This window comes from Trinickia terrae (assembly GCF_005144415.1).
Taxonomy (GTDB): domain Bacteria; phylum Pseudomonadota; class Gammaproteobacteria; order Burkholderiales; family Burkholderiaceae; genus Trinickia_A; species Trinickia_A terrae.
This window is the reverse complement of sequence record NZ_SWJE01000003.1, coordinates 395,598-510,940: the sequence shown is the minus strand read 5'-3', so window position 1 is coordinate 510,940 and position 115,343 is coordinate 395,598. Positions and strand designations below refer to the sequence as shown.

91 protein-coding genes, 3 pseudogenes and 1 riboswitch (2 of these 95 cut by a window edge) are annotated in these 115,343 nt (G+C 65.7%); of the genes and pseudogenes, 31 read left to right on the top strand and 63 right to left on the bottom strand.

The window, feature by feature from the left end; genetic code table 11:
- The 12 genes from FAZ69_RS07530 to FAZ69_RS07475 all read right to left on the bottom strand — a co-directional run.
- A protein-coding gene (locus tag FAZ69_RS07530; protein WP_136893315.1) for a DUF4347 domain-containing protein crosses the window boundary here: on the bottom strand, positions 1-5,186 show its 5' portion. It extends 2,029 nt beyond the left edge of the window; 5,186 of the gene's 7,215 nt are visible here — the first part of the coding sequence; the start codon lies at positions 5,184-5,186; the stop codon falls past the left edge of the window.
- 56 nt (positions 5,187-5,242) lie between these two features.
- On the bottom strand, positions 5,243-5,854 hold the full coding sequence (locus FAZ69_RS07525) for a phage tail protein (protein WP_136893314.1): 612 nt from the start codon (positions 5,852-5,854) through the stop codon (positions 5,243-5,245).
- Positions 5,855-5,879: 25 nt separating this feature from the next.
- Entirely contained in the window at positions 5,880-6,221 is a 342-nt protein-coding gene (locus FAZ69_RS07520; RefSeq protein WP_136893313.1) for a DUF6916 family protein, read from the bottom strand.
- 110 nt (positions 6,222-6,331) lie between these two features.
- Positions 6,332-6,841, bottom strand: a complete 510-nt coding sequence (locus tag FAZ69_RS07515) for a GNAT family N-acetyltransferase (RefSeq protein WP_169708585.1) — start codon at positions 6,839-6,841, stop codon at positions 6,332-6,334.
- A 708-nt stretch (positions 6,842-7,549) separates the two neighbouring features.
- Positions 7,550-7,768 carry a YXWGXW repeat-containing protein gene (locus FAZ69_RS07510; RefSeq protein ID WP_240702137.1) on the bottom strand — a complete coding sequence of 73 codons (219 nt, stop codon included), beginning with the start codon at positions 7,766-7,768 and terminating at the stop codon, positions 7,550-7,552.
- An 86-nt stretch (positions 7,769-7,854) separates the two neighbouring features.
- Positions 7,855-9,030 (bottom strand): DUF1501 domain-containing protein, encoded by a 1,176-nt coding sequence (locus FAZ69_RS07505; RefSeq protein WP_169708584.1) that lies wholly within the window; start codon positions 9,028-9,030, stop codon positions 7,855-7,857.
- A complete protein-coding gene (locus tag FAZ69_RS07500) occupies positions 9,027-10,490 on the bottom strand; it encodes a DUF1800 domain-containing protein (RefSeq protein WP_136893310.1) in 1,464 nt (487 codons plus the stop codon). The genes FAZ69_RS07505 and FAZ69_RS07500 overlap by 4 nt, the downstream gene beginning before the upstream one ends.
- 73 nt (positions 10,491-10,563) lie before the next feature.
- Entirely contained in the window at positions 10,564-11,061 is a 498-nt protein-coding gene (locus FAZ69_RS07495) for a periplasmic heavy metal sensor (RefSeq protein WP_136893309.1), read from the bottom strand.
- A complete protein-coding gene (locus tag FAZ69_RS07490) occupies positions 11,058-11,492 on the bottom strand; it encodes a hypothetical protein (protein WP_136893308.1) in 435 nt (144 codons plus the stop codon). Before FAZ69_RS07490 ends, FAZ69_RS07495 begins: the two co-directional genes overlap by 4 nt.
- Positions 11,489-12,097 carry an RNA polymerase sigma factor gene (locus tag FAZ69_RS07485; protein ID WP_136893307.1) on the bottom strand — a complete coding sequence of 203 codons (609 nt, stop codon included), beginning with the start codon at positions 12,095-12,097 and terminating at the stop codon, positions 11,489-11,491. Before FAZ69_RS07485 ends, FAZ69_RS07490 begins: the two co-directional genes overlap by 4 nt.
- Positions 12,098-12,135: 38 nt before the next feature.
- Positions 12,136-12,435: a YXWGXW repeat-containing protein gene (locus FAZ69_RS07480; protein ID WP_136893306.1), complete on the bottom strand. Its 300-nt coding sequence runs from the start codon at positions 12,433-12,435 to the stop codon at positions 12,136-12,138.
- A gap of 92 nt (positions 12,436-12,527) precedes the next feature.
- Entirely contained in the window at positions 12,528-12,740 is a 213-nt protein-coding gene (locus FAZ69_RS07475) for a DUF3820 family protein (protein WP_136893305.1), read from the bottom strand.
- A 285-nt stretch (positions 12,741-13,025) separates the two neighbouring features.
- On the opposite strand from FAZ69_RS07475, the gene FAZ69_RS07470 reads away from it, so the two are divergent.
- The 3 genes from FAZ69_RS07470 (at position 13,026) to FAZ69_RS07460 (ending at position 17,706) form a co-directional block, all read left to right on the top strand.
- Positions 13,026-13,241: a DUF3311 domain-containing protein gene (locus FAZ69_RS07470; RefSeq protein WP_136893304.1), complete on the top strand. Its 216-nt coding sequence runs from the start codon at positions 13,026-13,028 to the stop codon at positions 13,239-13,241.
- On the top strand, positions 13,238-14,716 hold the full coding sequence (locus FAZ69_RS07465; RefSeq protein WP_136893303.1) for a sodium:solute symporter family protein: 1,479 nt from the start codon (positions 13,238-13,240) through the stop codon (positions 14,714-14,716). The genes FAZ69_RS07470 and FAZ69_RS07465 overlap by 4 nt, the downstream gene beginning before the upstream one ends.
- A 734-nt stretch (positions 14,717-15,450) precedes the next feature.
- Positions 15,451-17,706, top strand: a complete 2,256-nt coding sequence (locus FAZ69_RS07460; RefSeq protein WP_240702136.1) for a ricin-type beta-trefoil lectin domain protein — start codon at positions 15,451-15,453, stop codon at positions 17,704-17,706.
- A 9-nt stretch (positions 17,707-17,715) separates the two neighbouring features.
- Here FAZ69_RS07460 and FAZ69_RS07455 read toward each other — a convergent pair whose 3' ends face one another.
- A complete protein-coding gene (locus FAZ69_RS07455) occupies positions 17,716-18,807 on the bottom strand; it encodes a glycosyltransferase family 4 protein (protein ID WP_136893301.1) in 1,092 nt (363 codons plus the stop codon).
- 379 nt (positions 18,808-19,186) lie between these two features.
- Between FAZ69_RS07455 and FAZ69_RS07450 the strand changes: the two genes are divergently transcribed.
- Positions 19,187-19,975 (top strand): sulfite exporter TauE/SafE family protein, encoded by a 789-nt coding sequence (locus FAZ69_RS07450; protein ID WP_136893300.1) that lies wholly within the window; start codon positions 19,187-19,189, stop codon positions 19,973-19,975.
- Positions 19,976-19,992: 17 nt separating this feature from the next.
- Here FAZ69_RS07450 and FAZ69_RS07445 read toward each other — a convergent pair whose 3' ends face one another.
- The 10 genes and pseudogenes from FAZ69_RS07445 to FAZ69_RS07405 all read right to left on the bottom strand — a co-directional run bounded on the left by FAZ69_RS07445 (position 19,993) and on the right by FAZ69_RS07405 (position 36,841).
- Positions 19,993-21,747 (bottom strand): ShlB/FhaC/HecB family hemolysin secretion/activation protein, encoded by a 1,755-nt coding sequence (locus FAZ69_RS07445; RefSeq protein ID WP_136893299.1) that lies wholly within the window; start codon positions 21,745-21,747, stop codon positions 19,993-19,995.
- Between the two features lie 113 nt (positions 21,748-21,860).
- Positions 21,861-22,521 (bottom strand): annotated as a pseudogene (locus FAZ69_RS07440) (DUF799 domain-containing protein).
- 45 nt (positions 22,522-22,566) lie between these two features.
- A pseudogene (locus FAZ69_RS07435) lies at positions 22,567-24,165 on the bottom strand (hemagglutinin repeat-containing protein); the annotation flags it as partial.
- Positions 24,166-24,778: 613 nt separating this feature from the next.
- Positions 24,779-24,913, bottom strand: a complete 135-nt coding sequence (locus FAZ69_RS34190; RefSeq protein WP_255451522.1) for a hypothetical protein — start codon at positions 24,911-24,913, stop codon at positions 24,779-24,781.
- 11 nt (positions 24,914-24,924) lie between these two features.
- Complete coding sequence (locus FAZ69_RS07430; RefSeq protein ID WP_136893298.1) at positions 24,925-32,382, bottom strand: hemagglutinin repeat-containing protein; 7,458 nt, start codon at positions 32,380-32,382, stop codon at positions 24,925-24,927.
- A 167-nt stretch (positions 32,383-32,549) separates the two neighbouring features.
- The gene (locus FAZ69_RS07425; protein ID WP_136893297.1) at positions 32,550-33,731 is read right to left on the bottom strand and encodes a porin; all 1,182 of its coding nucleotides are present in this window, start codon (positions 33,729-33,731) and stop codon (positions 32,550-32,552) included.
- 170 nt (positions 33,732-33,901) lie between these two features.
- Positions 33,902-34,150 carry a hypothetical protein gene (locus FAZ69_RS07420; protein ID WP_136893296.1) on the bottom strand — a complete coding sequence of 83 codons (249 nt, stop codon included), beginning with the start codon at positions 34,148-34,150 and terminating at the stop codon, positions 33,902-33,904.
- 48 nt (positions 34,151-34,198) lie between these two features.
- Positions 34,199-35,275 carry a glycosyltransferase family 4 protein gene (locus FAZ69_RS07415; RefSeq protein ID WP_136893295.1) on the bottom strand — a complete coding sequence of 359 codons (1,077 nt, stop codon included), beginning with the start codon at positions 35,273-35,275 and terminating at the stop codon, positions 34,199-34,201.
- Entirely contained in the window at positions 35,275-36,522 is a 1,248-nt protein-coding gene (locus FAZ69_RS07410) for an oligosaccharide flippase family protein (protein ID WP_136893294.1), read from the bottom strand. The genes FAZ69_RS07415 and FAZ69_RS07410 overlap by 1 nt, the downstream gene beginning before the upstream one ends.
- Positions 36,523-36,559: 37 nt before the next feature.
- Positions 36,560-36,841, bottom strand: a complete 282-nt coding sequence (locus FAZ69_RS07405; RefSeq protein ID WP_136893293.1) for a hypothetical protein — start codon at positions 36,839-36,841, stop codon at positions 36,560-36,562.
- Positions 36,842-36,859: 18 nt separating this feature from the next.
- On the opposite strand from FAZ69_RS07405, the gene FAZ69_RS07400 reads away from it, so the two are divergent.
- A complete protein-coding gene (locus FAZ69_RS07400) occupies positions 36,860-38,083 on the top strand; it encodes a glycosyltransferase (protein ID WP_136893292.1) in 1,224 nt (407 codons plus the stop codon).
- Between the two features lie 15 nt (positions 38,084-38,098).
- Here the strand turns inward: FAZ69_RS07400 and FAZ69_RS07395 are convergent, their stop codons facing one another.
- Positions 38,099-39,340, bottom strand: a complete 1,242-nt coding sequence (locus FAZ69_RS07395) for an acyltransferase family protein (RefSeq protein ID WP_136893291.1) — start codon at positions 39,338-39,340, stop codon at positions 38,099-38,101.
- A 373-nt stretch (positions 39,341-39,713) separates the two neighbouring features.
- Here FAZ69_RS07395 and FAZ69_RS07390 point away from each other — a divergent pair, with 373 nt between their 5' ends.
- Complete coding sequence (locus tag FAZ69_RS07390; protein ID WP_206171176.1) at positions 39,714-41,150, top strand: O-antigen ligase family protein; 1,437 nt, start codon at positions 39,714-39,716, stop codon at positions 41,148-41,150.
- A 12-nt stretch (positions 41,151-41,162) separates the two neighbouring features.
- Positions 41,163-42,371, top strand: a complete 1,209-nt coding sequence (locus tag FAZ69_RS07385; protein WP_136893290.1) for a glycosyltransferase — start codon at positions 41,163-41,165, stop codon at positions 42,369-42,371.
- 691 nt (positions 42,372-43,062) lie between these two features.
- On the opposite strand, the gene FAZ69_RS07380 is transcribed toward FAZ69_RS07385, so the two are convergent.
- The 5 genes from FAZ69_RS07380 to FAZ69_RS07360 all read right to left on the bottom strand — a co-directional run bounded on the left by FAZ69_RS07380 (position 43,063) and on the right by FAZ69_RS07360 (position 47,889).
- The gene (locus tag FAZ69_RS07380; RefSeq protein ID WP_136893289.1) at positions 43,063-43,287 is read right to left on the bottom strand and encodes a SymE family type I addiction module toxin; all 225 of its coding nucleotides are present in this window, start codon (positions 43,285-43,287) and stop codon (positions 43,063-43,065) included.
- A 484-nt stretch (positions 43,288-43,771) separates the two neighbouring features.
- Entirely contained in the window at positions 43,772-45,517 is a 1,746-nt protein-coding gene (locus FAZ69_RS07375; protein ID WP_136893288.1) for an FAD-dependent oxidoreductase, read from the bottom strand.
- Positions 45,518-45,959: 442 nt separating this feature from the next.
- Entirely contained in the window at positions 45,960-46,250 is a 291-nt protein-coding gene (locus tag FAZ69_RS07370; RefSeq protein WP_240702143.1) for a hypothetical protein, read from the bottom strand.
- Entirely contained in the window at positions 46,250-47,035 is a 786-nt protein-coding gene (locus tag FAZ69_RS33795; protein ID WP_240702135.1) for a hypothetical protein, read from the bottom strand. Before FAZ69_RS33795 ends, FAZ69_RS07370 begins: the two co-directional genes overlap by 1 nt.
- Positions 47,036-47,301: 266 nt before the next feature.
- Positions 47,302-47,889: a DapH/DapD/GlmU-related protein gene (locus tag FAZ69_RS07360; protein WP_136893362.1), complete on the bottom strand. Its 588-nt coding sequence runs from the start codon at positions 47,887-47,889 to the stop codon at positions 47,302-47,304.
- Positions 47,890-48,161: 272 nt separating this feature from the next.
- Here FAZ69_RS07360 and FAZ69_RS07355 point away from each other — a divergent pair, with 272 nt between their 5' ends.
- Entirely contained in the window at positions 48,162-48,701 is a 540-nt protein-coding gene (locus tag FAZ69_RS07355; RefSeq protein WP_136893286.1) for a hypothetical protein, read from the top strand.
- Here the strand turns inward: FAZ69_RS07355 and FAZ69_RS07350 are convergent.
- The 9 genes from FAZ69_RS07350 to FAZ69_RS07310 form a co-directional block, all read right to left on the bottom strand.
- Complete coding sequence (locus tag FAZ69_RS07350; protein ID WP_136893285.1) at positions 48,690-49,973, bottom strand: glycosyltransferase WbuB; 1,284 nt, start codon at positions 49,971-49,973, stop codon at positions 48,690-48,692. The two genes, FAZ69_RS07355 and FAZ69_RS07350, sit on opposite strands and share 12 nt — an antisense overlap.
- A complete protein-coding gene (locus FAZ69_RS07345; protein ID WP_136893284.1) occupies positions 49,974-51,116 on the bottom strand; it encodes a glycosyltransferase family 4 protein in 1,143 nt (380 codons plus the stop codon).
- Between the two features lie 27 nt (positions 51,117-51,143).
- Positions 51,144-52,103: a GDP-L-fucose synthase family protein gene (locus tag FAZ69_RS07340; RefSeq protein ID WP_136893283.1), complete on the bottom strand. Its 960-nt coding sequence runs from the start codon at positions 52,101-52,103 to the stop codon at positions 51,144-51,146.
- Between the two features lie 11 nt (positions 52,104-52,114).
- Positions 52,115-53,233: a GDP-mannose 4,6-dehydratase gene (gene gmd, locus FAZ69_RS07335; RefSeq protein WP_136893282.1), complete on the bottom strand. Its 1,119-nt coding sequence runs from the start codon at positions 53,231-53,233 to the stop codon at positions 52,115-52,117.
- 74 nt (positions 53,234-53,307) lie between these two features.
- Entirely contained in the window at positions 53,308-55,548 is a 2,241-nt protein-coding gene (locus FAZ69_RS07330) for a polysaccharide biosynthesis tyrosine autokinase (protein ID WP_136893281.1), read from the bottom strand.
- A gap of 129 nt (positions 55,549-55,677) precedes the next feature.
- Entirely contained in the window at positions 55,678-56,814 is a 1,137-nt protein-coding gene (locus tag FAZ69_RS07325) for a polysaccharide biosynthesis/export family protein (RefSeq protein ID WP_136893280.1), read from the bottom strand.
- 64 nt (positions 56,815-56,878) lie between these two features.
- A complete protein-coding gene (locus tag FAZ69_RS07320; protein ID WP_136893279.1) occupies positions 56,879-58,264 on the bottom strand; it encodes an undecaprenyl-phosphate glucose phosphotransferase in 1,386 nt (461 codons plus the stop codon).
- A gap of 73 nt (positions 58,265-58,337) precedes the next feature.
- Positions 58,338-59,900: a mannose-1-phosphate guanylyltransferase/mannose-6-phosphate isomerase gene (locus FAZ69_RS07315; protein ID WP_136893278.1), complete on the bottom strand. Its 1,563-nt coding sequence runs from the start codon at positions 59,898-59,900 to the stop codon at positions 58,338-58,340.
- A gap of 158 nt (positions 59,901-60,058) precedes the next feature.
- On the bottom strand, positions 60,059-61,057 hold the full coding sequence (locus tag FAZ69_RS07310; RefSeq protein ID WP_136893277.1) for a GlxA family transcriptional regulator: 999 nt from the start codon (positions 61,055-61,057) through the stop codon (positions 60,059-60,061).
- 1,463 nt (positions 61,058-62,520) lie between these two features.
- Between FAZ69_RS07310 and FAZ69_RS07305 the strand changes: the two genes are divergently transcribed.
- The gene (locus FAZ69_RS07305) at positions 62,521-64,548 is read left to right on the top strand and encodes a hypothetical protein (protein ID WP_240702134.1); all 2,028 of its coding nucleotides are present in this window, start codon (positions 62,521-62,523) and stop codon (positions 64,546-64,548) included.
- Between the two features lie 160 nt (positions 64,549-64,708).
- Here the strand turns inward: FAZ69_RS07305 and FAZ69_RS07300 are convergent, their stop codons facing one another.
- Together FAZ69_RS07300 and FAZ69_RS07295 are read right to left on the bottom strand one after the other, a co-directional pair.
- On the bottom strand, positions 64,709-65,779 hold the full coding sequence (locus FAZ69_RS07300) for a hypothetical protein (protein ID WP_136893276.1): 1,071 nt from the start codon (positions 65,777-65,779) through the stop codon (positions 64,709-64,711).
- Positions 65,780-66,318: 539 nt separating this feature from the next.
- Positions 66,319-66,639, bottom strand: coding sequence for a hypothetical protein (locus FAZ69_RS07295; RefSeq protein WP_136893275.1), 321 nt, complete (start codon positions 66,637-66,639; stop codon positions 66,319-66,321).
- Here FAZ69_RS07295 and FAZ69_RS07290 point away from each other — a divergent pair.
- The 5 genes and pseudogenes from FAZ69_RS07290 to FAZ69_RS07265 all read left to right on the top strand — a co-directional run bounded on the left by FAZ69_RS07290 (position 66,638) and on the right by FAZ69_RS07265 (position 72,794).
- Complete coding sequence (locus tag FAZ69_RS07290; protein ID WP_136893274.1) at positions 66,638-68,353, top strand: hypothetical protein; 1,716 nt, start codon at positions 66,638-66,640, stop codon at positions 68,351-68,353. The two genes, FAZ69_RS07295 and FAZ69_RS07290, sit on opposite strands and share 2 nt — an antisense overlap.
- A gap of 185 nt (positions 68,354-68,538) precedes the next feature.
- Positions 68,539-68,994: a GDP-mannose mannosyl hydrolase gene (locus FAZ69_RS07285; RefSeq protein WP_136893360.1), complete on the top strand. Its 456-nt coding sequence runs from the start codon at positions 68,539-68,541 to the stop codon at positions 68,992-68,994.
- A 356-nt stretch (positions 68,995-69,350) separates the two neighbouring features.
- On the top strand, positions 69,351-71,531 hold the full coding sequence (locus FAZ69_RS07280; RefSeq protein WP_136893273.1) for a type VI secretion system Vgr family protein: 2,181 nt from the start codon (positions 69,351-69,353) through the stop codon (positions 71,529-71,531).
- A 208-nt stretch (positions 71,532-71,739) separates the two neighbouring features.
- Positions 71,740-72,316, top strand: a pseudogene (locus tag FAZ69_RS34540) (lysozyme).
- Entirely contained in the window at positions 72,303-72,794 is a 492-nt protein-coding gene (locus tag FAZ69_RS07265; RefSeq protein ID WP_136893270.1) for a lysozyme inhibitor LprI family protein, read from the top strand. The pseudogene FAZ69_RS34540 and the gene FAZ69_RS07265 overlap by 14 nt, the downstream one beginning before the upstream one ends.
- Positions 72,795-73,124: 330 nt before the next feature.
- Here FAZ69_RS07265 and galU read toward each other — a convergent pair whose 3' ends face one another.
- Positions 73,125-74,033 carry a UTP--glucose-1-phosphate uridylyltransferase GalU gene (gene galU, locus FAZ69_RS07260; protein WP_136893269.1) on the bottom strand — a complete coding sequence of 303 codons (909 nt, stop codon included), beginning with the start codon at positions 74,031-74,033 and terminating at the stop codon, positions 73,125-73,127.
- 299 nt (positions 74,034-74,332) lie between these two features.
- On the opposite strand from galU, the gene FAZ69_RS07255 reads away from it, so the two are divergent.
- Entirely contained in the window at positions 74,333-75,298 is a 966-nt protein-coding gene (locus tag FAZ69_RS07255; RefSeq protein ID WP_136893268.1) for a helix-turn-helix domain-containing protein, read from the top strand.
- On the opposite strand, the gene FAZ69_RS07250 is transcribed toward FAZ69_RS07255, so the two are convergent.
- The 3 genes from FAZ69_RS07250 to FAZ69_RS07240 form a co-directional block, all read right to left on the bottom strand.
- On the bottom strand, positions 75,284-76,249 hold the full coding sequence (locus tag FAZ69_RS07250; RefSeq protein ID WP_136893267.1) for a LysR family transcriptional regulator: 966 nt from the start codon (positions 76,247-76,249) through the stop codon (positions 75,284-75,286). The genes FAZ69_RS07255 and FAZ69_RS07250 overlap by 15 nt on opposite strands.
- A 77-nt stretch (positions 76,250-76,326) precedes the next feature.
- A complete protein-coding gene (locus FAZ69_RS07245; protein WP_136893266.1) occupies positions 76,327-76,968 on the bottom strand; it encodes a 2-hydroxychromene-2-carboxylate isomerase in 642 nt (213 codons plus the stop codon).
- A 53-nt stretch (positions 76,969-77,021) separates the two neighbouring features.
- Positions 77,022-78,503: a TAXI family TRAP transporter solute-binding subunit gene (locus FAZ69_RS07240; protein WP_136893265.1), complete on the bottom strand. Its 1,482-nt coding sequence runs from the start codon at positions 78,501-78,503 to the stop codon at positions 77,022-77,024.
- A gap of 532 nt (positions 78,504-79,035) precedes the next feature.
- Here FAZ69_RS07240 and FAZ69_RS07235 point away from each other — a divergent pair.
- Complete coding sequence (locus tag FAZ69_RS07235) at positions 79,036-79,389, top strand: BON domain-containing protein (RefSeq protein ID WP_136893264.1); 354 nt, start codon at positions 79,036-79,038, stop codon at positions 79,387-79,389.
- Between the two features lie 69 nt (positions 79,390-79,458).
- Here the strand turns inward: FAZ69_RS07235 and xdhC are convergent, their stop codons facing one another.
- The 3 genes from xdhC to xdhA are packed head-to-tail and all read right to left on the bottom strand — an operon-like array spanning position 79,459 to position 83,951.
- Complete coding sequence (xdhC, locus tag FAZ69_RS07230) at positions 79,459-80,028, bottom strand: xanthine dehydrogenase accessory protein XdhC (protein WP_136893359.1); 570 nt, start codon at positions 80,026-80,028, stop codon at positions 79,459-79,461.
- On the bottom strand, positions 80,028-82,397 hold the full coding sequence (gene xdhB, locus FAZ69_RS07225) for a xanthine dehydrogenase molybdopterin binding subunit (protein WP_136893263.1): 2,370 nt from the start codon (positions 82,395-82,397) through the stop codon (positions 80,028-80,030). The genes xdhC and xdhB overlap by 1 nt, the downstream gene beginning before the upstream one ends.
- Positions 82,398-82,424: 27 nt before the next feature.
- Positions 82,425-83,951: a xanthine dehydrogenase small subunit gene (gene xdhA / locus FAZ69_RS07220; protein WP_136893262.1), complete on the bottom strand. Its 1,527-nt coding sequence runs from the start codon at positions 83,949-83,951 to the stop codon at positions 82,425-82,427.
- A gap of 310 nt (positions 83,952-84,261) precedes the next feature.
- On the opposite strand from xdhA, the gene FAZ69_RS07215 reads away from it, so the two are divergent.
- Positions 84,262-85,473, top strand: a complete 1,212-nt coding sequence (locus tag FAZ69_RS07215) for an MFS transporter (RefSeq protein WP_136893261.1) — start codon at positions 84,262-84,264, stop codon at positions 85,471-85,473.
- Between the two features lie 4 nt (positions 85,474-85,477).
- On the opposite strand, the gene FAZ69_RS07210 is transcribed toward FAZ69_RS07215, so the two are convergent.
- The 5 genes from FAZ69_RS07210 to aspT (FAZ69_RS07190) form a co-directional block, all read right to left on the bottom strand.
- Positions 85,478-85,897, bottom strand: a complete 420-nt coding sequence (locus FAZ69_RS07210; protein WP_240702132.1) for a cupin domain-containing protein — start codon at positions 85,895-85,897, stop codon at positions 85,478-85,480.
- A gap of 48 nt (positions 85,898-85,945) precedes the next feature.
- Positions 85,946-87,163 (bottom strand): pyridoxal-phosphate-dependent aminotransferase family protein, encoded by a 1,218-nt coding sequence (locus tag FAZ69_RS07205; protein WP_439654751.1) that lies wholly within the window; start codon positions 87,161-87,163, stop codon positions 85,946-85,948.
- 228 nt (positions 87,164-87,391) lie between these two features.
- Positions 87,392-89,050 (bottom strand): bifunctional aspartate transaminase/aspartate 4-decarboxylase, encoded by a 1,659-nt coding sequence (locus FAZ69_RS07200; RefSeq protein ID WP_136893259.1) that lies wholly within the window; start codon positions 89,048-89,050, stop codon positions 87,392-87,394.
- A gap of 99 nt (positions 89,051-89,149) precedes the next feature.
- Positions 89,150-90,832 carry an aspartate-alanine antiporter gene (gene aspT / locus FAZ69_RS07195; RefSeq protein WP_136893258.1) on the bottom strand — a complete coding sequence of 561 codons (1,683 nt, stop codon included), beginning with the start codon at positions 90,830-90,832 and terminating at the stop codon, positions 89,150-89,152.
- A 65-nt stretch (positions 90,833-90,897) separates the two neighbouring features.
- Positions 90,898-92,592 (bottom strand): aspartate-alanine antiporter, encoded by a 1,695-nt coding sequence (gene aspT, locus FAZ69_RS07190; protein WP_136893257.1) that lies wholly within the window; start codon positions 92,590-92,592, stop codon positions 90,898-90,900.
- Positions 92,593-93,041: 449 nt separating this feature from the next.
- On the opposite strand from aspT (FAZ69_RS07190), the gene FAZ69_RS07185 reads away from it, so the two are divergent.
- Entirely contained in the window at positions 93,042-94,016 is a 975-nt protein-coding gene (locus tag FAZ69_RS07185; RefSeq protein WP_136893256.1) for a LysR family transcriptional regulator, read from the top strand.
- A gap of 32 nt (positions 94,017-94,048) precedes the next feature.
- Complete coding sequence (locus FAZ69_RS07180) at positions 94,049-95,044, top strand: 2-hydroxyacid dehydrogenase (RefSeq protein ID WP_136893255.1); 996 nt, start codon at positions 94,049-94,051, stop codon at positions 95,042-95,044.
- Positions 95,045-95,063: 19 nt separating this feature from the next.
- Here the strand turns inward: FAZ69_RS07180 and FAZ69_RS07175 are convergent, their stop codons facing one another.
- A complete protein-coding gene (locus tag FAZ69_RS07175; protein WP_136893254.1) occupies positions 95,064-95,540 on the bottom strand; it encodes a plasmid fertility inhibition factor family protein in 477 nt (158 codons plus the stop codon).
- A gap of 161 nt (positions 95,541-95,701) precedes the next feature.
- On the opposite strand from FAZ69_RS07175, the gene FAZ69_RS07170 reads away from it, so the two are divergent.
- The 4 genes from FAZ69_RS07170 (at position 95,702) to FAZ69_RS07155 (ending at position 100,963) form a co-directional block, all read left to right on the top strand.
- Positions 95,702-96,505: a crotonase/enoyl-CoA hydratase family protein gene (locus FAZ69_RS07170; RefSeq protein ID WP_136893253.1), complete on the top strand. Its 804-nt coding sequence runs from the start codon at positions 95,702-95,704 to the stop codon at positions 96,503-96,505.
- 214 nt (positions 96,506-96,719) lie between these two features.
- On the top strand, positions 96,720-97,892 hold the full coding sequence (locus FAZ69_RS07165; protein WP_136893252.1) for an MFS transporter: 1,173 nt from the start codon (positions 96,720-96,722) through the stop codon (positions 97,890-97,892).
- 58 nt (positions 97,893-97,950) lie between these two features.
- Positions 97,951-99,135, top strand: coding sequence for an MFS transporter (locus FAZ69_RS07160; RefSeq protein WP_136893251.1), 1,185 nt, complete (start codon positions 97,951-97,953; stop codon positions 99,133-99,135).
- Between the two features lie 139 nt (positions 99,136-99,274).
- The gene (locus FAZ69_RS07155) at positions 99,275-100,963 is read left to right on the top strand and encodes a PQQ-binding-like beta-propeller repeat protein (protein WP_136893250.1); all 1,689 of its coding nucleotides are present in this window, start codon (positions 99,275-99,277) and stop codon (positions 100,961-100,963) included.
- Between the two features lie 43 nt (positions 100,964-101,006).
- Here FAZ69_RS07155 and fahA read toward each other — a convergent pair whose 3' ends face one another.
- Together fahA and hmgA are read right to left on the bottom strand one after the other, a co-directional pair.
- Positions 101,007-102,317 (bottom strand): fumarylacetoacetase, encoded by a 1,311-nt coding sequence (gene fahA, locus FAZ69_RS07150; protein WP_136893249.1) that lies wholly within the window; start codon positions 102,315-102,317, stop codon positions 101,007-101,009.
- Positions 102,318-102,399: 82 nt separating this feature from the next.
- A complete protein-coding gene (hmgA, locus tag FAZ69_RS07145; protein ID WP_136893248.1) occupies positions 102,400-103,722 on the bottom strand; it encodes a homogentisate 1,2-dioxygenase in 1,323 nt (440 codons plus the stop codon).
- 313 nt (positions 103,723-104,035) lie between these two features.
- Here hmgA and FAZ69_RS07140 point away from each other — a divergent pair, with 313 nt between their 5' ends.
- Both FAZ69_RS07140 and FAZ69_RS07135 read left to right on the top strand, forming a co-directional pair.
- Positions 104,036-104,854, top strand: coding sequence for an EAL domain-containing protein (locus tag FAZ69_RS07140; RefSeq protein ID WP_136893247.1), 819 nt, complete (start codon positions 104,036-104,038; stop codon positions 104,852-104,854).
- Positions 104,855-104,869: 15 nt separating this feature from the next.
- On the top strand, positions 104,870-106,060 hold the full coding sequence (locus FAZ69_RS07135; protein ID WP_136893246.1) for an acyl-CoA dehydrogenase: 1,191 nt from the start codon (positions 104,870-104,872) through the stop codon (positions 106,058-106,060).
- Between the two features lie 49 nt (positions 106,061-106,109).
- Here FAZ69_RS07135 and FAZ69_RS07130 read toward each other — a convergent pair whose 3' ends face one another.
- Positions 106,110-106,748: a peroxiredoxin gene (locus tag FAZ69_RS07130; protein ID WP_136893245.1), complete on the bottom strand. Its 639-nt coding sequence runs from the start codon at positions 106,746-106,748 to the stop codon at positions 106,110-106,112.
- A gap of 306 nt (positions 106,749-107,054) precedes the next feature.
- Between FAZ69_RS07130 and FAZ69_RS07125 the strand changes: the two genes are divergently transcribed.
- The 3 genes from FAZ69_RS07125 (at position 107,055) to FAZ69_RS07115 (ending at position 108,387) form a co-directional block, all read left to right on the top strand.
- Positions 107,055-107,357, top strand: a complete 303-nt coding sequence (locus FAZ69_RS07125; protein WP_136893357.1) for an ElaB/YgaM/YqjD family protein — start codon at positions 107,055-107,057, stop codon at positions 107,355-107,357.
- A gap of 131 nt (positions 107,358-107,488) precedes the next feature.
- Entirely contained in the window at positions 107,489-107,878 is a 390-nt protein-coding gene (locus FAZ69_RS07120) for a phage holin family protein (protein ID WP_136893244.1), read from the top strand.
- Between the two features lie 38 nt (positions 107,879-107,916).
- On the top strand, positions 107,917-108,387 hold the full coding sequence (locus FAZ69_RS07115; RefSeq protein ID WP_136893243.1) for a DUF3318 domain-containing protein: 471 nt from the start codon (positions 107,917-107,919) through the stop codon (positions 108,385-108,387).
- A 27-nt stretch (positions 108,388-108,414) separates the two neighbouring features.
- Here FAZ69_RS07115 and FAZ69_RS07110 read toward each other — a convergent pair whose 3' ends face one another.
- From FAZ69_RS07110 to glyA, 7 genes are all read right to left on the bottom strand, one after another.
- The gene (locus FAZ69_RS07110) at positions 108,415-108,870 is read right to left on the bottom strand and encodes a type IV pilin protein (RefSeq protein ID WP_255451521.1); all 456 of its coding nucleotides are present in this window, start codon (positions 108,868-108,870) and stop codon (positions 108,415-108,417) included.
- Positions 108,867-109,307, bottom strand: coding sequence for a pilus assembly PilX family protein (locus FAZ69_RS07105; protein WP_136893241.1), 441 nt, complete (start codon positions 109,305-109,307; stop codon positions 108,867-108,869). The genes FAZ69_RS07110 and FAZ69_RS07105 overlap by 4 nt, the downstream gene beginning before the upstream one ends.
- A 104-nt stretch (positions 109,308-109,411) precedes the next feature.
- Positions 109,412-110,251, bottom strand: a complete 840-nt coding sequence (locus tag FAZ69_RS07100) for a PilW family protein (RefSeq protein WP_304571688.1) — start codon at positions 110,249-110,251, stop codon at positions 109,412-109,414.
- 7 nt (positions 110,252-110,258) lie between these two features.
- Complete coding sequence (locus tag FAZ69_RS07095; protein WP_136893240.1) at positions 110,259-110,693, bottom strand: type IV pilus modification PilV family protein; 435 nt, start codon at positions 110,691-110,693, stop codon at positions 110,259-110,261.
- Positions 110,690-111,262, bottom strand: a complete 573-nt coding sequence (locus FAZ69_RS07090) for a GspH/FimT family pseudopilin (protein ID WP_136893239.1) — start codon at positions 111,260-111,262, stop codon at positions 110,690-110,692. Before FAZ69_RS07090 ends, FAZ69_RS07095 begins: the two co-directional genes overlap by 4 nt.
- A gap of 159 nt (positions 111,263-111,421) precedes the next feature.
- Positions 111,422-111,904, bottom strand: a complete 483-nt coding sequence (gene nrdR, locus FAZ69_RS07085) for a transcriptional regulator NrdR (RefSeq protein ID WP_136893238.1) — start codon at positions 111,902-111,904, stop codon at positions 111,422-111,424.
- A 6-nt stretch (positions 111,905-111,910) separates the two neighbouring features.
- A complete protein-coding gene (gene glyA / locus FAZ69_RS07080; protein WP_136893237.1) occupies positions 111,911-113,158 on the bottom strand; it encodes a serine hydroxymethyltransferase in 1,248 nt (415 codons plus the stop codon).
- A gap of 168 nt (positions 113,159-113,326) precedes the next feature.
- A riboswitch (ZMP/ZTP riboswitch) is annotated at positions 113,327-113,427 on the bottom strand.
- Positions 113,428-113,758: 331 nt separating this feature from the next.
- Between glyA and ydfG the strand changes: the two genes are divergently transcribed.
- The 3 genes from ydfG to tolQ all read left to right on the top strand — a co-directional run.
- Positions 113,759-114,505 carry a bifunctional NADP-dependent 3-hydroxy acid dehydrogenase/3-hydroxypropionate dehydrogenase YdfG gene (gene ydfG, locus FAZ69_RS07070; RefSeq protein ID WP_136893236.1) on the top strand — a complete coding sequence of 249 codons (747 nt, stop codon included), beginning with the start codon at positions 113,759-113,761 and terminating at the stop codon, positions 114,503-114,505.
- Positions 114,506-114,558: 53 nt separating this feature from the next.
- Positions 114,559-115,038, top strand: coding sequence for a tol-pal system-associated acyl-CoA thioesterase (ybgC, locus tag FAZ69_RS07065; protein ID WP_136893235.1), 480 nt, complete (start codon positions 114,559-114,561; stop codon positions 115,036-115,038).
- Positions 115,039-115,191: 153 nt separating this feature from the next.
- Positions 115,192-115,343: the 5' end (the start) of a protein TolQ gene (tolQ, locus tag FAZ69_RS07060; RefSeq protein WP_136893234.1), read on the top strand. It continues 526 nt past the right edge of the window; only the first 152 of its 678 coding nucleotides appear in the window; the start codon lies at positions 115,192-115,194; the stop codon falls past the right edge of the window.

The following is a 115,343-nucleotide window of genomic DNA, read 5'->3' as shown; positions in this document are numbered from 1 at the left end:
AGCCCCGCGTCGACCGCGACCGGTGTCGATGCGACGTTGTCGCCCGCGGTGAACGCCGCCGGCCCGGAGCTGGCCGTCACGGTCGGCGGGCCCAGCACGTCGACCGTATCGGTGGCCGCCGCGCTGTTCTTGATGCCGTCGTTGACGACGAACGAGATCGTGCGGTTGCCCGGCGTCGCGCTCGCGCCCGCCGAGAACGTGATGGCCGAGAAGGCGTGCGCCCATTGCAACGTGCTCGAAGTCGCCCCTACCGAGGTCAGCGTCAGCACGCCCGTACCCGAGTTGTACGTGGCCGTGATGTTGCCGAACTGCGGGCTGCTCGTGTTCGTGAACGACAGCGTGTCGCCGCTGTGGAAGCCGCTCGTGATCGATACCGTGCCCGTCGACATCGTCGTGTTGTCGAGGTCGCTGACGGTCACGCCGCTGTCGATGTGGACCGCCGTCGTGCCGCCGACGTAGTTCGTGGTGCCGCCCGTCGTGCCCACGATCGGCGTCTGATCGGTGTCCGTCACCGTGACCGTGCGCGACGCCGTGTTGCTGACGTTGCCGATGCTGTCGGTCGCCGTGAAGCTGACCGTGCGCGTCGAGTTGTTCGGCGTGACGGCAATGTCGGTGTACTTCACCGCGTCGAGCGCGGCCTGCCATTGCGCCGTGGTCGCGCTCGCGCTGGCGGAAGTCAGCGTCAGCACGCCTGTCGCGGCGTTGTACGACTCGGCGATGTTACCCATCGTCGAGCCGTTGTTCGTGAACGACAGCACGTCCTCGCCGCTGTGGAAATTGCCCGTGATCGCCACCGTCGCCGAGGCGAACGTCGAGGCGCTGCCGTCGCTCAGGCTTATCCCCGAGTCGACCGCGACCGGTGTCGATGTGACGTTGTCGCCCGCGGTGAACGCCGCCGACCCGGAGCTGGCCGTCACGGTCGGCGGGCCCAGCACGTCGACCGTATCGATGGCCGCCGCGCTGTTCTCGATGCCGTCGTTGACGACGAACGAGATCGTGCGGTTGCCCGGCGTCGCGCTCGCGCCCGCCGAGAACGTGATGGCCGAGAAGGCGTGCGCCCATTGCGCGTCGGAGGCGACCGCGCCCGCCGAGCTCAGCGTCAGCACGCCCGTACCCGAGTTGTAGGAGCCCGTGATGTTGGAGAATTGCGTGCTGTCCGTGTTCGTGAACGACAGCGTGTCGCCGCTGTGGAAGCCGCTCGTGATCGACACCGCGCCCGACGACTGCGTCGTGTTGTCGCGATCGCTGACCGTCACGCTGCCGTCGATCGTGACCGTCCCGGTGCCGCCGACGTAGTTCGTCGTGCCGCCCGTCGTGCTCACGACCGGCGTCTGGTCGATGTCGGCCACCGTCACCGTGCGCGTCGCCGTGCTGCTCGTGTTGCCGTTGCCGTCGGTCACCGAGAAGCTGACCGTGCGCGTCGAGTTGTTCGGCGTGATCGCCGTGTCGGTGTACTTCACCGCGTCGAGCGCCGCCTGCCATTGCGACAGCGTCGCCGAATTCGACGCAGAGGTCAGCGTCAGCACGCCCGTGCCCGAGTTGTACGAGCTGGCGATGTTGCCGAACGTCGTGTTGCTCGTGTTCGTGAACGACAGCACGTCCTCGCCGCTCACGAAGCTGCCCGTGATCGCCACCGTCGCCGAGGCGATCGTCGACGTGCCCGGATCCGTCAGCGTCAGCCCCGAATCCACCGCGACCGGCGTCGAGGTCACGTTGTCGCCCGCGGTGAACGCGGCCGACCCGGGGTCGGTCGTGACGACGGGATCGGGATTGGTGACGTCGACCGTCTTGGTCGCGGCCGTGCTGTTGTTGGTGCCGTCGTTGACGACGAACGACACCGTGCGGTTGCCGTAGGTCGTGCTCGTGCTCGAAAACTTGACGGCTTCGAACGCGCTGGCCCATTGCGCGTCGGTGGCGCTCGCGCTCGATGAGGTCAGCGTCAGCACGCCCGTGCCCGAGTTGTACGAGCTGGCGATGTTGCCGAATGTCGCGTTGCTCGTGTTCGTGAACGAGAGCGTGTCGCCGCTGTGAAAGCTGCCGGTGATCGACACCGTGCCCGACGACTGCGACGTGTTGTCGAGATCGCTGACGGTCACGCCGCCGTCGACGGTCACAGCCGTCGCGCCGCCGATGTAGCTCGTCGTGCCGCCCGTCGTCGTGACGATCGGCGTCTGGTCGGTGTCGGCCACGGTGACGGTGCGCGTCGCCGTGTTGCTGGTGTTGCCGTTGCTGTCGGTCGCCGTGAAGCTGATCGTGCGCGTCGAGTTGTTCGGCGTGACGGCAATGTCGGTGTACTTCACCGCGTCGAGCGCGGCCTGCCATTGCGCCGTGGTCGCGCTCGCGCTGCTCGAGGTCAGCGTCAGCACGCCCGTGCCCGAGTTGTACGAGCTGGCGATGTTGCCGAATGTCGCGTTGCTCGTGTTCGAGAACGACAGCACGTCCTCGCCGCTGTGGAAATTGCCCGTGATCGCCACCGTCGCCGAGGCGAACGCCGAGGCGCCGCCGTCGCTCAGGCTCAGCCCCGAGTCGACCGCGACCGGCGTCGAGGTCACGTTGTCGCCCGCGACGAACGCGGCCGAGCCGGAGTCGGCCGTCACCGTCGGCGGCGCCAGCACGTCGACGGTCTTCGTCGCGGCCGTGCTGTTGTCGGTGCCGTCGTTGACGACGAACGAGATCGTGCGGTTGCCGTAGGTCGTGCTCGTGCTCGAGAACGTCACCGCATCGAACGCGTTGGCCCATTGCGCGTCGGTGGCGCTCGCGCTCGATGAGGTCAGCGTCAGCACGCCGCCGCTGTACGAAGCCGTGATGTTGCCGAACTGCGTGCTGTCCGTGTTCGTGAACGAGAGCGTGTCGTGGCTGCTGTCGAAACCGCTCGTGATCGTCACCGTGCCCGATGCCTGCGTCGTATTGTCGAAATCGCTGACCGTCACGCCGCCGTCGACGTGGACTCCCGTCGTGCCGCCGACGTAGCTCGTCGTGCCGCCCGTGGTCGTCACGACCGGCGGCGCATCGATGACGTCGACGGTCTTCGTCGCCGCCACGCTGTTGGTGGCGCCGTCGTTGACGGCGAACGAGATCGTGCGGTTGCCGTGAGTCGTGCTCGTGCTCGAGAACGCGACGGCTTCGAGCGCGTGCGTCCATTGCGCGTCGGTGGCGTTCGCGCCCGACGAGGTCAGCGTCAGCACGCCGTTGCTGTACGAGCCCGAGATGTTGCCGAACGTCGTGCTGCTCGTGTTCGAGAACGACAGCACATCGTGGCCGCTGTCGTAGCCGCTCGAGATCGTCACGGTGGCGGAGGCCTGCGTGGTCTGGCTCGGGTCGGTCACGCTCGCGCCGCTGTCGACGGTCGCGGCGCTCGCACCGGCCACGTAGCTCGTCGTGCCGTTCGAGGCCGTCACGATCGGCGGCGAATCGACGTTGACGGTCTTCGCCACGCCCGTGCCCGTCGCCAGGCTGTCGCTGCCCGTGAACGTGATCGTGCGCGCCGACGTGTTCGGGTCGGCCGCGGTGTCGATATAGGTCACGGCGTCGAGCGCGGCCTGCCATTGCGACAACGTCGCCGAATTCCCCGACGAGCTCAGCGTCAGCGTGCCCGCGCTGAACAACGCTGAGATGTTGCCGTAGGTCGTGGCGCTCGTGTTCGTGAACGCGAGCGAGTCCTCGGTGCTGTGATAGTTGCTGCTGATCTGCACCGTCGCCGAGGTGAGCGTCGAGGCTTCGGTGTCGGTCACGGTCAAGCCCGAGTCGACCGTGACCGGCGTGCCCGTGGTGCTGTCGTGTGACGTGAAGGTCGTCGTGCCGCTCGTCGTCGTGACGGTCGGCCCCGTGACCTCGCTGTAAACGATGTGGCCGAGCGTCGGCACCAGGTTGCTGCCCTCGATCGTGAGGCTCGTCACGTCGGCGAAGGCCGAATTGGCCGTCGAAAGACCGACGGTCTGCGTCACGGCGCCGCCGTTCGACGTGGCGCTCACCGACGCCGTCCCGCCGCCCGCGAGGGCCCCGACGAACGTGATGTTGGCGTCGGCGACGCCGTCGAAGTCGAGGCTCGCGATGTTGAACGCCTTGCCGTCGGCCATCGTGATCGTGACAGCCGAGATGCCGCCTATGCCGGCCGAGTCGAACAGCAGCGCGTTGTCGGAGCCGTTTTCGTCGGCCAGCAGCTGCAGGTTCGAATCGGTCGTCACGAGGTTGTCGGCGTTCGCGCCGGTCTTGGTGATCGAGTAGGTGATGCCGTCGAGCGTAAACGACGACGACGACGTGCCGGAGATGTAGCCGCTGTCGTCGGCATTGGTGAACGACTCGACCGTCTGCGTGAGCAGATAGTCGTACCCCTGCTCGGCCGCCTGCGAGAAGACCACGGGCGTCTTCACGTCGCCGACCTCGTACTCGAGCGTCCAGTCGCCGCCGAGCGACGCGGCGCCCGTCAGGTCCGTCGAGGCGGCCACGTTCAGGTGCGTCGCGGCCGCGATCTGCTGGACCAGCGTCCGGCCGTCGGAGCCCGCGGCGACGTCGCAGCCGTAGATCAGGAAGTCGCCGCCCGGCGCCATCGCGGCGCCGATCTGCGCGAGCTCGGCGCTGTACTGCGAAAGGTCGGCCGAATCGAGCACCGTCGAGCCCGCCTGCACCTGGCCTTCCGAGCCGTGCGAGAGGAGGTGGATCGCCTGGACGCCCGGGTGCTGCTCGAGGTACTGCGCGATCTGCGCGAGACCGTCGGTGTTCGGATTGAGCACGACATAGACCGTGCCGGCCGGCAGGCCCGTGATCAGCTCCTGATAGTCGGTTACGTTCGAGTCGATGAAGACGACCTGCTTTTCCGGTGACGCGCTCGCGGCGGAGGTATCCGTGGCGGGGGTGGTGGCCGTGCTCTGCGTCTGTGCGTTCTGCTGGGTCTTCTGAGTCTGCTGGCTTTGCTGGTTCTGCTGGTTCTGCTGGTTCTGCTGACTCCGATGGTGCTCATGACTGCCCGGCGTCACGCCTTCACCCGGCACCGCGGCGGAGTTCGTCTCGGCGCTGCTGTCCACATGGTGATGGCCGGTCTCGGCGTGATGGGCGGCGGGCGCCGCCACCGATGCCTCGTAGACGATGCGCGGCTCGAGCGCGAGCATGAGCGGCGCGCGCGCCACCGACGGCGCGCGCGATGCCGGCTGCCCGGCGAACAGTTTGAAGAGCGTGTGGACCAGCTTCATTTAAGTGATTCTCCGAAACAGGCCGCCGGCGCGTCGCGCCGGCGGCGCTGCGATCCCTACCCGCGGCTCGGGTAGATGCCTTGCAGGGCGACGATGCAAGTCAGGCCCAGAAACGGATTGCGCGTCTCAAACGGCTGGCCGAGGCCCGCCGTGCCGATCTGCACCGTCGGCGCCGTGGTCGTGAACGGGACGTTGAACGGCTTGAGCGTGGTGGTCGGCGCGGCCGTGCTGTACATATCGCTGGCACGCCCGCTCGCGCTGGCCGGCCCGAGCACCGTAGTGGGCCCAGGCACCGCGCCCTCGCCCGTCGTCGCCGTCGTCGCCGGAATCGCCACCGAGATGGTCCCCGACCCGCCGCCCGTCGTCGTCACGGCGTGCGTGTGCGTCGGCAACTGGGTGTTCGTCAGCTGGACGGCCTCGACGCCGCCCACCTCACCCGGCTCGATCGCCGCCAGCCCGGGCCCGGTGCCCGTGCCCACCGGGCTGCGGCCGCGCAGGTCGGGCAGGCCGAAGGTCGCCCGGCCGTCGCCGCCGTACGTCGTGCCGAACAGCGCGAACAGCGCCTGGTTCTGCGAGACGGAAATCAACTGGCCCTGGGCCAAAGCCCAGCCATAGGGCGCGAAAGTGAAACCGACCATGCGGATTTCACCCAGGAATGGTTCGCTCATCACAGCCTCCTCGGAGTAGATGGAACTACGTGCTGCGGGGGATATCTCCGGCTTGCCCGTCCGGAGTGGAAGAACGCAGGCAATGCATGACCGCGGTCAGCGTGGCGTGTCCGTCTGCGGGCCTCGTGGGCGTCGCGAGCAGATCCCATGCGTCGCCGCCGGGCGCGGTGATGCGGAACACGGCTTGGGGAAGATGCACGCCGAACGGCAACTGGAAAATGGCGGAGTAGCAGACGTAGTCGTCGTCCATCGGAACGCCGAGCGGCGCCGCGACGAGGTGCGCCTCGACGGCGCCGCCGTCCGGCAGAGCGAACGCGAACGGCTGCCCGATCGCCGCAACGAGCGCGGCATGCGTGGGTACTGACATCTCGAAAGCCCCCGTTTCGTGGGTCCGGATCGCTCCGGTTGTGGTTATCTGCTTCTATTCGCGCGCCGCGCCGTTGCCTTGGCCCGGCGCCGCGTGCTGCAACTGCAACGCTATGCCGCGCCGGCGGCGAACCCCGGCAGCGGCTCGGGCTCGTCGCCGCCGAACGGCGCGGCGTCCCGGCGCATCTGCTCGTAGACGCCGTTCTCGCCGACCGGCACGAAGCCGAGCCGGCGATACAGCGAGCGCACCGGGTTGTCGAACTCGACGTGGAGGCACATCGGTATCGCCCGGCGCGCCGCCTCGGCGACGAGCACGCGCATGAGCCGCGTGCCGATGCCCGCGCCACGCCACGCCGGCAGCAGCGCGATATCGATCACGTGCGCCTCGCGGCCGCTCCAGTCGTGGTAGAGACGGCCGATCGCGGTCCCGCCGCTCAGCACGACGTCGAAGCGCCCGTGCGGGTAGTGGCGGTGGTAGTAGGCGTCCTGCGTGGTGAATTGCCCGGCGAGCAAAGTGTGAATCTCGGTGGGGCTCCAACCCGCGCTGGCGAACTCGGCCGTGCGCGTGCTCGCATAGACGGCGTGAAGGAAATCCCGATCCGATGCCGTCGATGCGCGCAAGCCAACATCGTCGCGCGCTTTATCGACTGGAAATCGGGACGCAAAAACGGGCGGACTGCTCGAATCAGTCAGGTAATTTTTCATTTCCCTCATGCCCTGGTGGAACAACCGATTGTTATTCAATAATTCTTTTGTCTGATGGTAGTCGAGTAGAAATTACGGTGCAATCGCGCTGTATTGAATCAGGGTCGGGAGTTTCCCTCATCATGTTTGCGGAAGTATGTCTCCGCAAACGCTCGGAAACTGAACAGGTGTGCGGATCCGCCGACATCACAAGGATTTTGAAAGAATCCGGAAGATGCAAGTAGTGCGATCATACGCATCTGATCGCACCAATGGATAATGCGCGCTGCGTATTTTTTCAATGCGTCGCCGCCAATGAAATTGATTTGGCTGGAACGCGAATAGTCTATCCACCGGCAAAAATTCGCATAAAAACTGAGTTCGCCGGGCGCGCAAACGTATGCGCGCCGTTATATGCCGCAATCTTCCTGGATTGGGATGACTGAATAGGCGCGTCGGCGCGCTCCATCACATCGTCTTTTCGGCAACCCGCTTCAAAAATCCGCTTCTACCAGACGCACGATACGCAGTCGCTGCGTCCGCTCTGACGGATTCGAGGTCCGGCAGGCGCGCAACAAAAAGGCCCCGGCAAACATCCCTGCCGGAGCCTTGGTAACGATTACAACGGTTACCTGCCGTCTGCGGTCAATCCTGCACCCAATATCCTCTGACCCATACCCAGCGGCCGTCGGCCCATACATAGCGCCCATGGACCCAGTGGTAGCCGGACGCGGGAGGCGGCGGCCTCACTTCGGCCACCGGCGCCGGCTGCGGCGGATGCGCCGGCGGCACGACGCAGCCCGGCAGCACGGCTGCGCAGACAATCGCCACAGCCGTCGCCCTCAACAGCAATCCTGTCTTCATGCTCTGCCTCCCCGCGTTCATTTTCACAATCGGTCCGCCGCCGCGGCCACGCCGTTCCTGCGGCAATGTGCAATCCCAGGCCCCCGTCAGCCCCTGATCAATCCTTCCATCGGCCTGAAGCCGCCGCCACTCCCCGTGCCGCCCGCTTGCCCGAACAGCGCCGGCGCCGTGCGCTGCGGATCGAGCCGCAGGCTCTCGCTCGCCGCGCCGGCGATCAACGTATCGAGCGCCGCCGTGGGCTTCAGATCGCGGCCCTGGTAGAGGTCGCCTGGCCGCAACCCCGGCCAGTCCGCCACCACGCGCCCGCCCTTCACCGCGCCGCCGATCAGCATCGCCGCCGCCCCGGTGCCGTGGTCGGTGCCGCCCGTGCCGTTGGCGGCCGCGGTGCGGCCGAACTCGGTGGCGACCAGCACCGTCGTCTTGCCCCACACCGGCCCGAGGCTGTCGCGCAGCGACGCGAGCATCGCATCGAGCGACTTCAGCTGGTTGGCGAGGCGCGCGTTCTGCGCGCTGTGCGTATCCCAGCCGCCTGTCTCGATCATCGCGATGCGCGGACCGTCGTCCTTCGCGAGGAAGCCTGCCGCGAGCTTGCCGAGGCTCGCCGGATCCTGGCGCGCGCCCGCGTCGCCGGCCAGCCCGCGCGCCATCAGCGCTTCCCGCCAGAGCGGGCGCAGCTGCGCATCCTGCTCGTAGAGCTCCGAGACGCGCGCCAGCAGGTCGTCGGGCGCGGCCGGCAGCGCCGACGGCGCATACGACGCCACCTCGACCTTGCCGCGCAGCGCCATCGGCACCGTGGGCGCCAACGCGATCGCTTGCGCGCGGCTCGGGGGCAGCAGGCCGGCGAGGCGATTGAGCCACCCGTCGCGGACCTGGTACGGCGCCGCGCCGCCCGTCTCGAGCACGTTTTGTCCGTCGAAATGCGAGCGATCCCGGTAGGGTGAAGCTACGGCATGCACGAACAGTGCCTGACCGGACGCGTACATCTTCGCCGTCTCGGCGAGCGACGGATGCAGCGCGAACATGCCGTCGAGCTTGACCGCCGCCGAGGCGTCGATCGCGAGCGCGCCGCGCAAGCCGGCATAGGCGGGATCGGCATACGGGACGACGATGTTCAGGCCGTCCGCGGCGCCGCGCTGGATCACGAAGACGAAGCGCCGGTCGGTCTCGGCGCTCGCGAACACGATGCGCGGCGCCACCAGCATCGCGCCGGCGCCGGCGGCCGTGAGGCTCAGGAATTGGCGGCGGGAGGTCATCGTCTTCATCTCCGTTGAAAGTCGGGGGACACGAGCAGCAGCGCGACCGCGGTCGGCACGCTCTCGGCGCGCGAGACCGCGAGCCCGGTCGGCTCGGACAGCGAACCGGCCATCAGCTGCTGGCCGAGCGAGCGCGGGTCGACGCGGTCGCCGTCGCCGGTGATGCCGCCGGCGCGCGCGGCGAGCCGCTGCGCAAGCTCGACGCGGCGCACGAGCGCATCGGGCGCGGCCCAGCTCGCGGCGATGTCGTCGTAGCCCGCAGGCGAGCCCGGCCGCCAGACCGGCTGGCCGAGCTGCGTGAGGATCGGCGCGGCCGGCATAGGCGCGGCCTGCATAGGTGCAGCCTGCGGGTTGCCCATGTCCTCGCGGCCGAGGCCGCGCAGCGACGAGATCGCCCACTCCCACGGTGTCTTGAACTTCGCGGCGACGGGCGACCATGCCTCGGGCGAGTCGATCAGCGCGCGATAGACCGTCGGCAGGTCGCCGCCGCTTTGCTGGAACGCCTGCGCGAGGCGCTCGACCATGGCCGCGGGCGGATTGTCGGAGGCGAAATGGCGCGCGAGCTTGCCGGCGACGTGCCGCGCCGTGGCGGGCGACGCCGCGAGGTCGTGCAGGATCGCGCGCGCCTGGCCCTCGCCGGGCTCGTCGTATGTGCGGCCCATGATCGTGCGCGGCCCCGGCTCGTGGAGCTGCGGACGGAACACGAAGCTGCCCGGCTCGCCTTCCTGACCGAAGCGCTGCGCGACCGCCCCGCCGCCTCGCAGCGGCACGACGCTCCAGCCGGTCAACGCGCGCGCGAACTCGGTCACGTCGTTCTGCGTGTAGCCGGTGCGCACGCCGAGCGTATGCAGCTCCATGATTTCGCGCGCGAGGTTTTCGTTGAGGCCGCGCGGGTTGTCGGGATTGCGCGCGGCGGCGCGCCGCGCGGCTGGACTGTCGGGGCCGGCGGAGCGCGCCTGGTCGAGGAAGAGCTGCATCGCCGGATGGCGCTCGACGGCAACCAGCATGTCCTCGAAGCGGCCCAGCACGTGCGGGCGGATCGCCTCGGCTTCGAACGCGCCCGCGAGCGCGGCGACCTGCGGCTTCTCGGTCGATACCGCGAAGTGGTTCGACCAGAAATGCACGAGCCGCTCGACGAAGGGCGTCGGCGTCGTGAGCGCGCTGTTCACGCGCGCATTCACCGCCGCACGGTAGGTGTCGAGCACTTCGCCGCGCAGCTGCTTTCTGGCGGCAAGCTTGGCGGTTTCGTCGGCGCCCTGGCGCGCCTGCATCTGCGCTTCGCCGAACCGCTGCGCGAGCTGGAGCGTGCCGGGCTGGGCCGCCCAGGCGGGCGGCATCGGCTGGTAGGCGCCGAGCTGCGCGAGCAGCCACGCCTTGGGATCGGCGGGCGGCCGGTCGTCGATGCGCGCGCCGAGCCCGAACCGGTTCAGCGCAATCGCCGCCGGGTTCATTTCGGGTGAATTAGCCATGCTGCCCTCGGGGAGCGGTGGTGAGGATGGTGGTTAAACGGTGGAGGCGGGGAATTTCCGTCGCCGCAACGCCTCACTGGCTCGCCCCCTTCGCCGCACTCGCCGCCTGCGCCTGCCGCCACTGCCCCACCTCCTTCAGGCTGCCCGCAAACTTCACGCGCTCCTCCGGCGTCAGCGTCGCCGCAAAATCAGCGACGCCCTGCTCGACGCGCGTGCGCTGCGCAATATCGGCGTTGCGCGTCTTGGCGAGCGCGGCGTCGAGCGCGGCGCGGTCGAACTGCGGCGCGGCGAGCGCCTGCAGCACCTCGCGCCGTCCTTCGCGGCCTTCGCGCGCTTGATCGCGGACCTCGCGGCGGGCGTCCTTCAGCGCGTCGATGAACTGCTGCTCGCGATCGGAGCCGAGGTTTTCGGCGGCAAAGCGCAACGCGCGCGGCTGCTGTTGCGCCGCGGCCGTCTTCTGCTCGCGATGCTCGGTCAGCAATTGATAGGCGCCGCCCGCCACGCTGCCGAGCAGGAAGACGTTCAAGACGAGCGAGCCGATCAGCACGGCTTTCCAGGCGCGGCCGGTCATTCGCCGCTCCAGTCGGCGGCCGATCCGCCAAAGCTCGTCGGCAGGTACGACGATTCGTGCTCGGGCGGCGGCACACTCCCCGTCACGACGAAGAACGACACGGCAAGCGCCCCCGCCAGCCCGCCCGCGAGCCCCACGCCCGCGAACGCCGCGCCCGACCACCAGACCCGGCTGCGGCGCTTCTTCGCAACCGTGCGGCGCCCTGCCTGCGGAGCCATCTCGACGATGCGCAGGTAAAGCGCGTCGCCGGGCCGCGGCGCTTCATCGCTCGCGAGGCGCGCGTCGAGCCACGCCGATTCGGCCATCAGCGCATCGGCCTCCTGGCGATGCCGCTCGGCCCAGTCCAGGGCGCTCTCGCGTTCCGCGGCCGGCCAGCGGCGCGCTTCGGCGCCATATGCTTCGACGATTGCGCGAAATCTCTCGGGTGTCATGGCATGTCCTTGCTGGATGCGCCTCCCGCCAGCTGCGCGCGCATGCTGCGGCGCGCGCGGGCCAGAAGGCTCTCGAGGGCGTCGACCGAAATGCCCATCAGTCCGGCCGCCTCGAGGTTCGATAGTTCCTGGTAGTAAGTGAGCACGAGCGCCTCGCGCTGCCGCACCGGCAGCGCCGCCAGCGCGGCGCGCACCGCGTCGCCGCGCGAGCGCGCTTCGAGCTCGGCGTCGGGCGCCGCGCGCGGGTCGGCAGCGTCGGGGATCTCGTCCACGAGCGCTTCGCGATGCGCGCGCAGCCGGTCATAGCAGAGGTTCAGCGCGACGCGATGCAGCCACGTGTCGAAGCGGGCTTCGCCCTCTCGCCAGTGCGGCGCTTGTTTCCAGGCCCGCATGAAGGTCTCCTGCGCGACGTCTTCCGCTTCGCCGCGGTCGCCGAGCAGGCGCGCCGCCAGCGCGAGCACGCGCGGCAGCTTGCGCGCGACGAGCGTGCGCACCGCGGCCGGGTCCGCCCGGCCGACGCGCGCGATCAGCTCCGCATCGGGGTCGCCGCCGCCGTGGTCGCGGTCCGGCGGCCGCGCTTGCGCGGGATTTGCCTTCTCCCGCATCAGGGTCCGTTCATGCTCGGAAAGCGCATGGACAGCCCTTACGCCCAATGTCCAGGGATCCACCGCCAGGTTCCGCGGCGCGGCGCCCAATGCCCCGGCACCCAGCGCACGCCGGGACGCCGCATCGGCTGCCAGTGTCCCGGCACCCAGACATAGCCGCCGCGCGCCCAGCGCCAATGGCCGGGGTCCCAGGCATAACCGCCGCGCGGCGGCGGCACGATCTCGGCGCGCGGCGGAGGCGGCGCCATCGGCGCGACGACGACTTGCGCGAATGCGCTGGACGCCGCAAACAGCATCACGGCTGCGGCGACGAGCCGCGCGGCGAGGGAGAGTCTCATGTGTGTCCTCGATCAGTCGGTTGCCGAAAGTGCCTCGTTGCCGGTTGAACGGACGAGGCGCAAAAATCCGTCGCGTGCTGCCACGAAAAAATTCACGTCTTGCGCAACGGATCGAGCAGCGATTTGAGGCCGTTGTGGTCGAGCTCGTGCATGAGCGCAAGCAGGCTCCCGAGCTCGCCGCGCGGAAACCCCTCGCGCGCGAACCAGTTGAGGTAGTGCCCGGGCAGGTCGGCGATGAGCCGGCCTTTGTATTTCCCATACGGCATGACGCGCGTGACCAGCAGTTCCAAGTGTTCCCGATTCATCTCTTCTCGATGTCGCGATATTGCATTGCGTCGTGTTGCATTGCGTCGCCCGCGCCGGCATGACCAACGCGGACAGTTCGTTATCCGATTCGTCGCATTGCTGCGCGGCACGATCCGCATGCGCATCGTGCCGCGCAACACTTTCAAATCACCTTCAGCTTTATTGACGTCCTTTACGCGCGAAACACTTCAGGCATAGAGTCGCACGATCCACTTACGTACCAAAGCCAGGAAAAGTCCATTCGCAAGACGCACTCCCCCATACGCTCGAGGAGAGAGACCACCATGTTGCTCCGGCTGCTCGCCGCCTTGCCGTTCATCGGCATCCTGTTAGGCGTTCCGTTCTTCAACCGCGTCGAACCTCTCGTTCTCGGCATGCCGTTCGTGCTTGCCTGGATCGTGCTCTGGGTCGTGCTGACCGCGTGCATCATGGCGCTCGTCTACCGTCTCGACCCGGCCAACCGCACAGCCGCCGATCAAGCCGGGGAGGTCCGCTCATGAGCAGCGCACTCGTCATCATCGCGCTGGCCGCGCTCCTCGCGCTCGCGCTCGGCGTGCGCGCCAAGCACGGCCACGACATGAGCCTCGAGCAGTGGTCGGTGGGCGGGCGCAGTTTCGGCACCGCGTTCGTGTTCCTGCTGATGGCCGGCGAAATCTACACGACCTTCACGTTCCTCGGCGGCAGCGGCTTCGCGTACGGCAAGGGCGCGGCCGTGTTCTACATCCTGCCCTACGGGACGCTCGCCTACATCTTCTCCTACTGGCTGCTGCCGCCGATCTGGCGCTACGCGAAAGCGAACCGGCTCATCTCGCAGCCGCACTTCCTCGCGAGCAAGTACGCGAGCCCCTCGCTCGGCGTGCTGGTCGCCCTCGTCGACGTGGCCGCGCTGATCCCCTATCTCGTGCTGCAGTTCAAGGGGCTCGGCATCATCGTGTCGACGGCGTCGTACGGCGCGATCTCCTCGGCTGCCGCGATCTGGATCGGCGCGGTGGTGGTCACGGTCTACGTGATCGTCTCGGGCGTGCGCGGCTCGGCGTGGAACTCGGTCGTGAAGGACCTCACGATCCTCGCCGTCGTGCTGTTCCTCGGCATCTATCTGCCGATCCACTACTACGGCGGCCTGGGCTCGATGTTCCAGGCGATCAATGCCGCCAAGCCCGGCTTCCTGACCTTCCCCGACAAGGGCATGAGCGTCGTCTGGTTCCAGTCGACCGTGCTGCTCACCGCGCTCGGCTTCTTCATGTGGCCGCATACGTTCGGCTCGATCTTCACGGCGAAGGACGAACGCATCTTCCGGCGCAACGCCGCGGTGTTGCCGCTCTATCAGCTGATCCTGCTGTTCGTGTTCTTCGTCGGCTTCGCGGCCGTGCTCAAGGTGCCGGGCCTGAAAGGCAGCGATATCGACTTGTCGCTGTTCCACCTCTCGCTCCAGGCCTTCGATCCATGGTTCGTCGGCGTGATCGGCGCGGCGGGCGTGCTGACCGCCCTCGTGCCGGGCTCGATGATCCTCATCACGGCCGCCACGCTGCTCGCCAACGACGTCTATCGCGGCGCGCTCGCCCGCCAGGCCGACGACCGCCAGATCGCCAGGCTCGCGCGCGTGCTCGTGCCGGTGATCGCGCTCGTCGCGGTGTGGTTCACGTTGAAGGGCGGCGAGACCATCGTCGCGCTGCTGCTGATGGGCTACAGCTTCGTCACGCAGCTGTTCCCGGCCGTGCTCTGCAGCCTCGCCGCGCGTAACCGCGTGACCAAGCAAGGAGCGTTCGCGGGCATCGTCGCGGGCGTGGCGGTCGTCGCGGCGACCACGCTGACGAAGACGACCGTCGCACAGCTGTTCCCGTTCCTGCCGGACCGCCTGAAGGACGTCAACATCGGCTTCCTGGCGCTGGCGCTCAATGTGATCGTGCTGATCGTCGTTAGTGCGCTCACGCAGTCGCTCGGGGCCGCGAAGGGGTCGCGCGTGCCTTCGCATTGAAGCATCTGAAGGGGCGCAGGTTTGATGCTTGCTTTCTTTTACGCCGCGGCGTGCCGTACGCGTTGCCCCTCCCCGGGGCGGGGGTCACTTTGGTCTTGCCCAAAGTAACCAAAGGCGTGTCCTGGGCGGACGGCCTTGGCCCGTTAGCACTCAGTCCTGTCTGCGGTAGCGGTCGGGAGCAAGCGCCACCGCGCGCCGTACGGCCCGTTCGCACGTGGCACGTGGTTGCGCAGATACGAATCAAACCCATGCTGGCGGTCAAGAAAAGCCTGACGAGGCTTGTCTTGCGATGCTGCGTCATGCTCCCGTGTTCGCTCCCAATCGTAGGCAACATGGGGCGCGGCCAAACCGACGTCTTCAATTTGTTTCGTCGCAGGGCAATTCCGTGCCGCGTGCTAACGGGACGTACAGCGAGCGATAACGGCGGCCCCCAGAACGCTATCGCCAACAGCACTGAGTGCCTCCGGGACAGGCCGTCCGCCCAGGACGCGCTTTTGGTTACTTTTGGCAAGGACAAAAGTGACCCCGGTCCCGGGGAGGGACGGACTATACGCACCGCCGCGAATTCAAAGTTTTCACGAAAACCCAGACAAAAGAACATAAATCCGAAGATCGCCTTCTTACTGTGCGCGCTAGCGAGCCTCCCCCCGTGCGCGGCGCACGCCACAACCGCTGACTGCCGCCCCGGCACGCTCGTCACCGTCGTCGCCCACCTCGACGACGATCTCCTCTTCGTGAACCCCGGCATCAGCGAGCGCATGCACGCGGGCTGGTGCATCGTCACCGTCCATCTGATCGGCGGCTCGGACAGCGGCCCGTTCAGCTACGTCCTCACGCGCGAGAAAGCCATCCGGCAGGCCTATGCGCGCATGGCCGGCGTGCCGAACGAGTGGGACGAATCGACCGTCGAGATCGCCGGCAAGCCCGTGCACCAGATGGTCATGAAGCGGCTGCCGCGCGTGAAGCTGCTCGAGATGCGCCTGCCGGGCGGCCGCGTGCGCGGCGGACGCGTCCCGCTCGCGCTCCTGTGGGACGAAAGCGCCACGATCGCGAGCTACCCGATGAACGCGGACGGCTCGGGCGGCGCCCGTTACGACCGCGCCGCGCTGATCGCCACGCTGGGCGCGATCCTCAAGGACGCGACCGAGATCTTCACGCTGAACCCCGACACGGTGCCCTTCATCGAGCACCCCGACCACATCTACTCCGCGCGCATCACGCGCAATGTCGCGCAGACGCTGGGTTTGGCCGTGCCGATCCGCTACCACCTCACCTACCCGATGGGCGGCCTGCCGATGAACGTGCCCGCCGCCGAGGTTCAGCTCAAACGCGACGAAGTCGCAAGCTACTTCACGATCGACGGCAACGAGGGGACCCACGTCTTCGGCGAGTACCAGTGGAACGGCAACTGGGTCGCGCGCCGCTATTCGTTCGCTGGGCAAACGAATCGTCCCGAGCCGGATTTCGTGCCGCGCACGCTCAATCTCGTCAACGCCTACACGAGCCAATGCCTGACCTCGGCCGGCGCGGGCAAGCCCCCCTCTCTCGCCGCCTGCACGGGCACGCCCGCCCAGGATTGGCGCTGGCAGCCCGTCACCGGCTATCCCGGCAATCCGCACGATGCGGCGCTCGTGAGCGAAGCGTCATGGCTGTGCGTGGCTGAGCGCGGCCGAGGCCTCCTCGAGGAGACCTGCGATGCGTCCGATATCGCGCAGCGCTGGACGCCTTGGGACTTCGGCCTCGTCTACACGCCGTGGCGGCGCTGTCTCGGCGAGAAGGACGGCGTGCTCGCGCTCGGCGCATGCGCGCCGCTCACGACCGAATACCGCTGGGCGCCGACGCCGCATTCGCAATGGACCGACCTGCGCCTGGAAGGCGCGATGTACGCGGACGTCAGGGGCAACGGCAAGCCGGGCGCGGTGTTCGTCGAGCGCCGCCGCGACGGGCCGGGCTTCGACGTCTGGGCCACCGATCTCGCACCGGGCGCGCACGCCGAGCGCTGGTACGCGAACGCGGTGCCGTTCGACTACACGTCGATCCAGCCGACCTGCCAAGGCGACACCCTCTGCTTCGACAGCACGCGCTTTCTGCTCGCCGATTTCGAAGGCACGGGCCGCGCCGATTTGATGGCGATCGCGCCGCGCGGCGGCGGCACCGCGTTCTGGCTGATGCGCAGCACGGGCAGCGGTTTCGAGAAGCCGCGTCTGTGGTATCAGAGCGCGCTCTCGCCCGCGCTCGCGCAGCAATACGCGGCGGCGGATTTCAGCGGGCATGGCCGCGCCGACGTGATGGCCGCACAGCGCCGGGCTCACGCGGACGGGCTCGATCTCTGGGTGCTCGCCAGCAACGGCGCGACGGGCAGCGACCCGGCGCTATGGATGGCCGCGCCGGGCCTTGCCGACGGCACGCAGTTTCTCGCGGCGCATATCGCGGGTTCGGCGGGTTCGGCGCGCACGGGCCTGCTGGCGCTCGAGCGATCATCGGAGGCGGGTCTTTCGATCACGCAGCTCGCCAGCTCCGGCAGCGCGTTCAACGAAGCCGGCAGCAAGCAGCGCTTCACCGGCTTTCCGGCCACCCTCGCCAAGGCGGCCTCGGGCGACGTGGACGGCGACGGCGTCGACGACCTGATCGTCCTCTCCGCACGCAATCCGAATGCGCAAAACCGCGCGAACATCGATGTCTGGATGATGAAGGGCGGCGCGCGCTTCGCCGACCCGGAGCGCATCGCGACGCTCAACGGCGTTTCCTGGGCGGACGAGATCCCCGCCCTGGTCCAACCATCCGGCAACGCTTGGCAAAGGCAAGGCCCCACGCTCGTGCTCTTCGAGCGCGCGAACGCGGTCATCGGCGATACCTACTTCACGGGCGGCGCGCCCGGCCTCGCCGGCTACCCGCTCTCGCGCGATGCGAAGCTCGGCCCGATGGAAGACTGGGGCAGCCTGCCGGGGCTCTTCACCGAGACCTTGCGGCTCGATCGGCAGCGGCAGTGAACCCTCGGTTCAACTCAACCCCACCCGCACCCCCAGCACCTGCCTGGCGATCGCCAGATAGCGGTCGGCGGTGTCCTGCAGCGTAAGCCCCGTGAGCGGCCGCACCGCGCGCGGCTGCTCGAGCGCATCGGCGAGCGCGCGGCCGAACACGTCGGCATCCTTGGTATCGACGAGCCGCACGCACGGATAGCTCCCCGCGAACTTGAACGCCGGAATCGCATTCGCGACGACCGGGATCCCCGACGCCAGCGCCTCGAGAAAGCTGATGCTGTGCGCCTCGAAGCTCGACGGCATCGCAAACGCGCTCGACGCGCACAGGATCCCGGCGACGTCCGAGCGCGGCCCGGTCACGTCGACGCGCGCGCCGATGCCAAGCTCGCGGACAAGCGAGACGACCGCCTCGTAGTAGTCGCGGTCCTCGATCACGCCGCACAGCAGCAGGCGCGCTTGCGGCTCGATATCGAGCGTGCGCTTGAACGCGCGCACGGTGTCGAGCTGGTTCTTCTCGCGGATATAGCGGCCGATCTGCACGACCTGCTTGCTCTCGCCGCCCGGCTTGCGCGCCGGCGCGCAGCCCTTCCCGGGCACGAAGCACGAGGTGTCGACGCCGTTGGGCACGACGATCAGCGACGGATGCTCGCCGATCTCCATCAGATATTCGTCGATGTTCTTCTGCGACACGCCGATGACCGCCTTCGCGCGCGACGACAGGAGCCGCTCGGCGCGCTGCAGCATGTTGGAGTCGCGGAAGTCGTTCACGCCCGAGTGCATCACCCAGACGATCGGCACGGAAAGCGGCAGCGCGCGCACGTAGAGCGCGGGAATGGTGGCGTGCGCGAAGATGATGTCCGGCTTGAACTGGCGGATCGCGCGATAGAGGAACAGGAGCCGCCCGATCCTCGAGTAGGTGCGGCGGGGAAACAGGCACGTCACGCCGTGCGCGGCGAGCTCGCCGCGCACGAGCTCGAAGTCGCCATGCTGCGGCAGCAGCGACGCCAGGCAAACACTGTGGCCGCTTTTCTGATGACCGATGGCGATCCCTTTGGCCAGCATTTCCGCTCCGGACAGCCGCGGCGCCAGAACGAGTTGAAGAATGCGCATCAAGACTCCCCCGGGACTTCGAACATCTCTCCTCAAGCATGCATGATGCCCGCGCGAGCCGGTCCGCCCGGCGAACATGTGTCGGCTAGTACGTTACAGCCACAGGAAAGGTGCGCGCTCGCCATCTGATAGCACTAATCAGCCTGCCTGCCGTGCCGATATCCAGTTGTCGGGAAATTGACACACCCGGATTGGCAGTGCTGTGCGAACTCGCACGAAAACGACGGATTTTCCGGCCGGGTTCTTCGCTGCGCTGCGGCATTGCCGCGCTTTTGCGACAATGTCGACCTTTGCCGGCGCGACGATGCGCCCGCGCCGGTCCCCGTTGTCCGTCTTTCCAACCCTCGGCCCATTGAGCGCGGCCTTAGCCGGCCGCTGATTGCGCATGCCACATATCGATCTGATGTACTCCGCTTCCGGCCTCGGCGTCGGGTTCCTGGTCGGCCTGACCGGCGTCGGCGGCGGCTCGCTGATGACGCCGCTGCTCGTGCTGCTGTTCGGCGTGCATCCGGCCACGGCCGTCGGCACCGACCTGCTGTACGCCGCGGCGACCAAGGCCACCGGCACGCTCGTGCACGGCCTGAAGGGCTCGGTGGACTGGCGCGTGACCGGACGCCTCGCCGCGGGCAGCGTGCCCGCCGCCGCCATCACGCTGTGGCTGCTGCACCGCTACGGGATGAACTCGCACGCCGCGGCCACGCTGATCCAGAACGTGCTGGGCGCGGCGCTCCTCATCACCTCGATCGCGCTCGTGTTCCGGCCGAAGCTGGCCGCCTTCGCGGCGCGCCATGCGAGCGCGCCCGCGCCGCTGCGCACCGCCTTGCTCACGGCCCTCACGGGCGCCGTGCTCGGCGTGCTCGTGTCGCTGACCTCGGTCGGCGCGGGCGCGATCGGCGTCACCGTGCTGTTGCTGCTCTACCCCACCCTGCCGACGACGCGCATCGTCGGCTCCGATATCGCGCACGCGGTGCCGCTCACGCTGATCGCAGGGATGGGGCATTGGCTGCTGGGGTCGGTCGACTGGTCGATGCTGCTGTCGCTGCTGGTCGGATCGCTGCCCGGGATCGCGATCGGCAGCCATCTGTCGGCGCGCGCGCCCGATGCGCTGTTGCGCAACCTGCTGGCGGCGACGTTGACGCTGGTGGGGGTCAGGCTGGTGATGAGTTGACCGGCGCGCAGTCTTCGTCAGAACTGCGAGGTCAACTGGAATCCGATTGTCACGCGCGCGGTATCGAAGCCTGACGGCTTGTAAACCGGCGTGCCGGCGAACAGGTCATACGCATAGGCGCCGAAACGCGTCGCCACGCTGCCCTTCACGCCGATCACCGCGCCCGCCAGCTGCGTGCCGACGAGCGCGACCACCCGCGGCCCCCAGACGCGGCCATAGTCCAGCCCCGCGTAAATCGCCTGTCCGGTCTGCCCGATCGGCATCTGCAATTCGTTGCGCCAGTAAAGACCGCGCGCCGCCGCGAGCATCGTCTCGCCGTCGAAGCCGCGCACGGTATAGCGGCTGCCGATGGTCAGGTCGTCGATGTAGTACAGCGTGTTGCCCGTGTATTGGCCGTGCAGGGTCGTCACGTATCGCAACGGCTGTTGCGCGATGGCGAACGGTGCCGAGAGGTTCGCGTCGAGGACGGCCATCTTGTAGCGATACGTCGGGCCGCCGCCCGGCGCGAGCACGTCGTCCTGCGCGCCGAACGCGCCGATGCCTTGACGGTACGCGAGCGATCCGTCGAACTGCGCACCGCCGAAATAGTGGCGATCGGTCAGGCCGATTTCGACGAACGTGTTGTTGCGGCGTTGCTGAGGGATCTCCGTGTCTTCGATGAAGCTTTGGCCGAAGCGGCGCGACAGGCGGAACTGCACGCCGAGCACGTCGTTCTGGCTGCGCGCGAGCACGCGGGCGAGCTTCATGTCGACCGTCTGCGAATTGCCGCTCGCGACGAAAGTTTGATTCACCCCGGCGATCTGCTGGTAGTAGGTGTTCGTGTAGGCGGAGAGCGTCGCGGTCCAGTAGCCCCACGGGATCGAGTAGAAGCCGTTCCAGCCGTGCGAGCCCAGGCGCTTGTCGCCGAATTCGAGGTCCTGGCTCACGCCGAGATTGAAGAGGTCGTTCAGGCCCAGCGGGTTGTCGATGCCGAGCGACAGGTTGCCTTGCAGCTTGCCGGTTGCGCGTGTGCCCGAGTTGTCGAGCGACGCGACGACGGTCCACGGCTTGGCGCGCTTCACGTCGAGCACGACGTCGCTTTCGCCGGGAACGTCGGCGGGGACGATCTGCATCGAGACGTCCTGGCTCGTCACGCGCTTCATCTGCTCGAGGCCTTGTTCGAGGTCGCGCAGATTCAGGAGGTCGCCGTTGCGGGTTGGGAACGCCGTTTTCCAGGTGCCGCGTAGCGTCTCGTCGGTGAAATGCACGCGACGGATCACGCCGGGGATCAACGCGAGTTTCAGCGTGCCGCTCGACAGGTCCTGCTCGGGCAGCAGGACGCGCGTCGTGAGGTAGCCGCGCGACAGGATCTGCTGGGACAAGCTCTTGACGAGGATGTCGATGCCTTGCTTGCCGATGCATGCGCCCGCGTAGTGTTCGAGCCATTCGCGGGCGAAGGCGAAGCGGTCTTGCGGCAGCGCGGAGGCGCCTTGCGACTTCACTGCGTCAGGCAGCGTGCCGGGGACGTCGAGCGTGAAGCGGTCGATTTGAAAGCATGGTGCTTCAGCCGGCAATGCCGGATACCTTTCGACGCTCGGCACTTCTGAGCGAACCGAAGGCGCTTGTACGGTAACGTCGCGCTCCACGGCGTCGTGTTGCTGCTGTACCTGCTGTTGCTGTTCCGCGTTGGCGCGGGCGGCGGCCTCGGCCGGTGTGGGTGCGCGCTGCTGCGCATTGAGCGCGAGCGAAACTACGGCGAGCGGCAGTGCCGCCAGCCTCGATGTGATTTTCATAAAGACTGCTATTGCTGAAGATGAGCGCCTGTTGCCTCGGTTTTCGCGGCAACAGGCGCTGCCTGGGGCGGGCTAGCCAACCGATGGAACCGGCCTAGCCGCCACGCAGAGCGTCAATCCGTGCCGTACTTGGGCGAACGCGGACCGTAGAGAATGCCGCCCGGCTTCCCGGCCGACAGCAGGCGAGCGCTTGTCACGCCGGCCATGTTGTAGCCCTGGTCGGTCGCGCTGTTGATGATCTGCTTGACGGCGGCCACCACCAGCATGCCGATCAAGCCGCCGCCGCTGCTGTTATTGCCTTCGTTGCTCGAGGCGCTGGCATGGCCGGTCCACAGCGTCTGGCCGCCCACCAGGTCCACGAGCTTGGCATCGGCCGCGACGACGGTGGCGCTGTCGAGCACCATGTACTTGGTGCCATATTTGGTGATGGTGATGTACAGCGCGGCATCGGCGCCAAAGATGTCCCTGAGCTTGGCGGCCGGTACGCCATGGATGTCGCCGGCGACGGTCAGGCCGTTTTGGCGGAAGGTCTCGTCCACCAGCGCAACCGGCAGCACGTAGTAGCCGGCCTCGGCGAGCGGCACGGTCACCTGCGACAGCATGCCGTAGGTCGCATTGACGTCCGGCGATTCGTTGAGCGGCGGCAACACCAGGATTGAACGCGGCTTGCTGGCCTTGAANCGAGTAATCCACGTTCCTGACCGGCGCCGTGCAACCGGCCATCAAGGCAACCAGGCCAGCGGCGGCAAACAGTTTCAGAAAGCGCTTGGCCATCAGTTGGACTCCTTTTTGACGTTTTTCATCAGGAAGTCGATATACGCCCCCGCTTCCGGAAACAGCGCTCGAGTGATTCTGAATCTCCGAGAACGTGAGGGTCCCCGTATTGAGCACATTCTTCGACGCCTCCGCATCGCTCCCGATCACCGCCCCCTTCAGATCCGTATTGCCCTTCACGTTCAGACTGAACCCGCCCTCCCCAGCTTGAATTCCCGCTTGCTCATTGACCCCAGCGTATGAGCCATTCGCATCGCCATGCGAGGCGCTAAAGCTTGCACTGCCCCCGCCTTGGCTCACGTTAAAGCCTCCGCCCATGCTCTCCTGATGCGCCGCGCTCCTTAGCGTGTCCTGCACGCTGGCGATATTCAGGTTGCCGCCGATATCCGCATTCACCTGCTTGCCGCTCACATTCGAGCCAATGAGGTTCGTATCGCCACCCGACAGAATCGTCACCGTGTTCGCCGCGTTCACATGGCTGTTGTTCTTCGTCGCCAGATCGCTGTTGCCGTCGCCATGCGCCTTAGCCATCGCCGCCGAAACCCCAATGCCCTGCGTGCCTATCGACACCCCCACGCTCGCGCTCTTCGACTCTTGCGTGCTACGCGTCGAATCCGTATCGGTCGTATTGACAATGTTGATCTGATTGTTCGCCGCCAGAATCACATCGTTGGCGCTGACATTCGAGCCCGCAATCGTCACATTACCGCTTCCCGCCGTGCCGTTGCCCGTGGCCACGAACGCCGCCGTGCCGCCTGCGCTCACCTTCGTACCCCGGTTCGTCACGCTATCCTCCGCGAACGTGTTCTTGCTATGGCTACTGCCGTAGCTCAGTTCAAGCTTCGCTTCCGGCTGCGCCAGCGCCTTGCCCGCCGCACCCACTGCATCAATCGCACTACTGGCCGCCGCCATCCCATGCAGGGCTGCGGCTCGGTCATCCTGGCTGCGGCTCGCCGCGCGCGCTTGATTCACCGTATTGGACACCGCGTCAATCACCGGCGCCTTCACCGCAAGCGTAAAGCCGCTCTGTTTGACCTCGTGCGTCTCGTCGTGGTGCCGTGTATCGACGCCCGAGTCGATCGTCACATTCGCCCCGGTGCCCGTGACGTTTTGCCCGGCAAGCAGATCACTCCCCGTGACATGTAGATCCTTGCCCGCGGTGATGTTCAGACTGCCGTTCAGCGAGCCCAGCGTGCTGCCGGTGTTTGCCACTTCCGTGGTGTGGGCCGTGTCGGTTTGCGTCTTGCTGCCCACTGAAATGCCGATTCCGCCGCCCGTGCCGAAGCCGCTTTCCTTCTTCTCGTAGTAGTCCGACGAGCGCATCGTGTCCTGCGAGGTCGTGATCGTCACGTTGCCCGCCGCAGCCAGATTCACGTCGTTCGTGCCCACGATCGTGCTGCCCACAACGTTGATATCCCGCCCGCTGATGAGATTCACCCCATCCGCTGAAATCAAGCCGCCTTGCGCATACGTCGCCGTCTGATCCAACCCGCTCGCCACGCCCGTATGGCTGTGCGTCTCGTCCATCTTCAGCGCATGCGTTTCGCTCGCCGCGCCGATGTTCACATCCCCCGCCGCGATCAGGTTCGCCTCGCCCTTGTCCAAACTGATCGCACTGCCCTGTAGCGTGATGTCCTTGCCCGATTCTCGATCACCCGACATCCCCACCGTTGCCCAGAACGGTTTTTGCCTGACGCAACAAGCGCTTGCAAACCGTTTCGCCCCGACGTGCCCCGCTTGCCGCAATTTTTTGCCCCGACGTGCGTTTTGACCCAAAGGCGCGAGTCTGCCAGAGACACGGTTGCATTCCTCTCGAATTATTTCGCATCACCCAGCACCTTCAGCCCGCCGGGTTTGACGGCGGCCGAAGGCCGACGGCAAACCCGGCGGCAACAGGGCCGTGGCGCACCACTGCGTCACGAACACGACAGTGCGCCAACACTCACAGCCCGCTGACCACCACCAACTCAACCGAGGAGTTGACCATGGCTACTGCCAATCTTAAACCACGTCTATCGCCCGCACGCCCTCACAACGCCATGGGCACAACCTTGCGCGATTCGCCCGACTACCCCCCCCCCGCCTGCGCCCTTCATCCCATGGATGCAAATCGCTGACGTATGGCTCAAACATGCGGGCTTTTCGCCAGGGCAACGCATGCGCATCGCCTTCGATTACCGCAACAACTGCCTCACCATTTCGCCTGAGCTCGAATAAACCGCTACAAACAGCAACCCCGCCAAGGCCGGGGTTGCTGTTAGCTCAGTAGCTTTTCAATTACTGCACTTCCTATCATCACTGCTATTACAGCGATAAATACCCAGTAGACAGTTTTTTGCTTTTTACTCATGCGTGCCCATTGCTCTGGCGTAGGGCCTCCACCAGTTGCCATTTCAACCTCCGTTACTTGCTCCCCCCAACAGGAACAGAATGTCCCCAGGGCATTACACCGAAGGTCTTTCCTCCGGGAGATCCAATTCCGAGCTCAATGGCATTTCCGCCTCCGTAAGCGTGTGTAATCGCACCAAACACGTTGACACCAAATGGCGTGGGAACGGATGCAAAGTATTGGCTTCCACTACCATTCATGAATGAATTTGTTGCGCTTCCATCACGCGCGCCGATGATCCATCCGAATGTTACGGTTCCGCTCGGCATCCAAGACACAGCAGATGGGTTTGTCATTGCCACTCCACCTCCAACATATCGTTGGCCATCGTAAAGATTCATGGAAAGCGTTCCATTGGCAGATAGTACGCCGCCATTTGCGGTCGCATAGTTCGGCGATATCGAGGCAATCAGTGGCGACTCGCCAAGCGCCTTCGACATCTCGCCCTGCGCCTGCAAGAGCTGCTTGACCTGCGCATCGGTGCAGGTCGTACCGGCCCCGCAAACCTTGCTCACGAGATCCACCCTGAACGGGTCTTTGTCCTTACCCATCCCAAACGGGCCACCCGTGCCACCGGTTCCATCAGCATTCCCGAAGCTTCGATTGTAGAGATCCGCATTGGCCGCCGTCACCGCTCCCACGTTGCCGCCGATCAGGAAGCCGCCCGCTCCCGCAATCACGTTCGATGCGATGTTACCTATCGTCATCGAACCCGTGGCATCGCCGATATTGTCCGCCAAGCCGTTGAGCTTTCCAGCAAACGCCGCAGCTAATCCGGCCCCAGCCGCGCCTTGCGCCGCTGTGCCGATGCCACCGCCACCGAGTCCGCCAATGAGTGCACCACCGCCCACGTGCAGCGCGACTCGGTTGGCCCCTCCCTCTGCCCACGAATCCGCCTGAGCTTGCCATTGCGCGGCGAGTTCAGGGTTGCCAGTTTCGGCAGCCATTTTCGCGTTGGCCTGGGCTTCCTTTTGTTTCTGATCGGCGTATGCACCTATGCCTTGTGCGACGACTTGGCCCGCCGCCTGCACGGCATTCATCATGTCGGCCTGATCCGCGAGAAGCCCCTGCACATCCGGCAGCTTCGACACCGTGCCATTCAGGTTCGAAGTGTCGCGGTTTGAGCTCGCCACGTCCTGCGTCTGGTTCGCCTGATCCGTGATGCTGATCGTGCCCGGGGCAATCGCGCTTCGCGTGCTCGCATCCTCGCTGCCGCTGTCATGCTGGCTCAGCATCGGCGTCACCCCGCCCGCGCCACTGACCGAGCCCGTACCGCTCGCCTTGCCCGTCGCACCCGTGCTAAAGCCGCTGCTCGATGCGCTGTACTCCGAGTGGTTCTGCAGATCCGAGAAGGTCAGCGTCCCCGTGGCGAGGCCGTTCTTGTCCGCATCCGCCGTGCTCGCGATATACGCGCCACTCAGATCCGTATTGCCCTTCACGTTCAGATTGAATCCGCCGTCGCCCGCTTGGATACCCGCCTGCTCATTGACGCCCACGTACGAGCCACTTGCATCGCCATGCGACGTGCTAAAGCTCGCGCTACCCCCGCCCTGGCTGATGCTAAAGCCCCCGCCCATGCTGCTCTGATGCGCCGCGCTCGTCGTCACATCCTGCACGCTTGCAATATTCAAGTTGCCGCCGATATCGGCCAGCACCGTGTTACCCGTCACGTTCGCGCCGATGAGGTTGGCGTTGCCGCCCGAGACCAGCGTGACGGAATTCGCACCGCTCACATGCGTGTTGTTCTGAATCTGCGCATCGCTGTTGCCGTCGCCATGCGCCTTCGACATCGCCGCCGACACACCAAACCCATTCGTGCCGAACGACACCCCCACGCTCGCGCTGCTCGCCTCGTTCGTGCTGCGCGTCGAATCCGTATCCGTCGTGTTGATGAGGTTGATTTGGCTCTTCGCCGACAGAATCACATCGCTCGCGCTCATGTTCGAGCCCGCAATCGTCACATTGCCGCTGCCAGGCGCGCCGTTGCCCGTCGCCACGAACGCCGCCGTGCCGCCGGCCATCACCGTCGAGCCCGTGTGCGTCGCCTGGTCCTCCGAGAACGTGTCCTTGCTATGCGACGAGCCCACGCTCACCTGTACGGCGAGACTCGGGCTCGGGCCAGCCAAGGCGCCGCCCGTCACGCCCGCCACCGTCATCGCCGCATTGCCCGCCGCGGCGATCCCGTGCAACGCCGCCGCTCGCCCGTCGCGGCTTTCGCTCGCCGCACGCGATTGGTTCACCACGTTGGACGCCGACTCCGCCACGCTGCCCGCCAAACCCACCGTCACGCCGCTTTTCGACACCTCATGCGTGCGGTCGTAGTGGCTCGTGTTTTGTGCCGCATCGATCGTCACGTTCGCGCCCGTGCCGCTGATGTTTTGCGCCGCGATCAGGTTGCTGCCCGTCACGTGCAAGTCGTTGCCCGCCGCGATGCTCAGATTGCCCGCGAGCGAGCCGATCGTGCTGCTGTTATTCGTGACCGATGACGTGTGTTGCTGGTCCTTGGTCGATTGCGAGCCCACCGAGACCGCAAAGCCCCCGCCCGACATCAACCCCGTCTCTTTCTTCTGGTAGTAGTCCGACGAGTTGAAGGTGTCTTGCGAGGTCGTAATCGTCACATCGCGCGCCGCACGAAGCGCGACATCGTTCGTGCCCACGATCGTGCTACCCGTCACATTGATGTCTCTGCCGCTCACCACGTTCACGCCATCGGCCGACACAATGCTTCCGACGCTATACGTCGCCGTCTGATCAAGCCCGCTCGCCACCTTCGAGCCGCTCGCGATTCCGCTATGGCTATGCGTCTCGTCCATCTTGAGCGCATGCGTCTCAGTGGCCGCGCCGATGGAGACGTCGCCCGCAGCGATCAGGTTCGCATTGCCTTGCGCGAGGCTGATCGCGCTGCCTTGTAGCGTGATGTCCTTGCCCGACACGAGGTTGACCGTGTCGCCGCCCGTCAGCGTCGTGCCCGTGAGCGTCTGGTCCAATGCGTGATACGTCTCCGCATAGCTGCGCCCGCTGCCGCTGCCCGCGCTCGAGCTGTCCACCGTCGAGGTGCCGCTCGCCGAGAGCAGCGACACGTTGCCTTGCGCGGCGATCGTCCCGCCGCCGCCCAGGTCGATCTGCGCACCCTTTGCCGTCAGATCGCCACCCACCGCAATCGCCGACGCCCCTCCGACCGTCACGCTGCTGCCCACGGCACTGCGAATGTCTGTATTCGAGACGCCACTATCGCGTGCCACCACTTTGTGCTCGCCGACTTCCTGCGCACCAAGCGTCCAATCCCCGTCGATCTGCATCCCCAGGTTGCCGCCCACCGACAGCGCCCCCGCGTTCTGCCGGAAGTCGCCGCCCGTGATGATCGCGGCGTCGCCCGCCACGTCGAGCTGCGCAATGGGCCCAAGCGCCGTGTTCACGCGCGTTGCGCCATCGGCATTGACCTGCTTCGTCGTCTGCGTCGCCGTATCCAGAATCAGGTCGCTGCCCGCGTTCAAGAAGAGGCTCCCCGCCTTCAAGTTCGCCGAGGTCAGATCGACATCGCCCGTCGTCGTCAACGCCATCAGAGCGCCGCTTTGCAGCGAACCGTAACGGTTGTCAATGCTCGCGCCGTCGATCGAGAGGCTGTTCGTCGCCTTGACCGTGCCGCTGTTGACGAACGATTGCGTGTTTTTCAAATCGATGTCGCGCGCCGCGATCAAGGGACCATTGCCCATCTCCTGCTGATCGGCCTTCGCCAGATACACGACCGGCACCAGCACCGTTTGCCCATCGACGATGCGCGTCTCCATCAGCACGACATTGCTCGTCAACTGCGCGACCTGCGCGGCCGACAACCCCATGCCCAGCGGCAGATTCAGCGATTGCGCGAGCGCCGCGCCCGAGGCGAGCAACGCGCCATACATCGACTCGATGTTCGTGTACGGCCCCAGCACCGCCTTGCCCGTGAGCGACGTGATCTGGTTGCGCACCAGTTGCTGTTCATAGAAGCCGTCGCCCAAGCGCTTGGCGACCTGATCGGGATTCAGCCCCAATTGCTGCAGGTAATAGTCGCTCGACATGAACGAGCGCTGATTCGTGAAGGCCGGATTCGTTTCGATTAGGTACGTCGCGCCCGGCGCTGTCGTCGGCTTGAAGAGCCCGCCTTGCGGCATCGTCAGGTTGTTCAGCACGTTTTGCGCGGTGGCGCTCGCGATCACCGGGTCCACGCCACCGTTGACCTTGCCGATGTCCACGCCCGGCGGCAGGCCCAGCGACGGGATCGAGGCGTTGCTGCCCGGGTTGTGAATGCTCACGCCCGTGCCGGAGAGCGTGCCGTTCGCCACGAAGCTCGATTCGTAGCTTGGCAGCGCGTAGGTGCGGATGTCGGCCGGGGCGTTGCAGCCGCTGTCGCAGAACGTATAGCTCCAGAACTTGCTGCCGTCGTAGTTGCGGTACCAGTAGCGGCCCGTATAGGTCACCTTCAGCTGCGGGGCGGTTTGGCCCCGCCAGCTGTCCTGGTCGAGCGTGGCGGGCATCGCGATGTTGCCGGCCGCCGCCACTTGGCTCCAGTAGTTCTGGAGCGTGCCGACCGACGAGGCATCCAGATTCCCGCCCGCCACGATCTGCGCCGCCGGGCTGATCTTCGTGACGAGGTTCGCCAGCGCCGTGCCCGTGTAGGTCGTGTATTGGTAGGTGCTGTTGTATTCGCCGCCGTGCGGCGGCTCCACATACACCCCGCCGATGCTCGCCGGATCCTTCACGCCCACTTGGCCAGTGCGGCCGGACAAGCTGATGCCCAAGCTCTCGAGCAGCGCCGCATCGACCTGCGGCGTCCACGCGGTCTGTACCTCGCGTCGCGTGTTGGTGACGAGATCGGCGGAGAGCGCCATGTCGCCGCCGGACTGGATCAGCCCCGACTGATTCACGATCCGCGCCGCGTTCGTGTAGTGGCCGTTCGCGTCCTTGCCGCCCGCGAGCACCACGCGGCCCAGGCCGTAGATGGCCGTCAGCGCGGGCGTGTCGGTCGCGGTGGTGTCGTCGCGGTTTTGGATGTCGTTGGCGAGCAGTTCGAGCAGACCGCTGCTGTCCGAGGCGCCGATCAGCGCCGTCGGGCCGACGTTCGCGAGCGTCGAAGCGGCCGCGAGCGAGACGCTGCCGCCCACCAGCGTGCCGGTGTTCGTCAGCGTGTTCGAGCTCGTCCGCAACAGGCCGCCTGCGGCCATCGCGCCGCGGTTGACGATGTCGCCGGAATTCACGCGCAGATCGTTCACGCTGATCAGGCCGCCCGCGTTGGTGAACGTGCCCGGCAGCGTGAAGGCAAGGTCGTGGCCCGCGTTGAACTGGTAGTCCGGGGTGTTGGTGAAGTCGCCTTGGAGATTGAGCGTCAGGTCGTTGGCCGCGCTGTAGGCGCCGCCGCCGAACAACGTGCTCGACGTGACGGACAGGTTGCGCGTCGCGCCGATCGTGCCGAGCGCGTTGGAGAGGGCGCCGGTCGTGATGGCGATGTCGCCGCCAGCGTCGCTGACGCTACGCGCGACGGAGAGAGCGGCGACCGTGCCGATTTGCCCGCCGCCGTTGTTCAGACTGTCCGCGCGCAGGCTCAGGCTCGCGCCGCTCAGTTGCCCGCCTTGGGTGTTCACGAGCGAGGCCGCGGTGAGCGTCACGTTGCCGTTGCCGCCGATCACGCCGCCCTGCGCCCCGCGCGCGGTCATGCCGGCGGCGTTCGTGACTTGCCCGGTCGTCGTGATCGACAGATTGTCGCCATCGTCGCTGCCGAGCGACACGATGCGGCCCGCCGTGTTGTCGAGCGACGCGCCCGATGCCGTCAGCGCGCCGCCGCTTTGCAGCGTGCCTTGGTGATTGGAGATATCGCCTGCGTTCAACGTCAGCGCGCCATCGGTGACGAACGTGCCGCCTTGGTTCGCGAGCGCGCCCGAGGCGCGCACCGTCAGCGGCCCGCCCGCGGACATCAGCCCGCCCTGGTTCGATACGCTGCCGCCGTCGATCGTCAGGTCCGCGAGGCTCGACAGCGTGCCGCGATCATTGCGCACGGCGCCCGACGCTTGCGCGTCGAGCGCGCCCTGGGCGCTCGTCGTCGCGCCGCTCAGATCAACGTCGCCCGCATGCGCACGCAGCGATACATTCCCATTCGCGGCCGTCTGCGAGCCGGACAGATCGATCCCGCCGCCCGTCATCGACAGGCTGCCGCCGGCCACGTTCTGGCCCGTCGCGCTCAGCTGACCGGCTGCCGTGACGGCCAGATCTCCGCTCGCGCCCACCGCGCCGTCCGGATTGACGCCTGCGCCGAGTGTGCCGCTCGATGCGACGCTGCCGGCCGTCGCGTCGAGATTGCCCTGCGCGGCGAGCGTGCCGCTGTTTTGCAGCGTGCCGCCCGTTGTGACGCTCACGTTCTGCTGGCCGTAAGTCGTGCCGCTGTTCTGAATGCCGTCCTGCGCCGCGAGGTTCAGATTCCCGCTCGCGTTGGTCTTGCCGGTCAAGACGAGTTGCCCGTTCGTTTGCAGCGTCAGGTCGCCCGCCTGCGCGGCCAGCACGCCCGCGTTCGACACCCCGACTCCGTGCTCATTCGCGACAAGGTGGATACGATTGGCGTACATGCCGCCGAGCTGGCTCACGTCGATCGCCAGCAACGGCGCGGGGCCGTCGCCCTGAATCGGCGTGGCGTTCAATGTATCGTGATCGACGCGATTCGCGCCCGTCACAACGTTCAAATTCTTCGCGTAGATCGCCGCGTTCGCCTGCACCGCGCGCGCGATCAGATCGACCTGATCGACGTTCGAGGCGTTCAGGCCCGCGCCTTGCACGGTGATGAGGCCGCGATTCACATTGAATCCGGCCAGCGAGCCATCCGCTCCGTAGTACGGCTGGCCCGTACTTAGCGTGGCGCGGCTCGTGTTGATGAAGCCGCCGCCATCGACGACGATGCCATTCGGATTGGCCAGCACGACTTCGGCGCGGCTGCCTGCGATCTCCACATAGCCCCGGAGCATGGAGGCGTTCGTACTGTTGACTTGATTGACGATGATGCGCGCCGACTGCCCCTGCCCGAAGTTCGGGTTGCCGTTGATGACGCCCGCCTGCTGCGTGTTCACGAGCGTGGGCGAGTTGTTCAGGATCGCGCCGTTTCTTTGAACGTCGAACTGGTTGTAGGTGTTGACCGAGACGCCTGCTGCGGAGGGCGCGGCGACGTTGACTTGCGGCAGGCCGTTGGGCGTTTGGATGACTTGAGTGGCCGCGCCCGGCGTCGGCACGATCTGCGCGAGGGCCGGTGTGCCACTCGACAGCGCACCGAGCGCCAAAGACATGGCAAGGGCAATGCCGCGCAGCGCAAAGCAAACTGGGTTCGAATGGGAACATGCCCCGGCATGGCGAGTTTCGCCATGATGCGCTCGGGCCGTAGCAGCCGCGGTCTCTTCGACTGCAACCAGCATCCCCCGGCGCGGGTTGAATACCAAGCGGTAGCGGCTCTTGTTCATCGTTCACGCGTCAGACATTTTTAGCGCACGAACGATAGCCGCAATGCTTAGATTTACCTATCAGCCTGTCTGCATCGAACAACAAAACCGCGAAATCGGATTTCTCCGATTGGCATCAAAACGCATAAATCGCGCCCTGCTTCGCAGGGCTGCGCCGCCCGCCGAGATCAGAACTTATGCCGAATCCCAACCACCGCCAGATCCTGCGAGTTCGTCCCCGAGTTCACGCCGAAGTCGCCGATCGACGCCTGCGCGCTGACCACCGCGCCCGACGCGTTCAGCGTGTTGCCGCTCGCCTTCTGATAGCCGAACAGCGCATAGAGATCGGTGCGCTTCGAGAGCGCATAGTCCGCGCCCAGGTTGACCTGGTTGTAGTGCGCCGACGCCGGCCCCGTCAGCGACGTGTAGTTGTAGCCCACGCCCGCGCGCAGCGCCGGGTTCAGCTGGTAGTTGAAGAACGCCGAGCCGTTGTTGAACTTGGCCGTCGTATGGAACAGCGACGATGAATCGTGGCCGTACTGCGTGTTCGAATACGCGAGACCCGTGGTCACCGGACCGATCGCGTATTGCGCGCCCACGCGCACGATCTGGATCGAATCGGCACTCGCGAAGCCCTGGTTGATCACCGTGTTGAAGAGGCTGTCGGAGCTGCTCGTCCAGGCCCGCACGCCGTTGGTCGTGCTGTTGCCGCCGTTCGCGTAGAAGTAGCCCGCGGCGAGCGCGAGCGGCCCGTTCGCGTAGGCCGCGCCGAAGCTGTAGGTGCGCCCGGCCCCGTTCGAGCCCGCCACGCCCCCCAGGCCGTACAGCGCCTCGACCTGGAAGCCCGCCCAGTTCGGACTCACGTACTTGATCGAATTGCTCACGCGCAGGCTGTTGTCGTAGTTGTCGAGGTCGCCCGGGGTGCCGAACACGCCGCCGAAATAGGCGTCTTCAGTGAGCGCCTGCACCTGGTCGACGAGCGGGTCGTACTGGCGGCCCAGCGTGACCGTGCCCCACGTGTTGCCCGAGAGCCCGACCACCGACTTGCGGCCGAACTCGCGCGAGCCCTGCCTGAGCGTGCCGTTGAAGACGCTGAAGCCGTTCTCGAGCTGGAACAGCGCCGAAAGCCCGCCGCCGAGATCCTCGGTGCCCTTCAGGCCCCAGCGGCTGCCCGACACAGTGCCGCTGTTCGCCGCCACGAGCGTCGACTGGTTCCGGCCGTTCGCGCCTTGCGCGTTATGCACGTAGGCGATGCCCGCATCGACGATCCCGTACAGCGTGACGCTGCTCGAACCAGCAGTGCTCTGGGCGTAGGCGCCGACGGACAAAAGGAGGCCGGCGGGCAAGGCGAGGAGTGAAAGACGCTTCATCGTTGGATTCCCGTAGTGACGATCTTGTTGTTGGCAAAACGGGGTGAACGATACGAGATGCAGCGTGCTCGAGAGAACGAATCAATTCTTCGATGCTTATGAAGGCGCGCGAGCGTCGACAGGCGCGTCGCGCGACGCGTCGTCGAGATTGTTACGCGAATGGAGCGGGCTTATTTGAAGAAACGGCACACGAGGTCGGTTTCGAATTGATGGACCCACGCGCCGGGAGGGTCTGCCCGGTACGATTGCGCCCAGCATCCCCGGCGCACCGTCACGTGGCGTTCGCTATGCCCGCCGATGGTTTCCTCCGAGCTGCAGAAGACGTCGAAGTGCATCGGCGCGAAGCCGCGTCTCGCGCACGCGAGCTCGAATGCTGCGCGCTCGTCGAGCGGCAGGTCGGTGTAGTGGTGAAGGTCCATGTTCGTTCTCTCCCGGTGAAGCGCAACGGCAGCAGCGCTTCAGCTTCATCACGACGGCGCCGAGCCCGCCTGCGCCGTGACCTGGCGCGCGACCGCCAAATAGCGCTCGGCCGAATCCTGCAGCGTGAGGCCGGTCAGCGTGCGCCCGACTCGCCGCTGGTCCAGCGCCGCGATGAGCGCGCGCGCGTAGGCCGTCGTGTCGTCGGTGTCGAGCAGTTGCACGTTCGGAAAATCCTTCGCGAACGCAAACGGCACGATCGTGCTCGCGACTACCGGAATCCCCGAGGCCAGCGCTTCGAGAAACGCGATGCTGTGCCCTTCCGAGCGCGACGGCATCGCGAACACGCTCGCCTCCGACAGCACCTTCGACACATCGGAGCGCGGCCCGTCCACCATCACGCGTCCCGCGAGCCCCAGCTTGTCGACGAGGTCGAGCACGGCCGCGTAGTACGCCGGATCTTCGATCACGCCGAACAGCATGAGCCGCGCGTCGCTCACTTCGCGCGCGACCTGGCCGAACGCATGCACTGTCTGCAGCTGATTCTTGACCGACGTATAGCGGCCGATCTGCACGATGCGCGGCGCGCGGATCACGTCGCTGCTCCCCTGGTCCGCAAAGCGCGCCATGTCGACGCCGTTCGGGATCACCGTCATCAACGGATGACGGCCGACCGCCGCGATGTAGTCCTCGACGTTCGCCTGCGAGACACCGATCACCGCCCGCGCGCGCGGCGACAGAATGCGCTCGACGCCGCGAAACACGCGATGCTCGAAATCGTTGGTCGCCGAATGCATCACGTAGACGATCGGCGCGCCCACCGGCAGCGCGCGCACATAGAACGCGGGAATCGTCGCATGCGCGAAGATCACATCGGGCTTCTCGCGGCGAATCACGCGGTACAGGTGCCAGAGCTTGCCGGGCATGCGGTGCGTCCTGCGCGGAAAGCGGCACGGTACGCCGTTCGTCCGCAGCTCGTCGGCGAGCGGCGCGAAATCGTCGTGCTCCGGCACGAGCGAAGTGACGCACACCGGATGCCCGCGCTGCCGCTGATGGATGGCGAGGTCCTTCGCGAGCACCTCGGCCCCGGACAAGCGCGGCGCGAGGACGAGGTGGAGAATGCGCATCACGACACCCTGAAGGTCCGGTACAGCATCCACAGCGTCGCCGTGCCGAGGCCCGCCGTCATGCCCCAGGCGATCCCCGTCACCCCCCAGAGGTGCGTCGCGGGCGGCACCACGGCGAACAGCACGATCACCTGCATCACCGATGCCTGCGTCGCCGCGCGCGCATCGCCGACCGCGCGCAGATACGACACGAGCACGGCGATCAGCGCGCCGAGCGCCATGTTGACGACGAAGATCTTGAAGAGCGGCACGGCCGGCATCCACGCGGGGCCGAGCACGAGCGAGAAGAGCGGCGCGGCGAGCAGGCGCAGCGCGATCACGACGAGCACGAGCCCTGCGCCCGCCGCTAGCAGGTAGAGCTTGAAAATGCGCGCGGCCGCATGCGGGTCGTGACGGTGATGCGCGGAAAACGTCGGGAACAGGTACTGCGACATCGCGATCGCCGCGTCGGCGAGCAGCATCTGCGCGAGCCGCGACGACATCTGATAGGCGCCGAGCTGCGCCGGCCCGAGCAGCTTGCCGACGAGGATCTTGTCGAACTGGTTGAGCACGAGGTTCACCACGCTGCTCGCCCAGATCCAGCGGGAAAAGCCGATGTAGTGGCCGATGCCCGACCACGTCACCTTGAGCGGCGGACGCGGCTGCATGGTGGCCCAGGTCAGCGTGCTCTTGAGCGACTCGCCGAGCACCATGCCGATCAGCACCGCATACGCACCCGCTCCGGCCAGCGCGCACGCGAGCCCGATCGCGCAGTCGGCGAAGGCCGCCGAAATCTCGACGCCCGCGATGTGCTGGAAGCGCCGCTCGCGCTGCACGACGAAGTAGGCCGGCGAGGCGATGCCGCGGATCAGCGGCAGCGCGGCGGCGAGCTGCAGCAAGAGGAGCGAGCCGCCGAGATGGAACTGGCTCTGCATGAGCGGCGCGAACGCGACGAGCAAGAGCGCGACGAACATGCCGCGCGCGGCGAGCGTCGTCCATACCGCCGAGAGCTCGGCGCGCGTGGGCGACTCGCGGCCCTGAATGACGGCCTGTGCGAGCCCGGTATCGGAGAGCGATTCGGCGATGGCGACCGCCAGCAGCGCGACGCTCACGCTGCCGATCGCGGCCGGCCCGAGAATGCGGCCGATCGCGAGGAACTTGACGGCCACCAGCCCGCGCACGATCACCTGTTGCAGCAATACCCAGGTGGCGGCGCTCGCGCCGAAGCTCGCCTGCATCGAAAATGCCGGAAGCCTCACAGATCTCACGCTGTCCCCCGTTGCATGTCCACAGCGAATAACGTTATCAAACACACGAAAACACCGGACGGGCGCTGGCCCCGCGCATTCGCGCGCGCCACAGTCGTCCGTACCGCCCCGCGCCCGGCAACGATTGCAAAATTAACCTTTCCATCGTGGACTTGAGCGCCATCTCGTAGGCGATATCCGCATTGGCGTTTACATCCACACTGTCTTTTTTCGCCAGGAAAACGGCGAAATTGGCGGTTCCGTGCCGGCCGGGGGTGGTAGGGTTGAAGCCAATCCGGCGCTTCTGCGGTGCAACGCGCCCCAAAACCCCGCCCGACATTCACGTTGTAAAGACGAGATGGCTCACGCAAAAAAGCACGCGGCGTCACGCGAATTCGTGCTGATCGTCGAACCGAACTTCACCGGACACCGCTGGCGCTACGCCGAGTGGGCCGCCGATGCGTACACCGAGGCCGGGCATCCGTGCATCATCGTCACCGAGTCCGGCAACGAAGACCATCGCCTCGCACGCAAGATTCTTGCCGCGAACCGCCCCGACCTCGAAATCGCCTTCGTCGACCCGCCCGAGCTCGACCGCGGCCTCCGGCTCGACCGCATCGGCTACGTGCGCTATCACCGCTATTTCCAGCATGCCTACCGGATCCTCGCCAAGATCCATCCGCTCGCGCTCGTGGTCGTGCCCTATGTCGACTACTTCTTTTACGCGCTGCCGTTCCTCGGCTCGCCGTTCGGCAAGACGCCGTGGGTCGGCATCACCATGCGCGCGACGTTCCATCACCGCAAGGTCGGCGTGAAGGCGCCCGATAGACCGCTCGTCAACGCGGTCAAGGCGCGGCTCTTCCGGCGCGCGGTGAAGTCGGCCGGCATGCGCGCGTTGCTGTCGATCGATCCGACCCTGCTCGAATGGTGCGGTGCGCGCGCGAAGCCGAAGCATGGCGCGGTAATCGAATACCTCGCCGACCCGTTCCCCGACGCCGTCGCCGAAGACCCGCAGGTGGCCCGCGCGCGGCTCGGGCTCGAGCCGGGGCGCTACCTCCTCGTGTACGGCGCGATCACCGAGCGCAAGGGGATCCGCGAACTCGTCGAGGCGCTGATGGAGATGGACGATCCGCCGACCTTGATCATCGCCGGCGAGCAGGACCACGAGACGCGCGAGTTTCTTCAGGAGAATGCCCTGCGCATGACGCCGACGCCGCTGATGCTCGACTCGTTCATCAGCACCGAGACCGAGTTCGACCTGTTTTCGGCGTGCGACGCGGTATGGCTCGGCTACAAGGGTCACTACGGAATGAGCGGCGTGCTCGTGCAGGCCTATCGCTTCGGCAAGCCGGTGATCGCGACGGCCGACGGGCTGATCGGCTGGTTCTGCCAGACCGGCGAACTGGGGCCCGTGGTGCAGAACCTCGCGCCCGACACGATCGCCTTCGCGGTCGACGAGGTCTTCTTTTCGCGGCACCACGGACGCAACCCGGGGCATTCCGAGCGCGAGCATCTGCTCGAGAAGAACACGCTCACCCAGTTCAAGCTCACCTTGCAGCAGGCGGTCGGCTGGGCACGGTAATGCGCGCGACGGGCGTCACGACGGCTGTTGGCCGACGCCGCCCACGCCCGGCACTTCCTCGAGCTTCGCCGCCGTCTGCGGCGCGCTTTCGGCCTCCTTCTCTCGCGCCGGCGCCTTCGCCGCCGCCACGTCGAGCACCTGCTGGCGCGCCGGGAACAGCGCATTGCGCAGGAGCAGGAACGGGAACTCGATCAAGCGCGTCGTCACATAGCCCACCCCGATCGCGATCGCGGCCTGCGCGGCGAACACGATCGCCCACGCGGCAAGCGGCGGCACGCCGAGCGCGGCGGTCTGGTGGATCAGGATCTCGCCGGGCGCGAGCGCGATCGAATGCCAGAGGTAGATCCCATACGAGTACACGCCGATCCACGCGATGGCGCGGAACACGAGCGATCGGCGAACCTTCGCCGAATACTCCAGCACGAACACGATCAGCGCGACATAGCCGATCGCCTGGATCGTGTAGCCGATGCTTTCGTCGATTGCGAAGTGCCGGGTCGCGACGAGCACGAGCCACGCGACGAGCATCGCGATGAGCGCGATCAGGAGCCCCTTGCGCTGCGCAAAGCGCCGGTACGTCTCGGGCTTCATCCAATAGAGCACCGCGAGGATCACGCCGGCAAGCAGGCTGTCGATGCGGTACTGCGTATAGGCGAACGCGGCATCGAGATCGCCTTGCGCGACCACCGCGCTGCGCGCGATCAGCACCACCAGGCAAATCGCGCCGAGCACGCCGAGGATCGTGTTCGCGCGCACGCGCCAGTGGGCGAACAGCAGCAGGAGCGCGGGCAAGAACAGATAGAAGTGCTCTTCGACCGCGAGGCTCCACGTCTGCGTGATCGAAGTGCCGAAGTAGTTCTGCAAGTGCGCGAGGTTCTGCCAGAGGAAGGTGCTCGCCGGGTGACGCCCCGCCAGCACGTGAAAGAGGATCAGCACGTAGTACGCGGGCCAGATCTTGAAGATCCGCCGCACGATGAAGCGGCGCGCGTCGACGCGGCCCGTCTGCGCATATTGGCGCAGCAGCAGCCCGCCGACGAGAAAGCCGCTCAGCGTGAAGAACAGGTTCACGCCTTCGCGCCCGAAGTGCGTGAGCGGATACTCAATGGCCGAGATGAACCAGTAGCCGGTATGAACCGCGCGGAAGTGATAGCCCATCACGGCAATGATCGCGATGCCGCGTACGAAGTCCAGCTCGATCGTGCGATCGCGGACGATCGCCTTGGCGCCCCCGGCTAGTGCGCCCCGAAATAGATTCATCCAGCTTCCCCCGGCAGAACTTCACGTTCTGCTTGGTCAAATCATTAAACCATGGCTTGCCTTCGCATCTTCGTTCGGCCTGCCTGCATTCGTCCGCCAACATCACGGCAGGTGCGGACATGTCAGCAAGGCATATGCCCGCTTTGGTGGGGAAACCGTCTGTCGCACAACGCCGATTCGTAGTCGTTTCACGCCGACGCGGGCTGGAACGCTACATGCTGGCGGTATAGTCGGTTGAAACATCGGGCGCATCGGGCCTGCCCGCGCCGAGGCGCGGAAAAGGCCCTGAAAACAGGGAGAAACGCCTTCCATGGGAGAGACAACGTACCGGCACGAGCCTGCCGGAAGGACCTTCGTTGAACGAGAACCCGCCATGCGCAACAGTTTCGCGAACCTCTGGATATGGCTGCTTCTCTGTCCGCTCGCGATGGACTACAAGGCAGTCGACGATCAATCGAGCCATCTGGCGCAAGTCCTCCTGACCTTGCCGGTAATCGCTTCGGGCGTTGCGCTCTGGATGATCGCCCCGCGCTTCGGCGTCACGTCGAAACTGCGCCGCTTCGTCACCTTTTCGCTGATCCTGTGCGTGCCCGCGAGCGTGATCACCCAGTTGCTGCAAGGCAACGATTTCGGCAACTACCTGCGCGTGCTGCTGCCGTTCGGCCTCTTCATGCTCGGCTATCTCGCCTGCTGCCGTCCCTGGCAGGACGCACGCATCGAGCAGATGGAAAAGGCGATGTTCTGGGCCAACGCCATCTGCCTGATGTTCACGTTCGTCTACGGGATGGCCACCGGCGGCGCGCTCGAGGATGTGCGCTACCGGATCGTCTCGCCGACCTTTCTCGCGCTGCAGGCGGTGCTGCTGCACGAGTTCGTGATCGCCAAGCGCTTCACGCCGTTTACGCTCGCGCTCTTCATGGGCACGGTGATCGTCGAGCTGCTGAGCGTGACGCGCAGCCTCCTGCTCGGCACCGCACTGCTGTTCGCGCTCGCGACCTGGATGAGCGCGCCTTCCCCGCGCTATCTCGTGCGCGCCGGGATGCGCGCGCTCGCGACGGGCATCGTCATCGCCGGCATGGCGTTCGCGGCGAGCACGATGTTTCCGGGCGTCGGACAGCACTGGATGCAGCGGATCCTGTTCGCCTCGGAGGACACGAAGACGGGCATGGACCCGACCACCATCACGCGCCTTGCGGAAATGGCGGACCAGTACGACCAGGTCACGGCCTCGCCGACGACCCTCCTCACCGGCGTCGGCTACGGCCACATCTATCACTACTCGCCGCGCTATCTGCCCGATCTCAAGGGGCAGATGAGCAAGAAGGATTTCTACGCCGTGCACGACTGGGCCGCGGGCCACAATTTCTGGGTCTATCAGCTGTTCGCGGGCGGCGTGCTGTTCGGCCTCGCGATGCCGATCGCGGTGCTGTACGCGCTCCTCAAATGCACGGCGACCTACCGGCGCTGGCGCGCCAGCGCGCCGGCCGCGCCCTACCTGCCCGTGCTCGGGCGCGCGATCCTCGTGACCGCGGCGCTGCCGGCGACGTCGATCGGCGGCAATCCGCTCGGGCCGCGCTTTTCCGGGCTCGTGTTCGGCGTGTCGCTCGGGCTGATGGTCGCGATGTACGTGCAGTTGAAGCGCCTCGCCGCCATGCATCCGCGTCATCAGCCCTCGCCGCAAGACCGGCGGCGCAAAACCGAGCCGCGCCGCGAACCGGGCTTTGCGCCGGCGCGCGAGAGCGCCGTCGACAGACAGCGGCGGCTCGAACGCGCCGAGCGTATCGGCGAGCGCACCGAGCCAACGATGTGAACGAGCCCCCCAATGAAAATCCTGCACCTGCTTGCGACGCTCGACCCCAAAGCCGGCGGCCCCACCGAGGGCGTGCGGCAAAGCGGCCTCGAGCTCGCCGCGATGGGCCACGAGGTCGAAGTGGCCTCGCTCGATGCGCCCGGCGCGCCGTTCCTCGCGGGCTTTCCGCTGCGCGTCACCGCGCTCGGCCCGGGGCGCGGCAACTACGGCTACACGCCGCGCCTCGTGCCCTGGCTGCGCGAAACCGCGCCGCGCTTCGACGCCGTGATCGTCAACGGCCTCTGGCAGTACCAGAGCTATGGCGCGTGGCAGGCGCTGCACGATCTCGGCGTGCGCTACTACGTGTTTCCGCACGGCATGCTCGACCCGTGGTTCAAGCGCACCTATCCGCTCAAGCATCTGAAGAAATGGCTCTATTGGCCGTGGGCTGAATATCGCGTGCTGCGCGATGCGCGCGCGGTGCTCTTCACGGCGGAAGAAGAGCGCCTGCTCGCGCGGCAGTCGTTCTGGCTCTATCGCGCGCAAGAGCGGGTCGTCTCGTACGGCACGGCAGCGCCGCCCGGCGACGCCGCGCGTCTCAAGGAGCAATTCCTCGCCGCGCATCCGGCGCTGCGCAATCGCCGCCTGCTGCTTTTCCTCGGGCGCATCCACCCGAAAAAAGGCTGCGACCTGCTGATTCGCGCATTCGCGAAGGCGGCGCAGCTCGACGCGGGCGTGCATCTCGTCATCGCCGGGCCGGACAGTGTCGGATGGAGCGTCACGCTCAAGACGCTGGCCGACACGCTCGGCGTCGCTTCGCGCATCAGCTGGCCCGGCATGCTGCAAGGCGATCTCAAGTGGGGTGCGTTCCATGCGAGCGATGCCTTCGTGCTGCCGTCGCATCAGGAGAACTTCGGCATTGCCGTGGCTGAAGCGCTCGGATGCGGCGTGCCGGTGTTGATTTCCGACAAGGTCAACATTTGGCGCGAGGTGGCCGCGGATGGCGCGGGGCTCGTCTCGGCGGATACGGTGGAGGGATGCGAGGACATGCTGCGCTGCTGGCTGTCGCTCGATGCCGCCGCGCATCAGACCATGCGGGCGCAGGCTTCGGCGACGTTCAGGACGCGGTTTACCGTTGCGGCGATGGCGCGTGATTTGATCGAGGTGCTGCAAGGCGATGCGGTGAGCGCGCAGGCTGGCGATGCGCCGTCGCTCGGTGATGTGTCGGTTTCCAAGTCGTGAAGATCGTCGCTGGTTTGAGGTTTTTGTCGCGGAAACTTTGAGTTCGCGCCGGTCCGTTTAGTCCGTCCCTCCCCGGGACCGGGGTCACTTTTGTCCTTGCCAAAAGTAACCAAAAGCGCGTCCTCGGCGGACGGCCTCGGCCGAAACGCACTCAGTCCTGTTGGCCGTAGCGGTCTTTGGGTTCCAGCCTCACCGCGCGCCGAACCGCCGAAACGCACGCGGCTCGTGGTTGCCTCGGCTTCGAATCAAACCCATGTCGGCAGTCGAGATGCGCCGGAAAAGGCTCGTCTTGCAACGCATGCCCCACGAAACCTAAATCCGCCCTCTTGGGCATGGCCTTCCGTTCAGTTGGGTTTGAGGCTCATGCGCGAGGTTCAGATCGCGGCACGCGAGGCTTTGAGGCTCATCCGCGAGGCTCGGACCGCGGCGCGCGAGGCTTTGAAGCTCACGTGCGAGACTCAGACCGCGGCGCGCGAGGCTTTGAGGCTCATGCGCGAGGCTCAAGCCGCGGCGCGCGAGGCTTTGAGGCTCACGTGCGAGGCTCAGACCGCGGCGCGCGAGGCTTTGAGGCTCATGCGCGAGGCTCAGGCCGCGGCGCGCGAGGCTTTGCGGCTCATGCGCGAGGCTCGGATCGCGGCACGCGAGGGTTTGAGGCCCATGTGCGCGCCGGGTTCGCTGCCTATGCGATCACTCACGCAGGCGTGATCACAAGCCGTTCTTGTTGGACTTCGATCTTGAGTTGCTGATGGGGTTTGAAACCGGCGTGCTCGAGCCATCGTCCGGAAAGCTTGAACCAGAGCATGAGGGGCGGGCCGTTACGGGGCCGAGGCGAGTAGGGCCGCCAGCGACGGGATTGCTGAATCGTGACGCGGCGCTCGGAGAGAGCGGGACGTGAGGTAAGATCGGCGTCAGCCATAGTCGACTCCTGTAGAGAGTTGATGGTGGTCAGCGGGTCGTGAGTGCTGGTAACACTTGCGGCCCGCGCTGCGTTTACGGCGTCAAATGCGCGTGCGCCTCCTGTGTGAGCGGTGGAGTTGGGTGAAAGTCACCGGACCACTGTATGGGTGATCAGTTATCCGATCAACCTATCCGTTCGGCCATGTGACCGGAAGGCGAAGAAGGGATCGGAGCGCTGCAAAATCGACGCCGTCAATGTGTTTCGAAGCTGGGCGACCACGAGCCGCGTGCGCTTCGGCGGTTCGGCGTGCGGAGACGCTGGAACCCAAAGACCGCTACCGCAGACAGGACTGAGTGCTAACGGGCCAAGGCCGTCCGCCGAGGACGCGCTTTTGGTTACTTTTGGCAAGGACAAAAGTGACCCCGGTCCCGGGGAGGGACGGACTATACGGACCGCCGCGAATTCAAAGTTCCCGCGACAAAAACCTCAATCGACAAAAACCTCAATCCTTAGCAGCCCGCGCAGCAGCAGCCACATGCGCGAGCGAGGAAGCCGCGAACGGCAGCGTCTCCACTGGCTTCGATTCCGGCCCGCGCCACTCGCCGCCGAGCGCATCGGTCGAAGCGATCACCGCCTCCGGGCTGCCCAGCGCCTGCGCGAGATGCCCAGCGAGCCGCAGCGCGAGCGCCGTGATCGTGATGGTCGGGAAGTTGGCGCCGACGGTCGGAAACACCGAGCTGCCGGCGATATGCAGGTTGCTCATGCCATGCACCTTGCAATCGCGGTCGACGACGCCCTCTTTCGGCGAATCGTGCATGCGCGTGGTCCCCATGTGATGCCAGGTGCCCTCGAGCGCCGCGGACCAGGCGCGTCCCTGCAGCGGCGCATCGAGCGCCACCTCGGCAACGCCGCCCGCGCGCAGCGCCTCGGCGACCAGCGCGAAGGTGCGGTCGAAGGTGCGCTGCACGAGCTCGTCGAGTCGCCACTCGACCTTCACGCGCGGCATCCCCAGCCGGTCGCGCACGCCCGACAGCGTCACGCGGCTGTCGCGGTTCGGCGCGGCTTCGACGATCGCCTGCATCTTGACGTCGGTGATGAGCGAGCGCGGCTGCAAGAGCCGCGTCAAGCCGAAGCCAACCGTATCGACCGGATGCGCGGCCATCGTCGCCAGATCGTCGCGCAGTTTCCAGCCCGGCTGGTCCTTCTTCAGGAGCGCCTGCTTGCAGCGGATCAGCGCCTCCGCGCCCGCGCTGCCTTCGCCGTAGAAGAGCGAGAAGAACCAGACGCGCGCGTTGAGCAGACGCTCGCGCTCGAGCACCTCGTGCGTGAGCGCGAACTGCGACGAGATGAACGTGCCGTGCGCCGACACCGCCGCGTTCTGATAGTGGTATTTGATGTCGTAGAGCTTGTTGCGCGCCCACGCCTTGTGAAAGCGCACGCTGCCAGACATGAGCCGCGGATGGTCCGCGAAGTAGCGCCCGACGACGTCGTTGCCGTTGCCGAGCCCCGCCGCCTGCACGCGGTTCGACGCGAGCAGGAGCCGTGCATTCTCGATGCCGCCCGTGGCGAGCACGTAGCGCTTCGCGGTCACGGTCATGCGCCGGCCCGTGAGCGTCGCGACCTGGATGCGCCTGACCGTCTTCGCATCGGCATCGGTATCGATGTGCGTCGCGTTCGCGTAGAGGAACACGCGCACCTGCGCGGCGCGCTCGAGGTCCTGCCGGTAGAGCTTGCCGAAGCGCGCCGGCGGGCTGAACTGCGAAACGGTGTCGCGCACGTCGCCGGTCACGAGCGGCACGCGCCGCACGTCGGCGCGGCCGATCTCGCCCTCCCAGTAGGCCGGGTCGAAATTGTTCGGGCCGAGCTTGAGCAGGCGATGCGTGCGCGCGTAATACGGCGCGAGCTCGTCGAGGCCGAACGGCCAGCCGCTGTGTGCGACCCAGTCGCGCTTGTCGAAATCCCACGGATCGAGCGGCCGGCACCAGCCGCCCCAGCAATTGCTGCTGCCGCCCAGATAGCGGCTGCGGCTGCCGTCGGCGAACGTGTAGGGCAGGCCGGCGTTCTCGCCGCGATAGAGGTCGCGCGTTTCGTCATCCGATTTGTAGCCGCCGCTCTCGAGCAGGCACGTATCGATGCCGAGGCGATTCATTTCGAGCGCGAGGGTGATGCCGGCGACGCCTGCCCCGATGATGCAGACCGTCGTCTCGACCTCGACGCCCTCCTCGACCCCGCGTGTATCTATGAACATATCCCCATGCTCCCGTCTTCTTTGCTTTGCAGCGTTCCAGCGGTCTCGCAGCCAGCGTCGTTTGTCCCGCGCGCAACATGTCCCCCGACGTGTTGCGTCCAAGTGGTCGCGCGGCGCTCATTCCGTGCTCCCAACAAACAAACACTCGTATGCAATCTTCGAACGGCGGCGCCCTCGCCGCCCGCCAACATCGCTGCGCCGACAGCCAAGCCGGAAAGACAGCGTGCGGCACCGCACATCCGGCGAACGCGTTGCACAGCGCGTGGTAATCCGCGCGAAAGGCGGATGCAAGTCCGCGCCGACCCGGGATGCCTGCCGCCTTGCGGCGCGTCAATAGAACGCTTGCCGGCGGGTCTTTTTTGAAAGGGGACACACGTGTGAGCAACTGTTGCTCGCGGCCGACATAGAGAGGAGCCGCCGAACAGCGGCCCTGATATCGGTATTACTGCCCGGCAGGGGTATCGTCGGGAAGCGGAGGGACTTGCAGCGAAACCTTCAGCATCGGTTTCAGCGATGGATGATAAAGAGCAAGGATAGAAAGCGCTGTAATTCCCAAGCGCCGGGCGACATCTTCGCCGAGTTCGTAATTGATGCTTGCCAAAGGCCAGTCGGCCACGACTTCGCTCCCTCGCAAAGGCGCAAGATCGGAATCTTTAAGGGCGCAAACCGATAGCTTCTCAGTCGTCTCGTCATAAGACACGACGAACGAACGTTTAGATGGAGTTGGTGTCATCAATACCCTCTGCATTGGTTGTATAGCCGGAAGGCGTTCGCCTTGCACGAGACATAGGTATAAGGATCGCTCGACATGGCTGCATAAAGTTTGCACGACTCGAGCCGGGCCTCGTATTCGGCGTAACACTCCGCTTCTTGCGCTTCGCCCACGCCGCGAGCTGCAATGTCCATGACGTCCCCGCCAACGGACGATTCGCCCAGTTCAAACGGTTGCGCGTCGCCAAGCGGCGTCGATACACGGCTGCCCGCGTCGAACTGCGCGCGAAACGGTTCATCCGATAGCGGCGTGCTGGTTCGTACGGTCTCCCGCCAGCGCCGCCGGGACACCTCGTTCAAGTGCCGTTCCAGCGCGCTGCCATTTTCCACACTTCGCCATCTCGGACGAAGTTGCCAGCGTCCGCCTTCCGGCACCCCGGGATCCTCTATCCACTCGACCAGTTGGCGTTTCCACCACCCCAGCACTACCCAGCGCCCTCGGTCGATCTGATGCCTGAGCGCTTCCAATCGATTGACCCGTATCGCGTGCTCATACACCGGCGCGCGACGCCAGCTTGTGTCAAACGTGTCGTCCAGGAACTCGGCAAGCTGGTAGCCGCTGACGTGCCCCGAATCGAACTCGATGTTCCTGTGCATCAACGCCGCACGCGCCTTGCTTTCGATCGCATTCCACGCAGCGAGTGGATCGGAGACCCAAGACGCGTCTTCCGGCTCCAGGTCGCGCATGCGGATCAATTCAGGCTGCGAACCAAAAGTGCGTGTGCGCAACCTCTTCGCCGCGCTCATCGGGCGCGCTCCGGGCATGCTGCACGCTTAGCCTCCCGTTGAACACGCCGCAGCGCCGCGAGTTGGACCGTAAACTGATCTATAGACCGCGGTCGCGCGTGACTCGGCTTATCCATCGCTCATCTCCTTCAGCTTTTATTTTTGGAGAGAGCAACGTAGTCGAATGACCGCAAAGCACGCTATAGGAATAGTCCCAAAAGCAGCAACCGTAACGGTTACCGTCAGGACAGCCGAACGCAACCGTTCAATGTCCATTCAGAAAGACATTACGAGGGACATCGCCCCTCAAACCGCTTCCGAATAAACCGGCAAGGATTCCCCCCATACACCCCTTCAGGCGCAAGCGACCGATGCACCACCGACAGCGGCGTGACCACCGCCGAGCGTCCGATCGTCACGCCCATCTGCACGACGCATTTCGACGTGATCCAGACCCCGTCCTCGATGACGATGGGCTCGACGTGCAGGTCCATCGTCGTGCTCATATCGTGCGAGCCCGCCGTCAGAAACGTGCCTTGCGAGATGCAGACGTTCGAGCCGATGCGGATCAGCGCCTGGTTGTAGATCCAGACGTCGACGCCGAACCAGCAGTGATCGCCGACTTCGAGGTTCCACGGCGCCTTCACGCGCAGCGGATGCGGAAAGCGGCAGCCTGTGCCGATCTTCGCGCCGAACAGGCGCAGGAGCGCGACGCGCAGCGCGCTGCTCGGCACGAGCTTGTTGTTGATGATGCAGGCTTCAATCGCGAACCACGCGGCCTCGATCAGAAAGCCGCGCTTCGCGACGTAGTTGCCCTTGCCCGCGCGGCTCAGGTCGATGACTTTCGCGGCCGGCTCGCGCCGGGCTTCCGGCATGGGGCGTTCATGCTGCCCGCCGACTTCGCCGTGTTCGATGATTCGCTCCATCTCTGCAACCCCCAGGAACGTTTCTGGCTCGCGTTGGAAGACATGGTTCGTCTTCGCATTCGCGACGCTCGATATGTCTGCGTTACGCGCAGATTATGGTTCTGTGCCTAACGCAACGTCTGCGCGACACGCCGCCATTGGCCGCATGAGCAGGAGTTTTGGCGGCTGGGGGCGGCTCGATTGCGGGAGCATTCAAATGCATTGCACAAGGGAGGCAGTCAATGAGAAACGATTTCCGGCGCACGCGTGCTGCGTTGCTGCTCGCGCTGGCGCCGCTGCTCCTCACGGTTTATCCGCCTGCCGCGCAAGCGCAGCAGAATGCCAACGCCGCGCCAAAAGACAATGCGGCAGCCGCACGGCCCGACGACGGCGCAACGCTCGGTCCGACCGAGACGGACAACGGCGCCGCGATGGGCGCCGCAGCCGCGCGCATGCTCGGCGACACCCACGAAAACCAGTTGCTCGGCGCGCCCGCGCCCTATGGCGACCCATACCGCTCGCAGTTCGAAAACGAATCGAACGGAGCGCAGCAGACCGACCTGATCAACTCGCAAAGCGTGCCGATGAGCGGCGGAGGCGACAAAGCCAAGCCTGGCGCGAAACAAGGCACAGCCGACGCGCTCGCCGCCGGGAAGCCCGGCGCGCAGCAAGCCCAGGCCCAGCCGCGCACGCCGGCCAACGCGGCCAAGTCCGTCTATCGCGGCTCGGCCGATCCCCTCAATCCCGACAAGCAGCACCCGGTCTACAAGTCACCGTGGTGAGCGGTTTTCCGTCGTCGAGACCGGCCTCGCGTGCCGGGGCGCGCCGCCGTCGCCGCGCCCGAGCTCCGCGAGCCGCGCATCGAGCCGGCTGAACACGGCCGCGGGCGCGAGCGTCTCTTCCGCATAGCGGCGCGCCGCCGCGCCCAGCGTTGCGCGCCGCAGCGGATCACCGGCAAGGGCCGCAATCGCCGCCGCAAGCGCCTCGACGTTCTCGGGCTCCACCACTACACCCCTTCCCTCCACGGCGGCATGGAGCTCGGTTCCCGGCCGCGCCATCGCGATGATCGCCCCGCCGCTCGCCAGCATGCCGGTCAGTTTCGACGGCATCACGAGATCGGCCGCGTCGCCGCGCTGCGGCAAGACGTGGATGTCCGCGAGATTGAGCAGTTCGTTGAGACGCTCGGCCGGCTGCACCGGCAGGAACCGGCAGTTCGGCAGGCCTTCGCAGCGCCGCATCAATTCGGCCTTGGTCGCGCCGTTGCCGCAGAACACGAAGCTCAGGTCGGTGCGCTCGACGAGCCGCGCCGCGGCCGCCGCCAACAGCTCGAGGCCCTGCTTCGAGCCCATGTTGCCGGAGTACAGCACGACGCGGTTGCCGTCCGGAATCTCGAGCTCGCGCCGGTAGCCGTTCGCGCCGTGTAGCGGATAGATCACGTTCGTGTCGACCCAGTTCGGCAGCGAGAACAGCCTGCCCGTCTCGACACCGAGACGCTGCGCGCGCTCGACCATGCGCGCCGAGATCGACGACACCACATCGAAGCGGCGCATGAGCGCGCGCTCGACGGCATGCGCGATGCGCGCCGCCCTCTCGCTCCTGAGCAAGCCGAGGTTGAAGGCCGCATCGACTTCGAAATCCTGCACATGCAGCCAGCTCTTCGCGCCGGTAACGCGCGCGAGCGCGGCGGCGGCCGGCGCGCACATCAGCGCCGGCGCGATCGTCATCACCACCTCGGGACGCCAGAGCGCCTGACGCAGCAGGAGCGGCAGCGAGGAAAGCGCGAACGACGCCAGGTGAACCATGCGCGTCGCGCCGCTCGGCTGCGCGGGAACCCACAGCGGCGCGCGCCAGATGCGCACGCCGCGCCTGACCTCGGTGCAGTAGCGCGCGGCCGAATGCCCGGGCGCGACCCGCCACTCCGGGTAGTAAGGCGGCGCGCAAACCACGCGCACCTCATGCCCTAGCAGCGCGAGCGCCTCGGCCATCTCGGCCGTGTACTTGCCGATGCCGGTGAGTTCGGGCGCGTAGTTGAGCCCGTAGATCAGGATCTTCAATCAGTCCACCAGCATCATGGCGCAGCCGCGTGCGATGCTCGCCGCAGCCGAAGGCGGATCGAAGCGCTGAATGACCGACATGCAGCGCCTGGCCGTGCCGGCGGCATCGGCGAACGCCTCGGTCGCTTTCAGGAGCGTGCGCTGCAAGCCGGCGACATCGCCGGGGACGAACGCATAGCCGCTCTCCCCTTCGACGATCAGTTCGGGCACGCAGCCGCAGCTGTCGCTGACCACGGCGGGGCAGCCGTGGCTCAACGCCTCGTTCACGACGAGCCCCCACGGTTCGCTCAGGCTCGGCAGCACGAGGCAGGTCGCGCTGAAGTACTCGACCGAGAGCGGCTCGTCCTGCAGGCTGCCGGCGAAATGCACGGAGTCGGAGAGCCCAAGCCCGGCCACCTTCGCCTTGAGCGCGTCGCCCATCGGCCCGGTGCCGACGATGCGCAGCGTGGCGCCCGGCAGCCTCCCGCGAATGCCCGCGAACGCCTCGAGCAGCGTGCCGACGCCCTTCTCTTCCGAGAGGCGGCCGACAAACAGGAATACGGGCTTCCCCCCGCTGCGATAGTGCACGCGCTCGCCGAGCGCGCGCTCGGGATCGAACGAGCGCGGCATCGCGGCGGCCTGGCAGGGAATGAAGATCTTCTCGCGCTTCGCGCCGAGCGACATCAGGTAGTCGCGGCTGCGCTCGCCGAAGCCGAAATAGCCGTGGCAGAGCGAAAAGAACACGCGCTTCGGAATCGACGTGACGAGCTTGCGCGGCCTATCGCGGCCCGTCGAGTCGCAGAACACCGCGCGCCGCTTGCCGGTCAAGATGCAGGCCGCAAGCATCGCCCAGTACTCGGGCCGGTGATAGCCCGGCAGCACGATCAGGTCGGACTTCGTCCTGAGCACCTCCCAGGTGAGGCGCGTGATGAGCTTCCAGGTCGGCACGTCTTCGTAGCAACCGTCGAAGAGCTTGTGCATCGGATAGCGATGGTACGAATAATCGACCTCGGAGAAGCCGATCCGGTAGATCTCGGTGTCGGCGATCTGCACCATCGAGTACTTGATCGCGCCCTGGGCCGACATGTTGTGCAAAGCCGAAAATACGACCCCTTTGTGGCGCGACCACACGACGTTGTGAAAAATCGTGACCGAAGCTGTCATGTCCATTGATCCCCCAAGTGTCGGCCCTCACGCATGCGCCGGCTGACGGGCAGCCTGCGCGCCGCGAGCCGCCGCATAGTCCTGGTATGTTTGCCTGATGCCATCCTCAAGTCCGATCTGCGCATGCCAGCCCATCTCGCGCAGACGCGACACGTCGAGCAGCTTTTGCGGCGTGCCGTCCGGTTTCGAGGTGTCGAAGACGATCTCGCCTGCGAAACCGACGATGCGCTGCACGCACTGCGCGAGCTCGCGTATCGAGAGATCCGTGCCCACCCCGACGTTGAAGAGCCCCTCCATGACGTCGCGCTCGAGAATGAAGCGCGTCGCCGCGGCGAGGTCGTCCACGTGCAGGAACTCGCGGCGCGGCGCGCCCGTGCCCCATACCGTCAGCGTGGCGTCGCCGTTCACCTTGGCCTCGTGCGCCTTGCGGATCAGCGCGGGCAGCACGTGGCTGCTCTTCAGGTCGTAGTTGTCGTTCGGGCCGTAGAGGTTGGTCGGCATCAGCGCGACGTACTTCGTCCCGTACTGCTTGTTGTACGACTCGCAGAGCTTGAGGCCCGCGATCTTGGCGATCGCGTAGGCGTCGTTGGTCGGCTCGAGCGCAGAGGTCAGCAGGTACTCCTCGCGGATCGGCTGCGGACACGCCTTCGGGTAGATGCATGACGAGCCGAAGAACACGAGCCGCTCGACACCCGCGCGATACGCCGCGTGGATCACGTTGGTCTCGATCGCGAGGTTCTCGTAGATGAACGAAGCGGGCTGCGAGGCGTTCGCGAAGATGCCGCCGACGCGCGCCGCCGCGAGCAGCACCACTTGCGGCTTCTCTGCTTCGAAGAAGCGTTCCACTGCGGCCTGATTGGTGAGATCCAGCTCGGCATGCGTGCGCGTGACGAGCTGCCGATAGCCGTGCGCCGCGAGCTGCCGCGCGAGCGCGGAGCCCACCATGCCGCGATGGCCGGCGATATAGATGCGTGCGTTCTTGTCCATGGCGCTCACTCTCACTCGTGATGTTCGAGCGCCGTGAAGCCGGCGAGGGTCACGAGCGCATCGCGCCGCGCGATCTGATAGTCGGCGCGCACCATCTCCTTGACGAGCGAGATGAACGGCGTGCGCGGCTGCCAGCCGAGCTTCGCATGCGCCTTGGAGGGATCGCCGAGCAGCGTCTCGACCTCGGTCGGGCGGAAGTAGCGCGGATCGACGCGCACGATCACCTGCCCCGGCATCATGCGGATTTCGCGGCTTTCCACCTTCTCGACGATGCCGACCTCGTCGACGCCGCTGCCCTCGAAGCGGATCGTCACGCCCAGCTCGGCCGCCGCGTACTGCACGAACTCGCGCACGCTGTACTGCACGCCGGTGGCGATCACGAAGTCGTCCGGCTGCTCCTGCTGCAGCATCAGCCATTGCATCTCGACGTAGTCGCGCGCATGGCCCCAGTCGCGCAGCGCGGACAGGTTGCCGAGGTAGAGATCATCCTGCAGGCCCGCGGCGATGCGCGCGATCGCGCGCGTGATCTTGCGGGTGACGAAGGTCTCGCCGCGCACGGGCGATTCGTGGTTGAAGAGGATCCCGTTGCACGCGTAGATCCCGTAGGCCTCGCGATAGTTGACGGTGGTCCAGTAGGCGAACAGCTTCGCGACCGCGTAGGGGCTCCTCGGATAGAACGGCGTCGTCTCGCGCTGCGGCACTTCCTGCACGAGCCCGTAGAGCTCGGAAGTCGACGCCTGGTAGAAGCGCGTCTTCTTCTCCATGCCGAGGATGCGGATCGCCTCGAGGATACGCAGCGCACCGAGCCCGTCGGCGTTGGCCGTGTACTCGGGCTCCTCGAACGACACCGCCACGTGGCTTTGCGCGGCGAGGTTGTAGATCTCGTCGGGCTCGACGCGCTGGATGATGCGCAGCATGCTCGTCGAGTCGGTCAGGTCGCCGTGATGCAAAAAGAGCCGCTGGTCCGGCTCGTGCGGATCGTGATACAGGTGATCGATCCGGTCGGTGTTGAACAGCGACGTGCGGCGTTTGATGCCGTGTACTTCATAGCCTTTGTCGAGCAGAAGTTCGGCGAGATACGAGCCGTCCTGCCCGGTGATGCCGGTAATCAAAGCGACCTTTCGATTCATCTTGCTTCCCCCAGGTAATCAAACAAGCCGGGCGCGGGCTGCGCCCCCGCCGCCCCGGCACAGTCAAGTCCCGCTTATTGCTCTGCGATGCTGTCGTATCCGTAGTAGCCGCCGCGATACGCGCCGCCGATCAGCGGCGTCGCCTGCGGCACGTCGGTCAAGAGCACGCCCTTCAGGTTCACGCCGCCCGCCTGCAGGCGCTTGGCGGTCTCGCTGATCTCGCCGATCGGGTGCCGCCCGTGCCGCACCACGAGCAGCGTCGTGCCCGCGTGCTTGCCGATTACCGTCGAGTCCGTCACGGCGAGCACCGGCGGCGTATCGACGATCACGAGGTCGTAGCGGCGCGAGAGGTCGTCGAGCATTTCGCGGAAGCGGTCGCTCATCAGCAGCTCGGACGGATGCGTCGGCAGCGAGCCCTTGGTCAGCACGTCGAGGCCCGGCAGCACCTCGTGCTGGATCACGGGCTCGGCATCGGCGCCGCGCAGCACGTCGGAGAGGCCCGGCTGATGGCGCACGCCGAAGTGCGAATGGACTTCGCCGCGCCGCATGTCGCCATCGATCACGAGCACGCGCTTGCCCGCCGACGCGACGAGCGCCGCGAGATTGACCGACAGGAACGACTTGCCCGCATCGGGGCGCGAGCCCGTCACCATCACGATGTTGTTGCGCGCATGGTCGAGCGAGAGCTGCAGCGAGGTGCGCAGGCTGCGCACGCCCTCCACCGCGACGTCCTGCGGCGCCTGCGCGGCGAGCACGTGCAAGCCCTGGCGGCGCATCGTCACGTTCTGCTGCAGGCGCATCTGCTGGCCGCTGCGCGGCACCACCGCGAACACCGGCACGCCGATCGCGTTCTCGATCTCGTCCGGACGCTCGACGCCGCCATAGAGCGACTTGCGGATGAACGCCACCACGATGCCGATGAAGAGGCCCGTGCCGAGGCTGAAGATCACGACGAGGAAGCGCTTCGGCCACACCGGCTTGTCGGCGGCCTCGGCGAAATCGACCACGCGCACGTTGCCGACCTGCCCCGCCTTCACGATGCGCAGCTGCTGCGCGCTGTTGAGCAGGTTCGTATAGAGCTCGGTATCGACGCGCACGTCGCGCAACAGGCGCAGCGCGGTCTGCTCGGTATCGGGCAGCGTCGCGACGTTCTTCGTCATCTGGCCTTGCGCGCCTTGCAGCTCGGCGATCTGCGCATCGAGCGCGGCCACGGCCGGGTGGCTCGCCGTGAAGCGCTGCGAGAGCTCGGCGCGCTGCTGCTGGAGGTCGACGAGCTTGGTCTTGTTCGCGACGATCTGCTGCAGGAGCAGCCGGCTTTCTTCGGAGAGGTCGACGGTGCCGTGGTTGTTGCGGAACGTGTTGTAGCGCTGCTCGGCGTCGTCGAGCTCCTTGCGCAGCTGCGGCAGTTGCTGGTCGAGGAAGGCGAGCGTGTGCTCGGCTTCGGCGGAGCGCCGGTCGACGTCCTGCTGGATGAACTGGCGGGCGATGTTGTTGACGATGTCGGCGGTGAGCTTCGGATCGCTGCCCTCGAGGCTCACGCTGATGATGCCCGACTGCAGCGTCATCTCGGCGACGATGAGCGCCTTCTGCAGGCGCTGCACCGTATCGAGCGTGGACGCGCGCTGCAGTTGGAATAGCGTGCCGGGCCGGCCGGAGAGCTTGTCGACATGCAGCGTCACGGGTCCCGAGGCGGTCGTGCCGCTCACGTCCTGGCCGATCTTGCCGCTCGCGATCGCGATGCCGTCGGGGTCGTTCAGCGTGAAGGCGCCGTTAGGCCCCGCCGTGAGCGAAAAGGTCTTGCCGTACATCTCGCTCGGCGTATCGAAGCGCGACACCTCGATCGTCTCGTTGCCCCACGCGTAGCCGGCGAGGTTCATGAACGGCGGCAGCGAGAAGCCCCACTTGCCGTTCACGAGGTCGCCGACGAGCCCGCCCACCACCGGCAGAGACTTCGGCGAGGCCGAGATGTCGAGATGAAGCCGCCTGACCGTCTCCTCGGTGACGAGCCGCGACTTCAACAGCTCGATCTCGGCGGCCGTGGTCGCCTTGGTCGCGAACATGCCGGCGAGCGGCTCGATCTGCTGACGGTTGTTGTTATTGTTGTTGTCGTTGTTCGAGTCCTCGACCTGGATCATCACGTCGGCCTTGTACACGGCCGGCGCGAGAAACGCGTAGGCGAGCCCCAGCGTCAGCACCGCGAGCGTGATGAACAGGATCGCGCGCCAGCTCGCCGCGATGGCCTGCAAGTAGTCGGCAAGCCGCAACTCGTCGCCGGCCGCCACGTCGGTGTAGCGGTTGTCGAAGTTCATAGCCATGTCAGTCACTTACTCCCATTTCGTCACGTCAGTCGGCGCCGGGCCGCCCCAAGCTGACTGACGTCCCCCTCGGGGGGAAGCGGACGCAGTTCGCTTGGGGGCCGTTCCCATTTCACGCGGTGCTCGTGGTCACTTCGTCACGATGGCTGCCGTCAGCCCGGCGTTGATCGCCGGCAGGAACAGGTTCAGCACACGGTTGAATTTCACGAGCGCGCCGTTGTCGACGTAGACGACATCTTTAGGCTGTAGATAGAACTGGTTCGCGAGCACCATCGAAACGGGCGAAGTCGCGTCCAGGTGATAGATCTGCGGGTTGTCGCCGGTCGAGTCGCGAATCACGAACAGCTGCTTGGCTTCGGCCGTGTTCGGGTTCAGGCTGCCCGCCTGCGAGAGCGCTTCGGCGAGCGTCAGCGTGCCGTTGCGCATCGGCATGATGGTGGCCGGCTTGTTGACCTCGCCCATCAGGTAGACGCCGTGCTCGTCGCGCGAGCTCACGCGCACGAGGTCGCCGTTCTTCAGCACGATCTCGTTCGGGTTGTGCCCGCTGCGGATCATCTCCGCGATGTTCAGCGGATAGGTCTTGTCGCCGCGCACGAGCTCCACCTGGCTCTGGTCCGCGTTGCCCGTATAGCCGCCCGCGCGGCCGACGGCCTGCGAGAGCGTCATCGGAATGTCGTTCACCGTCAGCGCGCCGGGCAGGCGCACTTCGCCGTCCACATAGATGGTGCCCGAGCGGAACGACGCCACCCGCACAGTCACCTCGGGGCTCTTGTAGACCTTGCTGATGCGCGAAACGATCGTGCGCTGGATCTGCGCGACGTTCTCGCCGGCTACGTGCACGGAGCCCGCGTAGGGGAACTGGATATTGCCCTGCTCGTCGACGAGGAAGCCCGGTATCGCATCGCTCGTGGCCGTCGACGCGTTCGGCTGGCCGAGCGCCGCCGCGAGCTCGGGGTGATCCCACACGGTGATCTGCAGCACGTCGCCAGGGCCGATCTGGTAGGGGCCGCTCTTGCCAAACAGCGTCTGCGTTTCCGTCGAGACCTGCTGCGTCGAGCTCGCCTTCAGCTGGTGGATCAAGTTGAGATTGATGTCGGCGATCGGCACCGGCACGCCCTGCTCCTTCTCCGCGCTGTATTCGCCGCCGCTTTGCGCGACCGTCGGCGGCGTAATCATCCGCTGCCCCGGCACCATCGAGCATGCCGACAGGACAGCGGCGATCGTCATCGACATCAGCATGCGGCTCTGCATATTCAAGAAGCTCATGGTCCGTTCCTCCTACCTGCTCTTGTTAGCTTGTTAGGTGCTTCATTTGGCTCACGCGAGCGCGTCAATACGCGTTGCTGTGCACCAAGCCCTTGACGATGGTCGCCGCGATGATCCGCATGTCGAGCCCAAACGACCAGTTCCCCAGGTAGTACAAATCGTGGGCGACACGCCGCTCCATTTTTTCGATGCGGTCGGTTTCGCCCCGATACCCGTTGATTTGCGCCCAGCCGGTGATGCCGGGTTTGATGCGATAGCGGTGGATGTACCCTGCAACCACCTTTTGGTAGAGATCGTCGTGCTCGAGCGCATGAGGCCGCGGCCCCACCACCGACATGTCGCCGCGCAGCACGTTGTAGAACTGCGGCAGCTCGTCGAGGCTCGTGCGGCGCAGGAACGCGCCGACCTTGGTGATGCGCGGATCGTTGCGCGTGGCCTGCTTGACCACGCCCGCCTGCTCGGTGTGCAGGCGCATCGAACGGAACTTGTAGATCGTGAAGACGCGGCCGTCCGCGCCCTTCCTCTTCTGCTTGAAGAACACGGGTCCGCGCGAGGAGAGCTTCACGACGATCGCAATCGCGATGAGCAGGGGCGCGAGGCCGATCAGCGCGGCCAGCGCGAACACGCGGTCGAACAGATCCTTCTTGAAGAGCGCCGCGGGTGACAGCGGCGAGGCCACGAGGTTGATCGCGGGCACGCCGATCAGGTCGATCACGCCGCTGTTGTCGAACAGCGCGATGCTGCGCACGTCCGGCATGAAGCGGATGTTGACGAGGTCGTTGCGGAACTCGCTGACGAGCCGGAAGATGATCCGCTCCTCGGAGAGCGGCAGCGCGAGCCACAATTCATGCACGTCGTTGCCGCGGATGTAGCCCGCGAACGCTTCGAGGTCGTCGAACGTGTTCACACGCGGGTTGCCCGGCAGGCGCTGTTCCGGATGCGTGTTGTAGACCGCCGTCGCGCGAAAGCCGGTGGCCGGCGCGCGCTCGATGCGGCGCAGGATCGCATCGCAATGCGCGCCGCAGCCGACGATCGCCACCTGGTGCAGGTTCAGGCCGGCGTTGCGCAAGCGCGCGAGCACGGCATGCGCGACGAGCCGGTACGAGATCAGAAGGCCGCCCGCCATCGCGGTCCAGTACGCGAACCACAGGCGCGAGACCAGATCGATCTGGCGCACCGAGAACATCGCCATCATCGCGCACGCCTGCACGACCAGGAACGCGAGCGACACCTGGCCGGCCAACACGAGCTTCGAGCGGCCGCGCCACGACTCATAGACGCCGAACACCGGAAACAGCACCAGCGCGAACGCCGCCGAGAAAATCACGAACGCGGCGAAGAACCCGCTCGGCTCCCACTCCGCGAAACGGATCTGCGAAGCGATGGCGGCGCCTGTCAGGATCAGCGCTACGTCCGCGATCCGCGCCAACAAACTTTGCAAGTCACGCATGTTATTACCCCGCTACTTACGTCATTCACTGCTTGAGCGGTTCAACCGAACTGCCCTGCCCGGCCGCGCACGGCTAAGACTTGGCGGATTCCTGCTTGCCGCAACGTCCATACGTGTCTTCGAAACGCACAATGTCGTCTTCCCCCAGGTAAGCGCCCGACTGCACTTCGATGATTTCGAGCGGCACCTTCCCCGGGTTTTCGAGGCGGTGACGCGTGCCGAGCGGAATGAAGGTGGACTCGTTTTCACTCAGCAAGAACTGCTCCTCGCCGCGCGTGACGAGCGCCGTGCCGCGCACCACGACCCAGTGCTCGGCGCGGTGGTGATGCAATTGCAGCGAGAGGCGCGCGCCGGGCGTGACGACGATGCGCTTCACCTGGAAGCGTTCGCCGTGGTCGATCGAATCGTAGAAACCCCAGGGGCGGCGCACCTTGCGGTGGGTGTCGGCCTCGGGCGCGTGCTGCGCCTTGATGCGCGCGACGAGCCCTTTGACATCCTGAACATGCGAGCGGTCGGCGACGAGCACCGCATCCGCGGTCTCGACGACGACGACATTCGTCGTACCCACGCACGCGACGAGCCGGCCGTCCGAATGCGCGTAGGTCGAGGTCGCGCCTTCGAACACGACGCGTCCGCGCGCGACGTTGCCGCAATCGTCCTTCTCGAGCGCATCCCAGACCGCGTCCCAGGAGCCGAGATCGGACCAGCCCGCGACGAGCGGCACGACCACGCCCGCGCAGGGCGCATCGGCGCTGCCCAGGCGCTCCATGACCGCGTAGTCGATCGAATCGGACGGTGCGTGCGTGAACGCTTGCGCAGCGGGCTTGAATAGCTTGCCGTCCGCTTCTCCTTCGACGATTGCCGCGAGGCAGGCGGCGTGCATGTCGGGCTGCAGGCGCTGCAGCGCGTCGAGCCACACCGATGCGCGCACGATGAAGATCCCGCTGTTCCACCAGTACGTGCCCGCGGCGACGTATTGCGCGGCCAGTTCGGCAGCCGGCTTCTCGACGAAACGGTCGATCAGGTGCGCGCCGTCGTCGAGCGCGGCGCCGATGCGGATGTAGCCGAAGCCGGTGTCGGGGCGCGTCGGCGGCACGCCGAGCGTCGCGATCGCGCCGCGTTCCGCGTGGTGCGCCGCGATCTCGATCGCGCGCTGCAACGCCGGCACGTCGGCGATCGAATGATCGGACGGCATTGCGACGAGAATCGCGTCGTCGCCGGCGGCGCACGCGAGCGCCGCGGCCAGCGTCAATGCGGGCGCCGTGTCGCGCCGCGCGGGCTCGACGATCAGGCGCGCCTCCACGCCGCTTGCTTTCAGTTGCTCGGCGATCACGAAGCGGTGCTCGTCGCCGCATACGATCATCGGCGAGGCCGCCACCTGCCAGCCCTCGGGAAAGCCTTCCATGCGCCGCACGGTGGCCTGCAGCAGCGAATCCGAGCCGATCACGTCGATCAATTGCTTCGGATAGTGCTCGCGCGACATCGGCCACAGCCGCGTGCCCGAGCCGCCCGCCAGCACGACCGGCAAGACCCGCGTGCACGGCGTGAAAGCGTTCGCCGCGGCCGTCTCGCCCGCCACGGGCGCCGCCGCCTGTCCCTGACCTCCGCTGTCGTGCTGTTGTTCGTAAAACGCCATGTCGTTACTCCCTGGTTCGTGCATCTCTTGCATCCCGCCCGCCTGAGAACGCGCCCGGCGCCATGCCGAGCGGCAATCGACGTATCGCGGCCCTCGCTCGCCGGAAACCGCTCAGGCGCATTCATCGCGAACGCGCCGCGAAAGACGGGATGGAGGTGTCAGCCGCCCGCTTCGCGGCGGCTTTGAATGCGGAACTCCGTGGGCGAAATCATCATTCGCTTGCGAAAGATCTTCGCGAGCCGGTCGCCGTTGCCCATGCCGCTGCGTCTCGCGATCTTGTCGACGGGCAATTCGGAGTCGGTCAAAAGACTGCAGGTGATCGCAAGGCGCGCCTGCAACAGATAGTCCGAGGGCGTGATGCCCAGCTCCAGCTTGAAGCGGCGCAGGAAGTTGCGCTCGCTCATGGCCGCCACCTGGGCGGCATCGGCGATCGAAATCGGCCGTTCGCAGTTGTCCTGCAGCCAGCGTGCAGCGGCTCGGATCTTGTCGCCCGCGCTGGCCGCGCCGGCGTCTCCAAGCAGCGGCACGAGCCGCGCGCTCGAACCCGGCATCAGCCGCTCGGCCACCCCGCGCGCGACGTCGAGACCGAGATCGCGCTTGACCATCGTGAGGGCGCTTTTCATCGATTCGAGACGATCGCCCGTATCGGCCGCGTGCTCTTCATGGCCCGCGTGGATCATGTAGGAGCCGAAATGCCGCTGCATCTCGTGGCTGCCGATGCCGGCCGCGTCGAGCAGCACGCAGCCTTCGGCGATCGAGCGCACGGTGGTCGTCTTGGTGTGGACGCGGCGCAGCCAGCCGATCAGCCGTTCGTCGTTGGACGCGGCACGCGCGCCCTTGCCGCCGGCAACGAAAAGTGCGTCGAACCCCATGTAGTGACGCGCATCGAGCCCGTCGGTCCAGACCCGCACGGACGACGAGCAGGTCACATTGCCGCCTTCGGCGGAGAGAAAGCACACGTCATAGACCCAGTCGTCGTTCGCGCCTGCCGACGCGAGCTCATTGGCGACATGGAAGACTTCGGCGACGAGACCCGCTCCCAAAAGAGAGAAGCCGTCAAAGAGCAGGATTGCGATCCGGCGCGTCACACACTTCGTGCTTTTGTTTGAAGCATGTAACCAGCCCATTAGTGCGGGCTCGATACTCGCATAAGGCATGGCCTTCCCCTCGATTGTTGAAAACGCTATTGGCCGATCTAGCAATCTATTTGCAGTGCATCATAGTTAGCGGGAATGTCGTTTGCCGACCCGCTGACGGAAATCAGCGAGATGTTGGCGGATTAACTCCGCACATCCCGATCCGATTTTGGCAAACGCTTATTTCTCCGGGCGCATAAGCCAGACAAATCGGACAATTCCAGTTCTATGACGCAAAATTCGTGCAGTAATTAGCCAAAAATCGCCAAGCAAACTCGGCAAAAAAGATGCCAAGACCGATCGACCCGATACGGCAGCCGACCCCCTTTTTGATTACCGCTTATTATTCATACGAGACCCGGCCGCCAACAGGAGTCGAGTCGTTGTTGATATCGCGTGCCCAAGCTAAAACGAATGAAAACGCGAAATATTCAGAACGCGAGGGGATCCCCGGTGATACCGACCGCCTCGCGAGCCTCATGCCGGAAGGACCTGCTCCCTGAGTCCGCATCGAGCCCGATGCCTCGGGAGCGATTGCTGCTTCCGGCCGGGCAATTGCCCGGCAACTGCTCATGCGTGGTCGCCAATACAGCAGTTGATGAATGCAAGGTAAACCCGAACGATAAAAGCGAGTGTTGCTCAGCCCACATTGAATCGCAGGTCGAACACTCGTCTACGCCGACCCCAAATGAATCGAATTCCGATAATTGTCTTTTGTATTACAGATGATCCATCGAAATTGGCCACCGATGTTTCCAATCTGATTCATTTTCCGATTTCAGAACATCCTATTAACTGGGATCCACCTTTTGATAGCATCAATGCCGATTTTTCACGAATTCATGTGAAGAATTGGCGGAAATACGCCAAATCGTGCGCCCCCTTTTAAAGCCATGGATGATGCAGCGCAGCACAATCAGTAAATAGCAGCACCCATTCCCCTGTTCAATTGGTAATTCAGATGTTTGCCAAAACGTTCCAAGACCGAAACTCCCGCGCTGACAATCAATTGGCGCCAGATCTGTAAGGCTTTCTGAGCGGCGGGCCTCACGGCCAGCGCGAAAAAAATTCGGACACCTCGGAAAAAATTGTCGGAAATTTGCTACCGGAAAAAATGGAACGCGCCTCCCGCCCTCCCCGCAACCCCAGTCAGGCACAGGCTTTGCGCCGTCCCGTTCAGATCCGTCATGAAAGTTGCGGAAAGAAACTAGATTCAACGCTCCCGTCTTTTTCCGAAGCCCTGTAGTCTCTCGCCCTGCGATTCGACCGGAATCAGGGTGTCGTCTGAAGATTACAGCCGCCCGCCCTATCCTTCGCTCGTCTCTTCTGTTGCTTCGGCGCATCACGGCACCGCCTGCCGCGCCGGATATCTCGCTTTGGCATACGCCAGTCCCATTCACCGTCGCCTACGGGCGATGCGCGCATCGTCGTTGTCGCGATGCGCAGTGCGAGGTTTTGCCTCGCACCCGAACACACAACATGCGATGAACAACCCAATTCTTCCTTTTCCAAAGGACCCGGACGCGAACCCCGTCGGCCGTGCAGTTCGCGCGCACCGCACCGGCGCGCTGCTGTTCGCCTCGGCGGTCGCGCTGGCCGCGTGCGGCGGCGGGGGCGGCGGTTCGGGCAGCGTCAGCGGCGCCGCCAATAGCGCGAACGGGCTGTCCGGCTCGTCGAGCGCGCCCGGCGCGGCGGTGGTCGCCGCCGGCGGCCAGACCCTGACTTGCGGCACGCCCTCCGCGGCGGCGAGCGCCGCGGCCTCGAGCACGCCGATCCAAGCCGACACCCCGGGCAGCGACGGCACGCGCATGTTCGCGGTCAACAACGGCTTCAACATCGCGTTCACGACGCAGGCCACGCAAAGCGACACGCTCAACTGGCAAGTGACCGACGACTGGAACGTCGTGCGCGCGAGCGGCTCGATTCCGGTCAATAGCGGCGCGCAGACGGTGACGGTCCCGTGCAAGTCGTCGATGTCCGGCTACTTCGCGATCTCCGCGACGCTCGCCAACGAAGGCGGCCAGTTGCAATCGATAGGCACGCGCCCGCAGGGCATCGCGACGTTCGGCGTGCTGCCCGACGTCTCGGGCACCCTGCCCGCCGTGAGCTACGCCCACCAGGACCAGCACCGCTTCGGCGGCCAGGGCACGGCCTTCCTGCCGGCCGGCGGCACCGACGGCTACCGGCCGCTGTACACGGATCTCGGCCTCGCGTGGGCGAACGACAACCGCAACTGGTACCTCGAGGAGCCGAACGGCGCGAACACCTTCGTGCCCGGCGCCAACACGCTCGCGTCGTACTTCCAGAAGGGCGACATCATGCGGCTGATCCAGGTCGACGGCATCCCCGGCTGGGCGAGCCCGACGGGCGCGTACACCGAAGGCTATGCGCCGAGCTCGGAGTCCGCGATGCAGAGCTACATGAGCCGCGTCGGCACGGACTCCGCCGCGATCCGCGCGGCGTACTTCCCGAACCAGTCGAAGAACTACTACCAGGTGACGTGGGAGCCGGACGGGGGCGGGCCGACGCAATGGCACGACACGCAGGCCAACTTCGTCTCGATGTATCAGTCGGTCTACAACGGGATTCACTCGACCGACCCGAACGCCGTGGTGATGGGCGTGACCGATTCGCTCGTGCGCACCAACACGCAATGGCTCCAGACGTACGCGCCGCTCGGCCTCGCGCAGTACCTCGACGGCCTGACGATCCACGGCTACTACGACGCGGGCACCTACCCGTCGCATCCGCCCGAGCGTCTCGCGACCGATCCCGACCCGGCCAACGCCGCCAATGCGCTGCCCGCCTCGATGCGCGAGCTGCGCAGCGCGATGAATTCGTACCTGAAGCCGGCCTCGAAGCTGTTCGTGACGGAAACCGGCATCAGCTACGACTCCGGCACGTCGTACGGCGCGAGCTACCCGACGCAGAACGAGCTCTACGCGCACGGCGCGGTGATCGCGCGCTCGCACCTGATCCTGCTCGGCGAAGGCGCGAACATGACCTACGTGTTCTACATGGCCGATCCGCCTGTCTCGCCGCCGGGCTACGGCATCTTCTTCGACCTCGCCGACGCGCAGGGCGGCTACGGCTCGAGCAACATCAGCCCGAAACCGGCCGCGATGGAAGTCGCCGCGATGACGCGCATCATCGACGGCACCAATACGCTCGGCTATGTGAAGAACGTGCCGACGGGCGTCTATGCGTATGCGTTCCAGCGCCTGAACGGCGGCAAGATCGTCACCGCGCTGTGGACGCACAACAACGCCAACTGGAGCCAGAGCGGCGGCTACAGCGCGTCATACAGCACGCAGTACAGCCTGACGGTCGACTCGCCGGGCACGAGCGGCAGCGTGACGGTGCTCGATGCGATGGGCAATGCGGCGAGCGTGCCTTATAGCAACGGGCAGGTGTCGCTGACGCTGACCGAATCGCCGCTTTATGTGGTGTCGGCGAACGCGTCGGCGATGCAGGCGAATGTGACGACGCCGGTGGGGTATGTGGGGAATTGAGGGAGTGGGTTGAGCGGTTCGAGGCGGCGACCGGCGCTTCGAACCGTGCTTGGCGGCCATGAGGGGCTTGGTGACCTCATGGCTGTTTTTGTTTGCCGGCGCGGCTTTATGCGGCCTGATCGCGAAGAGGGATGCTTTACATTGGTGTAGCCGTAAAGACTCAATTGCGCAAAGGACCGACACTGAATGAATTGAGGCAATCCCTCGCCTTTTCGGCAAAGCCGAACACATAGGCAAAGCCATCTTCATCAACTTCGAAAAGCGTCTGTTCCTCTAGGCTCCCGCCGCGTGGCGCTCCGACGATACGCCAACCCGGATAGTGCTGCTTGACCTCGTCGCGAGAGAGGCAGCGGTTCGAAATTTCGAATCTGGCGCCGATTCGGTTGCTATGGTGGTTATTGAAGACCGAGAAGGCACGTAGATGCTCTCCAGAGGCCAGATGTACCGGATTTTCCCTATAGAAGGTCACATATTCGTTTTTCTCATCCTCGCGAAGACCGTCCAAGAGTTTGGCGAAAGCACTCATGTCTTGCGCCCTCACAACTCGTATGAGTCCAGCCATGAAGCTCCAGATATCCGCGTAGGCGGCCTTGTGCGGATCATTTTCCGGCGTATTTTTCACACCAGTCTCCGTAGTAGTTGCCGTAGGTTTGATGGGTGAGGGAGGTGTATTCGCCGTTTCTGTAGATATCTCCGATGTCGCTGCGGGCTTGGCCGGCGTTACCGGACTGGAGATAGCCGTCGTAGATCCGGTTGTAAGTGGCGTGGTTGCGTGAATCGCCTGCGATACCAATGTCAGGACCGCCGTTAGCCAATATTTCACGTTGCACCTCGATGTTCTTGAGCGTCGCCCCGCCTTCGTCGGATAAAAAGAGTTTGTGCAGGCCGCCTGGTTGGAAAAGTCCACCGTATAAATGTATTGGGCATGCCCCACCTCGTGAGCCAAGGTTTGAATAGCGCCGCGCGGATTGTTCTTGTAAATGCTGTCGAGCGTGATGAGGGATTCGCCGTCCGGGACACGGGTGGCCATAGATCCTTTGCCTGCATCCCCATAACGAATCCTCCAATCGCGCATTGCCAATTCTCGTAAATCCTTCTGCAACGTCGGCGACTTCGCCAGGATCGCATTGGCGGATTGGCCCTGCTCGGGCACTTCCACCGTCGTCTGCGGCTTCGGCGCCTCGGGCATCGGGGGCGCGGCCCGTCTTGCCGCGGTCGCGAGTTCCTGCACCACATCTCGTTGACTCTGACCGGCGCGGTGCGCCAATCCGGGCCGAGCGCATCGTCGAGAAATGCGTTCAACTGAGATTCGCCGACGTGCCACGGGTCATAGGCGACGTCCGCACGGACCAACGCCGCTTGAGCTTGCCGCTCGATCGCGGGCCACGCGAAGACCGGCATCGTGACGCGAAACGCCTGTTCCGGCGTCAACTCGTATAGGTGCAGCAATTCTGACGGATAGAAGATGAGCGGTCCGCGCCGCATAGCTTGTCTCCCGGTTTTTGCTTATCGGATGCGAAAGACGAAGCGTATCCAACGCGTCGGTTAAGACACCATGGGACGTTTCTTATCCCAAGGTGAATTTGCAATAGGAATGCCGCAATCATTGCGCTGTATCAAAGGGCACAGCGGTATCAGACGAGCAACGAAACGATTACCGATTGCGAGCCTCATGCACGGGCGTTTCTACACACACCACGCCTACACCACCCCGCTCCAATCCTCCTTCAATGTTCGCTAAAACACAGTCAACGTCCGTATTGCCGTGCTTCAGTTGAACGTCTGAACACCGCCCGCAACACCGGACATGCACGCAGCCCACCAGGCCCCCGGCGCACGAACGTCCCGCTTGAACGCGCGGTGTCCCCGCTTTGCCGTCTTCACGCTCTGCGTCGTCTGCATGCTGCTCGTCACCTGCAGCCGCAGCAAGAACAGCGACGCCTCGTCGATGCAAGACCCCGCCGTCGCGACAGCGCCCGACTCTTCCGCACTGGCGATGACATGCGGCGCGCCGTCCGCGCCGTCAAAGCCCGCGGCGGCCGACGGCGACGCGCTCGAAGCCGACACGCCCAGCAGCGACGGCACGCGCATGTTCCCGCTCGGAAGCCCGATCGACATCGCCTTCACCACGCGAGCGGCCAAAGCCGACACCGTGCGCTGGCGCGTGCTCGACAACTGGAACATCGTGCGCGCGAGCGGGCAATTCCCGGTCGCGGCCGGCGCGCAGACGGTTACGCTCCACTGCGCGTCGAAGCGCGCGGGCTACTTCGCGATCGACGCGATCCTCGCGACCGAGGGCGGCCAATTGCCCGCGCGCGGCACGCGTCCCGCCGGCATCGCCACCTTCGGCGTGCTGCCCGACGTCTCCGCGGCATTGCCTCCGGTGAACTTCGCGCATCAAGACCCGCACCGCTTCGGCGGCCAGGGCACCGCCTATCTCGCGCCGGGCCAGCACTGCTGCGACGGCGACGGCTACCGCCCGCTCTATCCCGCCCTCGGCCTCGCGTGGGCGAACGACAACCGCAACTGGTACATGAAAGAGCCCAAAGGACCCGGCACGTTCAAGCCCTCGCGCGACACGCTCGCACCGTACTTCAGGAAGGGCGACATCATGCGGCTGATCCAGCTCGACGGCATCCCCGGCTGGTCGAGCCCGGACGGCAAGGACACCCACAGCTACGCCCCGGCCTCGCTCACCGCCTATCAGGACTACATGAGCCGCGTCGGCGCCGATTCCGCGCAGATCCGCGCCGCGTGGTTCCCGAACCAGTCGAGCAACTACTACCAGGTGACCTGGGAGCCCGACTACGAAGGCGGCCTGCCCTGGAAAGGCAGCGACGCGAGCTTCGTCGACATGTACCGCGCGACCTGGCAAGGCGTCCACGCGAGCGACCCGAACGCGATCGTGATGGGCACCGCCAACAACTCGGTGCGCACCAACATCGAGTGGCTGGACCGGCTCGCGCCGCTTGGCATCGGGCGCTATCTCGACGGCGTGGCCATCCACGGCTACTACGACATCGGCGTGTCGCCGTCGCATCCGCCCGAGCGGCTCGCCAACGACGACGATCCCGCCAAGGCCGCCGCGGCGCTGCCGGCCTCGATGCGCGAGTTGAGAAAGCGCATGGTCAAGTACCTGAAGCCCGGAGCGAAGCTCTTCGTGACCGAGACGGGCGTGAGCTACGACATCGACACCTCGTACGGCCCGGACTATCCGACGCAGAACGTGCTGTTCGCACAAGGCGCGGTGCTCGCGCGCACGCACCTGATCCTGCTCGGCGAGGGCGCGGATACGACCTTCGTCTTCTACATGGCCGACACGCCCGACAAGCCGCCCGGCTACGGCGTGTTCTTCGATCTCGCCGATGCGCAAGGCGCCTATGGCCCGAGCCTCATCAGCCCGAAGCCCGCCGCGATGGAAATCGCGGCGATGACGCGCATCGTCGACGGCACGGTCACGCTTGGGGCTATCGACGGCGCGCCGGGCGGGGTCTATGGCTACGCCTTCCAGCGCCTGAACGGCGGCAAGATCGTCACCGCGCTCTGGACCCACGACAACGCCCGCTGGAGCGCGAAGGACGGCTTCAGCGCAAGCTACGGCGTGCCGTATCGCTTGCGCGTCGACGCGCCGGGCGCGAGTGGCCAGGTCGCCGTGCTCGACGCGATGGGCAACGCCTGGACGCTGCCCTATCGCGACGGCGAAGTCGCGCTCACGCTGACCGAATCGCCGATCTACGTCGTCTCGGCGAACGCGGCCGCCATGCGGGCCAATGTCACGGCGCCGCAGGGGTATGTCGCGCACTGAGGAAGAAACCCGCCTGCGCAGGCGGCTCGCATTTGACTGCGCAAAGCAATATTTTGGCGCTTGCCGCCAGTGCCGCTGCGCGATGCTTGACGATGCGCCGCTCCGGGACCGATTCCTTCCGATACTTCCGGCACGGTGCAACGCCAAACGCAATCCTGCATACCGATGACATGAGTGAAAACCCGATGCTTACCGAACTCGATTTCCTCGATGTGGTTCGCTTGACGCCGCTCGTCTCGATCGACCTGATCGTCACCGATGTCCACGGACGCATCCTGGTCGGCCAGCGGCGCAACCGGCCGGCGCGCGGCACGTGGTTCGTGCCGGGCGGGCGAGTGCAGAAGGACGAGACGCTCGATGCGGCGTTCACACGCATCGTCGAAAACGAGCTCGGCATCTCGGGCATGGAGCGCGACGCCGCGCGCTTCTACGGCGTCTTCGAGCACCGCTACCCCGGCGACAACTTCGCCGGCGAGCCGGGCATTTCGACGCACTACGTGGTGCTCGCCTACGCGATGACGCTGACGGGCAGCGCGCCGATCGGCCGCTTCGACCAGCACAGCCAGTATGAATGGCTGACGCCGGACGAACTGCTCGCGCGCAAGGACGTCCACGAGAATACGAAGGCGTATTGCCGGTAGTGCGATTGCCGGCGTTGCGCGCCGGGTTCGTTGACGGCGCGCAATGTTTGCGTCGTTCCGATCGAAAAACCCCTTGAGCTAAGAAACGTCCCATAGCGTCTTAGCCCACTTGTTGGCTAGGCTTCGTCTCTTACATCAGACAAACAATGAGGAAGACAAGCCATGCGGCATGGACCGCTCGTCGTGCTCGAACCGTCACGCGGTGCCGAAATCGCCGTGCTTTGCAAAGACGTATGGCTTCGCACGCCAATCGAGCAAAGCCGTGCAAACAAAGCGGTCATGAGGTCGTGAAAACCCTCACGACCGTCAAGCACGGTTCCAAGCAGTGACGCTCAAAAATAAACAGGGAGAAGTCCATGCTAACCAAGGAGTCGATCAGTTCGTTCAGCAAAACCCGCACTGTCACCATCACCAGCAACACCATGCCGCACCTGCTGGGCCAGCCAGCACTCTCGTTCCGCTCGCTATACGGCTCGGAGCACTTGAGCGAACTCTACGAGTACGTGATCGATCTGCGCACGCCGGACGACTTCGATCTGTCGCTCGATGCCACCGCGAACCTCGATATCGAGGCCATGATCGCCAGCGAAATGACCGTCGCCATCGAACTCGACGGCATCGGCGCCGGCAGACGCGAAATCAGCGGGCTCGTGACGCAGGCCTCATCCCTCGGACAGGATGGCCGCTGCAACGTCTATCGCGTCGTATTGCACCCCTGGCTGTGGCTCGCGACGCTGACGAGCGACTACCGGATCTTCCAGGACAAGACCGTCATCGAGATCATCGACACCGTGCTCTCGGATTATCCCTATCCCGTCGAAAAACGGCTCGACCCGGCCAAGTACGCTATCAGCGGCGAAAGCGAAAAGAATGAGCCCCGCGCGTTCCAGGTTCAATACGGCGAAACCGATTTCGCGTTCGTGCAGCGCTTGATGGAGGAATGGGGCATCTACTGGTTCTTCGAGCATTCCGACGGCAAGCACCGGCTCGTGCTCTGCGATCACGTCGGCGCGCACCGCAAATCGCCGAACGCCGCTTATCAGACGATCGAGCATTATCCGCAAGGCGGCAAGATCGACATCGAGTATCTGCATACCTTCACGACACGCGAAACGCTGCGCACGGGCGGCGTCGTGATCGACGATTTCGACTTTACCCGGCCGCGCGCCCGCCTGGCCGCGATCAGCCGGCAGCCGCGCAATACGCGCTGGGAAAAGAGCGAACGTTTCGAATGGCCGGGCGACTATACCGACAGCAAGCACGGCGAGTTGATCAGCCATGTCCGCGCCGAAGAGCTGCGCGCAGCGGGTAAGCGCGCAACGGCTGAAGGCAATGTCCGCGGGCTGGCATGCGGGCAGACTTTCGCACTCTCGAATCACAGACGAACCGAAGCGAACCGCGAATATCTCGTGATCGCCTCGGCCCTGGAACTGGTCGAGACGGCCGACGAGTCGGGCGCCGGCTTCGAGTACTCGTGCGCGAACGAACTCCTCGTCCAGCCGACGAGCGAGGTGTTCCGTCCCGAGCGCAAGACGCCCAGGCCCGTCACCGCAGGCCCGCAATCGGCCATCGTCGTGGGTCCGCCCGGCGAAGAGCTGTGGACCGACGAGTATGGGCGCGTGAAGGTGCGCTTCCTGTGGGACCGCTACGCGCGCAACGACGAGACCGATTCGTGCTGGGTACGTGTGAGCCAGGCGTGGGCCGGAAGCAACTTCGGCGGCATTTACATACCGCGCATCGGGCAGGAGGTGATCGTCGACTTCATGCATGGCGACCCGGACCGGCCGCTGATTCTCGGCAGCCTCTACAACAGCATCACGCGCCCGCCGTGGGAATTGCCCGGCAACGCCACGCAAAGCGGCTTCATGAGCCGGACCATCACGGGCGGCCGGCAGAACTACAACGGCATTCGCTTCGAGGACAAGACCGGCTCCGAGGAGTTCATGATCCAGGCGGAGAAGGACATGAACCACACGACCAAGAACGAAGAAACGCACATCGTGGGCACGCACTACAAGCTTGGTGTCGGGTTCGTGCACCAAGTCGCGGTGGGCCTCGATTTCAGTACCGCTGTGGGGGCGGATATGACCACTGTCGTGGGCGGCTCGCAGTCGACCTCCGTCGGCGGAGAGATCGGTATCCGCGTGGGCAGCTCGTTCGAGGTGTCCTCGGGTCACGAATTGACGCTGATCTGCGGCGCCGCTTCGTTGTCGATGAGCAGCGACGGCGAAATCAAGCTGATCGGCAAGAAGGTGCGCATCGAAGGCAACGACGACGAGGTAGTGATTCAGGGCTCGCCGCTACAATTGAATCCCGGCGATTCGGAAGAGCCGGAGAAACCGAAGGCAGTCCCCACGCCGCCGATCATCGAGCCCATCGAGACTGAGAAAAGCGTATCGAAAGAGGAACTCATCAAGGCGATCCGAGAGCGATTGGAAAAATTGGCTGGGGCTGCGAGTGCCACGGCGGCGGCTGCGAAAGGCGGAAGCAGTACGTCCGCAAACACAAATCAGCAAACGGGCAGCTACGACGAATAATTCACTTTGTATGATGCTACCGGAAAGCCAATGCCAGAAACGTTCTACACGGCACGCTTGTCATCAGGCGAACTGCTCCTCGGCGTAACTGACTCATCCGGTCGCACCGAGCGCTATGTAACGAGTGGTGCGCAAAGCATCCAGCTCTATCTGGGGCACCGCGACGCGACGCAATAGCCCGCCATAACAATTCGTCGAGTGGATACATATGACTGACGCTGTCTGTACTGCAACAACAAACACAACGCCTGACTCAAACGTCACCGCTTATACATCGCGACTCTGCAGGCCTTGGACGGTATCAACGGACGGGCTCGAGTTCATGGCGGTACTGGAGTCGGGTGTTTTGAACGGCAAGAATTTTCTCGGTCTTCAGGTTACGGACGGTTTTATCCTGACTGCGTACAAGGACAATGTAGGGATCCCGACAGTCGGCTGCGGACATAGGATCCTTGACGCCGACAAGATCAAGGCAGGTGAAACAATAACCCTGGAGAGCACAGGAATTTTTAAAAAATGATCTGTCGGTTATGGAAAACAGGATGAATCGGTATGTTCGCGTTCCGCTATTCCAATTTGAATACGACGCCATGGTAAGTGTTGTGTTCAACTGCGGCGCGTACAAAGGGGCAGACGCATTGATTGAGGAAATCAATGCTGGGTATTACGAAAAAATGTTCGATTTCATTCTGCCCTATCGCATCGGACGCAACGTCAACCTGAAACATCGCCGTTTTCAGGAAGCGCGCCTTTTCGCTTCTGGAGTGTACGATGCGGCACATTAATTTTCTTCTTTCGTCACTCTGCCTGGCCGTTTCGGGCTCGGCGTGTGCAGCGACCGCCTATTCGGGCGAATTCGATTACATGCAGTTTCAGCCCTCGGCTACGTATTTTTCGGGGCACACCGACACCGAGATTGCACACCTTTGCAAGACCGGAGAACACGCATCCAACGAGGATTTGACGCAATGCTCACACAGGGAATTCGAGCGCGTGAGCGCGCAGCTGGCTCGCAAGTTGAAGGCCGTTCAATCACAGATAGAGCGGAACGACAAAGCACTTAAAGACAACCATGCAGAGCCTTTGGCGATGCCGTATTTCGCGAAATCCGACGCCGCCTGGGTCCAGTACCGTGACAGTCAGTGCTACGCCGAAACATATATGTTGGGAGAGGCATCCGAGCGATATATCAACTTCTGGCAGTGTATGACGAGCGTTACGCGGACGCGAATAAGAGAACTCGATACGGTCTTGAGAAACTGAAACGCGTATCGAGAGCATGACCTTGCTTCGTGAACCGGACCCAAATAGGTGTGACGGGAAGCGGTTCAACTCAAGTGACCGTTTGCGAGCCGCATCCAGTCCAGCAACTCCACCCAAACCCAAGCCCACGCCGCTCCGCCCCAAAAAAGCCCGCCCCTTCGGGCGGGCTAAAGGACCATTTAAAGCGCCACAGGGGTAGCGCCGTTTCCCATTGAAGGCGACGGTTCCTGTCGATTCAATGAATGCATGCGCAACTGCCGGATGTGGAAGGGAAATTGTCGGAATTGGCGGCAAAACGAGCGCTGGCGCGACTTTTGAGCGGCCGCACCCTCACGCCACCAGCGAAGACAGCTCCACCGGCGCATCGACCGGCCCGAACTGCTCGCGCAGATACGCCTCGAACGGCGCCTTCAGCTCCGGATGCCGCAGCGCGAACTCCACCGTCGCCTTCAGATACCCGAGCTTGCAGCCGCAATCGAAGCGCTGCCCCTTGTAGCGGTACGCGAGCACCTGCTCGTCGGCGAGCAGCGACTGGATCGCGTCGGTCAATTGAATCTCGCCGCCCGCGCCCGGCCGCATGCGCCGCAAATGCTCGAAGATGCCCGGCATCAGCACATAGCGGCCGACCACGCCGAGGTTCGAGGGCGCGTCCTTGGGCTCCGGCTTCTCGACGACGCCATGCATCTTGATCACGCGATCGTCCCACGCGCGGCCGTCGATCACGCCATACGAGCGCGACGCCTCGGGCCGGATCTGCTCCACCCCGACCACCGAGCAGTGGTAGTGGTTGAACACCTGCACCATCTGCGTGAGCACGGGCGGCGCGCCGTCGAGCAGGTCGTCGGCAAGCATCACGGCGAACGGATCGTCGCCGACGAGCTTCTCCGCGCACAGCACCGCATGCCCGAGCCCGAGCGGCTCCGGCTGCCGCACGTAGAAGCAGTCGACATGGCTCGGCTTGATCCCGCGCACGAGCTCGAGCAGCGCCTCTTTGCCGCGCGCCCGCAGCTCCGCTTCGATCTCGTAGGACTTGTCGAAGTGATCCTCGATCGCGCGCTTGCTGCGCCCCGTCACGAAGATCATCTGCGTGATGCCCGCGGCCACGGCCTCCTCGACCGCGTACTGGATCAACGGCTTGTCGACGATCGGCAGCATCTCCTTCGGGCTCGCCTTGGTGGCGGGAAGAAAGCGCGTGCCGAGACCCGCGACCGGAAACACAGCCTTGGTGACGTTGAGCATGGGCCCCTCGTGTCGATCTTGATCGATGCTTGTCAGGCCAGCGTATTCCCCAGGTACCGATGGCATCTGCCAACATCTCGCCCTTTTCAGACGGCGCGCCCATGGCGCCTGGGCCGCCGCGTATGATGCGACGCATCAGGCATGCCTTTCCATCCTGTCCCCTCGCTTTCGCGCCGCCACGCCTTCGTCCGTCACGAAGCGGCGGCGCCGCATGCGCGGAGGACTCGCGAAGCACGCGACGAGGATGCGATCGGCGCGCAGATGTTCGTCCGCTCAACGACATCGACAGAGCCGCCCACATGGCCAAACGCATCGCCATCCTGATCTTCGACGGGTTCTCGCTCGTCGAGGTAAGTTCGATTGCGGAAGTGTTTCGCCTCGCCAATGAAATGGAAATCGAGCGGGCGAGCGACGCCGAGCCGTACGCACTGGTGGTGTTCTCGAGCGCGGGCGGCAGCGTTGGGAGCAGTTGCTCGATGCGGGTCTGGTCCGAGAATCTCGACGCCCCGCTCCTGACCGGTTTCGACGCGCTCTTCATCGCGGGCGGCCCCGGCGCGCAGCAGGCGAAGGACGACGAGCACCTGGTGCGGCGCCTGCGCGCGATGCTGCAGAAGACCCGCGTCGTGAAGGCAATCGGCGAAGGCGCGGCGATCCTCGCCGCGGCCAATCTCGCGCCTGAGAGAAGCGCGCTCGACTTTCCCTCGGGCGCGGCGTTCGCCGCACGCGACGCACATGCGCCGCCCCACCCGCTTGCCCCCATCGAGCAGCCGGCCGCGCTCGACGATCCGCTCGGGCCGATCGCCGCTGCGCTGTCGGTGATCAAGCGAGACTACGGGTCGACGGCGGCCCGCGAGATTTCCGAACGCTCGATGCCCGGCGCGTGGCGGCGCCTCGGCGCCGTGCTCGGCGATCTGGACGAAGGCGGCGCGCGCGAGAAGATCAACGCTGCCGCACGCTGGATCCGCGAGAACTATGGGCGGCCGATCTCGGTGGCCGAGGCCGCGCAGGTCGCCGCCATGAGCGAGCGCAGCTTCCTGCGCCGCTTCAAGTCGCAGATCGGGCTCACGCCCTCGGAATACCTGCTGCGCGCGCGGCTCGACGCGAGCTGCCTGCTGCTCGTCGCAACCGACTTGCCCGTCGACAAGATCGCGCGCCGCTGCGGCGTGGGCAGCGGCGACGGTCTCGCGAAAATCTTCCGCAAGCGCCTGTCGATCTCGCCGACGGAATACCGCATCGCCGGCCGGCGCCGCTCAGACGAGAGCTGAGTCCCGCCCCTTCCTGCCGCGCGCCGTCAGCGCCGCGGACACCGATGAGATGAGATTGCGCATCCACTCGACATCGCTCGGCCGGTCCGGCTGCGGATGCCACATCTGGTAGCACTTGATGCGCGGAAACGGGATCGGCGCGTTCACCACGGCAAGCGGCAGCATGCCGGCGTAGTGCATCGCGAAGCGGCGCGTGGTCGTGAAGATCAGATCCGATTGCAGCAGCACCTGGGGCACGAGCCCGAAGTACGGCAGCGTGATCACGACACGCCGCGCGACGCCTGCTCGCGCGAGGCCGATCTCGATCGCGTTGCGGCGCGCGCCGCTGTAGGGCGTCGGCGCGAGATGGGCGGCGGCGGCGTAGGCGTCGCGCGTGAGCGGCTCGCGCGCGAGCGGATGATCGGCGCGCATCATGCAGACGATCGTGTCCGAGAACAGGTCGCTCTTCGCGAAGCGCGGATCGGCCTTCGGCCAGTTGCCGACGACGAGGTCGAGCTCGCCTTTGTCGAGCGCCGCTTCGTGGTCGAGCGTCGGGTTCAGCGACTCGATCTCCAGGTGCGCGTTGGGCGCCGACGTGCGGAACTGCGCGATCAGCGTCGGCATGAAGAAGTCGTTGAGGTAATCGGGAGCGGCGATGCGGAACGTGCGGCGCGAGTGCGACGGATCGAAGTCGCCGTGCGGCGTGGCGACGAAATCGACCTCGCGCAGCGCGCGCTGCGCAGCGCCGAGCAGCGACGCGCCATATTCGGTCGGCACCATGCCGGACTTGCCGCGCACGAGGATCGGGTCGTTCAGCGTCTCGCGCAGTTTCCTCAGCGCCGTGCTGATCGCGGGTTGCGTCTGGTTCAGACGCAACGCGGCCTGCGTGACGCTGCGCTCGATCAGGAGCGTGCGCAGCACGCGCACGAGCCAGATGTCGAGGGTGGCGGGGCTGTCGTCGTAGTCGTCCATGCGATGTCGTTCCAGCAAACGCGTAACCATGGCCTGTTCACGCCATGCAGGCCATAGCGGCGCCGGTATGGCCGGGATTACGGCACGACGCCCAGCGGCAGCGCACTGACGCGCTTCACCTCGCTCGATTCGAGCCAGTTCGGCGTGCGCGCGCAGTAGAGCACCATCGGCAGCGCGTCCTCGCCCCAGAACAACTGTTCGTTGAAGCGGAAAGTCGGCACACCGAAGATGCCGAGCGCGATTGCATCATCCGTATTGCGCTTGAGCTGCGCCTTCGCGGCCTCGCGCGCGATCAGCTGCTCACCGTCCGGCAATCCTGCGTAGCGGCACAGGTCGGCGAAGCCTTCATCGGTCGACGGGTCGCGCCCTTCGCGCCAGATGAAGCGGAAGATCTCGCGCACGCAGGCGACATCGGCTTCGACGGCCGTTGCCAGAAGCAGCGCCTTGGTCGAATCGAACGGATGCGCAGGCGGCATCTTGAACGGAATGCCGAGCTGCTCGGCGCGAAAGAGCGCGTGCCGGAACGTGAAGATGCGCTTTTGCGGCACCTCGTAGCCGGGACGCTGCCCCCAATGACGATAGAGGCCATATAGCGAAACCGGCGTCAGCACGAACGGCACGCCCGGCCACTTGTCGTGCTGCTCCAGCAGCAAGTACGAGAACGGCGAAATGAAATCGTAGAACCACCGCGGCGACGCGGAGCCGAGGTCTGGTGTCATGGCTGTCTCCCCCTGGAGCGATGTTGGTGATGTTGACGCGCTTCCCGCCTGGCTCATGCATCGTGGCGCGCGGGCGTGGCCGAATCGCCGTGTTCGCCGCCGCTTTCCTCGCCGCTTGCGGGCGCTTCGGCCGCTTGTGCGACGCCCTGGCCGCGTTCGTCGGCCGCGCGGTCGTAGCCCGAGGTGAGCCGCGCACGCACGAAGCCGATATGCTCGCGCAGCACGTAGAACTGGTCCGCGTAGGCGAGCGGCATCTTGAGCTTGTTGACCGACTCCTCGATCGTGTCGAGCTTTTCGATCAGCGTCGTGCGCTCGGTTTCCGACGTCTCCGCGAGCGCGCCGCGCTCGATCGCGATCAGCGCGCCGTACCAGCGGTAGATGCGCGATTTCACGCGCCATGCGTAGAGCGACGGCACGACCCGCAGGCCCGGAATCAGCACGACGATGATCGGCACGAGCAGCACGAGCAGCCGGTCCGCGAGGCTCGCGAGCCAGAATGGCAGCGTGCGGTACAGGAAGCTCTTGCCGGACTTGTAGTAGCGCGCGGCGTCGTCGGAGAGCGGGAAGTCGTGCACGAGCGGCGCCGGAAACTCGCCCGCGTGCTGCAGCAGGTTCGCGCGGCCATGCACTTCGCGCGCGGCTTCGATCAGCAGGTCGGAGAGCGCCGGGTGGAGCGAGTCGCGCGCGATCAAGTCGGCCGTCGGCGCGATCGTGTGGATCGTCTCAGGCGGAAGGTTCTTGCCGAAGTCGAAGGCGCCCATCGGCAGGTCGATCTGCGTCAGGTAGGCAAAGCGCCGCGCGTAGGCCTGCGCCTGCGTGAAGCTGTATTGCCGGATGCCCGGCGTGCGGGACAGCGCCGCCATCACGGGCGGCTGCGCCGAGTCGCCAGCGAGGAACGCGACGTCGATGCCGCCCGAGGTCAGCGCCTTCGCCGCCGCGTCGCCCGTGAGCGGCAGCAGCTCGGTCGGTCCGCCCGGCACGATGCCGTTCGCCTTCAGGAGCGTAAGCGCAAGCTGGCGCGTGCCGCTGCCTTCCGGGCCGATTGCGATGCGCTTGCCATGGAACCCGGAGAGCCGCGCCTCCTCCCGCCCCGTGTAGAAGATCACGAGCGGCACGTAGGAAACGCTGCCGAGCGACATCAGGTCCTCGGTATTGCCGTCGACGGTCGCTTTCCCGTCGACGGTCCTCAAACCGCTCTGCACGAAGCCCACGTCGACGTTCGCCTTGGGGTCGGCGAGGCGCTGCAGGTTCTGCAGCGAGCCTTCGGAGGCGACCACGTTGAGCATGACGCCGTTGCGCGCGAGGATGGTCTTGTACTTCTGCGCCGCGTTCCAGAACGAGCTGCCGACCGGTCCCGCGGTAATGGTGAGCGTATTGGGCGGCGCGGGCTGGATCAGGCGGATCGCCACCCAGATGGCGATGGCGCTGACGAGCAGGATCGGTCCGAACGAGACCGCCAGATCGCGCCATGAAATCGCGACGAAACGGGCGACGAGGCGGGGAGCCGGGCGGCGGCGGCCGTTGGAGGGCTTCATCGGCAATTCTTGAGGCGGTGCGTATGAGGGAAAGAGCTGCGGGCAACCGGCTGCGGGCGACTGCTGCGCGCGCCGCAAAATCCGCGCGTGCTTGGCGCCGATGGTACATGAGATTTGCGCGATCTCGACGCACGGCAAGTTCGCGAAGCGCGCAAACTTGCAACAAAAATTTGCATGAAGTGTTGCGCGCAGCCAGCACTGGTGCATGGAGGCGCCGGTAAACCCTTTCGCTTGCCCGCAACCTGCACTACATTGTGCGTCGCAGCCGCGCATGAAGCCTCGCGATGGCGCGACCCGGCAAGACTCAGAAGAACCGGGCGCCCCGCAGGCCGCGCGGCGGACCGCGAAGCGCATGCCGTTCTTTCGGCGCCGCGGCCGTCTCTCGCCTCTCTCGCATCACCGTGTCCAAGCCAAGGTCGGCGCACCGGGCGGTCAATCCGCGCGTGCGATGCGCCGTGCCGCGGGTGTGGTACCGAAGCCGCCCGGCACAGGCGGCTGTCATCGACGTGAACGAAGTGAATCAGGAGAAAACATGAAAGCAGTGAATTACCTGAAGGCTCTGGGTGGTGTGGCATGTGTGGTTCTGGCTTGCAGCGCGTACGCGCAAGCCAGCGATACGGCGGCAGCTCCGGCAGCAACCGCTTCGGCGCCGTCGGCCAAGGCGGTCAAGAAGGCCAACCGCACGCTCGGCTACACCGTGCGCAAGGCGCTGGCGAAAACGCAAGGCCTCGACGTGTCGAACATCTCGGTGCGCGCGCGCGGCGGTGCGGTGACGCTGACCGGCACGGTGCCGGACCAAGGCCAGATCGATGCAGCCGGCGAAGCAGCCAAGGGCGTGAAGGGCGTGACGTCGGTGGCGAACAAGCTGTCGGTGATGCAGCAGTAAGCGGCTGGAAGTGTGGTGAAGGGCGGCGAAGCCTCGCCGCCCTTTTTGTTTTCCGAGGCACGCCCGCGGTCAGTCGACCGTGCTTATGAGTTCCCCCTCGCGCTGCACCTCCCGCCCCGTCCAAACCTGCAGCAACTGCGCGCCGACCGCCACCGCGATCGACGCCGGCGCCTTGTCGACGATGCCCGGCACGCCGATCGGGCACACCATCCGAGCGAGCCGCTCCGGCTCGACGCCGCGCTCGATCAAGCGCCGCTCGAACTTCACGCGCTTGGTCTTCGAGCCGATCATCCCGAAGTAGGTGAAGTCGCGCCGCCGCATGATGCGCGCCGCAAGCGAGAAATCGAGCGCGTGGTTGTGCGTCATCACGAGGAAGTACGCGCCCGGCGGCGCCGCATCGACGATCGCGTCGGGCGTGTCGGTCGCCTCGATCTGCACGTTGGCGGGCACTTCGTCGGGGAACAGCTCGTCGCGCTCGTCGACCCACTGGACCACGCACGGCAGGCGGCCAAGCAGCGCGATCAGCGCATGCCCGACATGCCCCGCGCCGAACAGCACGACGTGCATCGGCGCGCGCTTCGGCTCCGGCGCGCCGCGCCGCCCGATCCGCACGCCCGAATCGCAGGGCAGCACGGTCATCACGATTGCGCTCCTTGCGAGGCGCGCGCCGCCCTCACCGCCTTGACGGCCTTGAGGATCTCCTCGGCGGTCGCCGGTGCGTTCATCGGCGGATTGACTTCGTAGTCGCCGACGCTCGCCACCGCGTCGCGGATCGCGAAGAACACCGAGAACGGCAGCAACAGCGGCGGCTCGCCGACCGCCTTCGAGCGATGGATGCTGTCCTCCGCGTTGCGGTTCTTGAACAGGTTCACGCGGAAATCGGGTGGCGTGTCGTTGACGGTCGGGATCTTGTAAGTGGACGGCGCATGCGTCATCAGCTTGCCGCCCGGGTTCCACCAGAGCTCCTCGGTCGTGAGCCAGCCCATCCCCTGGATGAAGCCGCCCTCGACCTGCCCGATATCGAGCGACGGATTCAGCGACGCGCCCACGTCGTGCAGCGCATCGGCGCGCAGCACGCGCATCTCGCCCGTGAGCGTGTCGATCACCACTTCCGACACCGCCGCGCCGTACGAGTAATAGAAGAACGGCCGGCCTTGCAGCGTCTTCTGGTCCCAGTAGAGCTTGGGCGTCGCATAGAAGCCGTCCGACCAGAGCTGCACGCGCGCGACATAGGCGTTCCTGATGATCTCCTCGAACGGCACCACGAGCTCGCCGACCGCCACGCAATCGCCGGCGAAGCGCACGTCGTTCGCGCTGACCGCACCCGCGCCGTACTTCATCGCCGCGAACGCCGAGAGCCGCTCGCGCAGCTGGCGCGCCGCATCCTGCGCGGCCTTGCCGTTGAGGTCCGAGCCGGTGGACGCCGCCGTCGCCGAGGTGTTCGCGACCTTGCTCGTATCGGTCGCCGTCACGCGCACGCGCGAGAAGCCGATGCCGAGCTCGTGCGCGACGACCTGCGCGACCTTGGTGTTCAAGCCCTGCCCCATCTCCGTGCCGCCGTGGTTCACGAGCACCGAGCCGTCCGTGTAGATGTGGACGAGCGCGCCGGCCTGGTTGAAGTGCGTGACGTTGAACGCGATGCCGAACTTCACAGGCGTGATCGCGATGCCCTTCTTGAGCACCGTGTTCTTCGCGTTGAACTCGCGCACGGCGGCGCGGCGGCTGCGGTAGCCGCTCGTCGCTTCGAGCTCGTCGAGCAGCTCGTGGATGACGTTGTCCTCGACGGTCTGGCCGTACGGCGTCACGTTGCGCTCGGTCTTGCCGTAGAGGTTGCGGCGGCGCACGTCGAGAGGATCGAGCTTCAGCGAGCGCGCGACGTCGTCGATGATGTACTCGATCGCGAACGCGCCCTGCGGGCCGCCGAAGCCGCGGAACGCGGTGTTCGACTGCGTGTTGGTCTTGCCGCAGAAGCCCTCGATCGCGATGTCGGGGAAGTAGTAGGCGTTGTCGAAGTGGCAGACAGCGCGCGTCATCACCGGCCCCGAGAGGTCCGCCGAGAAGCCGCAGCGCGAGGTCATGTCGACCGAGACGCCGTCGATCAGGCCGTCGTCGCTGTAGCCGACTTCGTAGGTGTAGTGGAAGTCGTGGCGCTTGCCGGTGACCATCATGTCGTCGTCGCGGTCCGGGCGCAACTTCACCGGGCACAGCAGTTTCCAAGCGGCGACGGCCGCGCAGCACGCGAACAGCGCCGACTGCGATTCCTTGCCGCCGAAGCCCCCGCCCATGCGCCGGCATTCGATCAGCACGTTGTGAGACGCGACGCCGAGCGCATGCGCGACGTGGTGCTGCATTTCGCTCGGGTGCTGCGTCGAGCACCAGACGTGCATGCCGTCGTCGTCCTTCGGCACCGCGTACGAGATCTGGCCTTCGAGATAGAACTGCTCCTGGCCGCCGAGCAGCATCTCGCCGGTTTCCCGATGCGGCGCATGCGCGATCTTCGCGGCGGCCGCGCCGCGCGCGAGCTTCATCGGCGGCAGCACGTACTGCTCGGCCGCGCGCGCCTCCTGCGCGGTCAGGATCGCAGGCAGCTCTTCGTATTCGACTTGCGCGCGGCGCGCGGCCAGGCGCGCGATGTCGTGCGAGGTCGCGACCACGATGAACATCGGCTGGCCGACGTACTGGACGACGCCGTCCGCGAGAATCGGATCGTCGTGGATGATCGGGCCACACTGGTTTTCGCCGGGAATGTCGTCGGCGGTGAAGACGGCGACGACGCCCGGCGTCGCGCGCACGGCGTCGAACGAGATCGACGTGACCTTCGCATGCGCCTTCGTCGAGAGGCCAAGCGCCGCGTGCAGCGTACCGGCGACGAGCGGGATGTCGTCGGTGTAGGTGGCGCGGCCGCTCACGTGCAGATGCGCGGACTCATGCGGGCGCGAAACGTGGACTTGCTTGAAGTCGTCGAGCTCGCGAAGGTCTTTCAGGAACGGTTCGGCTTGCTGGTTCATTCGGTGGGTCTCCGGTTCCTCGATGCTTTAGAGGCTCGCGACTTCGGCTTCCACCGAGCGCACGCTGAGGGCTTCCGCCGGAAGCGGATCGTTCGGGCGCGTCTCGAGCCAGAAGCGGTACAAGAGGTTCTGCGCCGTTTCCAGGCGATAGACGCTGGTTGCGCGCATATCGGTGAGCGGCGCGTAGTCCTGGGCGAGCGCCTGCATCGCCGCTTGCGCCGTGGCTTCGTGCCAGTCGGCGCCGGCGAGCACGCCCTCCGCGTGCGTCGCGCGCCTGGGCGTCGCGGCCATCCCGCCGAACGCGATGCGCGGCTCGCGGATCGCGTCGCCGTCGGCGATGAAGGCGAACGCCGCGCAGACCGCCGAGATGTCGGAATCGAAGCGCTTCGAGAGCTTATAGGTGCGGAATTGCAGGTTCTTGCGCGCGCCGGTGCGCACCGGCACCTTCAGGCCGACGACGAACTCGTGCTCGGCCATGTCCTTCTTCTGGTACGCGAGGTAGAGGTCTTCGAGCGGCATCTCGCGCTCGATCTGGCCGCCGCGCACGATCACGCGCGCGCCGAGCGCGATCAGGCCGGGCATCGAGTCGCCGATCGGCGAGCCGTTCGCGACGTTGCCGCCGAGCGTGCCCGCGTTGCGGATCGGCAGCGACGCGAAGCGCTTCCACATCTCGTGCAGCTCGGGATAGTGCTTGGCGAGCTCGGCGTAGGCGCGCTCGACCGCGACGCCCGCGCCGATCTCGATCCATTCATCCGACGCCTCGATCTTCTGGAGCGCCCCGACCTGGCCGACGTAGACGATGTCGCCGAGTTGGCGCATCTGCTTGGTGACCCACAGGCCGATGTCGGTGCTGCCCGCGAGAATCCGCGTGGCGGGTCGCGCTTCCTTGATCCGCGCGAGCTCGGCGACGGTGCGCGGTGCGTCGAACGCCTGGCCGGCGTGCTCGTAGTGGAAGGTTTCGCTGCGCGCGAGGGTCGCGAGCCTGTCCGCGAGGGCCTTGACGTCGACGGGCGCTTTCGGCCGCATGTCGAACATCCGCACCGCCGCGTCGACGATCGGGCGATAGCCCGTGCAGCGGCACAGGTTGCCGGTCAGCGCGTCGCTGATTTCCTGGCGCGACGGGATGGTTTTGCTGGCGCAGGCCGTTTCGCAGCTGGACTCATGGCCGTGCTTCTCGTAGAGCGACCACATCGACATCACGAAGCCCGGCGTGCAGAACCCGCACTGCGAGCCGTGGCATTCGACCATCGCCTCCTGCACCGGATGCAGCGAGCCGTCCGGCTGACGCAGGTCCTCGACGGTGAACAAGGCGCGGCCGTCGAGCGTCGGCAGGAACTGGATGCAGGCGTTGACCGCCTTGAAGTTGACGCCGCCCGCCCCGTCAGGCTCGCCGACGACGACCGTGCATGCGCCGCAGTCGCCTTCCGCGCAGCCTTCCTTGGTGCCGGTGCAATGCGCGTCCTCACGCAGGTATTGCAGGACCGTGCGGGTGACGGGCGCACCGCTGACTTCGCGGATCGCGTTGCGGTGATAGAAGCGGATTGGCTGGCTCATGTCTCGGATCTCGTCTTGAGGTGCTCAAGGGCTGACGCACGGCGTTGCAGTAACGGTTCGAACGCTATCACCGACAATTTCCATAACCCATAGGCCCTCGCACATGCAGGACATATTCGTGAATCGATATATCGCTGGCTTACGGAAAGATTGCAGCAGGCGGGAATGCGGCCAATTCGAGATCCGTCCCCATCCTGTTTGATTCCGGCACCGTTTTTTATGTACTAAAAGGATAATTTTCGATTCACGCAGAAACCGGTTCCATGAGAGAATTGCGGCTTCGTGCCGTATTCAAGTCTGGTTTTCCCTTATGCCTGCCGAATCCGCAGCGTCCCGCAGCGACCTTGCCACGACGCTCAAGATCATTCCGGTCGTTTTCTTCACGTTTCTCTGCTATCTGACGATCGGCGTGCCGCTCGCCGTCCTGCCCGGCTTCGTGCACACGGATCTCGGCTTCGGCTCGGTGCTTGCCGGCGCGGCGATCAGCGTGCAGTACTTCGCAACGCTCGCCTCGCGCCCGCTCGCGGGCCGCACGGCCGATACGCTCGGCCCGAAGAAGACGGTCACGATCGGCCTCATCGGCTGCGGCGCAAGCGGCGTGCTGCTGCTGATCGCGGTGCTCTGCAAGGACTGGCCCGCGCTGAGCCTAACGATCCTCGTCGCGAGCCGTCTCATACTCGGCTTCGGCGAGAGCCTCACCGGCACCGGCGCGATCCTCTGGGGGATCGGCCGCGTGGGCACCTCGCACAACGCCAAGGTGATCTCGTGGAACGGCATCGCGACCTACGGCGCGCTCGCGATCGGCGCGCCGCTCGGCGTCGCGCTCTCGCATGGGCTGGGGGACTTGTCCCTCGGCATCCTCGTCATCGGGCTCGGCGCGCTCGGCTACTACCTCGCGCGGCCGGTCGCGCCGGTGCCGATCGTCCACGGCGAGCGGATGTCGTATGCGAGCGTCTTCACCCGCGTGCTGCCGCACGGCATCGGCCTCGCGCTTGGCTCGGCCGGGTTCGGATCGATCGCGACCTTCATCACGCTGTTCTATGCCGCGCGCCATTGGCCGAATGCGGCGCTCTCGCTGACCGTGTTCGGCACGATGTTCGTCGGCGCGCGCCTCTTGTTCGCCAGCACGATCAAGACGTATGGCGGGTTCCGGGTGGCGATCGTGTCGTTCTCGTTCGAATGCGCGGGGCTGCTGATGCTGTGGCTCGCGCCGGTGCCCCACGTGGCGCTGGCGGGCGCGGCGCTCACGGGATTCGGCTTTGCGCTCGTGTTTCCGGCGCTCGGCGTCGAAGCCGTGGGCCTCGTGCCGCCGGCGAGCCGCGGCGCGGCGCTCTCGGCGTACTCGGTGTTTCTCGACCTCTCGCTGGGGATTACCGGGCCGCTCGCGGGATATGTGGCGGGCGAGTTCGGGTATGGGTCGGTATTCCTGTTTGCGGCAGTTGCCGCAGCGGCGGCAGTGGTGCTCTCCACGAGCCTTTATCTGCGCAACACGCGCGTGCCGAACGCGCCGGCGGCGCTTTGACCGTCTAATTTGGGCCGACCGCTTGCCCGGACGGCGCGGCGTCCTCGTAATGCACCGCCATCCAGATCGTCGGCAAAAAGCTATCGGTCCATTCGACCCGATGCCGCCGCCGCGCCGGAATATTGACGAAATCGCCCGCGCGCAATACCCGCTCGTGCAGCTCACCCTCCAGCAGCAAGCCCGCCGACCCCGCCAGCACGACAACCCACTCGCCGTGCGGCTGGCAATACCAGAAGCCCGGCGGGCTGCATTGCCCGAGCGAAACGATGCGCTCGATGCGCACGCCCGGGCGGCCCAGCAGTTCTTCGAAGGTCTCTTGCGCCGCGAGGTCGGCGGCTGATGGAAGCTGATCGAAGAGGTTGGCAAGCATCGTCGTCTCCCCTTTTTGCTGTGCTGTTGCCGCTGCGAGATCGATTCCCTTCATTCTCGCTCAGGCGGCCATTGCTGCGCACCAAGTGAATCCGAATCCGTCCTACGCCGCCGTCGCCCGCCCATTCTCCGCCAGCGAGCGCTCGAGCGCCGCCACGCCGGCCGGCAAGTCCACGCGCACGCCGAGATCGACCATCGTGCGCCCGAACGCGTGCAGCGTCCTGAACAGGTTGTGCTCGCGGCACTGCTCGCCCATCTGTCCGATCCGCACGATCGGCAGGCCGAACGAGCCGGAGATCTCGACCTGATGGTGCCGCGAGATATGTCCGCAGATATCCGCGGGGCTCAAGCCCTTGGGCGCCTCGATGCCGACCACCGAATTCAGCCGGCATGGCTCGGGCGCGTAAAGCGCGAGGCCGAGGGCCGAGATCCCCGCCTGCAGGGCGAGCGAGCACTTCAAATGCCGCGCGAAGCGCTTTTCGAGCGTTTCGGCGCACACGAGCCGCAGCGCCTCGTGCAGCGCGAGCACGCCCGAAACCGGCGCGGTGTAGTGATAGCCCGCGTTGTGCCAGAAGTTCTCGGCGAGCGACGCATCGAGGCACCAGTGCGTGTTCGCATGGTCGCGGTGCTTCACGCGCTCCCACGCGGCCTCGGAAAACGCGATCAGCGACACCCCCGGAATCGACGACAAGCCCTTCTGCCCGCCGGTGATGACGGCGTCGATGCCCCAGGCGTCCATCTCGAGCGGCATCGTCGAGAGCGTGCAGACGGCATCGACGACCACCAGCGCGCCCGCTTCCTTCGCGAGCGCGGCGATCTCCTTCAACTGATGGTTCCAGACAGTGTTCGACGTCTCGCCCTGGACGATCGTCACGATGTCGGGCCGCTCGCGGCGCAATGCGGCGGCGACCTCCGCGAGGCTCGCCACCGAGCGGTCCGGAACGTCGAGCGTCGCGACCTGCGCGCCGGTGCGGCGCGCCATCTCCGCCATGCGCTCGCTGAAGAAGCCGTTCTTGATCGACAGCACGCGCGTGCCGGTCCAGGCGAGGTTCGAGATCGCCATCTCCATCGCGGCCGAGCCCGGGCCCGCGACGCCCAGCACCCACTTCGAGCGAGTCTGGAACACATAGCGCGCCATCTCCTTCACCTGCGTGATCACCTTGACCATCGTCGCGCCGAGATGGTTGATGACGATCGCATTGGCCTTGGCGACGGCGGCGGGAATCGGCACGGGGCCGGCGCCCATCATCAGGAGGGGTTCCTCGGGCAGGATCTCGTCGAGCGAGACGACATCGGGACAAGCGATGGATTGGGAAGGCATGGACATGATCGATCGATTCGGTGAATGCAGCGGGTCTTCGATCATTCCCCGTTCTGCGCGAATGCGCAAGTCGTTTGCTCGCGCACAGCGGGCAGCAGTGTTTCCCACAGTGCAAAAAAAACGCTCACGGCTTACGCCATGAGCGTTGCAAGCCACGGTCGCGATGCCGCGGCTAAGGGGCGGGCTTACAGCATGCGCACGCGGGGGCCGCGTGCGCCGTCCGGTTCGTTACACCACCTTGTTCTTGTCGAGCTTCTCGCCCGTCGCCGCGTTGTAGCGCTCGACGTACTCTTCGATCAGCTTGCGCAGCGCGACGCCGATCTTCTTGTAGTCGGCCTCGTTCAGGTTCGCGAGCGACACACGGCCCGACGGATGCTGCGTGCCGAAGCCGCGCCCCGGCAGCAGCACGACCTGCGCTTCGCTCGCGAGACGGAACAGCAGTTCCGACGGCTGGACGTTCTTCAAGAGCCAGTCGACGAACTTGCGGCCGAAGGCTCGCTCGCCCAGGTACTCGACGTCGAGCACCGTGTAGTAGTCGACCTGGTTCTCGTCTTCCGCCGCGAACGAGATGCCGATTTCCTTGAACAGCGCCTTCTTGCGGCTGCGGATCAGGTGCTTGAGCGAGTTCTTGTAGACCTCTTCCGTATCCATCAGCGCGAACAGCGAGAACAGCACCATCTGCACTTGCTGCGGCGTCGAAAGACCGGCCGTGTGGTTCAGCGCGACGGTACGGCTGTCGGCCACCAGGCGGTCGATGAACTTCAGCTTCGCCGGCTCGGTCGTGATCGACTCGTAGCGGTGATGCAACTCGTCCTTGAGGTTCTTCGGCAGCTCGGCGATCAGGCGGTCGAGCACGTTGTCTTCGTGCGTGCTCACCGTGCCCAGGCGCCAGCCGGTCGCGCCGAAGTATTTCGAGTACGAGTACACGAGGATCGTGTTGTGCGGCGCGAGCGCGAACAGTGACGTGAAGTTGTCGGCGAACGTGCCGTACACGTCGTCGGTCAGGAAGATCAGGTCCGGGCGGACCTTGACGATCTCGGCGATGTGCTTGAGGCTCTCGTCGCTGATCTTCACCGACGGCGGATTGCTCGGGTTCACGAGGAAGAACGCCTTGACCTTCGGGTCGCGCAGCTTGTCGAGCTCTTGCTTCGAGTATTGCCAGCCGTTCTCGACCTTCGCCTCGAGATGCACGACGTTGAGCTTGTAGTCGTTCAGCTCGGGGATCTCGATGTACGGCGTGAAGATCGGCATGCCGAGCGCGATCGTGTCGCCCGCCTTGATCAGGTGGTTCTCGCGCATCGTGTTGAAGATGTACGTCATCGCCGCCGTGCCGCCTTCGACCGCGTAGGTGTCGAACTTGCCGGCGAACGGGTGGTCGCCGATCATCTCCTTCTTGAGGTACTCGCCGACGATCACTTCCGACAGCTTCAGCATGCGGTCCGGCACCGGATAGTTGCAGGCAAGGATGCCGTCGGCCATCTCGTAGAGAAAGTCCTCGATGTCGAGGCCCAAGTGGTCGCGCACGTAGTGGGCGGTTCTCTTCAGGAAGGTAATGCCGGGCTCGCCCTCGTTTTCGTCGAGGAAGCGGCTGAACGATTCGCGCAGGCCGCCGCGCAGCGCGAAGCCGCCCACGCCGCCGGGGATATGGCCGAACGAGCGCTCGGCTTCGTGCGTCGCGAAGCGGCCGAGCTGCCAGAATGCATGGCGCGGCTCGGTGGCGAGGAAGTTCGGGTTGCCGCGGCCGGCGTTGAGCATCTGGCGGTCAGCCGGACGCTCGGCTTGTTCGCCGCGCGCGACCTTGATCAGCACGTCCTTTTGCTCGAACGGGCTAAGCGACCCTAGCTTGCCAATCAGGGTGGACATCTCGTCTTTGCTTAGCTTTGCCATGATTGTGGCTCTCCAAGTAGTTCCATGTTCGGCGCCCCGGCCACGCCGCGGCGCGGGGCGTTTGAGTTGCTGCAAATCCGGAGCGGCGAAGCCCCGGGGTCAAACGAGGCCAACGACGAGCGGACCGAGCAGAGTCAGCAGCACGTTGGCGATTGCATAGGTGATGGCGAACGGCACGGTCGGCACGGCGCTTTCGGCCTTGTCGAGCACGCCGCCGAACGCCGGGTTCGCGCTGCGCGAGCCGGAGAGCGCGCCCGCCAGGATGGCCGAGTTGTTGTAGCGCAAGACGTAGCGGCCGAAGAGCATCGTCAGGATCAGCGGGAACATCGTGACGAAGATGCCGAGCAGGAAGATCGTCATGCCGCTTTGCTTGACGGTCACCACGGCCTGCAAGCCCGAATTGAGGCCGACCACCGCGACGAACGCCGCCAGGCCGAAATCCTTCAAGAGCTGCGAGGCTTGCGTCGGCATCACGCCGTACATCGGATGCTTGCCGCGCATCCAGCCGAACAGCAGGCCGGCGAGGAGACACCCGCCGCCCGAGCCGAGCGTGAGCGGAATCCCGTCGACCCGCTCGACGACGAGGCCGATCAGCAGGCCGAGCACGAGACCGACGCCCATGTAGATAAAGTCAGTCTTATTCGAATACGGCATTTCGTAGCCGGCCAGCTCGACCGCGCGCTTCGTATCCTTCGGAGTGCCGTAGAACGTGATGACGTCGCCGTGCTGCATCTTCGTGTCGGGCAGGATCGGCAGCGGCTGGCCGGCACGCGTCGCGCCTTCCACGTAGACGCCGTGGCGCAGCTCGCGATCGACCTGCTCGCGCACTTCGGCGATCGACACGTTGTTCATGCCCTTGCGCGTGAACACGGCCTGGCGCGTCTGCATCACGGTGGAGACGCCATCGGTGTCGGCCACTTCCTCGCCAATCTGCGGCGCGGCTTCGACAACGCCCTCGCGGCGGCCGACCACCAGGATCACATCGTCCGCCTGCAGCTTGAGCTCGGGCGTCGGCTCGACGGCCTTGCCGTGGCGGCGGACCTTTTCGATCGTGACGAGGTCGTTGTGGCTTTGCTCGATCTCGGCGATCGAGCGCCCCGCCGCCGGACCCACCCGATACGCCCGGCCGACCAGCACCGGCATCGCGGCGCGCTGCCCCGGCGCTTTCGCCGCGCTGCCCGAGAGCAGCTTCTCGGCTTCGATCGACGCTTCGCGCAAGCCCTGGCCCATGAACTTCGGCAGGATGTTCACGCAGACGACGATCGCTCCGAGCGAGCCGAACACGTAGGTCACCGCATAGGCAATCGCCACTTCCGACTGCAGAAACTTGACCTGGTCGGGTGGCAGGCCGAGGCGCGAGATCGCGTCGCCGGCCGTGCCGATGATGGCCGACTGCGTCAGCGCGCCGCCCGCGAGACCCGCCGCGAGACCCTTGTCGAGATGGAAAATGCGTGCGCACACAATCACCGTGGCGAGCGCCGACACCGCCAGGAACACCGCCATCGCGATTTCGCGCAGCGTCTTGCGGTTGATCGAGTTGAAGAACCCGGGCCCCGATTCGTAGCCCACGGCGTAGATGAACACCGCGAACATCACGGCCTTCACGCCGTTGTCGATCTCCACCCCGACCTGGCTCACGACCACGGCGGCAAGCAGCGAACCGCCGACCCCGCCCAGCTGGAATTTGCCGAAATTGATCTGCCCGATGTAGTAGCCGATCGCCAGCGATATGAATAAGGCGATCTCCGGCGACCTGTGAAAGATGTCATGGAGCCAAGTCATCGTGTCCTCTTCGTAGTTGAAGAAATCCGGCGAGCGCGCGGCCCGGCCTGACCGGCCGCCGTCGGCTACAGGTGCAGCGCACGCAAGCTGCTTCCGAAACCGACGACGACCGGCCCCGCGAGCGGCAGCAGGACGTTCGAAAGCGCGTACGTGATGGTGTAGCCGATGACGGGCGTCGAATTGCCGGCGGCCCCCACGAGCGCGCTGATCGCCGGCGTACTGCACTGCTGCCCGGCGATCGCGCCGAGCAGCATCGGCGCGTCGAGCTTCAGGAGCGCGCGGCCGATGCAAAGCGACAGGAGCCCGGGGACGAGCACCATCAGCACGCCGATCGCAGGCAGCGCGAGACCGTACTGGTGCACGAGCGCGAGCGCATCCGGTCCGGCCGACAGGCCGACTGCGGCGATGAAAGTGCCAAGTCCGAAGTCCTTCAGGATTTGTGCGGCAGCCGACGGCAGCGAGCCGATCAGCGGACGGCGGGAGCGCAGCCAGCCGAAGAGGAGTCCCGAGAGAAGACACCCGCCGCCCGTGCCGAGCGTAAGCGCCACGCTGCCGATGCGTGCGCTCAGGTGGCCGAGGGCCATGCCTGCGAGCACGCCCATGCCGAGCAGCACGAAGTCGGTCTTGTCGGTCGCCGGCAGCGCATAGCCGAGCAGCGAGGCGCCGCGCTCGACGTCGTCCGGCGCGCCGACGAGCGTGAGCACGTCGCCGCGGTTCAGCTCCGTGCCGGGCAGTGCGGGGATGGTGTTCCCGATGCGCGTGACGGCGGAGATGAAGACGCCGCGCCCTTCTTCAGGCTCGGCACGCTCGCGGATCTGCGCGACGGTCAGGCCGTGCGCCTCGGCGCGCGTCAGGACCACGTCGAGCCGCTGCGTATGGAAACCGGCGGCATCCTTGCCCGCGAGCTCCTCGCCGATCGCGTCCGCCGCCTCGACCAGCGCCTCGCGGCGGCCGACCAGCACCACGTGATCGCCCGTCTCCAGCATGAGCGCGGGCTCGACTTCGAGCGCCGCGGTCTTGCGCAGGACGCCCTCGACCGCGAGGTTGTAGCCGTAGCGCGCTTCGAGCTCGCCGATCGTGATGCCCGCGGCCGGGCCGACGCGGAACTCGCGCCCAACGAGCGACGGCGCCGCGACGCGCTGACCGTTCTCGAGCGCGCCGTCGCCGCCGAGCTTGCGCCACAGCCGCTCGGCTTCGGCGCGCAAGTCGATGCGCAGGATCAGCGGCGCGAACTGGCTGGTGAACAGCACGATCGTGATAAGCCCGAACAGGTAGCTGACGCTATAGGCCGTCACGACGTTGGCCTGCAGCCGCGCCGTTTCCACGGCGGGCAGGCCGAGCCGCCCGATCGCCTCGGACGCCGTGCCGATCACCGCCGATTCGGTCGCCGCACCGGCCAGGAGCCCGGCTGCGGTGCCCTGGTCCAGGCCGAGCAGCACGATGGCGGCGAACACCAGCGCCAGCACGGTCGAGACCTCAATCAGCGAAAGCAATCCGTAGCGCCAGCCACGGCCGACATTGGCGAAGAATTGCGGGCCGCCGGTAAATCCGAGCGCGAAAATGAATACCGCGAATGCAATGTTCTTCAGGTCGGGACTAATGCGGGCGCCGGTTTGCCCCAGCACCAGCGCGACAATCAGAGTGCCGCATACTCCCCCGAGCTGAATCGGCCCGATTTTGAACGAACCGATTAGATAGCCTAGCGCGAGGCTGGCGAATAAAGCAAATTCCGGCTGATTCCTGAGTAATTCGCCAATCATTTCAGGTGCTCTCCGCGACACTGACAATTCGAATCAGCCATCCGCCAGATTAACCGGCCAGTCACATGCCGGGACAGGCAAGACTGAATGCAGGCGGCCCCCGGTGACGCAAATTAATTCTCGAATTTGGTAAGACTTATCGCGGCAAAATATATACAGAGCAGTATGCACATCCACCGCAGAATGGCCCCTGGCGCGCATATCAGCGTACTACCTGTCTATCTTTTCTTTGCGGATCTCAATGGAATTACGCGCGCTTGCGCTCGATTTCCCTCGACATCTTTAGTAGATAGGGCGTAATTGTCAATCTGGTTTTAAGATAGTGTCAACGTGATTTTTTTGCATTCGCTTGCCCATTGACGGAAGAACAAATTACTGCGGCAATACGGCGTTTCAGGGAATCTTTGCTTGACTCAGTCGATCAAATAGCCAGACTATTTATTAAAGCCATGAATCAAATTCAAGCCATGCGAGTCTTTGTAAGAGTCGCGGAGTCGAGGAGCTTTCGCCGTGCTGCCCGCCAATTTGAAGTCTCGAATGCGTTTGTCACGCGCTGCATCGCAATGCTCGAGTCGCATTTGAATACGCGACTTATCAACCGGACTACCCGAAATCTTTCGCTGACCGAAGCCGGACTCCGTTATCTGGAAGGCTGCCGCTCGATGCTCGAAGAGCTCGATCAGCTCGACGCGACGGTGGCGAGCGCCGAGCACGGGCCGAGCGGGACGCTGCGCGTGGCCGTCTCGGCGGCGCTGTCGCCGTTATGGGTCACGCCGCTCATCGACGGCTTCCGCAGGCGCTATCCGTCGGTCAAGATCCGCCTGACGCTCGCGGAACACCAGGCCGATCTCGCGGGCGACAGCTTCGACGTCGGTATCGTGACGGCCTTTCGCCCGCACGACGATGCGTTCGTCGAGCACCCGCTCGGCGTTCACGCGCTCGTCGCCTGCGCTTCACCCGCCTACCTCGCTCAGCATGGAAACCCCGCCACGCCGCGCGAACTGTCGCGGCATGCGTTCGTCGCGCTGCCCGCCGACCAGCACGAGCCGACTTGGCGCCTGAAGGACCGCGACGCCCACGTGCACGAGGTCATGCTGCCGCCCGTCTACACGGTCAACAGCGCGCCGATGGTGCGCCTCGCCGCGCTCGCCGGAATGGGCATCGCGATCTTGCCGATTCCTTTTGTCGCGGACGACTTTGCCGCAGGTGACCTGAAGCGCATCATGGAGGAGTACGAGATCGACGCCCCGGAAGCGAAGGTGTCGATCGTCTATCCGGAGCGCCAGTTCCTGCCCGCGAAAACGCGCAGCTTCATCGACTTCACGCTCGAGCATTTCGGCCACGGCGAAGCAGTCGATCCGCAGCGCGCAAGCACCGCGCGAATGGCAGCGCCGTTTCAGCAAATGTCGGGCGTGCCGTCGTAGCGCGGCCCGCCTCCAAGAAAGGGAGACACACCGTGCGTGTGATCTTGTTCAGCAGCCGCCAGTACGACCGCGATACGTTCAACGAAGCCAACGCCGCATTCGGCTATCGATTGCATTTCCAGGAATCGCAGCTCGATGCCGAGACGGCGATCCTCGCGCACGGTTACGAAGTGGTGTGCCCGTTCGTCAACGACATCGTCGATGCGACCGTCCTCGAAAAGCTCGCGGACGGCGGCACGCGCCTCGTCGCGCTGCGCTCCGCGGGCTTCAATCACATCGATCTGGCGGCAGCGATGCGGCTTGGCATCACCGTCGCGCGTGTGCCGGCCTACTCGCCGCACGCGGTTGCGGAGCACGCCGTCGGCATGATCCTCGCGCTGAACCGGCGCCTGCCGCGCGCGGTCGCGCGCACGCGCGAAGGCGACTTCTCGCTGAACGGCCTGCTCGGCTTCGATCTCCACGGCAAGACGGTGGGCGTAGTCGGCACGGGCGTGATCGGCTGCACCTTCGGCCGGATCATGGCCGGCTTCGGCACCAGGCTGCTCGCCTACAGCCCGCCCAAGCCCGCCGAGGAAATGCTCGCGCTCGGCGCGCGCTACGTGCCGCTCGACGAGCTGCTCGCCGAGTCCGACATCGTGAGCCTGCACTGCCCGCTGTTGCCGGAGACTCACCACATGATCGACGAGCGCGCACTCGCGCGCATGAAGCGCGGCGCGATGCTGATCAATACGGGGCGTGGCGGACTCGTGGAAAGCAACGCGCTCGTCGGCGCGCTCAAGAGCGGACACCTCGGGCATCTCGGGCTCGACGTGTACGAGGAAGAAGGCGGGCTGTTCTTCGAGGACCATTCGAACAACCTGCTGCAGGACGACGTGCTCGCCCGCCTGCTGACGTTTCCGAATGTGATGATCACGGCGCACCAGGCGTTCTTCACGCGCGAGGCGCTGATGCAGATCGCCCGCACGACGCTCGGCAACGCGCGCGACTGGCACGACGGGGCGCCGCGCAATGTGGTGCGGGAAGCGTAGCGATTGCCTGCCTGAGGCGTCACGCCCCGCAAAGGCTGATCAGGAGCTCGGCCTCGCGCTCCGCCACTTCGACCGGAAACGTCTCGGCGCCCGCGTAGGCCATGTAGCGAGCCCGATGCTGTCCGTTGCGGAACGCGACCACCCCCTCGTGCTCGATCCCGATCCAGCCCAGCAGGCCGCGCCTGCGGCGCTGAGTAATCGTCACGTAAGGCATTTCCGGAATGCGCGCGTTGGCCGGATCGAGAAACTCGCGGATCCCCCTGACCTTGCCCGCGTGCCAATCGTCGACGCCCCTCAGCACGTAGTCCGTATCGTCGCGGTTCGCGCATTGCAGCAGCTTCTCGGCGTTGACCATCACGACCTGATGCCGCGTGCCGTCGTCGATGAACACGCGCTTCAGGCGCACATGGTCGTAGTGCGGATGGCGTCGCAGCGCGACGATCCAGACCGGCTCGGCGCCGACGGCGACTTCCAGATGAGGTTCGGGGGATAACATGACAGACACTCGAAAAGCCGCGCTTCGCACTGTTGGAACAGTGCCCGCTTAAAAATGGCGTTGCAGCCTAGCAAGGCACCGTTACAGGCCTATGACAGTTTAGGCCCGTTGCTGGCGCATAACAGCCTCAAGTGGGCGCCGGAGCACAAGGAGACCCCATCATGACCGAGCATTTCAGCGATTACGTCCGGCTCGAAGCTCAGGAATCCCTGGCAACAATCGTGCTGGACCGGCCGGAGCGCCGCAATGCAGTCGACCGGCCGACCGCCGACGCCCTGCGCGCCGCCTTCGCACGGTTCGAGAGCGAGCCTCGCTGGCGCGCCGCCGTGCTGTTCGGCGCCGGCGGGACGTTCTGCGCCGGCGCGGACCTCACCGCGCTCAACGACGACGCGCGCCGCAACGAACTCCATGAGGACGGCAGCGGCCCGGGTCCGATGGGACCGACGCGCATGACCTTCACGAAGCCGGTCATCGCGGCGATCGCCGGACACGCGGTCGCAGGCGGCCTCGAACTCGCCGCGATGTGCGACTTGCGCGTCGTCGAGGAAGACGCCGTGCTCGGCGTCTTCTGCCGCCGCATCGGCGTGCCGCTCATCGATGGCGGCACGATCCGGCTGCCCCGGCTGATCGGCCTGTCGCGGGCGCTGGACCTGATCCTGACGGGACGCCCCGTCGATGCCGCCGAAGCGCTCTCGATTGGCCTCGCGAACCGCGTGGTGCCGACGGGCACGGCGCGCGCGGCGGCCGAAGCGCTCGCCGCGCAACTCGCGGCGTTCCCGCAGGCCGCGCTCGCCGCCGACCGCCGCTCGGCGCTCGAAAACAGCGCGCTCGACGACTTGGCCGAAGCGTTGCGCCGCGAAAGCGCGGGCGGCTATCGGGCGGTGTTCGACGAAGGGCTCGCAGGCGCGGCGCGCTTCGCCGAGGGCGCCGGGCGGCACGGGCAATCGGACGGCGGCGCCAGCTGACCGCTACCGCGCGAGCCACACCGCCGCCCCGCGCACGTCCGGCCGCCCGCAATGCCCCGTCCCGCCGAGGTTTCGGCATCGTTGCAACAGTCCTCGTTGCGCCACAACACGCCAATATCGGTTTAGGTAGAATCCCCTACTTGTTTTCCCTAGCCGGCGCTCGCGCTCTCGTTCCGAAACGCGCGCCGGCGGGTTCTGCCTGAATTATCCCGCCATGCCGCTGCCCCTTCTCGCCCTCGCTGTCGCCGCGTTTGGAATCGGTACCACCGAGTTCGTCATCATGGGGCTCCTGCCCAACGTCGCGCAAGATCTCGACGTCTCCATCCCGGCAGCCGGCATGCTCGTCTCGGGCTACGCGCTCGGCGTCACCGTCGGGGCGCCGATCCTCGCGATCGCCACCTCGCGCATGCCGCGCAAGAAAGCGCTGATGAACCTGATCGGCGTGTTCATCGTCGGCAACCTGCTGTGCGCGGTCGCGCCGCACTACGCGGTGCTGATGGCCGCGCGCGTCGTCACCGCGTTCTGCCACGGCGCGTTCTTCGGGATCGGCTCGGTGGTCGCGGCCGGCCTCGTCGCGCCGAACCGCCGTGCGCAGGCGATCGCGCTGATGTTCACGGGTCTCACGCTCGCCAACGTGCTCGGCGTGCCGCTCGGCACCGCGCTCGGCCAGGAATACGGCTGGCGCGCGACGTTCTGGGCCGTGACGGGCATCGGCATCCTCGCCGCGTTCGCGCTGGCCGCCTGCCTGCCCGCCGAGCTCGAGATGCAGGAGACGAGCCTCATGCGCGAGTTCAGCGTGCTCAAGGACCCGCAAGTGCTGATGGTGCTCGGCATCAGCGCGCTCGCGTCGGCGAGCCTGTTCTCGGTCTTCACCTACATCACGCCGATCCTCGAGGACGTGACGGGCTTCACGCCGCACTCGGTCACTCTCGTGCTGCTGCTCTTCGGGCTCGGCCTGACGGTGGGCAGCACGCTCGGCGGCAAGCTCGCCGACTGGCGGCTCATGCCCTCGCTCGTCGCCTTCCTGCTCGCCATCGCCGTGGTGCTGACGATCTTCGCCGGCACGATGCACTCGGCCTATCCGGCGATGGCGACGATCTTCTTCTGGGGCGTGCTCGCGTTCGCAATCGTGCCGCCGCTGCAGATGCTGATCGTCCATCGGGCGAGTCATGCGCCGAACCTGGCCTCGACGCTCAATCAAGGCGCGTTCAACTTCGGCAATGCGACGGGCGCCTGGCTCGGCGGGATGGCGATCGGCTCGGGCGCGCCGCTGACCTCGCTGCCGTGGGTCGGCGTAGCGATGGCGGCCGCGGCGCTCGCGCTGACGGTGTGGTCGGCGCAGCTCGAGCGGCGCACACGGCGCCTGCCGGCGGGCGCGGCGACTTGAGGACGGGAGTGCGCGGTTGCGGCAGCTGTCGCGCCGCCCCGTAGTAGCATCCCGTCCGATGAAAACCGTCCTGACCCGCGACTTCCTCGCCTTGATCCTCTCCGTGGCCGTCGTCGGCCTCGGCACCGGCGCGACGCTCCCGCTCACCGCCCTCGCACTCACGCAAGCCGGCTACGGCACCGACGTCGTCGGCCTTCTCACCGCCGCGCAGGCCGGCGGCGGTCTGCTGGTCGTGCCGCTCGCTGGCCGCATCGCCACGCGTTTCGGCGGACGCCAGGTGATCGTCGCGGCCGTGCTCACCGTCGCGTGCGCGACCGCGCTGATGCAGTTCACCGCCAATCTCGCCGTCTGGGCCGTGCTGCGCGTGCTGTGCGGCGCGGCGCTGATGCTGCTCTTCACGATCGGCGAAGCGTGGGTCAACCAGCTCGCCAACGACGCCACGCGCGGACGCGTCGTCGCGATCTACGCCACGAACTTCACGCTGTTCCAGATGGCGGGCCCCGTGCTCGTCAGCCAGATCGCCGGCTTCGACACCTGGCGCTTCCTGCTGTGCGGCGCGATCTTCCTGCTCGCACTGCCCGCCCTTGCGGCGATCCGCCGGGCGTCGATCCGCAAGACCCCGCTCGCCCACGGCGAGCCCCACGCCTCGGGCGACTGGCGACGCGTGCTGCCGCGCATGCCCGCCATCGTCATCGGCACCGCGTTCTTCGCGCTATTCGACACGCTCGCGCTGTCGCTGCTGCCGCTCTTTGCGATGGCCCACGGCGTGTCGAGCGGGGTCGCCGTGCTGTTCGCCTCCGCGCTGCTGCTCGGCGACACCACGCTGCAATTTCCGATCGGCTGGCTCGCCGACCGTCTCGGCCGCGAGCGCGTGCACGCGGGCGCGGCGGTCGTCGTGGTCGCGCTGCTGCCGATGCTGCCATGGGCCATCGAGCATCCGTGGCTCTGCTGGCCGCTGCTCTACGTGCTCGGCGCGGCGGCGGGCAGCATCTACACGCTCTCCATCGTCGCTTGCGGCGAGCGCTTTCGCGGCGCCGCGCTGGTGTCGGCAAGCTCGCTCGTCGGGGCTTCGTGGAGCGTCGCCAGCTTCGGCGGCCCGCTCATCGCCGGCCCGCTGATGCGCGAAACCGGCGCCAATGCGCTGATCGCCGTGCTGACCGCGAGCGCACTCGCGTTTCTCGCCGCCGCGCTCTGGGAGCGGCGGCGCAGCTCCCGCCAAAGCTTCCCTCTTTCCCGCCAATAGGCGGCGGCCGCCATGCGTGCCGGCGCCGCGGCGGGATAATCGATCTCGATCGGCAAACGGCAGGCGGAGTCATCCGCGTCCGGCTGTTTTCGCGGACGACAGGCTTGCGCTGGCCGCCGGAAAAAAGGGGGGAGCGCACATGAAACGCCCAGGTTGGATACAGCGCGCACTCGCGCTCGTGATCGTCGCGATCTTCGCCAATTGCAGCGGCGGAGGCGGCGGAGGCAGTTCGAGCTCATCTTCGAGCAGCGGCTCCAGTTCGGGTGCGGGTTCAGGTGCGGGTGCGGGGAGCGGTTCGGGCTCGGGCGGGTCGACAGCCATGGCCGTCGACGTCGCCACCTATCACAACGACATCGCGCGCACCGGGCAGCAGCTCCACGAGACGACGCTCACGCTCGCCAACGTGAATTCGGCGACCTTCGGCAAGATCGGCTTCGACACCACCGACGGCAAGGTCGACGCCGAGCCGCTCTATCTATCGCAAGTGTCGATCGCCGGCGGCACGCACAACGTGCTCTACGTCGCGACCGAGAACGCGAGCGTCTTCGCGTTCGACGCCGACAACGGCGCCGTGCTATGGGAAGTCTCGACGCTCGGCAAAAACGAGACGCCGAGCGACGACCTCGGCTGCACCCAGATCTCGCCGGAGATCGGCATCACGTCGACGCCCGTGATCGACCGCAGCAAAGGGCCGCATGGCGCGATCTATGTCGTCGCGATGTCGAAGGATTCATCGAGCAGCTACCACCAGCGCATCCACGCCCTCGACATCACCACGGGCGCCGAGCTGTTCGGCGGCCCGACGGAAATCAAAGCGTCCTATCCCGGCAACAGCACCAACGGCTCGGGCGGCACCCTCACCTTCAATCCGAAGCAATACGCGGAGCGCCAATCGCTGCTGGAACTGAACGGCATCATCTACACCGGCTGGACCTCACACTGCGACGTCCAACCGTACAACGGCTGGGTGATCGCCTACAGCGCCGACACGCTCTTGCAGACGAGCGTGCTGAACCTCACGCCGAACGGCACGGAAGGCTCGATCTGGATGAGTGGCACGGGGATGGCGTCCGACGGCCAGTCGATCTACTTCCTCGACGCGAACGGCACCTTCGACACCACGCTCACCGCGAACGGCTTCCCGTCGCTGGGCGACTACGGCAACGCGTTCCTGAAGCTCGGCACGACCAACGGCCTGACCGTCTCCGACTACTTCAACACGTCGAACACGGTGGCCGAGTCGCAGGCCGACGAAGATTTCGGCTCGGGCGGCGCGCTGGTGCTGCCGGACTTCACCGACACCAGCGGCAACGTCCACCATCTTGCGATCGGCGCGGGCAAGGACTCGATCATCTACGTCGTGAACCGCGATTCGATGGGCAAGTTCAACGCGAGCGCGAACAACATCTACCAGCAGATCAACGGGCAGCTCGTCGGTCCCGAGTTCGGCATGCCCGCCTACTTCAACAACACGATCTACTTCGGCTCGATCGGTGACAAGATCAAGGCGTTCCCGGTGACCAACGCGCAGGTGGCCACGGCTGCGTCGAGCCAGTCGCCCGAATCGTTCGGCACGCCAGGGGCGACGCCGAGCGTCTCGGCGAACGGGACTTCGAACGGGATCGTGTGGGTGGCGATGAACGGCAACATCGCCGGACTCTACGCGTACGACGCGAGCAATCTCTCGCACGAGCTCTACAACAGTACGCAGGCGGCGAATGCGCGCGACCAGTTCGGCCAGGGCAACAAGTTCATCACGCCGATGATCGCGAACGGGAAGGTGTACGTGGGGACGGCGACGGGGGTGGGGGTGTTCGGGTTGCTGTGAGGCCAGCGGGCGGGCCGCGATGATCCGCGGCCCGAGGTTGCGTTCATCGCGCGGGCAGGATCGTGCCCTCGCAAAGACCGAAGCCGACACGATATCCATCGCCCTGGCACCAGCCGGCGAGCGTCAGCGAATCGCCGTCCGCGATGAACGCGCGCGTGCCGCCGCTTGCCAGCTCGAGCGGCCGCTGGCCGTTCCAGGTCATCTCGAGCAGGCTCCCGAACGAGTCGGGAGTCGGCCCGCTGATCGTGCCCGAGCCCATCAAATCGCCGACGCGCGTGTTGCAGCCCGACACCGTGTGATGCGCAAGCTGCTGCGCCATCGTCCAGTACATGTGCTTGAAGTTGGTCCGCGCGATCGTCGACGCTTCCTTGGCATCGGCGGGACGCAGGCGCACTTCGAGTTCGATATCGAAGCCGTGGTCGCCGTCATGGCGCAGGTACGCAAGCGGTTCCGGCTCCTGCCTCGGCTGCGCGACGCGGAACGGCTCGAGCGCGTCGAGCGTGACGATCCATGGCGAGATCGTCGTCGCAAAGGTCTTCGCGTTGAACGGGCCAAGCGGTACGTATTCCCACTGCTGGATGTCGCGCGCGCTCCAGTCGTTCAGGAGCACCATGCCGAAGATGTGATCCTCCGCGTCGGCGCAGGCGATCGGCTCGCCGAGCGCATTGCCGCGCCCGACGATGAAGCCCGTCTCCAGCTCGATATCGAGCTTGCGGCACGCGCCGAACACGGGGCGCTCCTGATCCGGCAGCTTCAGTTGACCGTTCGGCCGGCGCACCGGCGTGCCGCTCGCCACCACTGACGACGCCCGTCCGTTGTAGCCGATCGGAATCTCCGACCAGTTCGGCAAGAGCGCGTTCTTCGGATCGCGAAACATCGAGCCGACGTTGGTCGCATGCTCTTTCGACGAATAGAAATCGGTATAGCCGGGAATCTCGACAGGCAGATGCAGCGTTGCGTCGGCCTGGGCGACGAGCGCGCGTGCGCGCAGCCCGGCGTCGTCGCGCAGCGTCGGGCAGTTGGCTTCGAGCAGCGCGCTCAGTTGAATCCGCACGCTGCGCCAGACGTCTCGGCCGAGCGCGATGAAGTCGTTCAGCGCAGGCTTCGCGAACACCGCGCCGCCTTGCGCCAGCGTCAGCTTGCCCGCCTCGGCCAGCGCGCTCAGATCGACGATCGCATCGCCGATCGCCACGCCGGCGCGCGGCGCCGGGTTGCGCGTGTCGCCGAAGATGCCGAACGGCAGGTTCTGGATCGGGAAATCGCTGTGCGCGTCGTTGGCCGATGCGAGCCAGCTCTTTCTCGACGCGTCGCGGGTGGCCTGAAGATCGGCCTGATCGGTGGAGATGCTGCTCATCGTGACGCCTCCCGCCGGGCCGCCCCAAGGGAGGCGTCCGCCCCCTTGGGGGGCAGCGAACATAAGTGAGCGTGGGGGTAGTTCATTTTGTCTCCGGGTTGAAGTGTTTCTTGAGGCCTTGCCAGCACTCGTAATAGTTCGCCTGCAATTGCGCGGTTTCGAGCGCGAACCGGGTCGGGCGGATCAGCGTGCGGGTCTCGAACATGAACGCCATCGTGTCGCCCACTTTGTGCGGCTTGCTCGTGTCGCCCACGGATGCCTTTTCGAACGTCTCCGCGTCCGGGCCGTGGCCCGACATGCAGTTGTGCAGGCTCGCGCCGCCCGGCAGGAAGCCCTCGGCCTTCGCGTCGTAGACGCCGTGCACGAGCCCCATGAACTCGCTCGCGACGTTGCGGTGATACCAGGGCGGGCGGAACGTGTCCTCGGCCGCGAGCCAGCGCGGCGGGAAGATCACGAAGTCGATCGTATCGACGCCCGGCGTGTCGCTTTGCGCCTGCAGCACGAGGAAGATCGACGGGTCCGGGTGGTCGTAGCTGATCGAGCCGATCGTATTGAAGCGGCGCAGGTCGTACTTGTACGGCGCGTAGTTGCCGTGCCAGGCGACGACGTCGAGCGGCGAATGGCCGATGTCCGCGCGCCACAACAAGCCGTTCAGCTTCGCGACCAGTTCGAACGCGCCTTCCCGGTCTTCATAGGCCGCATGTGGCGTGAGGAAGTCGCGCGGGTTCGCGAGACCGTTCGAGCCGATCGGCCCGAGATCGGGCAGACGCAAGAGCGCCCCGAAGTTCTCGCAGATATAGCCGCGCGCGCGGCCGTCCGGCAGCGCGACGGCAAAGCGCACGCCGCGCGGAATCACAGCGATCTCGAACGGCTCGATGTCGATGCGGCCCATCTCGGTCGCGATCTGCAGACGCCCCTCCTGCGGGACGATCAGCAGCTCGCCGTCGGCGTTGTAGAAGAAGCGGTCCGTCATCGAGCGGTTCGCCGCGTACAGGTGGATCGCGCAGCCGCTCATCGCGTCGGCCGAGCCGTTGCCGGCCATCGTCACCCAGCCGTCGATGAAGTCGGTCGGCTCGGCCGGCATCGGCAGCGGGTCCCAGCGCAACTGGTTGGGCGGCGTCGGCGGCGCGTCGTGGAAGCTCGCGACCAGCTTGTGCGACGCGATCGGCGTGAACGGCTGATGCACGGCCGCCGGGCGGATCCGGTACAGCCACGAGCGCCGGTTGTGGCCGCGCGGCGCGGTGAAAGCAGTGCCCGAGAGCTGCTCGGCGTAGAGCCCGTAAGGCGCGCGCTGCGGCGAATTGCGGCCGCTCGGCAAGGCGCCCGGCAGCGCTTCGGTCGCGCACTCGTTCGCGAAGCCGGGCTGGTAGCCGGGCTCGATTTCGTGGCGAGAGGAAATTGACATGTCGTGTCTCCTGTCGACCAGAGTTCGCGCTTCAGCGCGTTACTCTGGTCCCATGCAAAGTTGTGGATTCCGTCCGGAACAGGTGCGAGAGGCGCGTCGCCAGAAACAGGAACGCGCCGCCTTCCATCGAGAATTTACGCATAGTAAAACCAATTACGTATAGTTAAATTAACGTAAACCCTGAGGACTTGAGGAAACACCCCAGATCGATATGCGTATTTTTTCCAAGACAGGGACGTGCAGACTGCTACCATCAATGAATGCGGCGCGTTGCCGCACTTAGCGCCCCCCGCCACCGCCCCCACCGTCCCCAATGATTCCGTCGACCATTCCCGCGCTCGTCGCCCATGCCGCCGGCCATCCGTTTCTCGGCCAGCATCTGAGGATGGGTGAAGGCGAATACAGCGGCATGGCCTGCGCGCGGTTTCGCAACTGCGAGATCGGCAGCGCCTACGAGCCGATCTTCGACGTCAGCATGCACGGCATCCCGCAGACGCTGACGTCGTCGCCCGACAGCGCCGACCGCTTCGGCGACGAACTGGGCTTCCAGGCGATCACGCAGCGGCTCGACGGCACGGCCTTCGAGCCGTTCGACGCCGTCGCCGACGACCATGAGCTCGTCGCGCTGGACCGTCTATCTCGCGCGCTCCACGCGATCAACTTCTTCGGCGGACAGCGGCACGGGCTTCTGTTCCTGCGCGTCCACGAGCGATTGCTGAAAAGCGTGAAGTACGACCACGGCCGGCACTTCTCCTCGGTGCTGATCTCGTTTGGGCTGAACCCGGCGCGGGTCGTGATCGAGCTGCCGAGCGTCGCGGTCGCGCACCGGACGTTTCTCGGCTATCTGACGAAGAGCTACCAGCTCTACGGATTCAAGGTGGCGGGAAATTTGCCGAACGCGGGACACATCCTGTCGGTATCGGACATGGCCCGGCTCGATTTCATCAAGATGGACGCCGGCCTGGCGCTAAGGGATGCGATGGTGAAGCCGCTCGTCGGCTACGCGAACCGGCTGCGCATTCCGCTCATTTTCAGCCGCGTCGCGGATGAAGCGCAGTTCGATGCGCTTCAGCAATACGACGTGCGCTTCGTGCAGGGGCCGCTGTTCGCGACGCACGACCGGGCGCTTTGAGACAGGAGAGACGCCATGGCCGACGCCGCCCAGTTCCATTGGGACGACCCGCTGCTGCTGAACCAGCAACTCACCGAAGACGAGCGCATGGTGCGCGACGCCGCAGCGGCGTACGCGCAGGACAAGCTCCTGCCGCGCGTCACCGAGGCGTTCCGCCACGAGCGCACCGACGTCGGGATCTTCCGCGAGATGGGCGAGCTCGGTCTCCTCGGGCCGACGATCCCCGAGCAGTACGGCGGCCCAGGTCTGAACTACGTGAGCTATGGGCTGATCGCGCGCGAAGTGGAGCGCGTCGATTCGGGCTACCGGTCGATGATGTCGGTGCAGTCGTCGCTCGTGATGGTGCCGATCCACGAGTTCGGCTCGGACGCGCAAAAGGCCAAGTACCTGCCCAAGCTCGCGACGGGCGAATGGATCGGCTGCTTCGGCCTCACCGAGCCCGACCACGGGTCCGATCCGGGCAGCATGGTCACGCGCGCGAAGAAAGCGGACGGCGGCTACTCGCTGTCCGGCTCGAAGATGTGGATCACGAACTCGCCGATCGCCGATGTGTTCGTCGTCTGGGCGAAGCTCGAGGAAGACGGCCGCGACACGATCCGCGGCTTCATTCTCGAAAAGGGCTGGAAGGGGCTCTCCGCTCCGGCGATCCACGGCAAGGTGGGCCTGCGCGCGTCGATCACCGGCGAGATCGTGCTCGACGAAGTGTTCGTCCCCGGCGAGAACCTGCTGCCGGACGTGAGCGGCCTGCGCGGCCCGTTCACCTGCCTGAACTCGGCGCGCTACGGCATCGCCTGGGGCGCGCTCGGCGCGGCGGAAGCCTGCTGGCATACCGCGCGGCAGTACGTGCTCGACCGCAAGCAGTTCGGCCGCCCGCTCGCCGCCAACCAGCTGATCCAGAAAAAGCTCGCCGACATGCAGACCGAAATCACGCTCGGCCTGCAGGGCGTGCTGCGCCTGGGACGGATGAAGGACGAAGGCACCGCGGCCACCGAGATCACGTCGATCATGAAGCGCAATTCGTGCGGCAAGGCGCTCGACATCGCGCGGCTCGCGCGTGACATGCTCGGCGGCAACGGCATTTCCGACGAATTCAACGTCGCGCGCCACCTGGTGAACCTGGAGGTCGTCAACACGTACGAGGGCACGCACGATATCCATGCGCTAATCCTCGGACGTGCCCAAACCGGAATTCAGGCGTTCTTCTGACCCGGGCTCGATCGGAGGCGGCGGATGCGCACATCCGCCGCGCGCCGCATCACTTGTTCGGCTGCGGCGTGAGCCGCAAGTACGGCCGCAGCGCCTTGTAGCCCTTCGGAAACTTCTGCTTGATGACGTCCTCGTCCTTCAGCGACGGCACGATCACGACGTCGTCGCCCTGCTTCCAGTTGCCGGGCGTCGCCACCTGATAGTTGTCGGTCAGCTGCAGCGAATCGATCACGCGCAGCACTTCGTCGAAATTGCGGCCGGTGCTCGCCGGATACGTGATGACGAGCCGCACCTTCTTCTTCGGATCGATGACGAACAGCGAGCGCACCGTCAGCGTCTCGTTCGCATTCGGGTGAATCATGTCGTAAAGCTGAGAGACCTTGCGGTCGCCGTCGGCGAGGATCGGGAAGCCGACGCTCGCGGCCTGCGTCTCGTTGATGTCCTTGATCCACTCGACGTGCGATTCGGCGCTGTCGACCGACAGCGCGATCGTCTTGACATTGCGCGTCTCGAATTCGCTCGCGAGCTTGGCGGTCAAGCCAAGTTCCGTCGTGCAAACAGGGGTGAAATCGGCCGGGTGCGAGAACAGCACGCCCCAGCTGTCGCCGAGCCATTCGTGGAACTTGATGTGGCCGATGCTTGATGCCTGTTCGAAATCGGGTGCGATGTCGCCAAGACGTAGACTCATGAAGGCTCCTTGAGGAATGAAAAGACCGCGTGCGGAAGATACGGGCGACGGTCTTGAAAATGCCGAATATACAAAACACGGCAAGCACGGCGAACGATTATTCCGTCACATCGACATGATTTTTTGTAATTTTCCACATATTTGAGAGAAACTTTTCGGGTCGCATCAACTCCATCCAGACCATGCCCGAGCTGACGGAATAGGCCGGCAGCCGTGGAACAGTTCGTGCACGAACCGCGCGCCGTGCTCGCCAGCCGCCGCTTCTTTGGTTACGATGCTCGCGTGGCACGACAAAAGGGAGCTGTAATGTCAGAAGTCAACAAGGAGAGATTGATGTCCGATATCAAAACCGTTCTCGCGGACGCCGAGGATCTGCTGAAACAAGCCGCGAGCGCTACGGGCGAGCGTGCGTCGGAGCTGCGCGAGACCGCGCTCAGCCGCCTCAAGCAGGCCAAGGAGAAGGCGGCAGACGTACAGGTCGTCGTCGTCGAAAAAGGCAAGAAAGCCGTGCGCGCCACCGACGACTACGTCCACGAGCATCCGTGGACATCCATCGGCATCGCTGCCGGCGTCGGCGTGCTGATCGGCCTCTTGATCAATCGCAAGTAACGGCCAAGCGGGCCAACGCCTGCCAGGCAAGCCGAACCATCGGACGGACTGCCTGAACCTTCGGCGAGCCGGCGCACCGACTGCCGGTCGCCTTCTCTTGCCGCAACCGCGGCAAGCATCGCGCACAAGCCATGCCAAACCAAGAAACACAATCGCAAGCCGCACAACATGGGCCCCTGCGCAGCATGCTGAGCTCCGTGTTTGCGCTGCTGCAGACGCGGCTCGAATTGCTCGGGATCGAACTCGCGGAGGAAAAGGAACGCCTGCTCGCGGTGCTCTTTCTCGGCCTCGCCGCGATGATGCTGGGCATGATGGCGCTCGTCAGCCTGACCGTGCTGATCGCGATCGCGTTCTGGGACACCTATCGCTGGCAAGCGCTCGCAGGCATCACGATCGTCTACGCGCTGGCTGCCATGGTTTGCGCGCTGCGGGCACGCGCCGGGCTGCGTGAAGCGCCTGTCGTCTTCGAGGGCCTGCTCGAGGAGTTCGAGAAAGACCGCGAAGCGTTTCGCAAACGGTAAGCGCAAGCTCCCGCCAACTTGAATCGAAACCCCCGTCCATGAGCCAGACCCGTCCGGATTCCACGGTTCGCCGCCAGCGCGGCCGTTCGAAAGACTTGAGTGCGCCGCAATTGCGCGCGGTCCGCAAGGAAATCCTGCTGTTGCGAGCGGATGTCGAGCGCGCCGAACTCAGGCAGGCGACTGCGGATCTGCGCCGCAGCGTATCGAACTTCAGCTGGCTCAAGCTGCTCGTGCCGGGCTTCGGCAGCAAGCAACGCGGCGGCAAGGGCTTCAACGCGAGCCTGAGCGAACTCGTCGCGCAGCATCCGCTCGTCAGCTCGATCGCGTCGATGGTGCTCGCCAAGCCCTTGCGCGGCGCCTTGAAGCATGGCGTGAAGCCCGCGCTGAAGTGGGGCGGCCTCGGTCTCGCGCTCTGGGAAGCCTATCGAATCTGGCGGCACATCAAGCAAGACAGGCCTGACCGGAGCGAAACCGACGGCAACGACGAGGACGCTGTCTCCTCTTCCTAGTCCCGCCTACGGCGCCAGCACTTCAATTCAACGCGTGTACCAGCAATCGCTTGCGAGCCGTGTGCCGTCGTAAGCGGCGGACCGGTTCGATCGCGCGCCGCTGGCATCCAGCGTGTATGCGCCACACGCGTCGTCGCCCATCGGGCCTGTAGGTAAAGGCCTCGCCTCTATCGTATAGCCTCCGTTACTGTCGTTTCCTGGCAAGACTCGCAACCGGTAAATCGCCGTTCCGTACGGCGGCGCCTGATCGAGTCCTGCTGGCAAAGCAGCCTCTCCTCCTGCGAATGCGCTCGCTTCGACGAACTGTGCCGCACGATAAACCGCAGCGGCCGCATCGATTCGATGACCGCGCGCGACATGGCTCCGGTACGACGGCACCGCGTACGCTGCCAGAATCGCGACGATCGCCAGCGCGACGACCAGTTCGATCATCGTGAAGCCGTGGCTGCAGTGGCAATTCGAGCGTTTCGAACCGGCCGTCACGATGGCCGCGCGACGATACGCCGCCAGTGGATTTCCGTCATCGCCCCCTCCTCAAAAACGATTTCACGCTGCAACCAGGCCTGCGTTGCCTCGGCTGCCCCAAAGCCGCGCGCTGTCAGCAGATACGCCTGCACATGCGGACGGCTTGCGAGCTGCCACGCTTCGATCAGGCACTGCGGCGCTCTTGCCGAACCGGGCCACGGCGTGCGCGGTGTAAAGGCAAATGGTCCATCGAATGTATTTCTGCGCCTCCATTCGACCGGCTCCTGCTCGACTGCAGGCATGACCGGCGCCACGCCGGCACGCAGCGCACGGGTGCAGAGCGCAAGCACTCCATCGGCGGCGTGGAACGCTTGCAGATAGTCATGCATGTTGGCGGTGCGCCGGAGGTTCGCGGTCGACGTTTCGAGCCATGCCGCGGACGTCGCGAGCATCATCGAAGAGATCGCGAGGACGACCGGGAGCGCCGCGCCCGAGCGCTTTCGGCGTGCGTTCGCACGCGTCCAGGCGAACGGCCGGTTCGTCGGGCCCGACGCGCGCATCACAGCGGCACCGCTTCGTTATTGCGCAGCGCAATCCGCCTTGCAAACGCCCGGCGCGCTCGCCTGTCGGCAGCGAGCACTGTCGCGCCGTCGCAATCGACATATCGCACACGCGGCCGCGTCGGCGCACCCCGCGTGAGCACGCACAAATCAACCGCGACGACACGGCTCCATTGGTCTGCAGCAACGCGGTTCGCGTCGACGGACGTCGTGGCGCCTCGAAGCCAATACCTGATTCTCAATCGCTCGATGCCCTCCACCAGCGGCTGCCCGACTCCAGATCGGCCGTTGCCTTCGCAGTAGAGCTCCGGCTCGCCGGTCGAGGCGCTGAGCCGGGCGTAGTAGCGATTGACGATCAGTTCGGCCGCGCCGGAAGCGCCCACGCCCTGCCCCAGACAGTCAGTCGCCTGCCCCGAAGCAGTCGGCCAGGTCGATACCGCGTCGCCGACGTAGCGCACGGCGATTCCATCCGAGCCGCTTGCAAGCGGCTCGCAGTTCGGCACGCCGCCCGCGCCCACGGGCCGCGCGCCGGAACAGCCGAACAGCGACGGTGTTGCCGCCCAAGCGCCGGTCTGCTCAGACGCACCCCGTGGCGGGGTATCCGCGGACACGAAGCCGGCCATGTGCACCTGCTGGCCGATCAGCGTCAGCGCAGTCATGCCTGCATCGCTCATCGACGCTTCATCGGCCGCCTGCGCGAACGCTTGGCGCTGCGACCGATACAGCGACACCGCCCCACCGATCACGACGAGGCCCAGCATCATCGCGATCAGGAGTTCGAGCAGCGTATGGCCGCGTCGCGACTGCTTGAGCTGCTGAATGTGTTTCATCAGGTGCATAGCGGCCTCACTGTGCGAGCCGCACGAAGGTGATCGATGCGCACGACATTTCCCCGGCAGCGGCCCCCGCCACCGTTTTGCACGTCCCCTGCCCAGCCGGCGTCCCCCGCGAATCTTCTCGCAGTGCATCCCAGCGCACGATCGACATCGAGAGACCGTCGCCAAGCTCTTGGAACCGGACATCCCCACGGTGCAGCATGCTCGCGGCATGGACATTCCATTGGGCCAGCGTCACGGACTCCGGCGTCGAGCCGCGCGCCGCCTCGACGAGCGAATCCGCAATCAGCGCCGCGCGCTCGCGCATCGCGACGGCATTTTCGCGGCGCGCCATCGAGAGCTGGGCGGATATCACGCCAAGCGCACTCACCGCCATCAGCGTGAGCGCGACCAGCACCTCGAGCAGCGTCCCGCCTCGCACCATGTGCCACGAGCGCTTGTTCATGCCGAACTCCCGCAACCGCCTTCGGTAAGCCGGGCGCGTCCGCCAGCCGCGATGCGGATGCAGCGCCGCCAGCCGCCGCGCATGTTTGCTCCGCTATGGCGTGGCGCCACTTCGAGACTCCGCAAGCCGCCGATCGCCTGCCCCGCCGGCGGCGTAAAAGCGATTTCGGAGGTGTTTCCCGTAATGGCTATCTCCGCTACGCGGGGCTGCATGCGCAAAACGGATGCTGCTGCATTGCCGTCGGTAGTCACGGCCCATCCGCACGACCAATCGAGCGCGCCGCCATCGCACGCAACCCGTGGCGCGAGACAACGGCGCGCGGCATCGATGCGGCATAGCGTGACGCGCACGCCGCGTCGAATCGCTTCGCTGCGCGCGTAGTTCAAGCTGGAAACGAGCACCCTCGCCCGCGCATCGACCTGATCCCGGATTCGCCAGGCGACGAACGACGGCGTAGCCATCACGGCCAAAAAGGCCATGATCACCGCGACAATCAACAGCTCCACCAGCGTAAAGCCGTCACAACCGCCCCTTCGTGACCGAGCAGGCACATTGAGCTTGCTTTGCATTCCAAAATTTTCCGGCTGTCCGCACGCAACCAATCTAGCGGCCGAGCGCCGGCCCCGCAATCGGCCATTCGGCCTAGTGGCGCGCGAGCGCCATCACGCGCAGGATGAGCGCGTCACGACGAGGAAACAGGGAGGAATGCGATGAAACGAGGCGAAAGATCAGCGCTTGCGCGACGATTTGGCAGGCGCAGCGGCCCGGCGGGCCTCTTCGATGATGTCGGCGAATTCGGAAACGTCTTCGAACTGCCGGTAAACAGAGGCGAAACGCACGTAGGCAATGGTGTCGAGCTGTCGCAGCTCGTTCATCACGAGTTCGCCGAGGCGGTCGCTCTTCACCTCGCGCTCGCCGCTGCCAAGAAGCTGGTATTCGACTCGGGCGACCGCCGCGTCGATCGCATCGGCCGCCACCGGACGCTTTCTCAACGCCAGTTGCATGCTCGCGGCGATCTTGCGGCGATCGAACTCCGTGCGGCTGCCGTCCTTCTTGACCACCACCGGCAACGCCAGCTCCACCCGCTCATACGTCGTAAAACGCTTGTCGCAGGCCGAGCAGCGGCGGCGCCGGCGAATCGCGGCGCCGTCCTCGGATACGCGCGAATCCACCACTTGCGTATCGTCGTGCCGGCAGAAGGGGCAGCGCATATGCGATCAGCGATAGACCGGGAAGCGCTTGGTCAGCTCGGCAACCTGTACGCGCACGCGTTCGATCGTCGCTGCGTCTTCGGGGTTGTCGAGGACGTCGGCGATCAGGTTGCCCACTTGCTCGGCTTCCTTCACGCCGAAGCCGCGCGTCGTCATGGCCGGCGAACCGAGGCGGATGCCGCTCGTGACGAACGGCTTTTCCGGATCGTTCGGGATCGCGTTCTTGTTGACGGTGATATGCGCCGCGCCGAGCGCCGCTTCCGCCGCCTTGCCCGTGATGTGCTTGGCGCGCAGGTCCACGAGCATCACATGGCTCTCGGTGCGGCCCGACACGATGCGCAGACCGCGCTTGACGAGCGTCTCCGCCAGCACGCGCGCGTTCTCGACGACCCGCTGCTGATATTCCTTGAATTCGGGCGACAGCGCTTCCTTGAATGCCACCGCCTTGGCCGCGATCACGTGCATCAGCGGACCGCCCTGGATGCCGGGGAAGATCGCCGAATTGATCGGCTTCTCGTACTCGGCCTTCATCAGGATCACGCCGCCGCGCGGACCGCGCAGGCTCTTGTGCGTCGTCGTGGTGACGAAATCGGCGTGCGGCACCGGGTTCGGGTAGACGCCCGCGGCGATCAGGCCGGCGTAGTGCGCCATATCGACCATCAGGTACGCGCCGACCGACTTCGCGATCTTCGCGAGGCGCTCGAAATCGATGCGCAGCGCAAACGCCGACGCGCCGGCGACGATCAGCTTCGGCTTGTGCTCCTGGGCGAGCTTCTCGGCAGCGTCGTAGTCGATGTCTTCGGCTGCGTTCAAGCCGTAGCTGACGACGTTGAACCACTTGCCCGACATGTTGACGGGCGAGCCGTGCGTCAGGTGGCCGCCTTCGGCGAGGCTCATGCCCATGATCGTGTCGCCCGGCTTGAGCATCGCGAAGAACACGCCCTGATTGGCCTGCGAGCCCGAGTTCGGCTGCACGTTCGCCGCTTCGGCGCCGAAGAGTTCCTTCACGCGATCGATTGCGAGCTGCTCGGCGACGTCGACGTATTCGCAGCCGCCGTAGTAGCGCTTGCCGGGGTAGCCTTCGGCGTACTTGTTGGTGAGCTGCGAGCCCTGGGCAGCCATCACGGCGGGGCTCGTGTAGTTTTCCGACGCGATCAGTTCGATATGCTCTTCCTGACGGTGGTTTTCCTGTTCGATCACCTTCCAGAGTTCGGGATCGACGTTGGCGATGGTGCTTTGGGCTCTGTCAAACATACGGGTTCCGTTGAATGTGTGCAGGTTGACCGGAGCGTGCGCGGATACGTACCGAACGTACGCTGCGCTGCTGGCGGCTGGGCCAGCCCTGACGTGGCGGATGAAAGCCTGAGGTTCCGTTACGCGGGGCGGGACAGCCGGCTGCAGCGCACACGACGGCGCGCGACTCTCAGCTGCCCAGGCGAACGGCAAAACGGCACCCTGCGCTTCACGGTGGGTGGCTCCACCTTGACCCCGAGGGGGTGCTATCGCCAGTCACGCAGGGATGAGCGCGTTAGTGTATTGGAAGCGCTTTGAATAGGCAACCGCATGACGCAAGCCCCTCCAGCAACCCTCCAGGCCCCTTTCCGCACGGGCTTTCCGGCTGATTCGAGGTCCGCCGGACGGTCTGGCGAAACCGCCCATCGGCGCTTTCCTCAGAGGCTTCCCGACAGCCGCCCAGGCTCCGCGACACACGCAATCGTTTGCGGATGCAACGGGACGGCGGACCGCATGTCGCCCACACCGTCCGTCAAAGGCCATTCTTGCCGCGGCGCCGCAATGGAAGTAGGCTCTCTAGCTTCCGTTTTCCCCATCCACCGACCCGACCAGGGAGCAGCAATGATCGTGTTCGTCACCGGCGCGTCCGCCGGCTTCGGCGCCGCCATCGCCCGCGCATTCGTCAAAGGCGGCCATCGCGTCGTCGCCACGGCGCGCCGCAAGGACCGTCTCGACGCGCTCGCAGCCGAGCTCGGCGCCGCCCTTCTGCCGTACGAGCTGGACGTGCGTGACCGTGCCGCCGTCGAAGCCGTGCCGGCCTCGCTGCCGGCCGAATTCGCGGCCGTCGACGTGCTCGTCAACAACGCCGGCCTCGCGCTCGGGCTCGAGCCGGCCCACCGCGCCAGCCTCGACGACTGGCACACCATGATCGACACCAACTGCGCCGGCCTCGTCACCGTCACCCGCGCGCTGCTGCCGGGCATGATCGAGCGCAATCGCGGCCATATCTTCAATCTCGGCTCCGTCGCCGCCAGCTACCCGTATCCGGGCGGCAATGTATACGGCGCGACCAAGGCCTTCGTACGGCAGTTCAGCCTCAACCTGCGCGCGGACCTCGCGGGCACCGCGCTGCGCGTCACCGACATCGAGCCGGGCCTGTGCGGCGGCACCGAATTCTCGAACGTGCGCTTCAGGGGCGACGACGAGAAGGCCGCGCGCGTCTACGAAAACGTCGAGCCGCTGACGGCCGAGGACATCGCCGATTCGATCTACTGGATCGCGACGCGCCCCAGGCACGTCAACATCAACACGATCGAGCTGATGCCGGTGGCCCAATCGTTCGCGGGACTTTCGATCCATCGGGGCTGAAGGAAAAGGAGCGGTGCCCGGCGTTTTGAGACGCCTTCGCGCGTTCCGGTAAAATGCCGGGCATGAAACTGACCACCAGCCGTTCTGGAGCGGAAATCGGCTTCACGTGGCCGATCCGCGTGTATTACGAAGATACCGACGCAGGCGGCATCGTCTTCTACGCGAACTACCTGAAGTATTTCGAGCGCGCGCGCACCGAATGGCTGCGCGCGTGCGGCGTCGACCAAAGCCGGCTCGCCGGTGAGGACGGCGTGATTTTCGTTGTCAAGAGCACGACGCTCGACTATCAAGCGCCCGCCCGCCTCGATGACATCGTGACGATCGCGAGCCGCATCGAGCGCATCGGGCGCGCGTCCGTCGAGTTCGTGCAAGAAGCCTGGCGCGACGACGTGCTGCTCGCGACGGGCCAGATTCGTGTCGGCTGCGTCGATCGCGGCGCACTGCGGCCCGCCCCGATTCCTGCGCCGGTGCTTGCCGCGCTGCGGCGCGGACCGGGCGCCGACGCTGCGCACGTGTCAACGGCAAGTGCATAAACACCGTTGAGACACTGCCAATGAACTTGTGTCGCCCTCGCCCATACTAAGCATGGTTCAGCGGGTGGCCGCGAACACTTTAGAGTCCCCGACTGAAAACCTGAAAAAGCCTTGCAGCCGGACGCCCCATTCGGGACGTCAAAGCAAACCTCTATGAACAACGCACAAGATCTTTCGATCATTTCCCTGGTTCTCAACGCGAGCGTGCTCGCGCAGGCCGTGATGGCCCTGCTGCTGCTGCTCTCGCTGATGTCGTGGACTTTCATCTTTCGCAAGTGGTTTGCGATTCGCCGCGCACGCGCGCA

Excerpts from the sequence above, each read along its gene's own strand:
- FAZ69_RS07505 (WP_169708584.1), bottom strand. The coding sequence starts at position 9,030 with ATGAAGACGATGACCTCCCGCCGCCAATTCCTGAGCCTCACGGCCGCC.
- FAZ69_RS07520 (WP_136893313.1), bottom strand. The coding sequence starts at position 6,221 with ATGTCAGTACCCACGCATGCCGCGCTCGTTGCGGCGATCGGGCAGCCG.
- FAZ69_RS07485 (WP_136893307.1), bottom strand. The coding sequence starts at position 12,097 with ATGCGGGAGAAGGCAAATCCCGCGCAAGCGCGGCCGCCGGACCGCGAC.
- galU (WP_136893269.1), bottom strand. The coding sequence starts at position 74,033 with ATGCTCAACGTCACCAAGGCTGTGTTTCCGGTCGCGGGTCTCGGCACG.
- FAZ69_RS07135 (WP_136893246.1), top strand. The coding sequence starts at position 104,870 with ATGGCCGACGCCGCCCAGTTCCATTGGGACGACCCGCTGCTGCTGAAC.
- FAZ69_RS07340 (WP_136893283.1), bottom strand. The coding sequence starts at position 52,103 with ATGGACAAGAACGCACGCATCTATATCGCCGGCCATCGCGGCATGGTG.
- FAZ69_RS07245 (WP_136893266.1), bottom strand. The coding sequence starts at position 76,968 with ATGACACCAGACCTCGGCTCCGCGTCGCCGCGGTGGTTCTACGATTTC.
- FAZ69_RS07210 (WP_240702132.1), bottom strand. The coding sequence starts at position 85,897 with ATGAAGGGAATCGATCTCGCAGCGGCAACAGCACAGCAAAAAGGGGAG.
- glyA (WP_136893237.1), bottom strand. The coding sequence starts at position 113,158 with ATGTTTGACAGAGCCCAAAGCACCATCGCCAACGTCGATCCCGAACTC.
- FAZ69_RS07465 (WP_136893303.1), top strand. The coding sequence starts at position 13,238 with ATGAGCAGCGCACTCGTCATCATCGCGCTGGCCGCGCTCCTCGCGCTC.
- aspT (WP_136893258.1), bottom strand. The coding sequence starts at position 90,832 with ATGACTTGGCTCCATGACATCTTTCACAGGTCGCCGGAGATCGCCTTA.
- FAZ69_RS07325 (WP_136893280.1), bottom strand. The coding sequence starts at position 56,814 with ATGAGCTTCTTGAATATGCAGAGCCGCATGCTGATGTCGATGACGATC.
- FAZ69_RS07200 (WP_136893259.1), bottom strand. The coding sequence starts at position 89,050 with ATGGCAAAGCTAAGCAAAGACGAGATGTCCACCCTGATTGGCAAGCTA.
- FAZ69_RS07130 (WP_136893245.1), bottom strand. The coding sequence starts at position 106,748 with ATGAGTCTACGTCTTGGCGACATCGCACCCGATTTCGAACAGGCATCA.
- FAZ69_RS07140 (WP_136893247.1), top strand. The coding sequence starts at position 104,036 with ATGATTCCGTCGACCATTCCCGCGCTCGTCGCCCATGCCGCCGGCCAT.
- FAZ69_RS07105 (WP_136893241.1), bottom strand. The coding sequence starts at position 109,307 with ATGATGCTCGCGACGTCCGCGGCATGGCTCGAAACGTCGACCGCGAAC.
- FAZ69_RS07425 (WP_136893297.1), bottom strand. The coding sequence starts at position 33,731 with ATGAAGCGTCTTTCACTCCTCGCCTTGCCCGCCGGCCTCCTTTTGTCC.
- xdhA (WP_136893262.1), bottom strand. The coding sequence starts at position 83,951 with ATGAGCCAGCCAATCCGCTTCTATCACCGCAACGCGATCCGCGAAGTC.
- hmgA (WP_136893248.1), bottom strand. The coding sequence starts at position 103,722 with ATGTCAATTTCCTCTCGCCACGAAATCGAGCCCGGCTACCAGCCCGGC.
- FAZ69_RS07305 (WP_240702134.1), top strand. The coding sequence starts at position 62,521 with ATGAACAACCCAATTCTTCCTTTTCCAAAGGACCCGGACGCGAACCCC.
- FAZ69_RS07095 (WP_136893240.1), bottom strand. The coding sequence starts at position 110,693 with ATGAACAAGCGCTCGTGGCACATGGTGCGAGGCGGGACGCTGCTCGAG.
- FAZ69_RS33795 (WP_240702135.1), bottom strand. The coding sequence starts at position 47,035 with ATGAGCGCGGCGAAGAGGTTGCGCACACGCACTTTTGGTTCGCAGCCT.
- FAZ69_RS07400 (WP_136893292.1), top strand. The coding sequence starts at position 36,860 with ATGGCTCACGCAAAAAAGCACGCGGCGTCACGCGAATTCGTGCTGATC.
- FAZ69_RS07510 (WP_240702137.1), bottom strand. The coding sequence starts at position 7,768 with ATGAAGACAGGATTGCTGTTGAGGGCGACGGCTGTGGCGATTGTCTGC.
- FAZ69_RS07280 (WP_136893273.1), top strand. The coding sequence starts at position 69,351 with ATGCTAACCAAGGAGTCGATCAGTTCGTTCAGCAAAACCCGCACTGTC.
- FAZ69_RS07395 (WP_136893291.1), bottom strand. The coding sequence starts at position 39,340 with ATGAATCTATTTCGGGGCGCACTAGCCGGGGGCGCCAAGGCGATCGTC.
- FAZ69_RS07415 (WP_136893295.1), bottom strand. The coding sequence starts at position 35,275 with ATGCGCATTCTCCACCTCGTCCTCGCGCCGCGCTTGTCCGGGGCCGAG.
- FAZ69_RS07160 (WP_136893251.1), top strand. The coding sequence starts at position 97,951 with ATGAAAACCGTCCTGACCCGCGACTTCCTCGCCTTGATCCTCTCCGTG.
- FAZ69_RS07495 (WP_136893309.1), bottom strand. The coding sequence starts at position 11,061 with ATGACCGGCCGCGCCTGGAAAGCCGTGCTGATCGGCTCGCTCGTCTTG.
- aspT (WP_136893257.1), bottom strand. The coding sequence starts at position 92,592 with ATGATTGGCGAATTACTCAGGAATCAGCCGGAATTTGCTTTATTCGCC.
- FAZ69_RS07360 (WP_136893362.1), bottom strand. The coding sequence starts at position 47,889 with ATGCCGGAAGCCCGGCGCGAGCCGGCCGCGAAAGTCATCGACCTGAGC.
- FAZ69_RS07375 (WP_136893288.1), bottom strand. The coding sequence starts at position 45,517 with ATGTTCATAGATACACGCGGGGTCGAGGAGGGCGTCGAGGTCGAGACG.
- xdhB (WP_136893263.1), bottom strand. The coding sequence starts at position 82,397 with ATGAACCAGCAAGCCGAACCGTTCCTGAAAGACCTTCGCGAGCTCGAC.
- FAZ69_RS07255 (WP_136893268.1), top strand. The coding sequence starts at position 74,333 with ATGGCCAAACGCATCGCCATCCTGATCTTCGACGGGTTCTCGCTCGTC.
- FAZ69_RS07165 (WP_136893252.1), top strand. The coding sequence starts at position 96,720 with ATGCCGCTGCCCCTTCTCGCCCTCGCTGTCGCCGCGTTTGGAATCGGT.
- FAZ69_RS07235 (WP_136893264.1), top strand. The coding sequence starts at position 79,036 with ATGAAAGCAGTGAATTACCTGAAGGCTCTGGGTGGTGTGGCATGTGTG.
- FAZ69_RS07370 (WP_240702143.1), bottom strand. The coding sequence starts at position 46,250 with ATGACACCAACTCCATCTAAACGTTCGTTCGTCGTGTCTTATGACGAG.
- nrdR (WP_136893238.1), bottom strand. The coding sequence starts at position 111,904 with ATGCGCTGCCCCTTCTGCCGGCACGACGATACGCAAGTGGTGGATTCG.
- FAZ69_RS07115 (WP_136893243.1), top strand. The coding sequence starts at position 107,917 with ATGAGCCAGACCCGTCCGGATTCCACGGTTCGCCGCCAGCGCGGCCGT.
- FAZ69_RS07500 (WP_136893310.1), bottom strand. The coding sequence starts at position 10,490 with ATGGCTAATTCACCCGAAATGAACCCGGCGGCGATTGCGCTGAACCGG.
- fahA (WP_136893249.1), bottom strand. The coding sequence starts at position 102,317 with ATGAGCAGCATCTCCACCGATCAGGCCGATCTTCAGGCCACCCGCGAC.
- FAZ69_RS07175 (WP_136893254.1), bottom strand. The coding sequence starts at position 95,540 with ATGTTATCCCCCGAACCTCATCTGGAAGTCGCCGTCGGCGCCGAGCCG.
- FAZ69_RS07490 (WP_136893308.1), bottom strand. The coding sequence starts at position 11,492 with ATGACACCCGAGAGATTTCGCGCAATCGTCGAAGCATATGGCGCCGAA.
- FAZ69_RS07250 (WP_136893267.1), bottom strand. The coding sequence starts at position 76,249 with ATGGACGACTACGACGACAGCCCCGCCACCCTCGACATCTGGCTCGTG.
- FAZ69_RS07170 (WP_136893253.1), top strand. The coding sequence starts at position 95,702 with ATGACCGAGCATTTCAGCGATTACGTCCGGCTCGAAGCTCAGGAATCC.
- FAZ69_RS07310 (WP_136893277.1), bottom strand. The coding sequence starts at position 61,057 with ATGCCTTATGCGAGTATCGAGCCCGCACTAATGGGCTGGTTACATGCT.
- FAZ69_RS07295 (WP_136893275.1), bottom strand. The coding sequence starts at position 66,639 with ATGCGCGTGCCGTCGCTGCTGGGCGTGTCGGCTTCGAGCGCGTCGCCG.
- xdhC (WP_136893359.1), bottom strand. The coding sequence starts at position 80,028 with ATGACCGTGCTGCCCTGCGATTCGGGCGTGCGGATCGGGCGGCGCGGC.
- FAZ69_RS07390 (WP_206171176.1), top strand. The coding sequence starts at position 39,714 with ATGCGCAACAGTTTCGCGAACCTCTGGATATGGCTGCTTCTCTGTCCG.
- FAZ69_RS07290 (WP_136893274.1), top strand. The coding sequence starts at position 66,638 with ATGTTCCCGCTCGGAAGCCCGATCGACATCGCCTTCACCACGCGAGCG.
- FAZ69_RS07320 (WP_136893279.1), bottom strand. The coding sequence starts at position 58,264 with ATGCGTGACTTGCAAAGTTTGTTGGCGCGGATCGCGGACGTAGCGCTG.
- FAZ69_RS07430 (WP_136893298.1), bottom strand. The coding sequence starts at position 32,382 with ATGAACAAGAGCCGCTACCGCTTGGTATTCAACCCGCGCCGGGGGATG.
- FAZ69_RS07185 (WP_136893256.1), top strand. The coding sequence starts at position 93,042 with ATGAATCAAATTCAAGCCATGCGAGTCTTTGTAAGAGTCGCGGAGTCG.
- FAZ69_RS07380 (WP_136893289.1), bottom strand. The coding sequence starts at position 43,287 with ATGGCTGACGCCGATCTTACCTCACGTCCCGCTCTCTCCGAGCGCCGC.
- FAZ69_RS07215 (WP_136893261.1), top strand. The coding sequence starts at position 84,262 with ATGCCTGCCGAATCCGCAGCGTCCCGCAGCGACCTTGCCACGACGCTC.
- FAZ69_RS07240 (WP_136893265.1), bottom strand. The coding sequence starts at position 78,503 with ATGAAGCCCTCCAACGGCCGCCGCCGCCCGGCTCCCCGCCTCGTCGCC.
- FAZ69_RS07330 (WP_136893281.1), bottom strand. The coding sequence starts at position 55,548 with ATGGCTATGAACTTCGACAACCGCTACACCGACGTGGCGGCCGGCGAC.
- FAZ69_RS07090 (WP_136893239.1), bottom strand. The coding sequence starts at position 111,262 with ATGCAAAGCAAGCTCAATGTGCCTGCTCGGTCACGAAGGGGCGGTTGT.
- FAZ69_RS34190 (WP_255451522.1), bottom strand. The coding sequence starts at position 24,913 with ATGGCAACTGGTGGAGGCCCTACGCCAGAGCAATGGGCACGCATGAGT.
- FAZ69_RS07315 (WP_136893278.1), bottom strand. The coding sequence starts at position 59,900 with ATGGCGTTTTACGAACAACAGCACGACAGCGGAGGTCAGGGACAGGCG.
- ydfG (WP_136893236.1), top strand. The coding sequence starts at position 113,759 with ATGATCGTGTTCGTCACCGGCGCGTCCGCCGGCTTCGGCGCCGCCATC.
- FAZ69_RS07100 (WP_304571688.1), bottom strand. The coding sequence starts at position 110,251 with ATGCACCTGATGAAACACATTCAGCAGCTCAAGCAGTCGCGACGCGGC.
- FAZ69_RS07120 (WP_136893244.1), top strand. The coding sequence starts at position 107,489 with ATGCCAAACCAAGAAACACAATCGCAAGCCGCACAACATGGGCCCCTG.
- gmd (WP_136893282.1), bottom strand. The coding sequence starts at position 53,233 with ATGAATCGAAAGGTCGCTTTGATTACCGGCATCACCGGGCAGGACGGC.
- FAZ69_RS07385 (WP_136893290.1), top strand. The coding sequence starts at position 41,163 with ATGAAAATCCTGCACCTGCTTGCGACGCTCGACCCCAAAGCCGGCGGC.
- FAZ69_RS07205 (WP_439654751.1), bottom strand. The coding sequence starts at position 87,163 with ATGCCTTCCCAATCCATCGCTTGTCCCGATGTCGTCTCGCTCGACGAG.
- FAZ69_RS07525 (WP_136893314.1), bottom strand. The coding sequence starts at position 5,854 with ATGAGCGAACCATTCCTGGGTGAAATCCGCATGGTCGGTTTCACTTTC.
- FAZ69_RS07480 (WP_136893306.1), bottom strand. The coding sequence starts at position 12,435 with ATGAGACTCTCCCTCGCCGCGCGGCTCGTCGCCGCAGCCGTGATGCTG.
- FAZ69_RS07285 (WP_136893360.1), top strand. The coding sequence starts at position 68,539 with ATGCTTACCGAACTCGATTTCCTCGATGTGGTTCGCTTGACGCCGCTC.
- ybgC (WP_136893235.1), top strand. The coding sequence starts at position 114,559 with ATGCCGGGCATGAAACTGACCACCAGCCGTTCTGGAGCGGAAATCGGC.
- FAZ69_RS07420 (WP_136893296.1), bottom strand. The coding sequence starts at position 34,150 with ATGGACCTTCACCACTACACCGACCTGCCGCTCGACGAGCGCGCAGCA.
- FAZ69_RS07445 (WP_136893299.1), bottom strand. The coding sequence starts at position 21,747 with ATGAAAATCACATCGAGGCTGGCGGCACTGCCGCTCGCCGTAGTTTCG.
- FAZ69_RS07345 (WP_136893284.1), bottom strand. The coding sequence starts at position 51,116 with ATGACAGCTTCGGTCACGATTTTTCACAACGTCGTGTGGTCGCGCCAC.
- FAZ69_RS07405 (WP_136893293.1), bottom strand. The coding sequence starts at position 36,841 with ATGTCGGGCGGGGTTTTGGGGCGCGTTGCACCGCAGAAGCGCCGGATT.
- FAZ69_RS07470 (WP_136893304.1), top strand. The coding sequence starts at position 13,026 with ATGTTGCTCCGGCTGCTCGCCGCCTTGCCGTTCATCGGCATCCTGTTA.
- FAZ69_RS07125 (WP_136893357.1), top strand. The coding sequence starts at position 107,055 with ATGTCAGAAGTCAACAAGGAGAGATTGATGTCCGATATCAAAACCGTT.
- FAZ69_RS07265 (WP_136893270.1), top strand. The coding sequence starts at position 72,303 with ATGCGGCACATTAATTTTCTTCTTTCGTCACTCTGCCTGGCCGTTTCG.
- FAZ69_RS07155 (WP_136893250.1), top strand. The coding sequence starts at position 99,275 with ATGAAACGCCCAGGTTGGATACAGCGCGCACTCGCGCTCGTGATCGTC.
- FAZ69_RS07355 (WP_136893286.1), top strand. The coding sequence starts at position 48,162 with ATGAGAAACGATTTCCGGCGCACGCGTGCTGCGTTGCTGCTCGCGCTG.
- FAZ69_RS07475 (WP_136893305.1), bottom strand. The coding sequence starts at position 12,740 with ATGAATCGGGAACACTTGGAACTGCTGGTCACGCGCGTCATGCCGTAT.
- FAZ69_RS07455 (WP_136893301.1), bottom strand. The coding sequence starts at position 18,807 with ATGCGCATTCTTCAACTCGTTCTGGCGCCGCGGCTGTCCGGAGCGGAA.